We start from the raw sequence: 99,660 nt of genomic DNA on the forward strand, positions 1-99,660 counted from the left end.
TGAATTGGGATTAAATTGCATCAATGAATCTATAAAGAAAGCTAAAAAACTGCACAAAATTATATTAAGCACTTTGTATCACACGCCCAATGAAACTTATAACGAGACGGTTGTCGAAGGCATAAAAGGTTTTTTCAAGCTCTATGATCCTAGCTTTGAAGCACACAGTATCCATATCACTGCGGATTATCCAACCATTAAACCTATCGAAAACCTTGACGGCATCGAATTTATACTTGCTTTTCTTCAGTCTATCTATCATGAAAACAAATTTTGTAATTCCTTTAACACTGGGGACACACATCTTTATCTCAAAGGGTTGCACGCACATTATGACTTGCTCATTATTAACCTCTTTGAGCCATTACTAACAGGAGCGATTGCATGTCATATCCTCGGTCTAGAAGTGAATAAGCTTTTGCTTAACCCCTTTCAAATCGAGCGATTATATACCGAACTTCATACACTGTCTAAGCAAGCGCTTTATCACAAGTTTAAAGAGTCAACTATCGCGCTGTTAGATCAGCTTCGCTTTGACCATGCATCTTCCAAAAGATATATCATAGGCGTATTACCAGTCATCGTTTCACGTGTGTACCTCGCACTCAAAATGGATACACTTGAACAAGTCATCTATATAAAAGCAGCACCTACAAAAGATAAAGAACTTTTGTATCATGCTGCTCCCAAAATGAATGATGAACTTTTCCGTATCGTTCTTGAAGAATTATCCGAATGTAGATATTCCAGTGATCGTGTTGCCCTGATTCTTAAAGAAGTTAAATCCTTAGAGGATTTAGAAGACTTTGTTGAAGAAGCATCACTTTCAAAATCAGAAATCAAAGCTATCCTTTCAAAGTTACCTTTAATCGAGATTGCAGTCCTGATAGAAAGACACCCTCTTACAGTTCAGATCAGTGTGACTGACCGTACGACGCAAGAACTTCTCCTTAGTCAATGCCTAGAAGAACATAAGAACAAACTCTCTGTAAGCATGCAACACGCTTTAAAAAGACTTTCTTACCACTTATCAAAATGAACTTTTTCAGCTTGATAGCGATCTACAAAAACATTATCTTGTCCATCAGGATACCCTACTGCAATTAAAGCAAACGGTTTGATATGACTAGGTAGATCGTATAACTTACTGACATTGTCCATCACAACATCAGATGTTGACACACCAAACCAGACGCCACCAAGTCCTAGTTCTGTTGCTTCAAGCAATAAGTTTTGTGCTGATGCACTCATGTCTTGTTGCCAAGCAGTTGGTACCAATAAAGATTTCTCATTTGCTGTTAGTACAAAAGTCACGCCTGAATTCGCTACAGGCTTTGCATAAGGAGACACTTGAGATAACATTCCAAGTGCTTCTTTATCTTGTACAACGATGAATTCCCATGGTTGTTGATTGGCAGCAGAGGGTGCTTGCATAGCAGCTCTCAATAGTTTCTCAATTTTTTCAGATTCTACAGCTTGTTCTTTAAACTTTCTGATGCTTCTACGGTTAAAAATTGCATTCATAATAGACCTCTCATATTAAACTCATATTCAAACAAACGAGTGAGTTAGATTCTGCTATTGGCCCAATTTATCTATAAGCTTGTTACTGATATTTACAAATTGTCTTGTCTCTTCTTCCGATAAAATACCATCATAAATTGTATGAAGTTCATTCCATGCTGCAACAATTTCTGCTTGTAGTGCTTTCCCTTTTACAGTTGAGCTCACATAGACATTTTTACCTTCTGAAGTCTTGGTCACTAACCCCTTCGCATCAAGCTTTTCTAAAAAACGTGTAATGGTCGAAGGTGTTAAAAACATCCTCTCGCCAAGTTCTTTTTGATGCATCTTTTCTGTTTGATTTAAGATATAGATCAGCACTGCATAACTAGGTGATAACCCCGTCTTTTTAAAAGCTTCTTCAGCAATTTTGTTAAACTCTCTTGCTAGTTTTGTAGTAGAAAAAAATACACAAGTATTCAGCCTACAGTTTCTCTTCTCTATATCCTCTTTGCTTGTTTCTTTATTTGTTTCTTTATTTACTTCTTTATTCATCACATACCCCTCGCTTGTTTGTACATACAACTATAGCATCGCCATTATTCTTCGTCAACATATTCACAAGATCGTTTTTAATTAATTTACATTTACATCATAATTAATGCTTTACAACTACACCCCATAAACCAATGAGATCTGATGCTTGAAAAGCGTTAATTATAGCCCCTTTAAGTTCTACTGGTGGCAAAGACACCATTGGTGCAATCAACTCATTTTCCGTAAAATCAATTGAAGTTAGCATTGTCTTAAAAAAATTATTTTTAATAAACTTTGATTCAGTCGTTTCAAATCTTTTGAGTTTCGCCTCTGATAATGATGCTTCAGTAAAGTCAGTTCTTACAAGCTTTACATCTGTTAACTGCGAACGATCAAAGTTCGTATATTGAAATTTTGATTCTTTTAACAGCACATGTTTAAAAACTGAATCTGACAAATTCGCGCCAGTAAATTTACACGATATAAAGTGACATCTTTCAAAATAAGATTCATAAAATTTACTATTAGAAAAATCACAACTCTCAAAGATTACATCGATAAAACTAGCTTTTTCAAAATTACATTGATTGAATGTACAATTTTCAAAAATAGATTTTCTTATATCTACTTTTGGATATCCTTGAGAGAGGATCGTCTCTTTCACTATTCTAAGTTCAGAAACTGGCATTTCTTCTTGTAATGGTTCTTGTATATAGTCTGTAAAATTCTCTACTGCGTCAAGTTTACTTGGTACTTTGGGATTGATCATTTATATTTCCTTTCTGAGTTGGTTGATTAGCAAAATAATGATCCACTGCATACTTAAAAGCCTGCATGAGAAATTCTTTGGCTTCTCTGCTCACTTTAGCCTTGGGGCAAACAATATCAAATCCATGATAACAACCTTCATAAATTTTGAAATCGACTTTACATCCCGCCTCTTTAAGCTTTTTTACATATGCTATCGTCTCATCTCTAAAGGGTTCTAGTTCTCCAACAAAGGTCACTGTAGGAGGTAAATAAGTATAATCTAAAGCTCTTGCGGGAGCAGCGTAATAAGGTACATTGTTCGTTTTGAAAAGGTCACCTAGATATAAGCTCCAACTATTATAGTTTGACTTTGAGTTCCATACAGGCGCATTGTTATTTACCGCGGACACTGTATCCATCCGGTCATCTATCATGGGATATAATGGCATTTGAAATGCAATAGCCACGTCTCCTCTATCTCTTGCATATAGTGTCAGTGCTGCTGTTAAGCCACCGCCTGCACTCTCTCCACCAACCATAAGTTGATTTTCCCTAATCCCAAGCGTTTCTATATGCTCTTTCATCCATAAAAGTGCCAGATAACTATCCTCTAGTGCTGCTGGATAGGGTGCTTCTACTGATAACCTATAATCTGGTGCAACGACTACACAGTCACTGGCCTCTATCAAACTTTTAAACATTGCGGTACTTTGTTCAGGTACACCAAGTCCATACCCACCACCATGTAACCATAAAATACCAGGGACATCGGCTTTAGGTACTAGTGGCTTGAAAATACAGAGTCTCAGCTTTGTACCGTCTGGACGAACTATCCATTTAATCTCAGTATCAATCGCAGAATCTATCATCTTATGTTTGAACTTTCTCGTCAGTTTATTAAAAAATTTAAAACGATTTTCAGTGAATGTATTGTTGATCAGTTTGATAAAAGTGCCCGTTGCCCTTAGTTCTTTATCAATCATGCTCTGTTTAACTTTCATAAAACCTCCAAAACACTTTGCTAAATTAAGCTTAGTTCTATTAGATTATATATGATTTAAATTAACTTTCACAAAATATTTTATGACTTAACAAAAATAAGGCTACAGATGTTTCTTATAGCCTTATCTTAATGCATTTTTTAAAATTCTAAAAACTCTGTTACTTTATCAATAAAAACTTCTCCATCAAGATGATCAAACTCATGGCAAACACACTTTGCCATATGATCTTCTACAGTTAAAACTATTTTCTTTCCATTTTCATCAAGTGCTTCAAAAGTCACTTTTTGAGGACGAATCGTTTTCCCGTAAACGTCTGGAAAGCTCAAACACCCTTCGATACATTCTTGTTCACCACTTGCCTCGACAATTTTAGGGTTTACAAGCTTCAAAAGATAGCCTTCATAATCGATAACGACCAAACGTCTCAGTAGCCCGACTTGATTGGCAGCAAGCGCTGCACCTGTATCAATAGAATGAAGTGTTTCCATCATATCATCCAGTTGTTGACGTATTCTATCGTTTACTTCTGTTACTTCTTTGCATTTTTTTTTCAAGATTGGGTCTTCATTTAAACGCAGTGTAAGAATTGCCATTTTTAATATTCCTTTCAAATCAATTGGATTAATGCTTTGATAAATAGCACGAAACGCAGTAAACAGCGCCCTCTTCAGCAGTACCTGCAACTACTTCAAGCTCTGTATCACATAAAGCACAATTTTTTGTCACCACTTGTACTTGTTCTGTCTCGTCACTTGAATAATGTGTACACGTTAAATCACATCCATCAAGTTCACATTCAGAACACCCGTCAGCAGGAAAACCAAATTCACACGCTTCATTAATGCTATTACCTTCTATATCATTTTCATCAATAATGCTTTTTAAATTTTTGCAGCTACTACATATACATTCACTCATCTACTTACTCCTTAGTTTTTAAATATTCACTTTAGTTGAATTATATCAAAAAAAGTGGTATGAAACTACATATAGTTCCATGCCACTTACAAATATTCGTTATTGCTCAGACACTATTCAATAGAGGCTAAAACAAATCTTCCTAAAACTACTGCAACCTCTGATCTTGTTGCATCACTTTTGGGACTAAAACTGTCATTTTCTCGACCAGTGATTAGATTACTTTCTTGGCAATATATAGCTCCCTCAATCGCCCATGTTGAAATACTTGAACAATCACTGTAGTTTAGAGAAATATTTGACGGTTCATATATGTCTAGAACTCTAGCGAAGTTTAACATAATTACTGCTAATTCTTCACGGGTAACGTTACGCTCTGGAGCAAATCTGTTATTACCTATACCTGTAACGATTCCATTTTTATTTGCCCATGCAACATATTTTCCATAATAGGCATCACTATCTATATCTGAAAAATGACTAATACCTGAAATTGTACCATATGAACTTTCATACAATTTACCGATTGCAGTAACAAGCATTGCCCTTGTCATCCCCAATTTAGGACTAAATAAATCTTGACTTGTTCCCGGTAAAAGTTCTCTTTCAGTGATAAAATCAATACTTGATTTAGACCAATTAGTTGTATTATCTTTAAAATTTTTGATATTTTCACCAAATAGAATAGAAACATCTTTAGGTGCAATATATTTATACGTATTTCCAATTATTGCTGACATACCTACAAAAACCCGCTCTCCATTCTCAAGATAATAAGGAATTGCTGTTTCCTTAACGAAGTTTGCAGCTATTTTGTGACTGTTATTATCTGTAAATTGATAATTTTCAACAGCGCCTATACTTATTTCATCAATAATAACATCAGCGATCACATAACCATCTTCTGGAATAATCGTTCCAGATTTTTTATCTATGCTGATATCTATCTTTCCACCTTCGCTTTGAATCACAGTTATTTGAGGTAATACAATTTTATTCTCAACAACTGGATTATTATCATTTGCAGAAGCTTGTGAAGTATACGCTATTGCATAAGTAGAAAATTTCTTGGTGGTAAGTTTCAGTATTGTGCCATTGTTAACTAGTTCTAATTTTTCACCATCTCCGTTTGCGACAGTAGTGATCGTATCAACTGAACTTCCATGAAAACGATAAATTACGTAGTTGTTTTTACCTTTTACTGAATCCTCTAATGGAATAAGTACTTCTATTAAACTCTGCAGTTCTGATATTACTGCGGATTGTGTAGGAATTTCAACGCCAAGGTTATTCTTTACCGTTTTTAAAATTGATAGATCGAGAAAAATACCAACCGTCTTACCATTTGAAGTAGCTGTTGCGATTATATTACTCGCATTGCTTGTTGTATTGTCTTTTTTATCTGCGACTAGCCTAATTTCAACTGATCCACCACTAGTAACGATATCATTATCAAGGGAAGTAATTCCTTTAACTTTGTCTGCAGTAACTGGTGCGGCAAATTGATCATCTAACCCCCCCACAACAATTGAAGGGGTATTCGTCTTTACTTCAACGATACTGTTTGTTTTACTTGATGAAAGCTCTATTGTTCCTAAATCATAGTTCGCATTACTTATAGTGATAACTTTTGTTCGAACACTACCACCTTTGCTAATCACGAGGTTGTAAGTGCCACTAAGCAAATCAGTAATGGCAAAAGTTCCATCATTTGCAGTTAATGTTGATAAGCCGACTTGATTTTGACCTTTCATGATTTTGACAATTGCATCTTGAACATCAGATGGTGTCTCATCGGTTACTTTTCCACTAATATTATATTTAGTAATTTCAACATATGGTGTAGCAACAATTACAATTTGCTTGACTTCCGTAGTATATGAAACTACTCCCTTTTGAACTGTTAATGTAAACTCATATTTACCATTGATACCAGCATGGTTGGCGCTGGTTCCAGCGATTGGTGCTAAATAGCTTACTTTATTAACTTCTATTGCGATATCACCATTATTTACAGATGATTCTGCAGCTATTTTAATCGCATCTTCGACAACAGTCTCACTTGTAACTTCTGCTTGAGTCATATCTTCATAATGTGTATTGCTTGCAACATTTTTAGCATTAGCAACTAATGTAATATCGGCATTTGATGCAACCACAACTGTAACTGTATATGTTTTTGTCGTTATTCCATCTTCAGCAGTTACCATATGATCAACTGGAGAGGTGAAATCAGTTGTAGCGCCACTCAAAGGAGAAACCGTAGCTCCTGCTGAAATTAAAATATTTGAAATTAGACTTGTTACATCCGTTTCAAAAGGTACTGTTAGCGTTATATTTGTACCTTCTATTACTCCTGCGACTTCTGGAGCTGTGATACTAAAGCTACTGATGTCACAGCTCATGCTTAACCATTTTGCATAAAGGGTACTATCAGCTGTAGCTGTATAGCTTGCACCGTCAGTATAATCATCCCCGTTGCCATCTGCCTGTGTATTCCATCCGGCAAAGCTGTAACCAGTCCTTGTGTATCCATTCATTGTTAATGCCTGGGTTTCATCTTTACTAATTAACTGTGCTAAAGTAGAGCCTCCGTCACTTCCATTGCCATCGAAAGTGACCTTATAAGAGGTTAGGTCATCAACTTCTGATTCTGTCGCTGTTCTAAATACGATACCATCAAGGAGATTTCCCGATTCTGGATCTGTTGCTGCTCGGCTTGCAAAAGCAAATCTAGTTAGGGTTTGCCCCTCTGGTACAACATAAATGCCTTCATACTTCGTCCATCTTTTTACTTCAGTATATAATTCTTTTTTATTGCTATCTTTTCCAGCATATGCATCTGGAACTACTGAAACTTCTGTCATATTATCGACTTCATAAATAGTTCTCTTTATCCATTCTTGATCATATACTGTTTGATTAGAGTCTTTCATCGTCCCAGTTTCAAGATTATCTGGCGTTCCAATTCTAACTGCCATTGTGTTGTTTATGTTGGTTTTATTAACATACCAAACCCCACCTTGATAGAGAGACCAGTAAATAATCTGTCCTGGTGTCGTCTGAATATCTTGAAATGCGGCAGAAACCTCTGCAGCATTTAGCTCAATAAATTGACTACCATCTGGTACAAATTTCACCCCCCAATCTGCTGTAGCTGAGTTGGCATCACTGCCAAATTCAAATAATCTATTTACACCTGTGGATGTTGTATCCCATCCAAATTCAGTAGGATCATAATCGGGGATTGTTCCACTGTCCATGCTAGTTTTATAGCTCCCTGCACTATGCCCAGAGATATCAAACGGGTAAAAATTGGTCCACCACTGAGAACCTGTAGATATTAAATTGCCTGGATATTCAAAGCTTCCATTTACCAAAGCTGTTGGATAATCAACCGCATATGATTGCAAAGAGTATAGCGGAAATAACGAGATCAACATTGTTAATATTAATAAATGTGTCATCACTACTTTAAATATGCTTTTTTTCTTGTATTTTTTCATTACCGTCTCCTCTTGTGTCGAAAATTTCTTACAATTTCAAATTACATCATAGCAGAAAATCGAAAGAGATTATGAATTTGGGGTAATTGACATCTTTTTTGGGGTGATTGCTTTTCAATTCTCTCTTTAAATACCATCAAAAAAGACTGTCTTTGATAATAGACAGTCTTTCAATGTATATTTTTTTACTATTAGTTGGAATTCAGAACAATTTGTGTTATAAATTTTCCATTTACAACAGAAAATCCTGCAGTTCCATCATACCTTTCAGCTGTATAAAGGATACTTTTTGTACCTGTTCCTCCACTTGATTTTTGTGTAATAGGTAAATCATCTTGAAAAATGAGATCTGTTACGCAGGTGTTTTCAACCTGAATTCGCAATCTTTGATCAATATATTTTACTGTTACTGAGATTTCCTTTTGAATATTCTCCGATATTCTTAAGCAACCTTCAAGCGCGTTTTCTAATGAATTACCAAGCACACAGGTTAAATCAACATTATCAATTCCTACCTTCTCAGGTATACTAGCTCTAAATATAGTCTTTATTCCCTCTATATTAGCCTTGTTGGCATAAACATTTAGTATACTATTCGCTATGGGATTTGCACAGTAGGTATTAGCTTGATGAGTATCTAAAGCTTCATCAAAACTCTTTAAATATGAACCTAATTTATCAAGTTCTCCATATTGTAGCATCCCCATTATGACCGCATTATGATGATGCATATCGTGCCTTTGTCTCATCGTATTTGCAGCAGCAGATTTTTGCCTAGCGAGCTCGGCTTCCCATAATTTTTCTTGTTGCCCCATTAACAATTGGCGTTTCTCTAGAGCATATTTATCAACAATAGCATTTGCCTGTATATACAATAGGTAATATACTGCTAAAAACAACAGGTATAGCGTAATAATAATAACTTTATTCCACTCCTTATTTTCCCAATGCCAGTATGGTGATGGATAATATAATACCATTATTTGCATCATTAAAAACATAAACGGAACAATAGTAGCAAAACGCCATTCGTGATCCAAGACTTCTACAAGTTTTCGAAAGCGATGCTTAACAAACTTAAATAAGAGTGGTAAGATCACGATGTAGATTAACATTCTAATCAATATCCGTTCATTTACAAATGAGAGTCCCGTTTTATGTATCGCTAGATTATCACTAATATAACTGATAGATACATAGATATTCACAAAAGTTAAAAAACTGAACATCGAAACAAAAAAATTATCAGCCGAACATATCAAATACCAAGAAAGTTCTATGACCAATATCACTAGTACTGCATATCGATCCACAGAGTTGATTCCCTTTGTATATAAAGTATAACAAAGAAGACTTATTCCAAGGAACATCACAAATAGACCCGCTGTCACTATTTTATTTATAGGTTCTCGAAAACGCATTACTGAAGAAGACATCAGTGTAAAACCAATCACAGATTGCAAAAAAGATATAAAAATGAAAATGACATACCACATTGACCTTCTCCTTATAAGTAAACTCATATTTAGTCTACCATAACTGTTACTGAAATTATGTTTTTGGGGAGATTTACATTATTTCTGGGGAAATTGCATGACTTTTAAATCATCTTCATTCATTTGAAAGCTCATAAATTGCTCTTTAAGTTTTGGATAAATGCGATATGGGTAATTGATAGATTCTCCTGAATCAAAAATTATGGTGTCTTTTGTAATTTGACGGACATATTTTAGATTCACATTTATAGATGCACCACATTTTATAAAATACTTATTTTGTGATAGTAGTTCATACAGTTCGGAAGCAGTCATACGTACTTCTAACTTTTCACCTTGAATCGTGTGTATAATCTGATAATTATTTTTCCCAGTTTCAGTAAATATCACGTTGCGAGGAGCGAGTCTAAAGATACCCTTTGAAGTTTTCATAGTAATAATCTGTCTATTGTTTATATTAAGCCTACTAAAAAGTTTGTCCAAATTAGTTTTTAAAGTAGTTTCGTTAAATGGTTTAAGAATATATTGTACTGCATCCAACTCAAATGCTTCAATCGCATGATCACGTGAAGAAGTAAGAAATATTATTTCACATTTATCACCCAGGCTACGCAATTCACGGGCAGCATCAGTTCCAAGCATACCAGTCATATAGATATCAAGTAACACTAAATCAAACCCACCATTCTCTGATACATATGTTAAAAGTTCCAATGGGCTGGAAAATGCAAATAATTTTATATTATACTCTGGATAACTTTCACTATAATCATTGAGCATTCCATATGCATATTCAACTTCTTTTACTTCATCATCACAGATTGCAATTTTAAACATAATAAGGCTCCTTTAACTACTGATATGTCTAAATATTGTTTACTGCAACTAGTGTAGCATATCAAAATTAAGGTTTCAAATAAAGTTTAAATGGTTCATATTAACGTAATTCTAATCACTTTTTCTTCTATCTACGCATGGTTTTGCTATCTCAGCATTGATCTCTCCACCAATGATGAGTATTGTACTACTCAGATTTAACCAAAGCAATAATATAATGATACTACCAATTCCACCATAGACTTTTGAAAAGTTTCCAAAACGACTTACATAAAAAGAGAATAGTGCTGAGATGGTGATCCATCCTATTGTTGAAAACAGCGCTCCTGCTATTACTTGTTTAAACTTGATATGTCGATTAGGTGCTAGTTTAAAAAGGAAAGTAAAATATAAAGTCATACTTGATAAAGGAATAAGAAATCTTAGCATTTCCCATAAACCCAAATAATCTGTTAGTCCTAAATTATCTGAAATAAATGTTCCTATTTGCTCCCCCAAAACTAAGAACAAAAAAGATGCAATGATAATGATGGGAATGCCTAAAGTCGCCAAAACACCAACGCCTTTTACTATAAAAAACGATCTTTCTTCCTCTACATCGTAAGCTTTGTTAAGTCCTTTTATGATTGCATTTGCGCCCTTAGAAGCACTCCATAAGGTTGTTATCATACCGATAGATAAAAGCGTTACACCACTACTGGCAATCACTTCATTTACAATATTAAAAACTAAACTACTTGACTCTGCTGGCATAATCTTACTAATTGTATCCATCATTTTTGTCTGATCAATATCAAAGTACATCAGTAAGTTTAGTAAAAAAATCATAAAGGGAAAAAGCGCCAACAGAAGATAGTATGTGATTTGAGCACTTATATCACCTACATGATCATCTTTGATTCGTTTTACAATTCCCTTAATAAATTTTAGAGTTTTATGCTTTTCAGATAATCTATTCATTTCTATTTTTACTTTATCTATTTTTCCACTTATTAGTTTGAGTCTTCTTTTTATCATTTAGGTCTATCACCTTTCTTGATATTTATATGATTGTAATATTTATTATCTACCCATCAGTTCATATCAATAAACGCCTTAGAAACAACTAAACTGCAGCCTATTGTTGTGCACACAACTTTTGTGTGTTATAATTTCAATATCGAGTTGTGCACACAACAATAGTTTGTTTACTTATATCTTTGGAGGTTAATAATGAACAAAACTGATCAATTAGGTGATTTGCTTTTTAATATTAATAAAGAGATCAAAACAAAAATTGAACGAGATCTCAAACCCTATGGAATTGGTATGGGGCAACTTCAAATTCTCATGCTTTTTTATGCAAATCCGCATAAAACATTTTCACAAAATGAAATTTCAACTACATTAAATGTTGATAAAGGAAATATCAGCAGAAGTGTGGTAAAACTAGTTGAACACGATTATATAATGCGTCATTCTGAAAGTTTGCGTGAATATCAACTTGCTAAAAAGGGGATTGAATTTAAGTCAGAATTAATGTCAAAGTTTATAAAATTAAATAACATAATGACCCTGGATCTTGATTCAAAAGAACTAAACCAAGTTATACTTACTTTAAAAAAAATAGCGTTGAATTTGGAGGAAAAATAATGAAAGTTTCAATTATTTATTTTAGTGGGACAGGAAATACGAAAGCTATTGCAATTGGTTATAAAGAGGCACTTGAAAAAAACGGACACACTGTATCCCTTCAGAGTATTGAAGAATATAAAACAAATGAAGCGCATGATTTGCTTATCATAGGTGGTCCAATCTATGCTGGCAATATGCCCGATGATCTCCTCAATTGGGTAAGAAAGAATATCCCTCATGTCAGCAATAAGAAAGCTATCGTTTACTCAACATCTGCTGGACTTTTAAATGCAAATGGCATTAAGTCTATTGGTAAAAAGCTAATGAAAAGAGGATATAAGGTCATTGATACCCTTACTTTCGAAATGCCTAGGAATTTTTATGTTGATAAATATGATCCTACACCAGAGAAAATCCAAAAAAAACAGTTTGAAACTGCTAGTCAAATGATTATAGAATCTGTTGATAGTCTCTCTTCAAATAGTTCTTTTACAATAGAAAGTGCAATTAAGTTTAAAGACTCAGTTTTAATGATAGACCTATTAGCTGATGTTTTCCGTATCATGGCTAAATCAATGGGAAAAAATTTTGCGATTGAGGCTTCTTGTATTGGCTGTGGAAAATGTGAGCAAAATTGTCCTAAAACTAATATTAATTTCAAAGAGAAGGCTTTTAGTAATAAGTGCATGCTCTGCACAAGATGTATCCATAACTGTCCAGTGAATGCGATTAGCTATAAGGGCAAAAAAATCGAACAATACAAAGTTCAATATTCCTTATAAGAAAAAATGACTAAAACGGATTCTAGTTCCAATCGTTTTAGTCATTTCATCTTAGGGGATTAAATATATCAGCAATTTATGCATATTATGAAGCTGTTTTTATTTTAACTTTTGATTTTGAATAAACATCAAAAGCTACGGCAAGTAACAATACAAGCCCTTTAACAATTTGTTGCCAAAAAACACTAATACCCATAATGGACATCCCATTGTTTAAGATTCCCATAATAAAGCCACCAATAATTGCTCCCATAACAGTACCAACACCACCAGTTGCTGAAGCACCGCCTATAAAACACGCTGCAATTGCATCGAGTTCAAACCCATCACCTGCTGTAGGTGATGCAGAATTAAGACGTCCAGCAAAAACAATACCTGCAACTGCAGCAAGTAGTCCCATATTCGCATATACCCAAAATAGAATTTTTTTAGTTTTTATACCTGATAGTTCAGCTGCTTTACGATTACCACCCATCGCGTAGATATGTCGTCCAACAACAGTCTTTTGAGTTAAAAATGCATAAAACAAGATTAATGCTGCTAAAATAACGAGTATAATTGGAAGGCCATTTGCAAGTGAAAGCCAATAACTAAAGAGCATAATGACAAATGATATAATGAAAAGTCTTGTATAATATGCGGTCTTTGATTCCACTTCAAACCCAAATTTCATTTTTTCGGATCTAGATATTCGACTGAGCAATAGAAATCCCAAAACAGAAAGTGCTCCAATCAAGATTGTAGTTAGATGTGAGGTACCTCCTACCACATCTGGAATAACCCCTGATGAAATCTTTGTATAAAGCTCTGGTAGTAACACTGTTTTACCATTTAATATAATATTGTTGATCCCTCTAAACAAAAGCATACCAGCTAACGTTACAATAAAGGGTGGAATCTTCACATAAGCAATCCAAAAACCTTGCCACATACCAGCAAGTAGTCCCGATAAAAGTCCAAGTATGATTGAAACCCATACAGGAAGGCCAAAAGTAACACTGAAAAGAGCTGATAAAGCACTTACAAATGCTACTATGGAACCGACAGATAAGTCTATATTACCACCTGTTAGAATACAGAGTAACATACCAATTGAAAGTATTAAGACATAACTGTTTTGATAAATAAGTCGTGAGACATTTATCGGCTTAAGTAGAATACCTTCTGTCAAAATTTGAAACATGATCATTATGAAAACCAAAGCTATAAGCATGGAATACTGTTTCATATTATTTTTAAAGCCATTCTTAAATGCATTTTTTAATCGTTCCATCGTATCCTCCCAACCCTTAATGCATAGACTGTAAAATACAAGTCATGATACTTTCCTGACTTGCGTCTTTACGGTCCATCTCTCCCACAATCTTGCCTTCATTCATGACATATACCCTATCACAAATACCCAAAATTTCTGGAAGTTCTGACGAAATAACTATAATTGACTTGCCTTCATTCGCCATTTGTTGAATAATGGTATAAATTTCGTATTTTGCTCCAACATCAATCCCCCTTGTTGGTTCATCTAAAATCAGAACATCAGGTTCGGTAAATATCCATTTGCTTAAAACAACCTTTTGTTGATTACCACCCGATAAGTTGCCTGTTTTTTGATGGATGCTTGAAGACTTAATATTTAGTTTACCTCTATAAGATTCAGATATTGTTTTTTCTTGATTCTCGTTGACGACAAATCTTCTACTTATATTTTTGAGATTAGAAAGAGTAATGTTGTGTTTAATATCATCTATAAGAATCAACCCCGCTTGCTTTCTATCTTCCGTCACATAAGCAAGGCCTGAGTCAATTGCCTGCTGAACATTTTTAAATTCAACTTTTTGACCTAACTTAATGATTTCACCTGATATTTTCTTGTCATATGCCCTTCCAAATAAGCTCATTGCAAGTTCAGTTCTACCAGATCCCATCAATCCAGCAATTCCAAGTATTTCTCCTTTTTTAACGTTAAATGAAATATCATCTAATTTTTTGCGGGACTCATCCATAGGATCATAAACAGTCCAGTTATTAACTTCAAATGTCACTTCTCCAATTTGCGCATCCCTTTTTGGAAAACGATCCACTAAATCCCTACCAACCATCCCCTTGATGATTCGATCTTCTGTAATTACTTGATTTTCTTTATTAAGTGTTTCTATACAAGCACCATCTCGAATAACCGTGATCTGATTTGATATCTTTGTAATTTCATTTAGTTTATGCGATATAATGATACAAGTAATATTCTTTTCTTTATTAATTTTCATCAATAAATTCAGTAAATGTTCAGAATCTTCGTCGTTAAGTGCAGCAGTTGGTTCATCTAGTATTAACAGTTTTACATCTTTTGATAAAGCTTTTGCAATTTCAACTAACTGTTGTTTACCAACACCAATATCTTTAACAAGTGTCGTATGACTTTCTTTAAGCCCTACTAATTTTATAAGCTCTTTAGCTTTATTATGCGTTAAATTCCAATCAATTATGCCCTTCTTTGCTTGTTCGTTTCCCAAAAATATATTCTCAGAAATACTCATATATGGGCTTAGTGCAAGCTCCTGATGAATAATGACTATTCCCTTATGCTCACTCTCTTTTATATCTCTAAAAGCACACAGTTCACCTTCAAAATATATCTCGCCTTCATAGTCACCATAAGGATAAATACCACTTAAAACGCTCATCAAAGTTGATTTCCCTGCGCCATTTTCTCCAACCAGTGCATGAATCTCGCCTTTTTCTACTTGTAAATTTACTTTATCTAGCGCTTTAACTCCTGGAAACAACTTTGTAATATCCCTCATTTCCAATATTAATTCTGACATAACACACCTCTAACAAAAGTCATGCTGTGACTTTAAGGCCACAGCATGCATTCACCTTACTTAAGTTGATCTTCTGTATAGTAACCTGAGTCAATAAGTAATGCTTTATAGTTATTTACATCCGCAAATACTGGCTCACAAAGATAAGAAGGAACAACTTTTACACCATTATCATATGTTTCAGTATCATTTACTGGTGGTTCTGTACCTTTCATAAGCGCTTCAACCATTTCAACAACTTTAGTTGCAAGTGTTCTTGTATCCTTAAACACTGACATTGATTGCTCACCAGCGATTAACATCTTAACGTTAGTTGTATCACAATCTTGTCCTGTCAAAATTGGGAATGGAAGATCTGCTGATCCATAACCAGCTGCTTTTAATGAAGCAACAATACCTTGTGCTAAGCTATCATTTGGAGAAAGTACTACATCAACTGGTTCATCAGCATAGAAAGCAGTTAATAAGTTATCCATTCTCGCTTGAGCGCCTTCAGATTTCCAGCCTTGAATTGCAATTTGAGACATATCAGTTTGACCAGATTTTATGACAAGTGCGCCACTTTCAATATATGGTTTTAATGTATCCATTGCACCACCATTGAAGAAGTATGCGTTGTTATCATCTGGTGAACCACCAAATACTTCCATTGTAAAAGGCCCTTGTTCTCCCTTATCTAGACCAAGTGTTTGCATGATATAATTACCTTGTAAAACACCAACTAAATAATTGTCAAATGTTGCATAATAGTCAACATACTCACTACCTCTGATAAGACGATCATACGCGATAACTTTGATACCAGCTTTTCCAGCTTCATCAAGTACGCCTTTAAGTGCTTCACCATCTATCGACGCAACCACTAGTACTTTACATCCTTTAGTAATCATATTTTCTAAGTCTTTTACTTGTTGATCTACTGAGTCTTCAGCATACAAAAGTTCGACTTTGTAGCCTTTCTTTTCTAGTTCAGTTTTCATGTTAGCGCCATCTTGATTCCAACGTTGTAAAGATTTCGTTGGCATAGAAACACCAATTAAATTTGACTCTTCTTTTGCACATCCAGCAAATAGTGTTGCCATCACTACTATTAGCAACAACAAAATACCCAATTTTTTCATAACACCCTCCCAAATTCTTATTTTCAAATGCATCTAAATTGTATCTTTTTAGTAACAATTATAGAATGGAGCAAATTACAAAAAACTAGACATATTTAAATTATTTTAATAAGCATTAAAAAAACACTAGACACATTTCAATGTTAAAAATGTCTAGTGTATATATATTTACTACTATATTAAGGCTTTGGCCATTCCTTAGTCGGAATGTTTCTATAGACTTCATCCATTGTGTGAAACCCATCATCTATAATCACAGATACCATATTGGATGCATCTACAAGTGTTGGTTGAAACATAATAAATGGAACGTTAAATTCTCCATCATAGATAGACTGATCACTGATTATTGCTTTACCGTTTGCTATATCAACTGCTACTTCAGCTGCTTTTTGAGCGAGTTTCTTGATGGGTTTATAAACAGTGATGGTTTGCGTCCCTTCCACTATTCGCTGGCATGCGGATAAATTAGCATCGTGACCTGAAACAAAAACACTACCCGCTAATTGGCGCTCTAGTAAAGCTCTTATTGCACCTTCTGCTAAATCGTCATTTGCACCTATGATTGCATCTATATGCTCACCTGAATCGATTAAGGTACTTACGGTATCATAAGCTACTACCTCTCGCCAATCATCTGCCCAAACATTTGCGATTATATCAATTTGACCCGCATCAATATTTGCTTGCAATATTGACATATATCCCTTGTTAAACATATAGGCATTGTTATCTTTTGGAGAACCATTAATAATTATGTACTTTCCAGTTGGTGCTTTCTCCAAAATAGCTTCTCCCATAAGCTCGCCGACTTTTACGTTGTCAAAAGACATATATAAATCAACGTCCCCTTTTTCGACTAAACGATCATAAGCAATAATCTTTATACCTTCTCTTTTGGCTTGTCTCAGAATAGGCGCTATCGCCTCGCGGTCATAAGGTATAATTACGATTACATCTACCTTGGCTTCAATTAATTCTTTTACTTGTTGAACTTGTAAGTGTGAGTCTTCATTTGCATTTTTTAATATAACTTCCGCACCTAAAGCCTTTGCTTTGGAGATAAAAATGTCTCTATCTTTTTGCCATCTTTCTATAACAAGTGAATCCACCATTAGGCCAATTTTTATTTTATCATCTTCTATCACTTTTTTTGAATCATTTAATAGATAAAGCATACCTATAATCAAACACAATATGCCTATGATACTGAACGTGAGAATTTTCTTCATAAGTACCTCCGCATTCTAGTTATAGCTTATCTGTTCTGTATTGACTAATAAAAGTTTTAGGCATAAAACCGGTTTGTTTTCTAAAAAGTCTACTAAAATAATTGGGATCACTATAGCCTACTTTATAACAGATTTCCTTAATTGAAAATTCAGATTCTATCATAAGCTGTTGTGCATATTCAACTCTTAAGTGGGTTAAGAATTCAACAAAAGTGTATCCAGTTTCTTCTTTGAAAAGCTTACTCAAATACTGCGGACTGATATTTTGTGTCCTTGCAACACCTTCAAGTGTCAATTCATCAGTATAATTTGATTTTAACAACGTCTTTGTACGTTCAACCAATGCACTACATTTCTGTTCTTTTTTTTCTTGAATTCGAATTGAGATGTACTTCATACGTGATAAAATCCACTGGTAAAGTTCACTATTACTTTTCATTTTACTCATTTCATCCAAGTACGTTGAATAATCAAGCAACTCATTTTCTTCAATTCCCTCTTCATGCGCAATTCTAAACATTAAAACTACAAGCTCAAAAATACTATCCTTTTGATGACCAACGTACTCAAATAGGGCATCAAAATATTTGTTTGCTTTTTCTAAACGCCCTCTCGAAAGGTTGTCCATCATTTGATTTTGTAATTTTAGTCTTTGCCTTGAGAATTCATGATCAGCATACAGGTCTGCTATATGAAAAATTTCGTCGCCAACGGTTTTGCATACTGCTTTATTTGCTTGACCATAAGCATAGTATAGTTCTGACAAACCAACAGTACTACTTATACCTATAGAGCACTTGAGAGATAGGGCTTCTTGAAGCTTTCCCTGTAACATTCTGCCAATGCCATTGATTCAACACGACCATCATAATCGTTATCCATTTGCTTACAAGGAATAAAAATTACCATTTTATTAATCATAAGTGGTCCTACGATTGCATTACATTTGTATTTAATAATTTCCCTTATTTGATCTGCTTTTTCATGAAGGTTTGAGTGTGTGTTCAATACATCTATTTGATGATCATCATCATGCATATGAAATTGAAAAACCATTAAATAGCCTTGCTCACAATTTACATTTAGCAATTTAATGACTTTTTTCATCTCATTCAAGGCTTCACTGTTGGTGAGAATCGAGTAAATGAACCCAGTTTCTAAAAATGGCATCATATTATAAAGACGTTCCATCGTTTCTAAATCACGTGCTTTTTGTTCACGGATACCATCTAACTCACCAATCACCTGATCTAGAATCTGGTTAAGTTTAGCCCTGTTGATTGGTTTTAATATATATTCTTTCACACCCAATTGAACAGCTTGTTTAGCAAACTCAAACTGTTCATAAGCTGAAATAATAACGAACTTAATATCATGGTACATATGTTTGATTTCTCTTATGGCTTCAATCCCATTGATACCAGGCATTCTAATATCCATAAAAATAATATCAGGTGTCAATTTTTCAGCTTGTTCAATTGCTTCTCTACCATTACTAGCTGTACCACAAACCAATAAATTATCTTCTCTTTTGGAGATGATATATTTTATAGCATCACAAACGATTTGTTCATCATCAACGATCAATACTTTGTACACTTTAATCCCCCTTCACTTGATTCCATGGAATGGTTATGGTTATTTCAGTTCCAACTTCCAAAGTACTTTTTATGTCCATGCAAATTTCATTGCCATATGCTAATTTGAGCCGTTGTAGTACATTTCCTGCTCCTATACCGGAAGAATGACTTTTTTTAGGAATAGCTTGTTCATTATTTTCATTTAAAATGCGCTGCATTTGTATGTCAGTCATCCCAATTCCGTTATCTCTCACTAAGAAATATAACCATTCTTTTTCATGCCATACTTCTACGAAGACTTCTCCCCCATCTTCTTTCTTGCCAATTCCATGGATAAATGCATTTTCAACAAGTGGCTGTAAAATTAATGGCATGATCGCTACTGGTAAGACCTCGCTCGAAACTTTTAAATCAAATTTTAATTTGTCACCAAATCTGACTTTCATCATTTCTGAATAAGCCTTAATATTATTGAGCTCTTCTTCAATCGTAACCGTTTTATCTAAAGGCTTGATATTGTATCTGAAAATCGCAGACATATTCTCTAAAAATTCTAGTGTGAGGTCAGCTTCCTCCATCATGGCAAGTTGGACGCCAGCATTCAAAGAATTAAATAAAAAATGTGGGTTAATTTGTGATTGTAAAGAACGTAGTTCCGCTTTATTTAGCAAAGTTTGCATCTTTACAGTTTGAAGCTCTTTTTCAAAGAGTTGCGCTTCCACTTCATTTGTCTTTTTAAGTTCTTGGATCAAGTTTCTAATACTGATCCTCATTTTATTAAAAGCTTTTGCCATCATCTGGATTTCATCTTCATCGCTAACGATTACTTCTTCACCTTCGAAATGACCACTAGCGATTTCATTTGCAGAATGTGCAAGTTTTATAATCGGTGTAGTCATCCTATACGTCACATGAAGCACTAACATAATCGTCAAGATGATGAGATCGATGATCATGACCATATTACTGATTTGAACTTTTTGACTATTGTAATCTAAGCTTTTGTATAGAACAACATTGTCTTCAAGTTGAATAAGTTTTAAATTTTGAATCAATCCTCTGATATTTTTAAGGATATCTTCAGCCAATTGATACATATCTCTACAGCCTTCAGCATCTCTTCCACGTTTAGCTACAACAGCGTCAGCTGAATACTGATTATACCTCAAAACAAGGTTATGGACATTTTCTACAGAAAGCATCCCTTTTTCACTACCATAATACCTCAATAACGCTTCTGTACTTGATGCAAGATTTTCACTATTTTCAATATAAGTGTTAAGTGCATCAGATGACTTGGTCTGTATATATTGCGTCAATGAACTATGCGTAATTTCAAGCTTATTCTCTATTTCACTTAAAGTAATGGATGTATTAAACATATCTTTGATTTCATCTAGGAGCATTTTGGAGTTATAAGAAACATATAAACTAATAAGCCCTATCATCAAGGTCATCGTTATAAAGTAAAACATCATTTTTTTTCGTAAACTGTTTAATTTCACGGTTTACCTCCAATCAAGTCACGATAGAGGTCAATATTTTCTTTAGTTATAATATCAAGAGGAATTTCCACATAAGTTTCAGCCTCTGGTAAGTTTATCAATGTTAACACAGCTTCCGACCCCATATTAATGGGATTTCGGTATATGGTACCATATACGACACCTTTATCAATATATTCTGCAATTTCTTTAGTAAACCCTGTACCAATTATCGTTGTTTTGCCTACGCGATTTAAATCGACGACTGCCTGAGCTACACCAATGGTATCTGTTTCGTTTGTACATACTACAGCTGTAATCCCTTGGTCATCAATAAATAATTCTGATATAAGTCCTTCAGCACTTAACATCACTGGGAGAGACATTTTCATCATCACTTTTCCGGGATCGATATAGCCTTCTAGTCCGTCTAAAAACCCCAAGGTATTCATTTTACTCGCAGGATTTTCACTTGTTAAACTCGCACTTTGTGAAATAAAAACAACATTCCCTTCGGTCGCTTTTGAAGCTACTGTGAGTTTTGCAATTTCATTACCCATTTCAAAAGGGTTTATCCCAACAAATGCGTCTCTTTCAGCTATTGCAAGGTCTGTATATAAAAGAACTAGCGGTATTTTTGCTTGTGTGACAGATTTCAGTGCTATTAAGAAAGAGGTATCGTTAATCCCTTGAGTGATTATCCCATCAATCCCTGCTTGTACAAGAAGTTCAATAATACTTGTCGCCTGTGCAATATCATTAACTTCATAAAATTCAATAGCAATCTCGTTTTTATTTGCAATTGTCAGTATTCCCTCTTTGAGATCAGAAATGAAGTGAGTCTCATTTCCAATAAAAAGGACTGCATAGTGTCCATTATCTAATATATTTTGATTATTAGAATTCTTTGAATTACCTATTTGAGCAGAAAAATAGATGGATAGAATGAAAGCAATACCTAAAATAATGCTAGTCAATATGATCATCCAATTGATGATTTTTATTTTAAGGGCTTGCTTTTTTTGAGATTCCAACCCATTCCTCCCAAATCGTTATATGTATATCTATATTATATCTTAAATATTGCAATCTACAATTAGCACAATCTTCAGATTAAAATAGTCTATCTTTTCAAATTGATATCACTGTGAAGCATTCTAAACTTAAAAAATCCCTAATTATAGGGATTTTTATGTTCAATCGATTTATGCAGTTACTGCCACTGAAAATTATCTATCCCTGCACCTATTTCAAAATGATATTTTACTATACCTAGATCCATTTTCGCGTAAAAGGCAGTTAATGGTTTTGCAATTACCTTATTGCCACTTTGAATAAGCATGAATTTTTGTTGATTCATAGCTGTAGGTGCAAGCATAGCAGCTTCCATACCTCTTCTAAACCATTCCTGCATTTCACTTTCTACTTTACATAGCTGCATCATATCCTTTGATTTTCGTGGAACACCATCTGTTTTACCATAACCAAGTGCAATTACAATTCTAAGTTTCTCACCTTTTTTAAGTTTTACTGGAGCCTGTGACTTTTTATAGGTCATAGCTACCCAGCATGTATTAAGCCCTAGTTGTTGAGCGCTTAACACAAGCTTTTCACCATAATACCCATAGTTTTCATCGGTGATATTATTTCCAATTAGTGCAATATAATTTTTGCAATTTTCAAACTTTCCATAACGCGCCATCATGCTATCAAAGGCCTTTGGTTCATCTAAACAAAGTTGAATATTTAGTCCACTCTCCTTATTACAGGCATCAACTGCATTTTGAAGTGCTAATTTTACGTCGCCTTCAATTTTTTGATCCGTATAACTACGCACAGAATGACGTGCTTTGACAGCTTCTATTAATTCCATATTTTCTCCTTTTTTCAGCTCACTGTTTATTCTAATTTGTTATTTTTTTCAAATCTTCTCCTGTTGGACTTTGGAAAATACGAAGATCAAATTCTGAAATCACAGCTAAAATATGGTCAAAAATATCAGCCTGTATTGCCTCATAATTCACCCATGCTGTATCATTAGTAAAAACGTATATTTCAAGAGGAAGTCCCTTTTCATCTGGTGAAAGTTGTCTAACCATCAAAGTCATCTCTTGGCTAATCCTTGGATGATTCTTCAGATAATTTTCTATATAGGCTCTAAATGTACCAATATTCGTAAGATGTCTACCATTAACTTTACTTATTTCATTCACAATGTTTTCTTTATTATACGACTGAATTTCTGTTTTCTTGCGCTTTAGATAGTCCTGGATAAAGTTGATATGATCAAATCTTTCAAGCATTTCTTCATCGCAAAATTTAATACTATTCATATCGATATTTATTGAACGTTTTATTCTTCTTCCACCAGCTTCTTGCATCCCTTTCCAGTTCTTAAATGATTCAGATACCAATGCATAGGTGGGAATAGTTACTATGGTCTTATCCCAGTTTTGAACTTTAACTGTATGCAGTGAAATTTCAAGCACATCACCATCAACGCCATATTTGGGTATTTCAATCCAGTCACCAATTTGTAGCATGTTATTGGAAGTCAGCTGAATTCCCGCTACAAAACCTAAAATTGAATCCTGAAAAATCAGCAAAAGTACTGCCGAAGCCGCACCAATACTACCAATTAGGATCAGTGGTGATCGGTTCATTAAAACACCTGCTATCACAATAATACCAACTGCATAAACGATGATTTTTCCCACTTGCAAGTAACCTTTTATTGGCCTTGCTTTTGAAGCTTTAAAAGTATTATAGATATCATTTAATGTATCAAAAAACTTATCTAATACCAATATGATGATAAAGACGATATAGCATAATGAAATTCGCTGAATCCAAACTTGGAAAGTAGGGAAAATCGGTGCAAATGCATGTATGACAACAGCTGGAATAATATAGATCATACGGTCAATAACTTTATTTTTTAATAGGATGTCATCCCACTTAGTTTTACTCTTGTGTATAAATTTTGCTAACATTTTAAGTATAATTTTTTTAGCGATAAAATAAAGGACTACACTTATAAACACGATCAACAAAATCATTATCGCATTTACAGCAAATACGGTCAGCCCTTCGCTTAGTCCATAGGTGCTTAATTTTTTTTCTAAAAACTTGATCATTTGTCTACTACCTCTTTTGTTTATTTATGTTTTAACAACTTCTAGTCTATACTATTAAAAAAAAGGTTGCAAGACAGTTAGGGCGTCAAAAAAAAATCTTAATAAATTGTTACTGCTATATACTCCAACTTTATAATCTTGCAGAGCTATTTCATATTCACCAAATAATTTGTATCACATGATATTTTAGCCTCACCATATTCAGAATTTGACGAACCACCATAAAAGTATATATCAAACGTAAACTGAGATTTTGCCGTTGTAACTTGATTTTCCATTTTACTAGAGTCAACTGTAGATATACTCGACATAAAATTCAAATAATGATTATCACTATATAATTCTTCTTTTTCTAGATCTTTATTATATACTCTTTCAAAAGTCCTATCTGTAACATTGAACTTATTTAACGCTGTCTCACCAGATAATTTCATACTACTTGTAAAGGCAGTATTATCCCCACAAGCTAACTCACTAGATATACTCCTATAACTAATTATATTTTTCAAACCAGTTGCAATATCGCCATTTACACTTATGTGTTCAATTATTTCAAATTTACAATTAATATCTGTACTCCCCGCAGTTCCAACATCAGAAACCATCAATAAAACACTTGGCAATGATCGATAAATCAGAATATCACCATTAGATGTGATTACAGTCGATGTATACAAGTCTCCGTATGCAACATTAATATTATTATGCGCAGTCGATGTAAGATTAATTTCGTTTACCTTGTTAAACAAATCCTGTAGTACAGAATCTTGCACTATTTCTTCCTGAGTATATGATGCTAGTGCTCTTGCTTCATTACTTACTGTTGCTTTTCCGTTAAGGATTTCTTTCAATATGTCTTTATCTTTACCAATATGTAAATTACCAACAAAAGTGATCAACATTATACATGTAACTACACCAACAATTAATATTAAAAATATTTTTTTTCTCATGAAACATTCCTTTCTTCTCTATTTAACTTTAACAGACTGTTCTTCAACCACAAAGCTCATGTAGGCTCAAAGCTAATGTAGGCTCAACTTTTTCACCCTAAACTACCAATTTGATTAAAAAAGGACTTTCAAGTTTCAGATGTTAATCTCTAAAACCCGAAAGTCCTTAACTTTAAAAAATTATTGAATTTGTTTTTATACTCTTGACACTAGTGCAACGGATTCAACGTGCCTTGAGTAGATAAAAATGATGTCGTCGGAACATATTGGGGCCTTATCGGAAGGGTATTTCTCTCGAAAGTAGATCTACAAATCTGCATTTTTGAATTTTAGCCTTCACTCTTTTACATCGAAATAATCGGAAGTGTCATCATTCCTGTTCGGCACCTTGTAGTACTGCTACAACTTTACCAGTCAGTAAAAATTATCTTGATTAAGTCTTTTTTCATAAGCAATCCACTTTTAAAGAAAATTGTTGTAGTTCTTTCATCCTTTACGATTATCAGATCACCTTCTGGTTCAGTAGAGTTTTCTTCAAACAGGTTATTTTAATATAGGCAGAAGCTGTTCCAAAATGATTTTCACTTCGAAACAGCTTCTTTATAATAGTATTTTATTACTTTTATTTAAAGTACTCTGATCTCTCCATAATTTCTTCACCCTCTAAAACCGTAGCCTGTTCTATAGAAACACCGGTTTTTTTCAAGAATGCTTGCACCGCATGATATCCCACAGCATATCCGGAATATGGAGGTATGCCTGAAGCTTCGGCTCCCTCGTAGCTTGTCAACATGTCACCAAAAATATATTTTCGAACTTGATTAAAGCCTTTAACATTTAAGGCCTCACCGGTTGTTTTACGTGCCTTTTCTAACTCTTCTCCTTTTAGTCCCTTAATCCAAGGACCAAGATATTCATAGCCATATATACTTTCAGCAAAGCTCTCTGCAAGTCCTTCTAGCACCAAGTACTTTGCAACAGTAACCTCCATAAAGTTCCACTTTGCATTATAAAACAATACATTATGATGAAACTCATGAGCAACAATTGATGGCAGTAATGTTAGACTCTTTTCATCCGGTGTTATTACAACTTGTATATAGCCTGGAATTCCACCAAAGCCGGTAATACCTCCATTATTGGCCAAAAACTCAGGGTCGCCAAGGAAAATTCCAAGTACAACCTTTTCTGGCACAGCTAACCCTGCAGCATGGAACCTTTCAGCTGCAGTTTCCAGTGCTTTACGGGCAGATTCCCAAGCATTAGCAGCCTTAAGCCTAGTCAGCATCTCCTCTGCCTCGGCATCCCTACCTAATAGTGGTAAACATCCCATTGTCTCAGGCTTTGCAGGCATATTCATTATCTTTAACATTGGCTCAAAGGGTTCCATTAACTTATTCTCATAAAAGCCACCTCGTTCTTCATTTGGCAAGTTAATCATTTCCTTGTATAAACTATAAGTATCGTGAATTATAATCTCCATAATATAATTACTCCTTTCTGTTAAGTTTTATTTTAAATTATCACAGTAGTAATGCATTGCTTCTCTCAAAAATTCTGCATAACCTGGTTTGTCTTTATCAATACTTTTCGTAAAACGCTCATCCTGTACATATAGGTCTCCAAGTCCTCTGAATATTTCAACGGTACAATTGTAATAGCTATCAGTTATATGCTGTCTTAACTTTGCTACCCCTTCTTGAACAGCAGGATCCTTAGGACCTTTATGCCTATTAACAATAATCTTCTTGTTAATCTCTTCTGCTTCTGCATAAATTTTGGCCCAGTCTTCTTTATTGTACTTCGAAGTCTTCTTGACACTCTCTTTGTAAGCATCACTGCTGCCATATCTCTCCTTAGTTTCCTCAGCATATCTTTCTTTATGTTTTTCCAGCTCCATTGTATCGAATCCATCAAACATATCCCTTTTGTTTATTTCTATTCCCGTTTCAACTGCCTCCAATGTTTTTTCAACTGAGGTTATAAGTCTCTCAATTCTTTTCCTTTTCTCTATTAAAAGCTCCTTGTGGGTATATAAAGCTTTCTGCTTATCAAAACCTGGAGTATCTAAAATATTTTTGATTTCTTGTAGGTTAAAGCCCAGTTCTTTGAAAAAGAGAATTTGCTGCAATCTTTCCAAGTCCTCATCAGAATACAGCCTGTATCTGGCAGCCGTTACAAACTCAGGTGTTAATAGTCCTATCTCATCATAGTGGTGAAGTGTTCGCACACTTACTCCTACTATTTTAGATACTTGTTTTACTTTGTAGCTCATTATTATATCTCCTTGTAGCTTTATAGTAGTCTATCACGTAGCGTTAATGTCAATATCTTTTTTATATAATCAAATTTATCTACCAATTTCTTCTTTAGCCTTTTTGCTTGAATGTATTGCAGTTATAAAATCATTTAGTCTTACTTTACATGTATAACCCTCTCTTTCAAGAGCCATAGAGCTTGCATTGACAATTATATTAAGAATATCTCCACCTGAAAGCCATTCTGTTTCAATAATTATGCACTCCCTATCACTCTTTGAAAGTTCTATGGGAAGTTTACTCGGTATAAGTTTTTTAAAAATCATTTCTCTGCAGCTTTTATCAGGCAGAGGCATTTCTATGTGCCCAAGAATACGCCTGACGAATGCAGAATCATAGTTTGATGCAAAGTTAGTTGCGAAAATAGTTATGCCTGAAAAATTGTCAAGCTCTAAAAGCATCACAGACCTGCTGACATTCACAGCATGATCTGTACTTTGAGTTATATTTGATAATCTTTTTCCAAGGATAGAATCTGCTTCATCAAAGAACAGTACAGCATTTGATTCCTTCGCTTTCTGAAAGACCGCCTTAATATTTTTTGGTGTTTCACCTACAAACTTAGATTCTATTTCTGCATAATTTACCCGGATAATGTCCATGTTAAGCTCATTTGCTATGGCTTCAGCAGCAAAGCTCTTCCCCGTACCTGGAGGACCATATAGGTTTATTGCAGTACGTCCTCCCGTAGCATCAACCTCCTTTAATCCAAAATCTTCATATAATACATCATGATATTTAACCTTTGTAAGTAAGCTTGCCATCTGTTTTTTTGTTTTCTCTGAAACAACCAAATCCTCTAATCTACGCATTGGTTTTTCAGTAGTAAACATATCCATTCTCTTATTGATATCATTTTCGACTGTCCTCTGATTTTGAACTCCAGGAGGTGATACATATCTTTCTTCTGATTGCGGCTTCAAGCTTTGTCCATTTTCACTTTTTGTGCCTATTTTCATATTTTCATCCATTTTAAACTCTCCTCATCTTACATTTACTCTTGTAGGACTTCATATTGGCTTTCCAGCCATATCATTTCTAATTCATCAACATAACAATTTATAGAACTATGAAGGAAGTCTGGAAGCTTTGGATCTATTGTTTCAAAAACCTTTCTGAACTCAGAATCATAGCTATAAATATCACCTAATCCTCTTAATACCTCTAAAGATGGCTCGTAGAAGTACTGTATAAATTGATGCCATTTTATTAGTAGCTCCTGTATTACATGACTATCGACTCCATGCTGCATATTGTCTGCCAATTCCTGAAATATTGAATTGCATTCCTCCATTATCTGCTCTTTTTTCTTATCACCGCAGCTATTCCAACGCTGTGTTGATTGTCTAACCCTGTCTTCGCCCCATTGACTCATTGCCTGGTTTTCATACTGCTTTTGTTTTTCATCAGTTAGTTTATTTATTTTTTTATCTTTCTTCATTTTCCTCACCTCAATCAACTTGACTATACTGCATAATCAATTATAGAAATTACTATTGCCTCTGCCTAACTTATCGGCTTAAGACCATTAAACACTATGACGTAACGTGAGAGTCAATAACTTTTTTATATAATTTTGAAAAATATAAGTAATCCTACGCTTTATTGAAAGCTAAATAGCAATTGCCCACTACTTAAACAAGTCTACATACAATTCTGCAAAATTCAAACCTTTGCGCAAAATCACCTTAATATTTATCAGGTTGACGGCCCCCTAGTAAAAAATTCCCCCAAACATAGTTTGAGGGAACATAAAACACACTTCAGTATTTGGTTAGAAACTTTCAAAACCTTTGATATAAGCCTATTTCTTCTCTATTAACGCAACACACTCTACGTGAGCAGTATGTCCAAATACATCAACTGGTTGTACCTTTGTAACTTTATATGCGCCACCATCACACAACATCTTAAGATCTCTTGCAAGTGTCGCTGGTTTACAAGATACATAGACGATACGCTGTGGTGCCATAGCTAGAATAGACTCGATCACGGTGCCTTCGCAGCCTGATCTAGGAGGATCTACTACTACGACGTCAGCACTATGTCCAGCTTCATATAATTTAGCAATTTCTTCCTCTGCATCTCCAAGGATAAACGAAACATTCTCTATTTGATTTACTTTGGCATTTTCAAGCGCATTATCTACTGCTTCAGATATGATCTCGATACCGTAAACCCATTTAGCCTTTTGAGCTAAAAATAGTGAAATAGTACCAGTACCTGAATAAAGTTCATAGACATTTTCAGTGCCAGATAACGCTGCAAACTCAAGTGCTTTAGCATATAGTTTCTCTGTTTGAACTGAGTTCACCTGATAAAAAGAAGATGGTGAAATCTCAAAGCTAAGTCCGCCAATTTTATCCTTAATTGTCTCTTTACCATAAAGTAATTTACTAGTTTCGCCTAACCCCTTTATGCTGTTTGATGGTTGAATGCTTTGTTGTATTGAGACTATACTAGGGCATGCTTTTAATAGGCTTTCAACTAAAGTTTTAGTCATACTAAACTTGCTTCCAGCAGTGACTAACACTACCATCACTTCACCAGTTGCTTCTGACTTTCTGATCATGACATTCTTCAGTGAACCACTTTTAAATCTAGGATCATAAGGAGACACTTTAAAGTCCTTCATATGTTTTCTAATCGCATTGATTATTGATGCATTTTGAATATCTTGAAGAAGACAATCCTTTGCATTTACAACCGTATGAGACTGCTTTTTATAAAAACCAATCTTAGGTTTATCAAATGTTCCCTGTACTGGATAGACGCCTTTATTACGGTATCGGAAAGGATTCTCCATACCAATAATTGGTGCTACTTCACATTCAATACCACCGATTCTTTTTAATGCGTTTTCTACCATGCTTTGTTTAAGTTCAAGTTGTGCTTTATATGCATAATCCTGTATCTGGCAGCCACCACATTGATCATAGATCTCACAAGGTGCATCGATTCTATGTGGTGATGGCTCTTTTACATGAAGTAGCTTAGCTTTTGCAAAACTTTTCTTTTGCTCGATTACTTTACACATAACAAGATCTCCAGGAAGTCCACCTGGTACAAATACTGTCATCCCCTCATGTCTACCAACACCTTCACCACTATCGCCTAAATCTGTTATCTCCACTTCCATGAAAACTTCGGATTCCATCACAACTGGTGTAACCAATTCATTTTCATAAGTAGTATCTTCCGATTTAACTGGTTTTTCTGAATTTACTGGTTTAACTGCTTTAGATGGCTTATTAGATTTATTAGATTTAACGCCCTGACTATTTGATTTACTTGATTTACTTGATTTACTTGATTTATTCTTAAAGTTGTTTTTACTGTGATCATCTTGCTTATGTGGTGCCTTTTTTGCCTTATCGGCATTGTTACGTTGCATATAGCCTCCTAATATTCTCAATCCTCTCATTATAACACAAAGTATCAAAACGCCTTAGTAATATTTATTTATTCTCACAAATCATTATATACCCATTAAAAAAAGAGACAACACAAAGTCATGAATTGTCTTCGTGTCATCTCCTTGATAGCCCTTTTTCTCCAGATAAAGGGGCTATTTTTTCTGTGTACCTCTCTCGCCTAAAACGACGTCAATAACCATATTTTCTTTTTCATTTCTAACCAATTTCACTTTTACAGTGTCCCCTGGTTTATATTTAGCGAGAAGCGTTGTTAAATCTTCCATATTATAGACATTGTCATCATTCACACCTACAATAAGATCCATCACTTGTATACCAGCTTTTTGTGCTGGCGATGCATCATAAACATATTTAACTAAAACGCCCATTGGTATATTGTAAAGTTTTGCTGAATTTTCATCTACATCAACCCCACCAATTCCAATATAGGGTCTTGATACATAACCTTTTTCCATGAGTTCTTTTACAATCGCCATCATTTTCTCTGATGGAATTGCAAAACCCATACCTTCAACATCAGTTTCAGCGATTTTAGCAGAATTAATTCCGATTAATTCACCTTTGTTATTAACAAGTGCACCACCTGAATTTCCTGGGTTGATAGCTGCATCAGTTTGAATATAAGTCATGCTCTCGTCGTCTGCAACTTGACGGTCTACTGCACTTATTATGCCTTGAGTAACTGTATTGCTATATCCAAGTGGATTACCTATAGCTATTGCTACTTCACCAATTTGTAGTTTACTTGATTCACCTACTGCGATTGGTTTGATCTGATTTTGTAAATCAGCATTGATATCTGATTTTTTAACAGTGATTACGGCTAAATCAGTGCTTTCATCATATCCAACTAAAGTTGAATTGACTATTTGATCCTTAGCAAGTTCTACGACAACATCTGTAGCATCACTGATTACATGATAATTGGTTACAATATAATAAAGCTCAGAATTTTGATCAATTATAACGCCAGAACCTTTTGCAGTAGCTTCTTGTTGGTTATTAAACCAATCATAAATGTAGGATTTGCTAGTAATTCCTACAATTGAATTTCCTACGTTTTTATAAATCTCTGTCACATCTGAATCCGAAATATTTGAATTGATTCCCGATTCATCAATATAATCTTTCACTGACTTATAAATTTCAGCTTTATAATTACTTTCTAGTAACTTATCAACCTTATCACTTATTGCTACTTCATTAAGATTGATTTGTCCATGATAATAACCAATTGTATATGTGCTACCACTAATTAAAACAAGCGATAGAACAACCATTAACACCGACGTTAGCCTAACTTTTTTTCCCTTACGCACATGCACCGGCTTAGCTTCTTTTGTTTCATCATGGATCGGTATAGATTCTGCTTTGAAGGCCCTATTTAAAGGTTCTTTAAACTCTGAATGTTCAGGTTGTTCAAGAACTACTTCAGAATGTTCAACAGTATTAACTTGATCTACTGCATCCCCTTGCTCTACTATATTTATCTCCTCAGCTGGTTCAGCTGGTTCGATTTTATCAGCATCTGTTGCTAGATCAAGTTTTTCCAGTTGATTATCTTTCTCTGGAATTTCATTTGTTTCTAGTCCATCTTTACGTTCATTTTCATTCATCATGAATCACCTCGTCATAAGATTTAGAACATCGTATGTGAAGCTTTGGGAAGTTCAATTTTTAAAACACCATTCTTCAGCGTAGCTTTGATGTTTTCATTGTCAACATTTTGAACTAAAAAATTGCGTCTGAAGATCCCAAATCTTCTCTCACGGCGTATAAAATCATAGTTCTCTTCTTGATCAAGCCCATGCTTTTCAGCAATGATACTTAGATAACTGTTTTCATATACGATGGTAATATTGTCAATTGTAAATCCAGGTAACTCTGCTTCTACAAAGAAACATGTGTCATTTTCCCTTACGTCGACGTCAAACGTATTGATTACACTTTCACCCTTCTTAATCGCACAACTGACTTTTTCTTCCATGACATCGTAAAACAGTTGATCTAATGCTTGTCTATGTTTTGAACCACTATTTGTCTTCAACAATTTTACACACCTCCTAGATTATACAATAAGGTATTATTTTGAACATTTTATGAATAATACTATAATCAAATTTAAAGATTTTGCCTCAATTCATTATGAAACAAAGTAACTACGATTTAAAAATCTGTGTGGATAGCGTAAATATAAAGGCTACACCAATATCTTCATTTGAAAATACATCGATTTTTTCATGATGTGCTTTTATAATTTCTTTTACAATTGATAGACCAAGACCTGACGATTTTTTCTCAAGCCCTCTAGATTTATCAAGTTTGGTAAAACGATCCCATATCATTTCAAGCTCTTTCTCAGATAGAACTTTTCCGGTATTACTCACACCTACATAAAGTTTGTCTCCTCGAAGCTCTGTTCTAATACTAATCGATCCTTCAGGTTCTACAAATTTAGTTGAGTTGTCAAGAAGGTTATATACAACACGATGGATCGAAGTATAATCTCCATGTGCAAGTACTTTATCTTTCGCTAAATCAATCGTGAGCTTGATATTCTTTTCAATGATTTTCTGCTCAAAATTATCAAGTACATTTAATATTAACTCATTGATATCAAAATCAGTTTTATTAAGTACCAGTGCACCACTTTCCATCTTTGAAAGATCAAGCAAATCGTTGATCATCTTAATTAAACGATCACTCTCATTTAGAACTATCTTTAGGTATCGATCTTGCTTTTCACCCTCTATCGTGCCATCCAAAATCCCTTGCGTATAACCCTTTATAGTCGTTAGAGGAGTTCTAAGATCATGTGATAAACTTGATATAAACATACGCTTTGTGTTTTCTTGATTGTTAAGTTCATCTGCCATGACGTTGAAACTCTCAGCTAGTTCACCCAGTTCATCTTTGCGATTGATAATAATTTTCTTTTCAAAATTACCTTCTGCAATAAAGCGAGCCGAATCATTTATGACATTAATCTCATATCCCATACGACGCGTAATTAAAAAGATCAGTATAACCGCTAGTACACCAGATAATGCAAGTGAAACAAAAATTATAACACTTACTTTAGATATGGTATCTTCAATCTCGGGCATAGGCACATTAATAAACATCGCATAAGTGACATCTCCTACGTTAAATGGATACCCCACTCTTAACATACGTTCTTTATAAAGATCTTTATAGAGTACCTCTTTACTAGTCGTTTCACCTGAAAATACCTTTTGAATTTCATCAGGTAAGTCTGGAAAAGCAGATAAGTCCATATCCGCTCGATCTAGCTCTGTTGAATAAAGTATTCCATCTTCAGTGAAGAGCCATATATTAGCTCCAGTATACCCATCCAGTAACATCACTTGTTCTTGAAGGACGTTAAGGCTAATTGTGTTGACGTACTTACTATTAACCAGCTCTTCATAACTTGATACGCGCTTAATAATAAGTTCTGTTTCATGACTTACGAAATAAATATCTAGTACCGTTCTAACCCCAATAATAATGAGGATAAATGATATCAGAAAAATCAAAATATATATAAAGGCAAACTTATGAAAAATCGTCTTCATTATTCACCTCACTAATCCAATTTGAATTTGTACCCAACGCCCCATACAGTTTTGATTTCCCAGCCGTTGTTTTCTTTTTCAAATTTTTCTCTCAACCGTTTTATGTGAACATCAACAGTTCTGGTTTCGCCAAAGAAATCATAACCCCAGATATGATCAAGTAGTTGTTCTCTTGTAAATACTCTGTTAGGGTGACTTACAAGATAATTTAATAATTCTATCTCTTTCGGTGGCAATTCTAAAACCTCTCCAAAATAAGTCACGTTATAATCTGACATATTTATAGTTAGGTTAGACACTGAAACGATACCGTCCAAATCAACTTTATCTGCATTTTGAAATCTACGTATTACAGCCTTAACACGTGCAGTCATCTCTTTCGGCTCAAACGGCTTCACTATGTAGTCATCCGCTCCAAGTTCAAGTCCTAGTACCTTATCAAATGTTTCATCTTTTGCAGTAACCATAATTACTGGAACTTGACCGATTTTTCTTATCGCCTTTAAGGTGTCATATCCATCCATACCAGGCATCATTATGTCTAAAAGCACAAGGTCTGGCACGTTGACTTTAAAACCTTCAATGCCTTTCTCACCACTCTCAAATTGATCTACTGTATAGCCTTCCTTAGTAAGGTAAAGTGATATTAGTTCTCTAATGTTTTCATCATCATCAATCACAAAAATTCTTTTACTCATAGCGGCCTCCTTTATTTAAAAACATTGGATTTGAGGTCCAAAGTTCTTATGCGGATTCTTATATTTATTTGTAAATCTAAAAAAGATGAGCATTATTGTTATAATGCTCATCTTTACTCTTTATTATTATACAGTATTTATTTAATAAGTTCCAATTCAACAATTGAATAGGATGTAAATTATTTGTGACGAAGTAACTTATTTAAAATAAATCAACTTACTATCTGTTTAAGAAAGCTCTATATGCTTTATATGTCATATAAACATCTACTTTACTTACGACTTCATAAGGTGCATGCATGCTTAAAACAGGTACACCACAATCAACAACTTCAGCGTTTGAATTTGCAAGTATATACGCAATTGTACCACCGCCACCTTGATCAACTTTTCCAAGTTCTCCAATTTGCCATACGATACTGTTGTCATTGAAAATTTTTCTAACTTCACCTAAGAACTCAGCATTGGCATCATTACAGCCGCCTTTTCCTCTAGCACCAGTATATTTGACAAGTTGAACACCTTTTCCAATATGGGCAGAGTTTTTCTTGTCATAGGCACCTGCATAATTTGGATCAAATGCAGCACCAACATCACCAGATAATACACTTGTATTTGAGATACATCTTCTTAAAAACAAATCATTAAAATTAGGTTCTTGAAGTGCGATTAACTCCGCAACAATATTTTCAAAATATCTTGATTGAGAACCAGTATTACCTTGGCTTCCCACTTCTTCTTTATCCATAAACATACCACAAGCAGTTGTTTGAAGATTTTCAAGTTCAAACATTGCAGCTAGACCAGCATAACTACAAACTCTATCATCATGTCCATATGCTGAAATCATACTTCTATCTAAGCCTAAATCTTTTGCTTTTCCAGCAGGTACAATTTCAAACTCTGCAGATAAGAAATCTTCTTCTTGAATACCATATTTCTCACTTAAGATTTTTAAAACATGAAGTTTTACTTTATCCTTAGTCTTATCATCACCTATTGGCATATGACCAACCAAAACGTTTAATGTTTCACCATCAATACCTTCAGCGAGGGTCTTAGAAGATTGATCTTTCGCTAAGTGTGGTAACAAATCAGTAATTGCTAAGATTGGATCAGTTTCATCTTCACCAATTACAACTTCTATTTTTTCGTTGTTTTTATTGTAGACAATACCATGTAATGCTAATGGTGTAGCTGTCCATTGGTATTTTTTTATGCCGCCATAATAATGTGTTTTAAAGAAAGCCATATCACTATCTTCATATAATGGAAATGGTTTAAGGTCTAGTCTTGGAACATCAATATGAGCTCCAACTACATTCATACCTTCTTTAAGGGGTTTTTCGCCCATTACAAAAAGTACAATTGATTTATCGCGATTCATCGCATAAATTTTAGAACCTTTCTCAAGTTTCTCTTTACCCTCAAGAAATAGATTGACATCTTTAAAGCCTTTTTCCACAGCTAATCTTAAGATCTCATTTGCGCTTTCTCTTTCGGTTTTACCCTTATCAAGAAAAAGCTTATAGTCTTCATTAAATGCAAAACAAGTCTTGATCTCATCTTCACTTAATGCTTCCCAAGCATTTTTGAAGCTGTGGGTTAATGACTTTGATAATTCTTCAAATTGTGTTGAATTTTCCATGATATCCCCCTCGAAATTGTTCAAAATAATGTGAATACTATATATATAGGATATCTAAATAATTCTATACATTCAAGTGAATTAAATTTTTGTAATATTATGTTTGATTGCATACAGTGCTGCTTGCGTTCTATCGGTCACTTTTATCTTTTTAAAAATATTTGATACATGGTTTTTAACTGTCTTCTCACTAATAAAAAGTTCAATTGCAATCTCTTTATTATTATAGCCTCTTGAGATCAAACGGATGACTTCAAACTCACGTTTGGTTAAATTGTTACCAATTACATCTTCCATGTTTTTATCTTTTCGCTTGTATTCACGTACTAGTATGCCAGACAAAGTTGGATGGATATAGACTTCACCTTGCACTACTTTTTGAATTGCTTTTACAAGAGACGATACATCAGCATCTTTTAGAACATAACCTTCTGCACCAATATTAATCGTTTCGATCAGGTATTCTGCATCTTCATGGATCGTCAACATGATAACTTTAGTTTCTGGATAATCAGTTTTAATTTGTTTAAGACAATCTATACCATTCATGTTTGGCATATTGATGTCAAGCAAAATGACATCTGGTTGTGTGTTACGGATACATTCAAGAGCCTCGATACCATCACCAGCTAATGCAACTATTTCGAAATTGTCTTCAAGCTCAAGTAGCTTCTTTATGCCCTCTCTTATAAGTGCATGATCATCTGCTATTGCAACTTTAATTTTTTTCATATACTCCTCCGTCAATTATTGGGAATCCTGATTTTGATTATAGTACCCTTTTGATGTGTCGAATTGATTTCTAAAGTGCCATTAATAATTTCAATGCGTTCTTTCATATTATAAAGGCCAAAGCCTAGTGGACTTTCAGTGGTTTTTGTTACATCAAATCCAACACCATCGTCTTCAATCATCACGTTGATCTCAATATCACTAATATGCAAATCTATCTTAGCATGTTTACAATGTGAGTGTTTAACTATATTATTAAACGCTTCTTGTATCACTCTAAACACCATAAGGTTCGTCAGTTGATTATCAATCACTGAACTCTGAAAAACGTTAAAATCTACAATGATATTAGATGTATCCATTATATTTGAAATCAATTTTTTGATAGTTGGTACTAAACCAAGGTCATCAAGAGACATGGGCATCAAATCGTATATAATCTTTCTGATGTCTTTAAGTGTATCTCTAACATCCTCTTGTAACTCAGCAATTTCTCGTTTTGCTTTAACGGGAGATGTATCAATAATTTTTGAAGCATATTCAGCTTTAAAGATAACATTAGCAAGTGATTGCGCTGGCCCATCATGAATATCTCTAGAAATTCTTTTCTTCTCATTTTCTTGAGCTTCAATGATCTTAATACTTAAATCCTTTTTCTGTTTTATGTCTTCTATCTGTTCAAAGACACTGCTCGTTAGATATTCTAGTGCAACGCTGACCTTAGTTTCTAGTATCTCTGATTTTTTAATAACCTCTACACTATTACGCATTAACCTTTCCAGTTCATTTCTACGTTCGTTATATTCTTTTTCTTCTTGTCTTTTAGAAGATAATGCCAATAGTACTTTTTGAGACAATGCATATGCTTCTTTTATATCATTTTCAGTAAACTCATCAAAATGCTCATTGATGGTCTTAATCATATTTCTAGCCATTTTAGACCGTATCTCAAGTTTATCTACTTCATTGATCATGATGGTTAACTTCGCCTTAATACTCATCAGTTCTTGCTCATATGATGTGTAATCGTGACGTGCACGTTCTGAGATGTCGAAAATCTCTTTTTTGCCATCTTCAATCGCCAATGCAGTTTTTTGTATAATTTGATCCAAACTACTGATATTAATCAAGTTTTTCACACAAACACCCCATATTTAGTCTAAGAAGTATTATACCATAAAAGCCCACGTGTATATATAACGTGGGCTTTTTTGAATCTTGAGTCCTAGTAATCTAGTCAATATTGCATTCATTAGAGTGTTATTATTTCTTCTATTTCTTCATCGCTTAAAACATTGTCAAGATCAATTACAATAATCAATTCGTTATTGTAAACGCATACTTCAGAAATATAAGCATTATCTCGTTTGATTGCAATTTTGGGTGGAGGCATAATCAAAGATTCTTCAACAGTCATTGACTGAGACGCGTCATCTACCAAAAATCCGATCTGAATATCACCTTTTCTAGCAATGAGAATTCTCTTTTCATTCATCTTTTGCTCTGCCATTTTAAATCTTTTTTTCAAATTTACAACTGGGATGATATCGCCTCTAAGATTTAATAGACCATCGATATATGCTGGACCATTTGGTAATGGTGTAATTGAAGCATATTCAGTGATAGACGCAATATGATTGATACTGGCTGCAAATTTCTCTTCATTTAATTTAAAAATAATGTACTGTTTATCAGCCATATTCTTGCCCCCTATTAATCTTTATATACGATTTCTACATTATCGAGTTGATTTTTGAAATTTTTACGAAATGCTTTAAGGTATTTTTCTCTTAATTCTAACTGCTCTATTGTTTCTTCTTCAGTTAATCCAACTGTTTTTTTCTTTTGAGCTAACGCATTTATTCTATCTAACTTTTCTTGTCCTAACACTTTAACACCTTTCTAAGCTCGGTATAATCTTATACTTTAAGTGTTCCGAGCACATCTTCTACCTTTGTCAAAATTTTATTTGTTTTTATTATATCATATATTTTATTAAAATCTACATTCATTACTCGATCTTCTTCAATTTTAGAAACTGAACTTCTAATCACGTCATATGCAGCTTTCGTTCCTTTTCCAAGGCGTGTTGCGTCTGAAAAATCAATCGCTTGTGCAGCACATAAAAGTTCAATTGCAATTACGTTTTGTGCATTAAAAAGGATCTCTTTCGCTTTTCGCGCAGCTATGGTTCCCATACTTACGTGATCTTCTTGATTTGCCGACGATGGTATCGAATCTACACTAGCTGGATGAGCAAGCACTTTATTCTCTGATACTAAAGAAGCAGCAGCATATTGTGCAATCATAAAGCCAGAATGTAAACCACCATGTGGTGTTAAGAATGCAGGAAGACCGCTTAGCTGTGGATTAACCAATCTTTCAATTCGTCTTTCGGAAACATTTGCAACTTCTGCCAGAGCGATTCCTAAAAAGTCAAAAGGCAATGCCATAGGTTGACCATGGAAATTTCCACCTGAAAATACAACGCCATCTTCTGGGAAAAGAATTGGATTATCAGTTACGGCATTAATTTCAATATTGATTCTCTCAACCACGTAGTTCAGTGCGTCTTTAGAAGCACCGTGTATTTGAGGAATGCAGCGTATTGTATAGGCATCTTGAACTCTTATTTCACCTTGTCTTGTCGTTAGACCACTATCTTCTAATATTCTTAACATGTTAGCAGCTGTATCAATCTGCCCTTGATGTGGTCTAACCATATGGAGTCTTGGATCAAATGCATCTGTAATACCTTTAAGTGCTTCAACAGTCATTGCAGCAGATATATCACTTAACTTAACCAGTTGTATCGCTTCATAGGCTGTGATAGTACCTACAGCGGTCATCACTTGTGTTCCGTTTATCAGTGCGAGACCTTCCTTTGATGTCAATTCAATAGTTGGTATCCCCGCTTTAGCCATTGCCTTAGCGCCATCCATTCTAACGCCTTCGTAGATAGCTTCTCCAAGTCCAATCATAACTAGAACCATATGAGAAAGTGGTGCTAAATCTCCACTTGCTCCAAGCGAGCCCTTTTCAGGAATGATTGGGTGAACGCCCTTATTTAACATTTGAACCAGTGTATCTATCGTTGCAGGCTGAACGCCACTATGCCCTTTGGCCATATTATTAACACGTAATAACATAATTGCTCTTACAATTTCTTCTGAGAAAGGATTGCCAATGCCACAAGAGTGACTGATGATTAAATTTCTTTGTAGGTCCTTTGTTTCTTCTTTGGATATTGTCACATCAGAAAATTTCCCAAATCCAGTTGTTATGCCATATACAACTTTTTTAGAATCAACTATTTCATCTACAAATTTTCTCGCTATAATTACTTTGTCTTTAGCTTCTTGTGACAATTCAACTTTATAACCAAACCTAGAAACTTCTAAAACTTTATCAATTGTTAAGCTTTGTCCATCAATCATGACAACATTTTTCATAACGCTTCCCCTTTTTGTTGATATTTTGTTTACATCTTACCAAATTATCGTCTTTTTTGAGTCTTTTTAGAACTTGATTTACTTTGCGTACGTTGTGAATACGATTGTTTACCAAGTTTAGGTCTGATTAATGCTTTATCATGTGTGCCAATTAGATCTTGTCGATTGGCTAGAATAAGAGCTTCATAAACCAACTCATAGTTTCTAGGATTTTTGTATTGTAAAAGTGCACGTTGCATTGCTTTTTCCTGTGAAGTCTTAGGGACATAAACTGGTTTCATCGTTCTTGGATCAATGCCAGTATGATACATACATGTACTTAGAGTCCCTGGAGTAGGATAGAAATCCTGCACTTGCTCTGGTGTATAGTTTATATCTCTCAAATACTCCGCTAACCTAATAGCTGATTTGAGGGTACTTCCTGGGTGTGAGCTCATCAGGTAAGGAATAATATATTGCTCTTTCCCTATAGATTTATTAATATCGTCAAATGTTTTCACGAACTCGCTATACAGTTTACCACTTGGTTTCCCCATGTAGTCAAGTACGGTTTCATCTATGTGTTCTGGTGCAACTTTAAGCTGGCCACTTACATGATGTTCACAAAGGTCAAAGAAAAAGTCTTTTGAGTCATCATACATGAGATAATCATATCTAATCCCACTGCGTATAAATACTTTCTTAACCCCTTCAAGTTCTCTTAATTTTGTCATTAACTCTGCATAATCTGTGTGATCGACATTCAAGTGTTCACACGGTTCAGGATAAAGACATTGTTTATGCTTACACGCTCCGTGTTTTAATTGTTTATCACATGCTGGGTTTCTAAAGTTAGCTGTTGGACCACCAACGTCATTGATATAACCTTTGAAATCACTATCAGAGATAATCTGCTTAGCTTCCTCTAAAATTGACTCATGTGATCTAGAACTTACGATTCTACCTTGATGAAAAGCAAGCGCACAAAATGAACAATTACCAAAACAACCTCGTTCACTAATAATACTCAGTTTGACTTCTGAAATTGCTGGAATTCCACCTAACTGCACATAAGTTGGATGAATAGCGCGTTGATAGCCTAGGTTAAATGTCCAGTCTAGCTGATCACGTTCAAGTGGTCTTGTAGGTGGATTTTGGACCAAATATCTATCTTGATGTTTCTGGACAATTGTTTTACCTCTTATTGGATCTTGTTCGTCATATATTTTTTTAAAACTCTTTGCGTAAGCAACTTTATCTTTACTTACGATTTCAAATGGATCAATTTCTAGATAGTCTGGAAGCATGTCTAAGTGACTTGTCATAAAGCAAGTGCCTGGGATATGTGTAATATATTCTACATCAATACCATTATTTAGGTATTCAGCTATCTCTACGATCTGATGTTCTCCCATGCCAAATACAAGTAAATCAGCTCCACTGTCTACTAAGATTGATCGGCGTACCAAGTCATCCCAATAATCATAATGTGCAAATCTTCGAAGAGAGGCTTCAATTCCACCTATAATAATAGGTAATTTTTTATATTTTTTTCGAATGAGGTTGGTATATACAATTGTAGCACGATCAGGTCTGAGCCCCATTTCACCACCTGGTGAAAAACTGTCCGTCTGTCTTCTTTTTCTAGAGACATAATAATGGTTTACCATTGAGTCCATGTTTCCAGAAGTTACCAAGAAGCCTAATCTTGGCGTCCCTAGTTTAGTTATACTTTCAGGATCGTTCCAATCTGGTTGTGCAATGATGCCAACTTTATAGCCAGCATCTAATAAAACTCTTCCAATTATGGTTGGACCAAAAGTAGGATGATCAACATATGCATCGCCAGAAACTAAGACGAAGTCTACGCCTTCCCACTCAAGTCGTTTAAGGTCCTCCTGATTCATAGGAAGAAAGTCATTTAATATCATGTGTTTCCCTTTCTAAATGAGCGCATTGCTCTGTGTAGATGATTAAAACAGTATGTGTTCTAGAACTGGTCTAAGTGATTCAACAAAATTGAAATTACTAAAATCAAATTCTTTAACTTTAATTCTTACTGAAATCGCTAATATACCTCTTTGCTTCTCGGAATTAAAACTCATAATAATATAAGATTTCCAATCTGGCATTATAGTCACTTCTGAACCCACTTCTTCTGAGATAGTTAACTCATCCCAATCGATAAAGTAGTGACTCTGATTTGTATTGATATATTGGTTGATAATCCTCTGTTCAACAACAAGGGTATCCCCAATTATGTCTAATCCCTTTTTCTTATAGAGTACTTGCTTGATCTGATCATTTTCATCAAGCTTTAGAAATTGAATTTCATCCCCTTCAGTTATATCAAGTAATGAGATAAATGTATTTCTAATGCCTTCTTCTTGAGAATGTCCATGATTCAACTGGTTGATAATATCTAATATTGCTTGCATGTTTCTCGTGTCAGATGAGATATTGCCCGTTAATATGCCCGTCAATCGATCATAACGATGCCCTTCTTTGATGAGGTTATCATCCCAACTTGTAGATTTATTTCGACCATTGTTTTTACTATAGTAAAGCGCTTGATCTGCTTTCTCCACAAGTTCTTCTTCATTGGCACCATCAATTGGATATGTCGAAACACCAAGACTTACTGTAAGCGGATGTTCTTCCCCTAACAATTTGCTTTGTTGAATCAACAACCTGATTTTCTCGGCTACTTTATAACCACTTGGCGCATCAGTCTCAGGTAAAATAATAATAAACTCTTCTCCACCATAACGTGCTACATAGTCAGTATTTCGAACAGATTTTAGCAAGAGTTCACCAATTCTAGTAAGAATTTCATCCCCTTTACGATGTCCATAAGTATCATTGACATTTTTAAACTTATCTATATCCAACATAATCACTGATAAACTATAGTTTTGTTGTCTTGAGATACTCATCATGAGTGCAAACTGTTGCTCTATATATTTTCTTAGATACACGCCTGTTAGTTTATCAATTGTAGAAAGTTTTTTCAAGTTATAGTTGTCTATAAAGACATAGATCAAATTTATAAAAGATTTTGCTTGTTCAAAAGTAAAGTCATTAAAACGATTAATTACATTAGTGGTATCTAAAAAAACATAACCACTGATTTTTTTCTTTGATGCAAACATATCATCTCTTCTTTTTTCACCAAAATCCTTTGCAATTGTCGCTTCATAAATAGGAAAACAGATCATGCCCTTTTGATCGTCAATTAACAGTTGTGCATTTGTATTTGAGTTCAACTTAGAGATGTAAATGCCATCTATATCGTTACCGAAATTATTAATCAAACGCATAATATCATATTCTTTAGCACCTTCTGCGGTGCTAATAACTTCACTAATATTATCATTTTCATCTAGTAAGTAAATAAATGCACGTTCACCAATTGTTACCTGTTGTAAGTACTTAAGAATAAGCTTAAGGTTTGTGATTTCATCTTTTTCTAAATGCTTAATTAAATCAATAGAACTTTCATACTTTTCATGGTCCGTTAGCTCATAATTTTTATAAACCAGATTTAAGAACTCACTATTATTGTATAGAAGATTAAACTGACTTAAATCGAAAAAGTCTTCAACGGTATCAATTCTTCCCTCAACAATTAAGCCATACTTACTGCCTTCAAAATTGAGTAAAATTCTGATGATTTTGTTGATCTTATTTTTAAGTGCCATTTTTAAATCGTCTTGAAGGATATACGTTTCTTTGAACTCATAAGGAATGTTTGCAGTAAGATCTGCGATAACATCAAGCGCCATAAGATAATACCTTAAAGCTTCATAGGTATTTCTCTTTTCATAGTACTCGTTCCCCAATATATAATAAACACGCCATAAGAATTCAGAGGATTGCTCTTTAATTTGATCAATTAAAGTAAGCGCTCGTTCAATGGCATAATCGGAAAAGCAAGCTTCTATAAAATCTCTTTTAAGCCTCACTAATTTAGTATTATAGCGTTTCATCAGCGCATAATCCATCTGTAAAAGTCTTTCCGCAGATAGATAATCGTTCTCTACGATGGTATCAATAAGAAGTTCTAAGACAAACTCTCTAAGCAATTTAGATTCTGCTGGATTTTCAGTACTTTCAAATAAAGATTCAAGTTCTTGATGTGGCAAACTTTTTACGGAATGTCGCTCCCCTTTATTGTTTAGTACAATATTTTCTTTTTTATAGCTCAGCTTTAAGTCTATTATTTTTAGTCGATATTTTCGATATTCATCTACAACTTCATCCGCATTAAACTCGTAACGCCACTGGTTCACTTTCATAATACTATTCATAGCTAGAAAATACTCAAAATGAAGTAAATAATAATCAAATTTATCATAATCCCTTTTTTTAATAATTTGAACTTCATGTTCTAATCTTGCGATTAACTTATGTGCTTTACCATAGTTTTCATTGAGAACTTGTCCATGGCATAAGTTTAATAAAGAAAGTATCGTCATATTTTTATCGCCGACATTTTCCGCCATTTCATTTGCTTCTTCAAAATATTTGTTAGATGTTTCGTATCGCCCTTCTATCCTATAAGTTTCTCCAAGATTATTGAGATATATTGGTAAGTTCATAAAATAGTTCCTGTTGATGGCTTTAGTATATGCTTTCCTAAAGTAATCTCTCGCTACTATATAATCCCCATAACCATCTAGGTAAATTACACCAAAATTATTGTAAGCTCGAACGATGTTTTCTTCATCATTACTCTCTTTATAGTATTTTAAGCTTTCAGTAAAAGCATCAATACTTGCATCAAACTGATTATTGTATAGATGATTAATTCCCTTCTCATTTTCAAACACTGCAATATGATGGGGTAAATTGTTCAATTTACTTACTGCAAGATAATGCATCGCTAAAATACGATGACCTTCTAGGTCACCTTTACTAATCGTGCATTTACATTTTATAAAAGCTGCCCTTAACTCGCCTTCAAGATAGCCAATTTCAGATGATAAGGTTAATGCGTCTTGAGATAGTTCTTCTGATCTCGCAATGTCATTTTTAAAGTATAGGATATAAGCATGTTCTAATTGAACGTCAATTCGACTTGCATCAGATACATCTTCGATAAAACCATAGAGGAAATTAACACGTTCCATTGCTTTATCCAGTCTACCAGCCTTTATCAGCAGTTTGATCAATTTCATACCTAATTCAATCACTTTTAAATGCATATTTAACTTCAAATAAAGTTCAAGGCCCATATCAATCAAGTCAATTGCTTTATGACTATTTGATTTCTCTAGGTATAGATTTGCAAATTTCACACAATAAATAGCCGCTTGTTCAACATTTTCACTGGCAATAAAATAGTCTATTAAGCTTTCATTTACTTCACCATGTTCGATAAACTTTTGTTCAAACATCTCAGCTGCTTTAACAGATATTTCTACGAACTCAGTTTTACTTAAAGTATCAAGAAAAGTTTTTCTCAATTCATTGGTATTAAAAACAAAAACATATTCTACATCACTGATTCTTTTATTCAATATATGTTTTTCTTCCATTTCGTACAGAAAATAGTATCCAAACTCCTCTTCAATCTCGGCGAAATTAAAAATGGTTTGCATGCTAAATGAGCCCTTAAGAACAGATAGTTTTCTAAGAACTTCATAATATTCTTTATTTATACTATTTACTATATTATCAAAATCTTCGCGCTTATGATCGAGATAATCAAAAGTAAAACTATCGTCTACTTCATCAAAGTTCCACATCATTCTAAACTCATCAAAGAAGATTACACCGTCATACCAAAGCCTCTTGATCATTCTTTTAGTCACACTAGCTTTACCTTGATTTTCAAGCATTAACCTATGCGTTAACTTATACGGTATATAATTTAATCCCAGAAGCGATTGAATAATTTGCCCTGTTTCTTCTAAATTTAAAGATGATAATTTGAAATGATTAAACGTATCCATATATTTCTTAATTAAAGCTTCAGCATCGTTTGTCGTAGCTACGACATAAAAATTGGTAGACCCCTTAAATTCAAAGAGCATCTCATAAAATGTCCGTTCAATGTTACTGATTTTTTCAAAATCATCTATTAGGAATATGAAAAATTTATTGCTGGTATAATCTATAAAAAAATTAAAAACTCTATTCAATATCCGTAAATATTGCGCTTGAACATTAAAATCTCTAACCTCTTTTATATTCCACTTGACTGCAAGTTCAGGCACTAATGAAGCGAGTTCTTGTCCATATTTTTGTATCAGTATGGGGGAGACGTCTTCCTGTTCAGAAATGTGTCTAATCAGTGCTTTGGTTGTATAAAAGACATCGGAAAAATCTGTAGGTTTAAGATAGATATAACTGTATCTGTTAAACTTTGAAATATAATAAATTTCATTTAAAACTCTTGATTTTCCACTACCATTTTCCCCTTGTATAAAAAGAGCATGTTGAGTTAATGCTTTTTTTGATTTGAGTTCTAACAGTTTCTTTATGTCTTTAATAAGGGCTTCTCTACCAATAATCTTAGTAGTATCGTGAATTTTATCATAATATTTAACATCATTATTATCTACTTCTATCCAAATCAATAAAGCAAGTTCATCGATGAACTGACGGATACTTTCATGTCTCTCATCTCGTATCTGGCTTGTTGCCCTAAGAATTAACCTCTGAATTTCGTTATTATGTCCACTGTTCGATATATTTTGAAGTGCTCTTGTTCTATAATCAACTCTATAATATAAATAGTAGATTAATGCACCTACTGAATAAATATCAACTTGTTCATTGGTCTCCTCGCCCCATATAATTTCAGGTGCAATAAACTGACTGTATCGTTCATGGTCTAGTTTAAAGTAATAGTCATTAATAAAATTTCCAGCTATATCTTTCAATTTTAGCTGGATTTGCCCCTCTTTTCGAATCAATATTAGTTGATCAAAGTTTAGGTATTTATAAACTACACCTCTAAAATGTAAAAAACGCATCACTTTACAAAGCTGAATAATGACGCTGTTAATCTCTGATTTATTAAGTTCAATATAAGACACAACATTATCTTCTTCAAAATGCTCATAGGTATAAAAATATTGCTTTCTGTTAACTCTATTCCCATTCACGGTAAGAATTGCTTGAAATTCAAATGCAGAAAGCAAATTTTCATGTACGATAGTTTTGATTTCTACAAACTGCTCCTCCATTTGCTTGATAAAGTCATAGTTAGACATTTCAGTGTCAAAGATTCGGATACGTTTGATTTCTTTATTCTTTGCTTTGTCCGATACAAGATACTCAATAAAACTGCTATCCTTATGGATCAATTTGATAATATCGTATCTTTCATTAATTACTTTCAACTGAATACGCCTCCTATAAAGAACTACTACAACTCTACTTTTTCATTGAAAATACCAAAACCCATATCAATTGCATCAATTACATCTTCATCTAATTGACATAAAATGCTTTCCACATAGTTCACTCTATTCTCCATTACAAGTTTAATGAGATCATGACCTTTTGGTAATACGACAATCCTTACAATTCTACGATCATTTTCATCTTTTACTCGTTTTACCAGTTCATTACGCTCCATACGATCCAGTAGGTCAGTTACAGTACTACAAGCAAGGTACATTCTTGAACTTAACTCACCAATCGTCAAATTATCTTCTTTTCTTAAATATTGAAGTGCTTCAAATTGCGGGGGTGTTATATCAACATCATTCAAGATCTCTCTACCTTTTTTCTTTATCTTATAACATACACGTCTTAAATTTTCTTCTATTCTAACGGTTCTTTCATTCATTTTCATTACCTCCATGATTGTCTCTTACCTACTATTTTACAAAATAAATATACTTAGGTAAACTAAATTCTCTATTTACATTGTTTTTTTATATTATTCTATGGTAGAATATATTAAGTTTTTATTACAACGGGGGTACTATGGAGAAGTTAAAAAACTACTTTATGAAAAATAAAGTAACCATAATGGTCATTCCGAATGCTGAAAAATCAATCAAACAATGGAAATTCAACATCGCAATAGCATTTATCATACTCATCGGCTTGATCGTTATAAATATTTCACTTTTATTAAACACCATAACATCTAAAGTCACTTCAGACAACTTAACTTCTGAGAATTCGCTACTCGAAGAAAATTTGCTGATGACACAAGATAAAATTGAACTATTACAGAATATAAATTCCAATAAAACAGAAGAAATTAAGGAACTTAAAAATTCGCTTAAAGCTTCCAATGAATTTATGGTCGCGCGTTTAAGTGAAATGGAACAAACACAGGCTTATGTCACTCAATTGGTGACGCTCTTCAATAAAGAAACTAATTCTGATATAAAAGCACCAATTAGTAGATCGTTCAACAGGGCCACCGATACGGCTCAAGAACAAAGTGCTGAGTTAAGTGCAGATGAAGTACTTTTATCTGACATCAATGCATTAATTACCAATGATGAGATTTCTGTTATTATAGCTGAACAGACACAAGCTTACAATGACTTAACTGAGAAACTTGAAAAACAATTAAGTTATTTAGTAGCTAGACCAGATTTTTATCCAACAAAAGGTACTTACAGTTCACCATTTGGTTATCGGAAAGATCCTATTACCGGTAAGACAACCAAACATAATGGTATAGATATCAGCAACAAAGTTGGCACTGCTATATATGCCGCTGGCTCAGGTGTAGTTACTTTTGCTGGATATGATGGCAATTTTGGAAATGTAATGATTATTGATCATGGATATGGTTATGAGTCTGTATATGCGCATTGTAAAACGCTTTTGTTTAGCCCTGGGGATTCTGTGGATAAAGGGACTCAAGTTGCTTTAATGGGCAATTCAGGTCGAACAACTGGACCACATCTTCATTTTGAGATAAGATATAATGGAACACCAATAAACCCATTAAAACTACTTGATCAATAATTTTTATAATTACTTACCACTCTATCAAAAGTCAAATAGGAGGAACGAATGTTTCAAAAAAAAGAAGCAGAATCAAATTTTGATGTGATCATCGGACCAAGCTCTATTATCAAAGGTGATATAGAAAGTGAAGGCAGTATTCGAATTGATGGTAGAATCATTGGCAATATAACATCACTTGGCAATATCATCATCAGTGAAAATGCATTTGTCAAAGGTGACATAAAAAGTTTCAATGCTGACATATACGGTAAATGTGAAGGTAATGTTCATGTAAAAGGAAAAATTAACATTCATCAAAATTCTTCTCTCATGGGAGATATAATTGCTAAAAGCTTCAATACGAAAGAAGGCTCAATGTTTAAAGGTAATTGTATCGTTGATCCAAATGAGGAATTAGTGATTACAGTTGACGCATTAAACGAAACTACTGACGCTAATTTAGTTGATTTTGTAAAATCGAGTAACAATAAACAAAACAAAGACAAAGACAAAGATCAAAACAATACGCCTGAAAATGCTAAAGATCTTGAGAATAAAAAAGCTTAAGTTTCAGGGATTAAATAATTAAATTTAAAGGGATTGTTTCAAGATGATATATAGTCATTCTGAAACAATCCCTATTTATTTAACCAATTTTTCTTTTTATTCCAGTTCATAAACACTATCTTTATTTTGTAGCTCGTTTACAATATCGAGTACAGAATCCGTCTCAGTCACTTTTTTACTTAAGTTAATCGCTTTTATAGCACGCTCGTATTCATCACGACACTGTTCAATATCAATTGGCTCATGTGTATCTCTATCATAAGCTATTGAATTTTCAAAAACACCATCTCTAGAAATTTGAAAAACTTTTTCATCATCAATAAAAGAACCTTTTTCCATAAATGTTTGCGCTGCTACAAAACCACTTTCTGAATTAAGTAAATCTCTACCAAAAGTTAAATATTCATTTTTTATACCTAAAATATTCATCAAAGTTGGTAGGAGATCTATCTGTCCTCCTGTGATTGTCTTCGTTTCTTTAAGTCCCGATCCCGGAATATGAACAATCAAAGGAATATTAAACATCTCCTCATAGGTATATGGCTCACCTAAGAAGTTCTCCATTCTTTCTAGTGCTAAATCATCTTCCATGCCAACAGCATAATGATCACCATAAAGTACAATGATAGAATCTTCATATAGACCTTCTGTTTTTAAATCTTCGATAAATTTACCCAGCGCATCATCAAAATAATGCACTGATTGGATATAATGTCCAAAGAAGTTTTCATCTTCCTCATCTAAAGTAATCCATTTCTTATCTTCTGGTAAGTCAAAAGGTTTATGTGATGACAAAGTTACCAGAAAATTGAAATTTTTACCTTCTTTTGCTTTAAGCATAGGTATGGTTTGTTCAAAGAAATCATGGTCATCTAAACCGAAGCCGATCTTTTCTCCCATCACATAGTCCGTATCAAAGTGGCTATCTTCAAATCCGATTTGCGGATAAATGTTAACTCTGTTCCAAAAACTCGCTTCAAATCCATGATAAGACGAAGCCGTGTATCCGTGATCACGCATAATCCAAGGAAGCCCGAAAAAGCTATTTTTCTCATACACATTATATGTGTTGCCAGATGTAATGGCATATAGTGAATTCAACGAAGTAAACTCAGCGTCTGAAGTATTCCCCTTACCTATCATTTGATAGTAATTGCTAAAATACAAAGAATCTTGGTTGATGATTTTGTTGAGATTCGGTGTGATTTCTTGACCGTTATAAAATGCATTAACCATAGCATTTTGTAAAGATTCGATCTGAATAACAATCACATTTTTTTTGTCTTTAGCAATACCAAAATAATCACCATAAGTACTCTCTCTATGCAGTTGCCTCATATCATCTATTAACTGATTGTGTATTTCACTCGTCATAACATTGTTTTCAGGGTCAAGTGAGATAAGATCATATACATGGTAATTAAAAAATTCATATTTTTTAATCCCCGTCCACACAGAAGTAAATGAAATGCTGAGTATAATTGTTGGTAAAATAATCAAAGTGAGAATAAAAGATAATTTGTGATTAAATAATTGCAAAGTGCCCTTAGATTTGGTAATCATGATAAAAGCGATAATATCAACAAATAAAAGTAAGTCAGTAACTTTTACGATTGACAATATAATCGATGTAACAGAACCAACAAATGTCGCCTGATTCATAAGTTTTACAGATAAAAAATCATTGAAATATCTATAATACAATAGGTCACCAAACATAATGAATGTAATCAATATGCTGACTCCAATATACCCTCTTCTTACTTTGTATAGCAACGTCAGCAACAAAACAAGAACTGAAACTGTTACTATGCAATATTTGATTTTATCAAGTGGCATACCAGTAGAAAAGTTAAAGTACATTACTTTAATTATATAAGTAAAAATCAATATTAAGGCATATTTAGTGTATTCGTTTTTGAGTTTAAATTTATGAAACTGTTTCATGACATACCTCCATAAAGTAAATTATATTCTTACACATCAAAGAATACAATAACATAAATTTAACATTAACTTCACAATTCAATGACATTAATCTTACGAACTTATTAATTGAAATCTTCTGTAACTTTTTCAATGCTTAATTATGACATATCTATATACAGAAAAAAGCCACGCCAGGCGTGACTTAAATATCATTAAATGGTGATCCAGAATGCCGTCACCCCAAAAATCTCACACCACACCTTCACTAGGTGGGTGGACTATCTATTGTTTCTGACTTCTACTTAAAGCAGCTTGTCATACACAGCAGAACACGTTCTCCCTATAAATAATCAGTGGTAAAATTTAAAAAGATGACCAACATTCCAGATGATAGGTTTATTATACACTTTTAACCTTAAAATATCAATGGCAACTGGTGTTTTAGAGTCTAATTTATCCTCTTAGTCTTTTCAAAACAGACTCTATGTCAGCAGGAATTTTACACCTTACAGAAGTTTTTTCCATTTCCCTAGGTGATTTAAAACTCATCTCATAACAATGAAGTGCTTGTCGATCAATCCACTCACTTGGCTTGCCATAAAGGCTATCTCCAACAATTGAGTGTCCTATATGTGAAAAGTGAACTCTAATTTGATGCGTTCTACCGGTTTCAAGTTCAATTTTAATGAATGTATGATTTTCAAACTTTTCGACAACTTCATAATGTGTAACAGATTGTAGACCACTTTCAATTACAATTCGTTTTATATCCAATTCTGCTTCTCTATCTATTGGCAAGTCAATCGTTCCAGAATCATCTTTTAGAACACCTTCAACAATAGCATAATAGTGTTTACCCACTTCATCTGCTTGCATTTGTTCTGAAATAATTTGCTGTGCATAAGCATTTTTGGCGATTAACACGATACCTGAAGTATCACGGTCAAGTCTATTGATAAATCTGATTTTATAATTTTGTTTTTGCTGATATTGATGATATGAGAGTGCATTAGCTAAAGTCCCTTCAGGATGACCTTTGGTTGGGTGAACAACTAAAAATGGTGGTTTTGATACTGCCATAATATCACAATCTTCGTAAAGTACTTCTACATCAATTGGATTTGGTTCAAAAGTGTTTTCATCATGATCCAGCATCATCGTAATGATATCGCCTGTCTCTACAATTCGATTTACCGAACCATTCTTATGATTTAAAAATATATTTTTATGATTTTTACATTTTCTAATCAATCTACTAGATATATTCATCGAAGTCGCTAGTACATCGATGACTTTAAGCCCCGCATCTTTAGCTTCAACTTGATATTCGAGACGCAAAGACTCTTTATTAATATACATATATATCCTTCCTATTTCACATCTAAAAGTTGTATCTTAAAAGCAATATCGTTTGAGTTTCTAATTCTTTCAACAATATATAGTGTCTATATTTTTTCTCAGCAATTCCTCTAACTTTTTTAATATCCATATCGTTACTGAACTCTACGATATCAACAGATGATTTTTTCCAACCACATTTCAGTAAAACAGCGATCCCCTCTTTAGAAGCTAACTCTATCGGCAGAGAACCGTATACATTTCCATATATAATCTCATGTGCTTGCCAAAAATCATTATGTGCCTCCATAACACCAGATTCGTTTAACTCTTCAGTGCGCTCTTTTGAAAAAAATTCAATCTCATTACCTTCATAGATGTTTTGAAAATACATGGGTTTATATAAAAATTCCAATGTATTTATGGTTTTGTATCCTTTGTTTTTTTCTTGAACTGGCTGGATGACAATATCCGCTTCATTAACATGTATGCTCCAATAGTCATTTTTAATTTGAGTAGCAATATTCTTGATCATACGGACATACATATCAACTTCTTCTGGATCTTCCTTATATAGCGAATCACTTAGTCGATTTACTGCTTCTTTTAGATCATCAATTTGGTAACTCATTGTTCCCCCATTATATTTTTAATATTTTTAACGAGAAGATCAACAGACGCCTTTGGAGTCCAGTAGTTAGTTACAAACCTAAATTCACCATCTTCAGAACCATTAATCTTGATTCCCGAATTTAACAAGCGACTCACAAAGTCCTCTTCACTTATTTTTAGTCTTATATGACAAAATACCATATTGATATCAAGTCTATCCTCAAGTACATGAACACCCTCAATTTCATTTAATTTTTCTGCTAAATATTGAGCTAGCTCATGATCTTCTTGAAGTCGCATAACCATATGATCAACTGCAACTAAACCGGCTGCTGCTAAAAATCCAGCTTGTCTTAGACCACCGCCCATTAACTTTCTATTTTTTCTCGCTTTCTCAATAAACGCTTTGCTTCCTACCAACATAGAACCTACAGGCGCACATAAACCTTTACTCAAACAAAACATAATAGAATCGGCATACTCAGCTAGTTCTGAAGCTTCTACCCCTAACACATGTGCTGCATTAAAAAGTCTTGCACCATCCAAATGAACAGGTATAGCATGTTCTTTCGCAATTTTATATATAGTTTTCATTTCACTCAACTTTATAACTGAACCTGATGAGTGTGCATTTTCAATACAAATAAGTCCTGTATCAGGATAATGAATATCCTCTGTCCTAATTAATCTCTCAACATCTTTTGCAGTCATAGATCCATTAATCGTAGGGACTTGTCTAAGTTGTACACCTGCAATGACTGCAGCTGCTCCAACTTCATGCATCATTATATGACAAGCATCTCCAAGTATGACTTCATCTCCACGTTTAGTGTGCGTCAGAATTGCCAATTGATTCCCAAAAGTCCCACTAGGTACAAAGAGTGCAGCTTCTTTTCCTAGTAAATTAGCGCTTCTCTCTTCTAATGCTTTTACAGTTGGGTCATCACCATACACATCATCTCCAACTTCCGCCTCAAACATGGCACGTCTCATTTCATCAGTTGGCAAAGTAACAGTATCACTTCTAAAATCAAAATATTGCATAATCTTCACCTTCATATCATTATTTTGTACCTTTTGGGTTATAATATAATTATAGCATAGGGTTCTAATTAAAAAAATACTTTAGGAGGTCAAGAAATGAACGTATTTGTATCCAAAGTCTCTTTCGTCGTTCTAATTTTAGCTTTGATCATACTAAGTCTTTGGTTGAGCGTAAGGGCCTTCTTCATTATTATCCCCTTTATCATCTCATATCTGCTCTCAAAACCTTTGACCAAGTTAACTAGGTGGCTACATAGAAAACTACACATTCCTTTTGGGATTATTACTATGTTTGTAGTATTACTATTTGTGACTGCCTTTATCACTGGCGTTTCATTTATTGTTTATAAGTTTGCAATTTCGTTAAGCGGTTTTTCAGATTACCTTTCATTAACGCTTGATAAAATTCAAAATTTCACCACAAACATTCAAGGCATAAAAATCGAATTGCCTTGGCTTGATGCGCCACTTAAAATCAATGATATGGTGCTTCAAGTTTATAACTTGATTTTTCAATCAATTTCAAACCTAACAAACTCTGCTGTTGATACATTACTAAGTATTATTAAAACGATTCCACTTATCATGTTTTTTTTCTTTTTCCTATTTATATCTTTGTATTTTTTTATCAAAGATCAAGACAGAGTTAAAGCAACTTTCGAATCTGGATACAAAAAATTGACTTCACCATTTATACAACTTTTTTTTAGAAAGACTAAAGATGTTTTTGTTAATTATTTCAAAGCGCAACTAATACTTGTTAGCATAACATTTATTATTTCACTTATCGCTTTAACGATTCTGAAGGTTCCTTTTTCACCACTTGTTGCATTAGGAATTGCCTTTGTTGATTTAATTCCAATGGTTGGACCCGCATTTGTATATATGCCTTGGATTGGATTTGCGATTGTATTTTCCGAATATTCAACAGGAATTGGATTATTTGTCGCATATTTAGCAACTACACTTACTCGTCAAATAATTGAACCTAAAATCGTGAGCAGCAAGATTGGTACACATCCACTCATCACTATCATTTCAATGTATACATGCTATAGGATTTTTGGTGTTTTAGGTTTTGTATTAGGTGCGATCCTTGTTATGCTCGGTATAATTTCTTGGAACACTTATAAAGAATTGAAGAAAAAAGACGAACATTCAACAAATTTTTGAACTTGTTGTTAATTTAGTAGAAAGCTGTACGCATATTCAAACACAACAAATGTAGAGATTTTATTTTTAAATATAATCTTTACATTTTTTCTTTATGTGCTATAATTATTCATTATATCGATGTGTGTATACAATATCTCAAGGAGGCCAAAATGTTATACGTCGTTAAACCAGAAGACAAATCACCTGCTCGTCTTGCCGCTTTATTAAAGGAGCACCCAGAAGTTCAATTTATTTCTTTACTTGCAGTAGACTTTGGCAATAACCATACGGATGAAAAAATTCCAGTAGGTTTAGTCATTGATGACCTTGAAGACTTCTTTAAAAACGGTATTCAGACTGATGGATCTTCAGTTTATTTACCAGAAATTGCATCAATCAACAACGCAAAAGTTGATTTAATTCCTGATCTTGATGCAAATTGGGTTGTAGATTACAACATGGGACACCCTGTTGAAGGTGATAAGTTATGCGGTTCGTTGATTATACCAGCATTCTTAATCCATGATGGCAAAGAAGTTTGTTCACGAAGTGTATTAAAAAATGCTGTGGTAAATTTTAAAAACGAAATTATCGATTTATTTACATCAACACCTTCTTTATTAGATGACTATGATGGTATCGATAGTGTTGATGATATTGAAGACGTTGTCTTAACAAGTGCTACCGAGCTAGAATTTTGGGTAAAAACACCTGATTCTAAAACTGATATTGAAAAACTTGCCACTTCACAAAACTTAAAAGAACAGTACTGGAAACGTACTTATGGTCAAGTAAGAACTGCACTTGAAAAGTCACTAAAAGCTTTAGAAGACTATGGCTTTGAGCCAGAAATGGGCCATAAAGAAGTTGGTGGTGTTGCATCAAAACTATCAGGCACAAATATTCATACACATGTTATGGAACAACTAGAGATTGACTGGAAATATGATAAAACACTTTTGTCTGCAGACAAAGAATTACTTGCAAAAGATATAATCAAAGATGTATTTGAATCCAATGGCTTAACAGTTACTTTCCAAGCAAAGCCACTTGAAGGTGTTGCCGGAAGTGGAGAGCATCACCACATTGGTGCAGCTCTTAAACTTAAAAACGGAAAAATAGTTAACCTATTCTCTCCTAAAGTATTAACTGATGCTTTTATGACCAAAATCGGTTACGGCGCTTTAATGGGAATTCTTAAAAATTATGAAATAATCAATCCATTTGTTTCTTCAACAAATGACAGTTTAAATAGACTCAAACCTGGCTTCGAAGCACCAATCTGTATCGTTTCTTCACTTGGACATTCCCCAGAAATTCCAACTAGAAACAGAACTGTACTTATTGGTCTCGTAAGAGATTTAAACAGCAAATACGCTACTCGTTTTGAACTTAGAGCACCAAATCCAAACTCAAACTCATATCTTTTACTTGCTGCGGTCTGTCAAGCAAGTATTGAAGGAATTAAGGCAGCTTTAAATAGCGGAAAATCTGTTGATGAAATTGCAAAAGCATTTGACAAAGGCTATGGAGAAAAACACTTCTACCTTGAAGAAAATCGTGTATACCGTTCAGAAGAAGATGTCTTCGAAGATTACTCACCTGAAGAAAGAGATCGTTTGTTTGGAACACCTCCCAAAACAGTATATGAAAACCTTTTAGCGTTTGATCACAATGCTGATAAAGCTAAAGTTTTACTTGGAAATAACGTTTTTACAGATAAAATCATCGCTTCATATAAAGCATACATGCTAAGTGAGTGGTCTATCGAGCTAAAAGATAGAATCATTCAAGACCATGTAAGAACTATCAGAAGACTTGTAAAGCTTCATACCGATGAAGAAATAACAGATTTAGACATTGTTAATTGGGAAAAAATCAAAACACTCAAACATTATTTAATGAAAGATTCTCTAAACACTAAATCACTTTTCACAAGAATCAAAGAAGCAATTCTTGACGAAAACTATTCTCTTGCTTCTTTATTACAAATCGAAATGAATGCTCAAATGTCATTATTAACAAAAATGTACTTGGATTATCGCCGTAACCTCATCATTATTGCTGAGTAACATAAAAATCCCATCTCACTCCTATTCTTATTTCAAAGAAAAAGGCTCAAGATTAATCTTGAGCCTTTTTCCTGTTTATTATAAAGTTTACATCCAATTATTAATCTGCTAACTTATGAACAAATAATCCACTTCTTAACTTAGGTTCAAACCAAGTTGATTTTGGAGGCATAACTTCTCCTGCATTTGCGATATCAATCAAATCATCCATTGTAGTTGGATACATTGAAAACGCAACTGCAAAATCATCATTTACTCGAGCTTCTAGCGCTTCAAGTCCTCTGATACCACCAACGAAATCAATTCTTGTGTCAGTTCTTGGATTTTCGATACCTAAAATTGGTTGTAATAAATTCTTTTGTAATATAGATACGTCTAAGCGATCAACAGGGTCTTGAGCATTGTATGTGCCTTCTTTTGCAGTGATTTGATACCAAGCACCATCTAGATACATACCAAAAGTAGCTCTAGTCATAGGCTTATATGGCGTTGCTTGATCAACTTTTACACATTCAAAGTTTTGAGCTACTGCTTCTAAAAACGATTCTTTATTGTATCCATTTAAGTCTTTTACAACTCTATTGTAATCCATAATGAATAAGTCTTCATCAGGGAAAATTACAGCCATAAAGTAGTTAAACTCTTCTGATCCATCATAATTCGGAAACTCTTCTCTTCTCTTTAAACCAACTTTTACAGAAGAAGCAGAACGATGATGACCATCAGCAATATAAAGGTATTCTATACCATCAAATATCTCAGCGATTCTACTAACTAAGCTAAGGTCATCTAATTTCCAGAAAATATGCGTAATCGCATCGTCAGAAGTAAAATTGTAAACTGGCATGTGAAACTTTATCCAATCGTTTACAATTTTGTTGATTTCATCATTTTTTCTGTAAGTTAAAAATACAGGCTCAGTATTTGCATCACAGAAATCAAAATTATTGATTCTATCAATTTCTTTTGCAGGTCTTGTGAACTCATGTTTTTTAATTACATCATTGATATAATCGTCTATCGATGTACACGCAACTATACCCGTTTGAACTCTACCGTTCATCAATTGTCTATAAATATAGTAGATTGGCTCACTGTCTTGTGTCATGATACCATCTGCAATAAATTGATCTAAGTTTTTACGAGCAGTTTCGTAAACCAGTTGATCATAATCGCCAACTGAATCAGGTAAATCAATTTCTGAACGAACGATATGCAAATATGAATTTGGATTTCCTTCAGCCATTTGTTTTGCTTCTTTTCTATTCATAACATCATATGGTAAACAAGCTACTTGCTCAGCTAATTCTTGTTTTGGAACAATACCTTTAAACGGTCTAACTACTGCCACAATATACCTCCAAATATAATTCTCATCTCAATTTTTTATCAAACATAGCTTTATATTTAAACTTGTATTCACTTATACGTTAAAATGCGCTCTAATAACAGCAATTGTTTCCTCGCCAATTCTTTCTTGAGCTTCCCCTGTAGAAGCACCTATATGTGGCGTGCACGATACTCTTGGATGATTGATTAACGCCGTATTTTTAGTAGGCTCCTCTTCAAATACATCGATACCTGCTCCTGCAACTTTTCCAGAATTTAACGCATCAAGCAAATCATTTTCACATACAACACCACCTCTTGCAGTGTTTATGATATAAACGCCATCTTTCATCATATCAAATTGTTCTTTTTTAAGTGTTGCACCCGCTTTTTTATCAAATGGAATATGAAGCGATATAAAATCAGAAATTTTTAGAAGTTCATCTAGTGTTTTATATTCAAAATCTGGATACTCCTCCAATTTTCCTCGTCTGTTTGTATATACTACCTTCATACCTAGAGCCTTTGCTCTCACAGCAACTTCGTTTGAAATTCGTCCCATACCAATTAGGCCAAGCGTCTTACCATTCAATTCTACTCCAGCGTATTTGCTTTTGTTCCATTCGCCATTTCGCATTGTCACATTTGCGATGTGGATGAATCTTGCAAGTGAAAACATATGACCAATAGCAAGTTCAGCAACTGCCGCACTACTAGAATTAGGTGTATTCTTTACAGTAAAACCATTTTCAGTTGCATAAACATGATCAATGTTGTCAATTCCAACACCAGCTCTAATCATCAACTTTAATCTACTGCCTTTAACTTGATCAATTAAATCTTTGCGTAACTTAGTTGCTGATCTAATTACAACTACATCCGTATCTTTAAGTTGTTCTATTAAAGCTTCACCATCATAATGTGCCGTATCCACTTGATGTCCCAATGAAATTAAAGCATCTACTGCACTTTTGTCCATACCATCGTTCGCTAAAATTTTTAACATCCTACCAGACCCTCCTATTCAGAAATTAAGGCAATTGAGATCAATTGCCTTGAGTACTACTTATAAGCCAAGAATTTCTTCGATAACTGATAAAAGTGTTTTTAGTTCATCTATTTGTGTGTCAGCCATGTGCGCAATACGGAATGTAACATCTTTAAGTTTACCATAACCGTTTGAGATCATGTAACCACGTTTTCCTAATTCTTTGTTTAGATCAGAAACACTAATTTCTCTTGTATTTCTAATCGTTGTCAACGTATTTGACGCATATTTTTCCTCAGCAAGCATTTCAAAATGTTTATTTGCCCATTCTCTTGTAAGTTTAGCCATCTCTAAATGTCTAGCAAATCTATTCTCAAAGCCTTCAGCAACAATATTTTCAAGTTGATAATCAAGGGCAAACATGTGTGCCAGAGAAGGTGTTGAAGGATATTGGTAATCCTTATCTTGAATATACTTGTAAAGCTCTAATAGGTCAAAATACAGACCTCTATGTTCTACTTGCTCAGCTGCTTTTCTAGCTTTTTCTGAAAAAGAACAAATCGCCATACCAGCTGGTAATCCTAAACATTTCTGTGTTGATGTGATACAAATATCAACACCAAGCTTGTCTACTTCAATCTTTGTTCCACCAAGTGAACTAACTGTGTCAAGGCAGAATACTACTTCTGGATATTTCTTTACTACCTCAGCAATTTCGTCTACTGGGTTCATGATACCTGTTGATGTTTCATTATGTGTAATGGTGATTAAATCGTATTTTCCAGTTGCCAACGCTTCCTCAACCATTTCAGGTGTTGTCGGTTGACCTAGTTCAGATTTGAAAATATCAGCAGGTACATTATTTGCAATTGCCATCTTATACCATCTGTCTCCAAAAGCACCCACAGAAAATACTGCTGCTCTTTTGCGAGTACAAGATCTAACTGCGCCTTCCATTAATCCACTTCCAGACGATGTAGATAACAAAATCTCATTTTCAGTGTACATTAACTTTCTAATTTTTTCTGAAATACCTCTTTGTAATGCAGATGCATCTTTAGTTCTGTGGCCAATTTGTGGTGTTGCCATCTTTAAAAGTACATCTTCTCTAACGTCTACAGGACCTGGAATAAACAATTTCTTATGCATTCAAATCACCTCAAAATTATTATTTAATTCATGATAATCATATCATTTAATAAAGGGAATAACAATATTTGTCCCGCTTCTTTTGCTCAAAAAATTTTAAATTTATTTCATATATTCAATTTTTTGTGTAAACCGTTACATTGTTAACAATTTACCGTAATTAAAAACCGCTTCCTAAGAAACGGTTAATCATTAAAATGCAACGATGACTCCTTTTTTATCTGCATACATAGAGGATAATCCAGCACATTTGACATTGATGACTTCCTCTACTGTTTTAAGTGTGCCAACACCTAATGCAATCTGGTCTGCTCTTTCTGGATTGCCCACATGTGTAATCGCTACGATTTTCCTACCACTTTTGATCAATTCTGTTTGCATAATCTCAATGAGCCTAAGATATGCTTTATTGGAATTTCGAACTTTCTCTAAAAGTTTAATTTCCCCATTGCCATCCGAACTCATAATAGGCAATATATTAAGTGTCGAAGCAATTAAGCCTTTCCATTTAGAGATTCTTCCATTCTTAATTAAGTTATTAAGACTCTCAGAAATAAAAATCACTTTCATATCCTTAATAAACTCAGTCATCATCTCAACTAACTTCTCTTTGGTATAACCAAGTTTTTTTAATTCATGAATTTGTCTTGTAATCAAAGTTTCACCTGCAGCTGCACCGAGGGAATCAAATACATGAATAAACTTTCTGTTGGGATTTTCAGAATTATATAAATTTTTAGCTAAAATCGCACTATTAAAAGTACCACTTAAATGTGATGATATTGTTACAATATAGATTTCATCTTCCTCACCCTCAAAGTGCTCTAAAAAATCATTAGGCGCTGGGCAAGCAGATTTCGGCGTTGTGGTTATATTCTTCATATCCGATACAAAACCTTCAACGTCAAGGTTCTCATCATCTATATACTCTTTACCATCAAGATAGAGTTTAAAAGGGACTAAAGTCACAGGAAATTCCTTTTCAAACGTCTGATCGACATCTGCACTACTATCTGCAATTATTTTATACATCAAATCATCTCCTAAAGTTAATAAATATATTATACTTTAATCCAAGTACTTTGACAATTTATAAAAAAACTGCCCTTAGGCAGTTTTTTTATAAACTATATGAAGAATTTTCAAGTTGTACTTAGAGATCAGATAGCCCCATTATATATGCCTCTTTCTCTATTGCAAGCGCTTCAAGTTCTTTTACTTTATCACTTGTATCCTTTACAAAAGTCTCATCTTTTATAGAGCCAAGGTTAATCTTCACATTGTAAAGTGCAGAAAGGATTGCTGTTCTTGCCATCATTCCTGCAACTAATGCATCTGTTTGTGCATTTTTATTGCCATTTTCAACGAGATATGCGATATCTTCAAAAAGTTCTGCTGTTTTTTCAGCAACTTCAAGAGGGACAGAAGCAGCATATTTCATACCATCTTGTATCAATTGAGTTCTATGTGCTTTTTCTTCATCAGTTTCTTTAGGTAATTTAAACGCCTTCATGACACTATCAAAAGAATTTGCATCTTTGTCTATCAAATCAACAAAAACCTGTTTATATGCAGCCATTCTCACTGCCACATTACTCATTTCATCAGAAACAGCTTCATAATTTTTTTTACCTATTGTTAAATTTGCTACCATTGCTGCAAGTGCAGATGCAAGCGATGATGATAATGCCGCAACACTTCCGCCTCCCGGAACTGGTTCGCTTGATTCAAGTTGATTAATAAAAGCTTGCAAGCCTAAATCCTTTAACATTTTTGCCTCCTAATAAGGTTGATTATTCTCTTTGTCTAGAATTAGAACGCCATTTTTTATAACTTTTTCAACCGTGCTTACACCAATATGATAAGGCAAGAACTTATACGATGGAAACTCATGGACCACTAAATCAGCTTTTTTTCCTATATCAATACTTCCTATTTGGTCAGCACGATCAAGTGCAGCAGCACCGTTGATAGTCAATGCAGTTATTGTTTCTTCAATGGTCATTCCCATTTGATTTGTAGCAAGTGCAATTAAAAGCGCAATTGACTCGGTAAAGCAACTGCCCGGATTAAAATCTGTTGCCAATGCAACAATTAAACCTTGATCAATCATGTACCTAGCTCTCGCGTAATGCTCTTTTAGAGAAAACGCGGTACATGGCAATAGTGTTGCAACAACCCCAGCGTTTTTCATCGCTTCTATGCCAAGATCGGACGCTTGTAGTAAATGATCTGCTGAAATAGCACCTAGTTCAGCAGAAAGTTCAGCCCCTCCTAAAGCAACAATTTCATCAGCATGAATCTTAATTTTAAAACCTAATTTTTTTGCTGCATTTAGAAATCTACGAGACTGCTCAATAGAAAATACATTCTCTTCACAAAAAATATCCGAAAACTCTGCCAAACCACGTTGATCAACAACAGGAAGCACTTCTTCAATCATAAAATCAATAAAGGCTTCTGGATCTTGTTTGTATGCGGCTGGTCTAGCATGTGGCCCTAAAAATGTCGTGATAATATCAAGGGAATGTAACTTGTTGAGTTCTTTCATTACTTCGAGTTGTTTAATTTCAGTATCAAGATCTAATCCATACCCGCTTTTCCCCTCAACTGTAGTAACACCAAAGCTAGTCATTGAATTCAGTCTTTTTATTCCGACTTGAATTAAATCTTCCTTTGAAGTCGCCATAGTTCCTTTGACTGAATTGATGATGCCACCACCCCTAGACATAATATCCATGTATGATATTCCATTTAGTCTCCAGTTGTATTCTTCTTCTCTATAACCACCAAAGATGAAATGTGTATGTGAGTCTACAAACCCCGGTAATACACATTTACCTTTAGCATCAATTACTTTAAAGTCTTTTTCTAAAAAATATTCAAGATCAATCGGCTCTGCTGTAACTTTTGTGATAATTCCATCTTCTACAATTACTGAAGCGTTTTTCAACACATTCAGATCTTGCATTTGCGCTCCTGCCTTACCTTTATAACCGCTACAAGTAACGACCTCAGATGCATTATGGATCACTACGCTACCTTTTTTCATGAATTTACTCCATTATTCTTTTTTCTAATACCTGTTCGTATGAAAATTCTTCTATTCCCAGGTAATATTCTGAAGTGGCAATGAGTGCATCCATTGGAACTAAACCAATAATCTCACTACCAACAATTGACACGCCGTATCTTTGCGCTTCAATTCTGATAAGTTCAAAAGCACGATACAATGGCGTTTTTGTAAAATCGGTCATATTCATCGATATTTGTACAATACCACGTTCTTCAAGCGCAATACCAAGTGCTTTACAATAACGTAACCCACCGCTTAAGTGTCTCACATTTTTAGCTATTTTATTCGCAATTTCCAAATCGTTTGTATTGAGATTAACATTGAAAGCCACAAGCGGCATTCTAGCACCGATTGCTGTAATTCCAGCAGTTGGATGAATCGTAGTCCCAAAATCTGGCGTCCATTCAGGCGCTTTGATTTTCTCTGCCATCCCTTCAAATTGACCTTTTCTTACATTTGCTAAATTTTCTCTTGTCGATGCAGATGCTGATTTCTCATACAAGAAACTAGGCACGGCAAATTTATCATAGATAAGTGATGCGACTTCTTTTGAAAGTGCAACACACTCTTCCATAGTTGCATTTTTAATTGGTATAAATGGGATTACATCAGTTGCCCCCATCCTAGGATGTTGACCTTCATGCTTAGTCATATCAATCAATTGCGACGCAATTCCTACCGCTTCAACAACAGCAGCTTTTAAAGCTTCTCTCTCACCAACTACGGTTACAACCACTCTATTGTGGTCTTCATCATTGCTATAATCTAATAATTTAACGCCTGCTTTTCCTCTAAAGGGAGCTACGATTTTATCGATTTTTTCTAAGTCTCTTCCTTCACTAAAGTTAGGAACACATTGAATGATTTGATGCATAATAACCTCCAAATAATTTGATTATCTATAGTTTATAGTTTCTACGTCTATTTTTCGACCATTCACCATTCAAATCGTCAACTAAAGCTCTAGTTTAATTTTAAGTTTCTCTAGCATATCTATTGTCATGCTTTCCAAATTATATTTTGGGTTCCAATTCCATTCTGCTCTTGCACATGAATCATCAAGTGAATTTGGCCAAGAATTTGCTATGTTTTGTTTAATTGGATCCACATTATAATCCATTTCAAATTCAGGAATATGCTTTTTAATTTCATTCATTATATCAACCGGACAAAAACTCATAGCTGTGATATTGAAAGCATTTCTATGAATCAATTTTGAACCGTCAGCTTCACAGATTTGGATAATTGAATCAATTGCATCAGGCATATACATCATATCCATATAAGTTTCAGAATTGAGATTGCATGTAAATTTTTTATTTTTAAGTGCTTCATAATATATATGAACAGCATAATCTGTGGTTCCACCACCTGGAAGTGCTGAATAAGAAATCAATCCAGGGAAACGAACACCTCTTGTATCAACACCAAATTTCTGAAAATAATAATCACATAAAAGCTCCCCTGCAACCTTCGAAACACCATATATAGTTGTAGGGCGTTGAATTGTATCTTGTGGTGTGAAATCTGGAGGTGTTGTCGGACCAAATGCAGCAATAGAACTTGGCGTAAATACCATAGCACCAGTTTCACGAGCTGCCTCAAGACAGTTGTATAAACCATTCATATTTACATCCCATAACAATTGAGGGTTATTCTCACCTACAGCTGATAACAATGCCGCTAAATTCATGACAGTATCTATTTCATATTTTTTCATTAACTCTAGTAAACGATTATAATCAGTAACATCAAGCAATTCAAAAATTCCATCTTTTTCGACAGACTCATTGTTACCACCTCTAATATTTGTTGCAACAACGTTTTCAACCCCATAGACTTTTCTTAAGGTATGCGTCAGTTCCGTACCAATCTGACCGCAAGCTCCAGTGATCAATATTTTTTTCATTTAGCGCTCCCCTTCTAAAATTATTTGAATCCTTAAAATCTTTTTACCAATTCTATTTTACATGATACATTATAAGAGTAAAACAAATGTTTTTTGAAAATATTTTAACATTTCGACTTACTTTTTATTTTTAAGCGTTATTACCTATATTAAGCTAATAATTTTGTCTTGAAAAATTAGAATCGAAATAATTAGCAAATCCACAAAAGTACCTAAAGTCGCAACAACTCTAAACTTGATTTTACTCAACTTATGACGACCTACAATCATAGCCATTAATAATCCGATCCCACCCGATAAAAAACCATGAGATAAAAGAAAAAACTCAGAAATTCGCCATTTTCCTTTGACTGCATAGTATTTATCTAGTAACATACTGATAAATGCAGATAGATTTACTGCAATAAATAATAACCATATAATTTTTAATGTCATAGCACCTCCAAACACAATTTACTAGTGATTTAATTTATATAGATATAAATCTCATAGTGTGTATAATCTATATTAACTCACTATCAAGATATATACAATGAGAAAGGAGCATGTCATGAATCTTGAACTTGAAAGCGTCATCAAGATCTTAATAGCTGTTTTAGTAGGTGGCTTTATCGGACTTGAAAGAGAGTCAGCTAATCGTCCTGCTGGATTAAGAACTCATATACTTGTATGTGTAGCGAGTGCCTTAGTTATGGATATGAATATACTGCTTGCAAGAGAGTTTATCAATACAGATCCCGTTAGATTAGGCGCACAAGTCATAAGTGGTATGGGTTTTCTAGGTGCTGGTACAATTATCAAAGAAGGCGTCAACGTGCGCGGTCTTACAACTGCTGCAGGTTTATGGGCGGTTGCATGTCTTGGACTCGTCATTGGCGCTGGTTTTTATCTCCTAGCCGTTTTTGCTTCTCTTGTTATGTTAATTACATTAAAAACTTTCAATCAATTAGAGCAGAAATATACCAAACATAAAAGACCACCGATGGAATAGTCGTTATTTTTTCCTATTCATAGAAATTGATACACTAGTTTTTCCATCTAAACAATCTACATTTACACTACCACCGTGTTTATTGACGATAATATCATGAACTACGCTTAAACCCAGCCCCATAAAATGCTGTCTAGGTTTTGTCGTGAAGAAAGGATCAAATATATTGCTGAGTGCTTCACTGGATAACCCCTCTCCATTGTCTTCAATGATTAGTAACGAAGCACCTTCAACATCCAATGTCTTAATCAGAATCTCACTCTCATCAACATCTCGCATCGCATAAATTGCATTTACTATTATATGCATTAAAGACTGTTTAAATGAATTTACATTGCAGTAAACCAAGCCAACATCTTGATAACTCTTGGTTATCTTTGTAACTTTTTTTAGTTCACTTCCAAGCAACATCAAAACCTCTTCGACTAGCTCACTTAGTTTCGCATAAGTAAACTGCTCCTGTTTATTTTCAGAAGTTAATTCCTTCAAAGCGTTAATTATTTTTCTTACATTTGTAATTTCACCATTCATTTTCGCATATTGATCATACTCCTCTATACGCTCAAATTTAGTGCTATTTTTATTACAAGTTTCTATAATTTGCTCTAGATTTGTTAATGGTACATCAATTTCTTGAGTAAGTCCGTTAATTAGACTGCCTATGGCAGTCATTTTTTCTTTGGCGATTACATACGCTTGAGTATCTTTTAATGCTTTATTGATTCTTCTTAGTTCAGCATTCTGGTTTTCTAAAAGTTCTAATGCTCTTTTTAGATTTTTTTCACTTTCAGCTTCAGATAAAGCTGCTTTTACCCTAACTACAAATTCTATTTTATTAAAGGGTTTATGGATATAATCAGTTGCACCTAATTCAAAACATTTTTTCAGGATTTCAAGATCATCTACAGTCGTTAACATGATGACCTTTGCTTTGTTGAGTAATCCTCTCTCGTTTGCAAGTGAAAGGAAGTCAATGCCTGTTATCCCAGGCATTACAATGTCAAGCAAGATTAAATCAACCGGTTGATTCTCAACAAAATCAATTGCTTCTTCTCCACTTAGACTCGAAAATATAGTGCCCTTTACATTGAACTCATTAAGTGCATCTTCTGCTATACGAATATTCATCTTGCTATCATCTACGATGAGTATGTTCATTCATACCTCCTAAAGGTTTGCGTATGAACTATATACCCCGATGTATAGAAATAAAATCAAAAAGGGACCGTCTTACGACAGTCCCACTTATTAGAATTCAGCATTTTTAACAGTTCTTGGGAAAGGAATAACATCTCTAATATTTCCCATCCCCGTTAAGTACATAATCATTCTCTCAAATCCAAGTCCATAACCCGCATGTCTGGTTGTACCAAACTTTCTAAGTTCTAAATACCACCAGTAATCTTCTTCGTTAAGTCCAAGTTCCTTAATTCTATCAATTAGTAGATCAAGTCTCTCTTCTCTTTGTGATCCCCCAATTAACTCGCCAACACCTGGTACAAGCAAGTCCATTGCAGCAACAGTCTTTTGATCTTCATTCATACGCATATAAAACGACTTGATTTCTTTTGGGTAGTTAATTACAAAAACAGGTTTTTTGTAGATTACTTCTGTCAAATATCTTTCATGCTCAGTTTGTAAATCTGCACCCCAGAAAACAGGATACTCAAATACTTCACCCGAGTTAATTAGCGCATCAACAGCTTCTGTATACGTCACTTTACCAAAATCTGAGTTAAGAACATGTGACAATCTATCCATTAAACCTTTATCTATTCTCTCATTAAAGAATTTCATTTCTTCTGGGCAAGTTTCTAGTACATATGCAATGATGTATTTCACCATATCTTCTGCAAGTGACATGTTATCTGTTAAATCAGCAAATGCAATTTCAGGTTCAATCATCCAAAACTCTGCTGCATGTCTCTTAGTATTAGAATTCTCTGCTCGGAAAGTAGGACCAAATGTATATACATCTCTAAAAGCCAAGGCAAAAGTCTCCGCTTCAAGCTGACCACTAACTGTTAAATTTGTTTCTTTACCAAAAAAATCTTGTGTTGGATCAAATTTATTTTCATCATCAACTGGCAAATTTTCTAAATCTAACGTTGTTACTCTAAACATTTGTCCAGCGCCTTCTGCATCACTACCAGTGACAATTGGTGTATGAACATAAACAAATCCTCTATCTTGAAAAAACTTATGAATGGCAAAAGCTGCAGCAGATCTCACTCTAAATACCGCTGAAAAGGTATTGCTTCTCGGTCTTAAATGAGCGATAGTTCTAAGATATTCCATAGTGTGTCTTTTCTTTTGCAGTGGGAATTCTGGTGTTGAATAACCCTCAACAACGATTTCTTTCGCTTTAAGCTCAAATGGTTGTTTTGCATTTGGCGTTGCAATAAGCGTACCTGTAATAATGAGTGAAGATGCAATAGAACATTTTTCAATGTCTGCAAAATTTTCAAGACCATCATCAAACACGATTTGCAAATTGTTAAAATACGTTCCATCGTTTAGCTCTATAAAACCAAATGTTTTGGAACTTCTTGTAGTTCTTATCCACCCAGAAACTTTGATTTCACTTTCAATATATGCCTCTGGTTTTAAAAATAAATCTCTAATCAACGTATTCTTCATATAAACCTCCATCTATTATTACGAGCATACCAATCATTCAATCATCATAGCAAGCCAGTACTTATCAAATTCTATTAAATTATAATACAATAGGTAGATTTAGTCAAAATATAACATTGCCATTTACAAGAGTTTCTTATACTATAATAGTACAGTTTATTTACAACATGAAAAGTATAAATAAGTTATCTAAGAGAGGACAATATGAATCAAATAGATTTGCTTTTTTTAAGTGCTTCGTTATATTTAGTAAGTTTCTACCTTAATCTCAATATTGATAGAAATCGAGATCATTCAAAATTAACAGATTTAATCCCATTTGTATTAATTTTTGCCACATCAAAATTAAACTTATTGACATCTGATTTTGATATTTTTAAGATTGCCCTTATTTTTAGTATAGGCGGCAAAATTGCTATCCCACTATTCAAGCAAAAAATCACAGCCGCTGGGATTATGTTATATGACTTTTTTAGCATAATTGTCGTTCTTATATTTTTAAACTATTTATATATTCCTTATCCCATGTTTCTTAATCTTGTTTTGATCTTTATCGTTGCATTACAGATGATTATCAAAGTAAGAACGTATAACAACCATGATACAAAACAAAATAAAGAGATTATGGAACTTGGTTTCTTAAATTTAGTTGGTTTTCTAGCCATCTCCATTGGAAACAATGTATACAATCTATACATGGGCGTTGCAGTTATTATAATTGCTCAACTATCTGAACTGGCTATCAATGTAAAACATCACCACGATGAACACGACAAATCAAAAATACGACTCAAAGATTTGGAAGATCGTTTTGAGAGAACAGTCGAATTTGAAGCAAAAAAAAGAACTGCACATATGGCAGATAAAGTTGAATACATCCGTGAGCGATCTCAAAAAGATCCACTAACAAAAGCATATAATCGTAACGGTATTCTTACTGAAATGAATGGATTAATCAATGATTCAACCGTCAAGATCTTCTCTGTCGCAATGTTTGATATTGATTTTTTCAAATCTATCAACGATTCGAAAGGACATATTATAGGAGATGAATGTCTTAAATTTTTGTCCTACTCCATCATGACAAACAATCGTAAAACAGATTTGCTAGGAAGATATGGTGGTGATGAGTTTATACTTCTTATGCCTCACATCAATGCGCCAGCCGCTATGGAGATATGCGATCGATTGAGAAAAGAGATTGCTTTAAAATCCTCACCAAAGTTTTCTATATCCATGGGGATCGCATCTTATCCTTACGATGGGCGTTCCTTTAATGAACTACTTGAAGTTGCAGATAAAGGTCTTTATGTAGCAAAAGAAAATGGTAAAAATCGCGTTTCATATTCTGGAAATGTTCCTTTACTAAAAAAATAGGCCATCACTTGATGACCTCAAAATCATATATTTTAGGCAAGGTGGCTGCATTAGAAATAGTGTATGACACCTTGTTTTTTATGTTTGAATTTTCTTCTGTACTAAAAGTTTCTACTATATTGATGATAATAAAATCTCCATCAATTGACAACTCATATGGATAGTATTTTACGAAAGACATACCAGTTTCAGCTGTTCTCTCAACAGCATCAATCTTAATATAAGCTGGTGTGTCTACATCGACAAATTTCAATAAATCATCACTTTCATTGGTGATATAATTTACCCATGCTTGTTCAAATCCCAAAATCAAATTATAATATGCAACAGGTATTTCAATAACTTTCAAAGGAAATTCCTGTTCATTTTCTTCTTCACCATCTGTATTCTCTGTTGAAGTATTTACCTCATTATTCGAGCTGGGTTCAATAATTGCACTCAAATCATCACCTAAATCACTGCTTGGTATTTTAAATGCACTATGATAACCTGTAACAGAACTTTCATCTTTATACATTACTTGTCTCACAAAATCAACTACACCATGTCCTTCGTATAAAGTACGCTCTTCAAAATAACCATCTTTCGTTTCATAGCGTACTTTAACGCCCTTACCACTGTTAAAAATATCTTGAATTGTCGCTGTTACTTTCTGTTTTTGTCCTGCCTTATTCTGAGTGGTAAAAGTCCAAGAACGATTTATCTCTAAAGGCAACTTTAACAATACGACTTCATCAAAATCAGATTCATTTAAACGGCTACCAGAATAAGTTTGAACTAGAGCTTCATCTGTCACTGTTAATCGCATCGTATAGTTGTATTCAGCTCCCGTACCACCAATAAAATTATTTTTCACTTCACCAGTTATAACAGCAGTCTTAATGTCTTTTGAGCTTTCTATTTCTATATTTTTTGAGATATGATAATAATCTCCATCTCCTGAAAATTCATCTACTAATACGGGTAAAAATTTAATTAAGTTTTCATCAGATACTTTCATTGAAGTCGATTCAATTTCGCATCCTGTTAAAAGTATAATAGATAACAAAAAAGCTGTGATTATTATTTTCCTCATGCGATCTATTCACCTCCACTTATGTTATCATATCACTTAGTAGATGCTTAGCTCAAGTTTTTTAGAAAGAGACTCAAGTAACTTCAATCCCGCGATGCTATTACCTTTTTTGTTTAGAGCAGGTCCAAATACGCCGATTCCCATCTGTCCTAATACAGTACACATGATACCACCGCCTACACCACTCTTCGCTGGAAAGCCAACGTTTATAGCAAACTCTCCAGAACCATCATACATCCCACAAGTTGCCATATATGATTTTACAATACTCGAATACCTAGCAGAAAATACGCGCTCACCAGTAAGGATATCTACACCATCTCGTGCCAGTAAAGCACCTATATAAGCCAAATCTCTTGTCGTCACTTCTATAGAACACTGCTTAAAATAAACTTCTAATACTTCGTCTACGTCCCCTTCAATATTGCCAAAATCTTTTAAAAAATACGCCATAGAACGGTTCCTATACCCAGTTTTTGACTCCGATTGATACACATCTTCATTGATTTTAATATTTTGATTATGTGTAATCTTCTTGATGAAATTAAGAATTCTTTGAATTTTTTCTTCCTTACTTTCACCTTTGATTAATGCCGTTACAGATATAGCCCCCGCGTTAATCATAGGGTTTAAAGGCTTATGCTCATCAAACGTTTCTAATCTAACGATAGAATTAAAAGGGTCACCAGTAGGTTCTTTACCAACTTTCTCAAAAACCTTTTCTTCACCATTATCAATTAAAGCAAGTAACAGTACAATCGGTTTCGAGATACTTTGAATTGTAAATTGGTGTTTTGTATCACCCGATTCATAGATCATTCCTTTTGTATCAATAAGCGTAATCCCCAATAAATTGTTGTCCGTTTTCTCAAGTTCAGGGATATAACTTGCAACCTTACCTTCATTTGTTATAGGTCTAAATTGTTCTATTATTCCATCTAAATATGCTTGCATATGTTCACCTCATCTCAACTCAGTCAATTCTCATTATAACAGGCAATTGAAAAAAATGAAGTGCTTTTTATAAATGTGTATTTATTTTTAAACATGTCTACAATTGAGTGCATTTTCCTTATTTACAAACAACATTTAATTTGGTAGTATAGTATATGTTACATATCCAAATCATATAAGGAGTTGTCAGGAATGAAGAAAACTTTATTAACTGAATCTGCACTTGTTAAATTAAAATTTGAATACGATGAGCTCATAGAGAAAAGACATCAAATCTCTGACGAGATAAAACGTGCAAGAGGTTTTGGAGATTTATCTGAAAACGCTGAATACCATGCTGCTAGAGAAGCTCAATCACATAATGAAACTGAAATTCTTAAACTTAAGGAAATTCTTGAAAATTATGAATTAGTACAAGGTAGCTTTGATAAAAACAGCATTACTATTGGTTCTAAAATAAAAATAAAGTATATTGACTTAGACGAACTTGAAGAAGTTGAAATTGTAACTAAGATTGAATCTGATCCACTAAACAGCAAAATCTCTAATGAATCACCTATTGGTAGTGTTTTAATGGGTAAGAAAAAGGGTGATAAAGTTGAAGCACTTACACCAAACGGAGTTGTTAAGTTAGAAGTAATTGAGATTTTATAATCGGTTCAAGCAAACAAATAAGTAAAGCCCAGCAGATCTGCTGGGCTTTTTTTTTACTTTCCTAGTCATGTTTGTATTATGAAATCATTAGTTTAATCTTATATTACACTGCTACTTTGAGTACTCTTTTTATCTACATTCTTAAATGTATTGTAAAGGATAATTGTACCAATTAAATAACAGCTTATTGTAAAGTAATAAGGTGTATTATAGCTAAAGTTAAACATCAATATACCACCAATATAGATTCCAATAGATCTAAACAAATTATTGGTTAAGCTCACCATACTACTCATATAAGTTCTTGTTTGATCGTCAACTATTTCCATTGCTAAACTTCCTATAATAGGACTCGCCATATTCATCAATGAACTCCTAAAGAAAAAAGAAATTGTGATAATCACGATACCTTGAGGAAATGAAATGGAAAACAAAAATGGAATTGATAATAATTGACATGCTAATACAGTATTTACCCTACCTAATCTTTTAGCAAGAGGTGGTACAATCAACCCACCTATAACAGTCCCTACTTGGCTAATTGCCATTATCGTCCCTACTACACCATCGTCAGCATCCAATGCGTATTTTAAATACATACTGAAAAAGGGTACAATCATTCCAGCACCAAGTCCTATAAGCGAAACCTGAACCAAATAGAGCATTGTTTTGCCAGTAACTAACTTTTTATAGCCTCTAAAAATATTAGCAAAAGATTCATACAAAGATTGTTCTCTTTGACAACTTTCCATTTGATGTCCTTTAAACCTTAACGCGATAAGTATAGCAACAAAGATTAGTGAAGTTGCACCATTAAGAACTATTCGGTTTGCAAAAACAGCACCACTCGATTGAGTCAAGTATTGTGATAAATGTCCTAAAACTAAACTACCCGTGACAAACGCAACATTTTGAAGTACGAAAGCCATGCTAAAAGCAGTAACGCGATGCTCTTCAGGTGTATTATCATATATAATTGGTGCTTGAAGAATCATCAAAGTAGAATTTCCAATGCCAAATGTAAAAGCAAAGACCTCCATTATTAAAGGAATCTGAATATTCAAGACAATTAAATTACTTACCACCATCAAGAGTAGTCCTGTGATCAAGGTTGTTTTCTTATTCAACCGCTCCGCAAAGATAGCAACAGGCACAGCACCCAGGGCAACACCTAACGTGTTAATCGACAATATTCTTCCAACAAAAGCTTCATTAAAACCAATATTCTTTAGATAAATCCCGAAAAGTACATTGTAAGCTGAGCTTACAACTGTTGCAAAAAATATGATCCCCATGTATAGTTTTACATTTCTAGAGATATTTTTAAAAAAATCATAATAAACATTTAAAGCTGCTCTCATATCATCACCAAGCATTATTATACCATATATTTCGGCTTTCGAAATATAAATTTAGCTTTACGAAATATTATATTTTTTTTATAAAAATATAATTGTTCAACCTAAAAATTTCAGATATACTTAAATAATAATATCCCATAGGAGGCAATTATGGCATGTATGTATCCTGCAACAAGTAGTTCACCAGAAATATTATATCCTTACATTGAAAAAGAACTTATCAAACTTTTAGGGTCAGAAACCAATTGGATTTCAAACGCTGCAAATGCAGCTTCAACATTAGGTTTTCTAATGCCCATGCTGAATTGGGCTGGTTTTTATCTATACGATGGTTCTGAGCTTATTTTAGGACCATTTTGGGGTAAACCTGCTGTTACGAGAATCCAGATTGGAAAAGGCGTTTGTGGTGATAGTGCAAAGCTGAGAAAGACTATTGTCGTAGAAGATGTCCATCAGTATCCTGGTCATATTGCTTGTGATTTATTCTCTAATAGTGAAATCGTTATACCACTTGTAAAAAACAATCAATTAATTGGTGTTCTTGATATTGATAGCCCAGAAATTGGAAGATTTCAAGAAGATGATCGGATTGCACTAGAAAAAATAGCTACTATTATGTTAGACCATATCGACTTTCCAACTATAGTTTAATTTCAACTTTTTCGCGCACATAATTTTAAACTAATCATAAAAAATAGCGATTACAATTGAGAAATTCATTCTCAATGTAATCGCTATTTTTATCATAATACAATTATTAATATTTTCTATCTAAAAGTGCTTTTGCTAAACTTTCAAGTGCTTCTTTATAATTGCCCTCTGGCAAACTATCAATTCTCTTAAATGCTCTCTTAGTATATTTTCTTGCTAAGACTCTAGCTTTTTCGATTCCATTGTTCTTCTCAACGAGTTTCATCAATTCTGCTTCTGAATGGTTTAAAACTTTCTCAGACTCGCCTTGAAACGCATATATTACAGGTAATGTATAATATCCCTTTTTCAAATCATTTCGAGTAGATTTACCCACTAGTTCTTGATCATCTGAATAATCTAAAATATCATCAATAATCTGAAATGCAACGCCAAGTTCATACCCTATTTTGCCTAATTGCTTTGATAAACCCTCCGAGCAATTACTCTCAGAAGCACCTGCATACATACTTACTGCAAACAAAGCTGCTGTTTTACCAGATACAACTCTTAAATAGTTTTTAACTGTCATATACTTGAATTTGCTATGAAATTGCAACAACTCACTTTCACATATAAGTTCAATGGCTTTTGCAAGCTTAATCATGTGATCTGCATCATACTCTTTACCATTTAACATACTTAATGACTTAGATAGTAGATAATCACCTGCATACACTGCCATATCTTTTCCATATTTGCTCTGAGTGCTTTCCTTATTTCTTCTAAGCTTTGAATCATCAATGATATCATCATGTATTAGAGTAGCCATATGAAGCATCTCAATAGAAGCCGCCAGTTTAACAACTTTTTCAGAATCATACTCTCCAAAATGAGCAGATAAAATTGTCAAAGTTGGCCTGAGCATTTTTCCATTGAGATCAATAACATCATTTACAATTTCTTTAATTCCTGAAAACTTTGATTTTGAAAAGTGTTGGATCGTTTGTCTCACTTTTTCAAGCTCTACTTGAAGCGCTTGCTGTATTTCAGGAGTTACATGATTTAGTTGTACAGTAAGTGCCATATAATTCTCCATTATGTTATCTCCTGCAAGTTAACGTATAAAATTAACCCTTTCGAGATAACCAATTAATATTTTTGCTACAGCACCAACAAAAATACCTGTTGGTACGGCAACTATTAACAAAATAGGTAAATAAGTAAATATCAAGACGTTATGAATCATTATCGCAGCGACAAACAATTGCCCCATATTATGCGCAACTGCACCAGCAACACTAACGCCCATCAAACTTATTTCACCTTTAAATACTTTTAAAATTGCAGCCATCACCAACAGACTTAGTACCCCTCCGGAAAAACTATACAAAAAACTAGATAAAGAACCAAAGGTTGTAGCCGTTAAAATAACCCGTAACAATACAACTGCAGTTGCTTGCTTAAAAGTTAAAATATAAATTGCTGCAAGTGTAATAATATTTGCTAGTCCCAGTTTAGCTCCAGGAGCAAAAAAAGGAATCGGTAACATACTTTCAATAAAAGAAAGGATCATGCCTTGTGCAACAAGGACAGATATAAAAACCAACATTCTTGTTTTTGAAGCAGTTTTTTTTGATTTGGTGTTCTCATTCATGGCAACTCCTATTAGTCAAAGGCAATTCTGTTAATCAGCAATATCATCTAATACATCATCTACTGCTTGATCTGAGAAAATTTCTACTGTCACTTTATGTGGCAAACAAACGATGATTTCACCGTTATTAGAAATCGACTGTGTTTTTACGCAAATCTGATCACGGCAATCAGCATCGATCATACTTACTAACCCATCTTTTATTTGAATAACATTTCTCTCACCATCTTCTTCATAAACATAAGTTTCATCTGTTTTTTCAGTAAACGGATAAGATTGGATCACGACACCATCATGCTTGATTAAAACTTGCAATTCTGACTGGTCATTGCTTTGAACCATCTTCATAGCAAAAAGTGCAATTAAACCAACTATTAGAATTATCCCCATGAGAATAACATCATTTTTTTTCATTATTACCTTCTTTGTATAAATCATTTAAAAATCGTATCTGCAAAGCAGATACGATTTTATATTTTTAAGTCACAATCTCATTGTGATTAAATCTGCGCACCCGAGGTACATAGATTATTATTTAGTGGAAATATAAATATGACTTTCTAGCTAGTGGTGTTTTTTTCCACCATTTTTTTAGCCATGGAAGAACGTAGTAATCCATACCAAATGCGCTTCCTGATCCGCCAATTACAGCAATACCTGCAAAGAAGAACCACAAGATAGAAGCATCAGACATACCTGTAAGCGTAATACCCACTGTCATAATCGTTGTCATGATACCAGCGATAAATGTGAAAAGACCACCAATTAACATTAAACCAAAGATGATTTCCATAAAGACCATACCAGTTTGGAATAAAACAGCATGTGGAGCGATGATATTGTCAATTCCCCACTGAACAACACCTGGAACTGTTTCGATTAAAGGTTTAACTGCTGTAGTTCCCTCTTCAACCCATTCAGATGCCTGTGTAACTGCATCTGATGCATACATTTTAGCTTCTACTAACCAACCTTCATCAATTTTGTTGATTCCTTCGATTAGCCACATAACACCAAGGAACATACGTAGTGGTAACATCCAGAAGTTTGGAGATGCTTTCGCGAAATGACCACCAAATACTGATCTTCTGTTTTTAATACGGAAAAATTCATTCATAACATACTCAGATAATTGAGCAAGACCACTTACTAAGAATAAGTAGTAGAAGTTAACCATATGCTTAACCATAACAGCAAAGAAACCGTTAAATTTAAGACCATTATTATCAGATACTGCATATTTAGAACCAATTGATACCATGAAACCATGGTAATTTTGTTTGTGTTCATGCATTTCAGTTTTATTGATTAAAGCACCAATATTTACTGCTGCAGTATGACCTGATTGCTCAGCTGCTTCAACGATTTGTGGTAAGAAACCATCTTTATCTTCGTAGTGCGTGTTATCACCAGCCATAAATACATTTTCATACTTTAATGTTTGCATGTATTTATTAACAAGTACTCTTCCACCACGACCAGCTTCTAAACCAAGTTTTCCAATGAAGTTGCTAACTTTTATACCAGCACCCCATACAAGTGTTTTAGTTTTAATAAAACGGCCATCTTTTAATTCGAAACCATCTTCAGTTGCTTTAACAAGTGCCGCATTCTTAAGAAGTTCAATGCCCAATTTCTTATATCTGTTTTCTACTTTAGCAATTTGTTTTTCATCTTTTAATGTATTGAGAATTCTTGGAGTAGCTTCGATGTTGTAGATTGTAACTTCTTTCTTATCAACACCATATTTTACAGCTAAATGATCTTTAGCTTCACCAAGTTCACCAACCATCTCAACGCCAGTGAAACCACCACCAACAACTGCGAAAGTTAATAATTGTTTTCTAACTGCTTCGTCTTCTTCAATCGCAGCAAGTTGGAACATTTTTTCAACATGTGCTCTTAACTTAACAGCATCTTCATAAGACCATAAAGTAAATGCATGCTCATCAACACCTTCGATGCCAAATGAGTTTGAATCAGATCCGCATGCTAAAACCAAGTAATCAAACTTGTATGTTTTTTTATCCGAAACTAATTTTTTACCTTCTAAATCCACATTTGTAATTGAGTCTGTTACAACTTTAACTTTTCTACCCGCAAAAATTGTTCTAAGATCAATTTGGATTGCATCAGGTTCAGTACGATGACCAGCTACTTCATGTAACTCAGTCATAAGTGTGTGGTAAGGTTTTTTGTCGATTAGTGTAATTTCTACAGAATCGTCATTTTTGAAAATCTTGTGAAGTTTCTTGCCCGCAGCAACGCCAGCATAACCACCGCCAAGAATCAAAATTTGTTTCTTTTCAGCCATAGTATCCCTCTTTCTATAATTTCTATAATTCCTCTTTAATATTATACCAAAAACCATATAAATAGAAATAAAAAATTAAATAAAACTAAAGATTTTATACAATTAATTTTATTTCACCCATTTTTTATTTATTTATAGGTTATTGATTAACATACTCACTTTTGAAACAACTTCCTCAAATTGCACTTCTTCTTTAACACAATCTTCACGCTTTGAAAACTCTACTTTTCCTTCATCAATTGCTTTCCCAACAGTAACTCTTAGCGGAATTCCAATCAAATCTGCATCCGTAAATTTAACCCCTGCTCTTTCATTTCTATCATCAATCATTACTGAAATACCCTTTTTCTGTAATGACTCATAAAGCTCAAAGGCTTTTTGTGTTTGAAGTTCGTTTTTGATGTTAACGATAGTAATCAAAACTTTATAAGGCGCAATCGCCATAGGCCATATAATCCCTTTTTCATCATAGCATTGCTCAACAACTGCTGAAACACATCTAGAAATTCCAATACCATATGATCCCATAATAAAATGCTTTGCTTTTCCATCTTTATCTAAGAAAGTGGCATTCATCGCTTTTGAATACTTATCACCAAGTTGGAATATATTGCCAACTTCAGTTCCGCGGTCAATAGACAAAGGACTATTACAATTTGGACAACTATCGTTTGCTTCAACTTGAACTAAATCAGCTCCAATTTTATAAAGATTTGACTCTAAATTTACATTTATTAAGTGATAATCTTTTTTGTTGGCGCCACATATTGCATTTTTAATATCAAAAACTCTTTGATCTGCAATTATTTCAACGTTTTCTTTCAATCCAATTGGACCTGCAAAGCCAAGTAAAGAACCTGCTAAAGGATAAATCTCGTCTTCTGCTAACATGAGTAATTCATCTTCAGAAACATCTACAAGTTTTGATAATTTTACTAAACTCAATTGTCTATTACCAGGAATCATAACAGCAAAAATACGGCTATCATCTTCTTTTTTTAATAGTAGCGTTTTGATGAATTGAGATGCATCAATTTTGAAAAATGCTTCAAGTTCTTCAATTGTTTTTATATTTGGCGTGTGTACTTCTTCACAAGGTAAAACTTGAGTATCAGAACTCGACATCTTAAAATTTGCAGGTGCAACTTCATCAGTTGCTGCAAAATCACAGTGGTCACAATAAGCAATTGTACTTTCGCCACTTGGTGTTATTGCAATATATTCATGTGAGATACTCCCACCCATGTTTCCTGAATCACCTAACACAACTTTGTATTTGAATCCCATTCTATCAAACGCTTTAGTATATGCAGTTGCCATGTTAGCATATGACTTTTCCATGCCTTCAACATCTGTATCGAAAGTATAAGCATCTTTCATGATGAATTCTCTCGCTCTAACAAGTCCAAATCTTGGACGTCTTTCATCTCTATACTTCGTCTGTATTTGATATAAGTTGAGTGGTAGCTGTTTATATGATTTAAGTTCGTTGTTAATCATAAAGGTAAAATACTCTTCATGCGTAGGTCCAAGACAAAACTCGCGATCATGTCGATCTTTGAGTTTAAACATCTCAGGACCAAAATTTTCCCACCTATTGCTTGCATCCCATATTTCTCTTGGTTGAATCGCACTCATCAAAACTTCTTGTGCACCATGTGCATCCATCTCTTCCCTTACGATTTGTTCGATGTTTTTCATTACTCTAAAACCAAGTGGTAAGAAAGAATAAACACCAGAAACCAACTTACGGATCATACCTGAACGTAACAAGAGTTGTGCACTCATGATATCTGCATCACTAGGAACTTCACGTAAAGTAGGCATATATAAATTTGACATCTTCATAAATTCACCTCAAATTAAAATTACTGCTCAATTAATAATAATATAGGAAAAAACATATAAATACAATACCAATTGTGCATGAACATCGATTCTCCACTAAATAAATAGAAAAGCAAACTATATCACTTGCTTTTCTAACTCTAAATCATATTTTTCCCTTTAAAAAAAACTGCATCAAGTAATCTACAAAATTAAGATTACTATAAAAATGTGTGTGTAAATAAGTACCCATGGTGTTGTTTTTCATATAACCACAAAGATGTATTCCTTTTTTTCCCTTAAGCGTAATCATAGTTTTCACGTCATCTTTCATTTCAACATAAGAATGATGAAATTCATGACCACGTATATTTACATCATCAGCAAAAGTGTGAAAATCTTTAAAAATTGCTTCAACATGCCCAAAATTTTGTAGGCTCTTGGTCATAATCGCTCTACCACCTAGTATACCCGTCATTTTATAAGAGCAATCATTATACTCAAGATGATCCGTTAAATACATCAAGCCACCACATTCAGCATATACCGAGCCACCATTTAATGCAAATTTATAGAGGCTTTCTTTCATTTGAATATTCGCTTCTATCTCTTTGGCAAACAACTCTGGATAACCTCCACCGAGTAGAACACCGTCAATTCCGTCAGGTAACTTCGCATCCTTAACTGGAGAATAACAAACTATCTTAACACCAATTTCTTCGAGGAGTTTAAGGTTTTCATCATAATAAAATGAAAATGCTAAATCTTTTGCAACTCCTAATGTTAAACCATTATTTTTTTTGATCAAATTACTTAACTCTTTTATTTTATCTTCATAAAATTGGAATTTTGTTTCTACAACATGGGTTTTGTTTGTGAAATCAGATATTATTGAATCCACATCTACTGTCGCTTCTATCAAATTCGACATTTTTTCAATCTTAGTTTCTATAGTACTATCCTCGCATGCTTGAACTAATCCTAAATGCCTACTTTCAAGTTCAATACTTTGATCCGGTTTGATATAGCCATAGCATTTGATATTTGTATGTGTTTCTACTGCACTTTTCAATAGATTATAGTGATGAGCTGATTTGATTCGATTGAATATTACCCCTTTGATCTGCGTAGGTGTTTCAAAAGATATGAGTCCTTTTACGATTGCCGCTGCTGTTAAAGCCATACTACTGCCGTCCATCACTACCATCACAGGGACATCTAATACCTTTGCTAAATGTGCTGAACTACCGATTATATTGTCTGTTGAGTGTCCATCATAATAGCCCATAACACCTTCAATTACGCTTATATCATATTGCTCGGACCTTTTTTGATATAGATATCTCAAAGCGTCATCAGGAACCATCCAAGTTGGAAGGTTATATGATGATTCTCTTGTTGCTAATCTATGAAACATTGGATCGATATAATCAGGACCTGATTTAAAACCAGCTACTTTCATCCCTCTTTGAGTAAGTGCTCGCATCAACCCTATGGTTAATGTTGTTTTTCCTGCACCACTAGAGACTCCTGCAATCATTATTCCCATAAGTACTCCTCATATTAAAAAATAGGCAGTTTGCTCAATTGTTTTATTAAATAAATATATAACCCACTGTTATAAAGGTGATTTGAGTGACCTCTATCACCATCCCTATCGTATCTCCGGTTTGTCCTTCTATTACGCTTTTAAAAACGCGAAGTAACAAAAGCATCATTAAAAACGAAATTGTTAGTGCTATAATACCACTGATTGAAAGCAGCATCATCACAATACTGACCATTAGAATTAGATGAACTACTGCATGTTTTAAATTAAGCTTGCTTATAAAAAGAAACCCCATCCCCTCATCTTTTCTAGCATAATTTGAAATACTTGCTGATATGACGCCAAATGTTTTACCTATATAAGGCATTAAGAGCAGCCATTTCCAGTTGAGATGTCCTGCAAGGTTTGAGAATATTAAAAAATATAAAATTAAAGCGATCACGCCAAATGTTCCAATATGTGAGTCTTTCATAATTTCCAAAACACGCTCTTTTTTGCGATTACTAAATAACCCATCTGAACTATCTGCGAGCCCATCTAAGTGAATTCCTCCTGTTATTATCAAATACATTAATATCAATAAAATTCCCTTAACACTCTGATCGAAGCTATTGATTAATGTGACAGGAACTAAAAAAGCGCCAATGACTAATCCAATAAAAGGAAACCATTTTAGACCATTGAGGTATTTTTCTTCAGTATATTCGATTTTATTTCCTATAGGGATTCTTGTAAAAAATGAAATCATTAGTAAAAAGCCGTTAAAATTATTCTTCACTTATTTACCCCTTTTGTATTGTTTTTCGCCAAATTATTTTAACTTAAGTGGGATACCTACTGCAACGAAAGTAACTTCATCAGCAGCACTAGCAACATGACGGTTAACTCTTCCAGCAATATCTCTAAAATAACTCCCTAATTTATAAGCTGGAACAAGGCCCATCCCCACCTCGTTTGTCACTATAATCAATGATTTATTACTTTTTCTTGCAATATTTATGAGTTCATCAATCTCAGAGATCACAACTTGCTCAATCTCATATAGCTTTTCTTTAGAGATTGCATCATAATCTTGATGTTCTTCAAACATTAGATTCGTCGTCATAACGGTTAGACAATCAAGAAGAAGCATATCAGCCTCTAAAAATTCTCGTTGACTTGTTATCGCTTGAAAATCACGGTATCTCTCAATAGTGTGCCAAAATTGAGGGCGATCTAATTTATGTTTTTCAATTCTATTTGCCATATCAGTATCCGTCACGACTGCAGTTGCCAGATACACTACTTTTTCAGTTTGATTTTTTGCACACTCTTCTGCAAAGCTTGATTTACCACTTCTTGCTCCACCTACAACTAAGTGTATCTTACTCATGTAGTCCTCACTCTCACAATTAAATTGGATGAATCATTGGATATGAATTAGAAACAATTTCTACATCGATATCATATACCTCTTTTATATTTTGTACTGTAATCACTTCTTCAGGAGTTCCTATTTTATAAACTTGACCGTTTTTCATCATAATGATTACTTTTGAAAAACGACTTGCCAAGTTAATATCGTGAAGTGTCGTAAACACTGTTAGATTTTGTGATTGGTTTAAATCCCTGCACAGTTTCAAAATTTCCATCTGATATTTAATATCTAGATGTGAAATAGGTTCATCTAGTAGCAAAACCTCTGGCTCTTGTGTCAAAGCTCTAGCAATCATTACACGCTGCCTTTCACCTCCACTTATAGATAATAAAGTTTTATCTTTTAGATGATATGTTTGTGTTTGTTGCATAGATTTTACAGCTATGTCAAGATCCGTGGTATTTTCGTTTTGGAATCGTTTGAGATAAGGGTATCTTCCCATTAACACCACTTCCCCGACGTTAAAGTCAAAATCAGAATTCGCGCCCTGATGTACAACAGCGACCTTTTGTGCCAGCTGTTTAGGCTTAAAACCTTCTAAAGGCATCTGCTCTAATTCAATTTTACCAGAACCAGGATCAAGCAATTTGCACATATTCTTAAGAAGTGTTGTTTTTCCTGAACCGTTGGGTCCAATCACGCTAACAAAGCTTCCTTTATCAATATTAAAAGTAACTTTCTTGAGCACTTCTTCTTTACCATAGCTAAAATCTATTTGATCAATCTGATACATAGCTTCCACCCTTCTCTCTCCATGCTATAAACACTTAGGATACTTATAACTTATATAAACTTACGTTTATGTCTTTGTAGTAGCATTAGGAAAAATGGACCTCCAATTATTGAAGTGATAATTCCCACTGGAATTTCCATGTTTCCCAACAAACTTCTAGCCATTGTATCGCATATGACCATGAAAAGACCACCACCTATAAATGATACTGGTAATAAGATTCTGTGATCTGATCCAAATATCATTCTAAATAAATGAGGTACAATTAATCCAACAAAACCAATTATACCACTTACGGAAACCGAAAGCGCTGCTAGCATTGAGGCTACAACTAAGGTACCTTTCTTTATCAGTTCTACATTAACCCCAATATTTTTTGCATCATTCTCACTTATGGCTAACGTATTTAGTTCTCTAGATAAACTAAGCATGTAGGCAACACCGACAAACATGGGAATCAAGAATAACTTTACATGGTCCCAAGACGATGCATTAAAGCTTCCCATGGTCCAAGTCACAATCTTGTCTATATCATTATGATTGAGCAGCATTACAAATGAAATAACTGATGACAATATCGCATTCACTACTATTCCAGCAAGTAAGATACCAGTTGTTGATACACGTCCCCCCACCTTAGAAAGTTGATATACAAGTAGCATCGTTGAAAAAGCACCTACAAACGCCATGATGGAGACCATACCAAGTCCAGCTATGCTGATACCAAATCCAAATATGATCCCCATAGTAGCGCCAAATGCCGCCCCCGATGACACGCCCATCACATAAGGGTCAGCCATAGGATTTTTAAATACAGCCTGGAAAACAGTACCTATAATTGATAAGACACCACCCACTAAAATAGACAAAATAATTCTCGGAAGTCTCACCTGGTTTACTATAAAGATATATGAAGGTTTAATTTGATCAGCATCTTTGCTATGAATTATAATTTTAACGACCTGTGACACAGGAATTTTAACTGATCCCTGTGTCACTGCAAAAATTGCTATCATTATTAAAAATACAACCAGTATGATGATTTTCACGCTGTTTGCCTTTCGTTTCTTTGTATATTCCATGACTTCTCCTAGAATCTAAGTTGATGCTTAAACTGAGGGTACAATTTTTCAATAATTGTTTTCATGCTGTAATCCATAACTCTAGGTCCTGGAATTGAAAAGACATCTGTGTTAACAACTACAAATTGATTTTTATTAATTGCAGAAAGACTCGAATAATTGTTACTTTCTTTCATTGTTTTATAGGAATAATCTGCGCCAATAAGGTAATCTGGATTTTTTTCAATTAACTTTTCCAGTGTGTATGACCATTTATCAACATCGGTTGCAACGTTGACACAACCAGCACTTACTAAAATTTCATGAATGAAAGTTTGTTTACCCGCAGTAAATTCGCTCTTACCAGTTCCTACAACATAATAGATTTTTTTACGTTCTGCAGTAGGTATTTGTTTCATGATATTATTAACTCGATCTTCTTTTGCTTTCATCGATGAGATAACTGCTCTTGATTCATAAGTGTGATTTGTCAATTTTCCAAGTTGTTCTATTAAAATATAGATTTCATTAATTTTTGCTGGAGAGGCTTGCGTCAACGTAGAAATTTTAGCTTTAGAAAGCGCAGTCATTACATCTTCATTCATATGTGTTGCAGCAATAACTGTATCAGGTTCAAGATCAATTATAGTCTCTAAATCAGGCTCATAAAGTGTGCCTACTACAGTAACTTTGCTTGTCTCTTCGGGATAATTACAGTATTTGGTTCTACCTACTACCATGTCACCTGCACCTATAGCAAACAAAATTTCAGTTATTGAAGGGGCTAAAGACACAATTCTTTTTGCTGGCTTCGTAAATCTGTAACTCGCTGTATCATCATGAATCGTAATTGGAAAAACAAAATTTCCATTGTATTTCAGCGTGATTTCTTTTGTAGAGTAGCTATAGCCAACAGTATAATTCAAAGTTTCAAAGATAAACTTCAAAGGTACATAAGCAACATTATTTTTTATATAAGCTTCACCATCTATGGTCATCTTTGCATCATTAACTTTGACAGAATTTGAACCATTCGTAAATTCAAAAGTAACTGAGTTATTTGATATCTTGATGTTATTACCTGTAATTACCGTTTTTAATGAATATGACTTTAGAGATTCTGATGATATAAAAGTTCTACCATAGATTTGCTGTGTGACGACTTTACCACTCACGCCATCTTTGTTTAGTGTACCAGCAAAGCTAGGTGAATACATTACGCTAGAAAATAGCATGATCACCGTAAGTAATAGTGCCATTTTTTTCTTAATAATTTTGTTAATCATTTAGTGCCTCCCTTAAAATTTTTATCAAATTGCTATTTTGCTTTCGATTCATTATTGCCAATCTAAAGTATCGATTACCAAGACCTTTAAAATCAGTACATTTTCTTAGGTGTATGCCACTATATATCATTTTTTCATAAAAGTCTTTTGACTTATCCTCTGGAATTTTAATCAAAATAAAGTTTGCTTCATTTTGATATACACTCAAATTCTTAATGCTTTTGAGTTCCTCTTGCATATATTCTGATTCAGCCAAACACCACTTTTGTAAATTTAAAACAAAATCTTGTTGTTCCATAAAATATGGAATACTCATAAGTGCAAAATGATTCAGTGCCCAGGGATCTCTAGCATTTGTTATTTTCTCAATCACTTTCATAGTTCCAAATATATAGCCAATCCTGAGTCCAGGAACACGATAAGTTTTAGTCATTGATCTAATGATGACTATATTGTATCGATTTATTAAATTTTTCATCGCTTCTTGATGACCTTTGTGTGCTTTAAACTCTATAAACGATTCATCAATCACTAGTACAAATGATTTATAATCAACTTGCCTTAGTATTTGCTCAAGTTTTACCGCACTTATTAAATGACCAGTGGGATTATTGGGATTACAGATAAACAATGCTTCTAATTGATTTTGATTGATTTCAGCAGCTATCACTTCCGCTTGTAAATCAAATGTATCGCTTTCTTCAATCAATGCAATAGGATGTATTAAAGTTCCCTCTTGCTTGAGTGCTCGCTCATATTCTGTAAATGTTGGTTCTAAAATTCCTACTTTCCCAAATCGATTTGATCTACTAATCAGATAAATTAAATCTGTTGCGCCATTACCTAGAACCACTTGTCTAGGATCAATGTCAAGTATAGAAGCAACACAATTTCGAGCTGTAACGCCATCGATCTCCGGATAATCAACCAATTGATCAATTGAGCGAATCAACAAGTCTCTATATGTTTCTTCAAATGGAATTGATGGTATATTTACACTGAAATCCATCACACCACTTTGCTTTAGTTGTCCACCATGAAAATTCATAAACTCCCCTTAGCTATAAGATATATTAAACTCCCCATTGTTGTGAAGATCCACATAGAAGCAAACATAATTTGTGTCGTTTGCTCTATTTTCAGACTTGAAAGGTTATCTATTGCATCACCAATTGTAGGTTTTACTACTATATTTCCAAAGTAGTGATTGGTCCCGCCAATCTGAATATTTAAAAGTCCTGCTACAACTGATTCAGGATGTCCAGAATTAGGACTTTTGTGGTTTAAACGATCTCTTTTCAAAATCTTCATGCCGTTTTTTACATTTAGATTTAAAAAAAGACCAGAAACTAGCATGACCAAAGCGCCTAATCGCGCGGGTATAAAATTGAGAAAATCATCAAATTTTGCAGATGCAAACCCTATTTCTTTGTAGGGCTCATGTATATAACCTACCATGGAATCTAAAGTATTCACAATTTTATAGATCATTGCAAACTCTACGGATAACCCCATGGGTAAACCAATCATCATCATAAATAAGGGTGCCAAAACACCATCTACTGAATTTTCTGCTACTGTCTCTATAACGCCCCTACTTACTTCATCTTTACTTAAGTTTTGGGTATCTCTTCCTACAAGATAGGACAATTGTAGACGGGCTAATACTATGTCATCTTCTTCTATTGCCTTTGCTACCTTTTTAGCTTCAATTGATAAGCATCTTGAAGCCAAAGATGTAAAAAGGATATAGATGGAGATTATATTAAAAAGTATAGAAGGCAAAATAGCACTCAAGATTTCAAAAGGAATCAGCACACTTAGTATAGACCCTATAAGCAAAAGGTATCCACCTAACTTCAAATTCTGAATATGTGCTCTTATGAACTTTTCTAAAACAGCTATTAGCCTTCCGTAAAACCTAACTGGATGCGGCCAATTAGGAGGATCACCAATTAATCGGTCAAGTATGACTGCTAAAACAATATTTAATGCCATATTAACCCCTTGATTCATTTAAAATCTTTAATAACAACGGCATATTGATATGCGCTTCCACGTGTTTTGCCAAGCGGTTATATTCTGAGTCTTTTAATTCCTCGAAATCTACACTTTCATCAGATGTTTTAAATCCTTTTTTTGTTCGTATGTTATTAAGCACTGTATGCCTGAAATTATCATTATCAAAAATACCATGAAAGTATGTTCCAAGTACCGAACCATCAGCTGAGATCCCACCATCGTGTTCATTTTTATCAGTACTCATAAAAGGTCTAACCGAATCACTTAAATGAGATGTAATGCCCATGTGAATTTCATATCCGCTTAGTTTCATGCCTTCTAACTCTATGTTAAAGAAATTACTTAATACATTACCACTAGCTTGTCTAGTTGTTTTTTCCTCGGACATCGTTGTATGAACATCTAACAAACCAAGACCATTAATCTTAATCTCTTTTGATTCAACACCAAAAGTATCTTCAATTGTTTGACCAAGAATCTGATAGCCACCACAAATTCCAATAATCGGCGTTCCTTTCCTATGTGCTCTATATATAGCTTGATTCATACCCGATTCGCTGACATAACGCATATCATGGATCGTGTTTTTACTACCTGGAATGACGATTAAGTCACAAGTTTCTAGCGCCAATGGTTCAGTAATATATTCTAAATTTACATCCTTTTCTAAATCAAAAACCGTGAAGTCTGTAAAATTTGACATATATGGTAGTTTTACAACCCCAACTTTAATTGCGTTATTTGATTTCGCAGTAAATCTATCAGTTACACTGTCTTCATCATCAACTTTAAGATCTTGAATAAATGGAATAACGCCTAAACAAGGTCTATCAATTAATTCTTCAAGCATTTCAACACCTGACATTAATAGCGAAACATCTCCTCTAAACTTATTGATTAAAAAACCTTTAACCCTTTTTTGTTCTTCCTTACTTAACAATAAAAAAGTGCCATATAAAGATGCAAATACACCACCTTTATCTACATCTCCGATTAAAATCACGTCTGTATCAACAATTTCAGCAAGTCCCATATTGACAATATCTCTACTTCTTAAGTTGATCTCAGCTGGTGATCCTGCGCCTTCAATAACAATCGTTTCAAACAGACTTTCTAATTTTTCAAACGCAACTTTAATATGGGGGATCAAATAATCTTTTGCAGAAAAATATTTCATCGCTTCCATGTTCTTAAACACTTCACCATTTAAAATTACTTGACTTCCGATGTCACTGGTTGGTTTTAGTAATATTGGATTCATCTCAACCATAGGGTTTACTCTTGCCGCTTCGGCTTGAACCACTTGAGCTCTTCCCATTTCTTTTCCGTCTTCAGTAATAAAAGAGTTTAGCGACATATTTTGAGATTTAAATGGCGCGACTACGACACCCTGATTATTTAATATTCGACATACTGCAGCTACGATGATACTTTTACCTACAGATGATCCTGTACCTTGAAACATAATCTTCTTTGACATTTTATCCCCCATAAAATCGTAATATCTATTTGGTGATACGTTTTTTTGCAAATAAAAAAGCACACGTGGAAAACGTGTGCCAGACTATACATATAGATATGAAAATCCGATTCACTCAACTTCCCACCGAAGTTTTGGAAAAACATAAATCAAGGCAGGTTTCCTGGCTCATAGTTCATCTTACTTTCCAATCCTTCCCGAAATAATCAGTGGACAACTTGGATTTCATCACTATATACAGTAGCGGGGGCTGCAGAGGATTTTAACCTCTTTCCCTCTTAGCTTTTGACTAAGCACCTTAATTTGTATTCAATTCTTCCTCATTATAACTTTGCAAAACGACATTGTCAATAGTTAGACAATTAAAGATAAAAATAAATTTACTGTGTCACCTACTATATATAGTATTAAGTGTAATTATTATCTCAACATATGCGAACTAGTTACTAGGCGTAAAATCCTCTAAGAAATCGAGTACAGCTTTTGCATGTCCAATTGCTTTGACATCTCTAAACTCTTTTACTAATTTTAGTCCCTCACAAAATACAAATGTTGACCTTACTGTTCCTTTCACTGCTTTCCCATACATTTTCTTGTCTTTTATTACATTGAATTGTTCTAGTAAAACTTTCTCTACGTCGCTGATCAATGTATACGGCAAAGAGAACTTTTCTTTAAACTTCTCGTGTGAACCAATAGTATCTTTACTTATGCCATATACATGAAATCCTAATGCTCTAAAATCATCATAAAGTTCCGCAAATTCTAAAGCCTCAGTGGTACATGCAGAGGTATTGTCTTTTGGATAAAAATATAACACAAAATTTTGTTTCATTAGGCTTTCTATTGTAACCTCTTTCCCACCAGTTGTTGGTAATTTAAAGTCTTTACTCAAATAATTCATTTATTGGTCCTCCTCAAGTTATTGCAAATTTCAAGAAATTCTGATCATAAAATATATGGTCTAACTTATCTAAATTTAATATGAATATCATTATTATACCCATGTTCTTTAAAAAAAACATTATTTTTAGCTGTTTTACGGTTGAAAGCCTATACGTACTATGCTATAATCCTCCTAACACTTCGCGAACACTTGTCCGCGATAGAGAGACATGGAGGGAATATGGAAAAAGGTAATTTTCTTATGATTCATATTGATGTGTTACCTGAAGTTTTCGTGAAAGTTGTTGAAGCGAAGGAACTTTTGCATAGCGGCCAAGCCGCTTCAGTTGCTGAAGCTGTTAAAATTGTAGGCATCAGCAGAAGCACCTTTTATAAATACAGTGAATATGTATTTACACTTGCAGATGGTTTTTTGGGTAAAAAAGCAACCATATCGATGACTTTAGATCACCATTCAGGCATATTATCAAAAATACTTGAAACAGTCGCAATCAACAAAGGAAATATTTTGACAATTAGTCAGAGTACTCCTATTGATCATAAAGCAAATGTTACAATTACATTAGATATAACTGAGATGTCTACAACTTTCGCAGCGCTTACGCAAGAACTTCAAAACATTGAAGGTGTCCATAGATTTAATCTTGACGCAATAGAATCTACAGAACAATAGGGGGAATTCATGAAAATTTTGTTATTAGGATATGGCGTTGTTGGATCCGGTGTATATGAACTGATCCAACAAAATAAACTACGCTTCAAAGAAGAATATGAACATGATGTGGAAATCGTTGGGATACTAGTTAGCAAACTTGAGAAATACAATCAGCTTCCTCATTCCCATTTGTTTTCTAATGATTTTGATAGACTTAGCCAGTACGCTTATGATGTTGCAATTGAAACAATTGGCGGTATAGAGCCTGCATTTACTTACGTCTCTCAAATTCTTTCAAAGGGGAAACCCGTCATCACTTCCAATAAAGATCTAATTGCTGAAAAAGGTGGTGTACTACATGCTATTGCTGCTGAAAAAGGTGTTCAGCTTAGTTATGAAGCCAGCGTCGGTGGTGGAATCCCGGTTTTAAAGCCATTGCGTGAATGCCTTGGCGGTGATCAAATTAACGAGATCATGGGAATCATCAATGGAACTACTAACTTTATACTTACAAAAATGAATCAAGAGGGTTTAAGTTACGAAATCGCTTTAAAACAAGCTCAAGAGCAAGGCTTTGCTGAAGCAGATCCTACATCTGATGTAGAAGGATTTGATGCAGTGAGGAAAATTTCGATTTTAACGAAACTTGGCATGAAAGTCGATCTTGATTGGAAAACTATCCCCGTTCAAGGTATTACACATATACTTGCAAGTGATGTACATTATTTCAATGCAACTGATAATGTTGTAAAACTTATGGGAATATCCAAAGTTTATCCTGAAGGTATTTATACTGTTGTTAGACCCATTATATTAGAAAAACACTCTAAATTTGCCTCTATTAATAATGAATTCAATGCAATCAGTGTAACTGGAGACGCCGTTGGAGAACTGTTTTTTTCAGGAAAAGGTGCCGGCAAAAATCCTACAGCAACTGCTGTTATTGGAGATTTAGTTGATTTACTACAAAATAAAAAGTATAAAGTCAATCGACATTTATCAAAAGGAAAATTAATCACGCTTTATCCTGACAAAGCTAATTGGACCATCAGCGTTCATTCTGATCTTATGACAGCTGCTTTAAGAGATGAAATACTCGAAAACCCTCAGTTTAAATTACTAGGAATAAAGGAATTAACAATTGAATCTATCACTACCTCCAAAACACTTGATTTTGATCACTACTTTATTCAATTTCATGATTTATCCGAACAACAATTGATAGATCATAAAAATAGGCTTTTATTAAATACTGAAAATCATTACATTCATTTATAGATCGGAGTTTTTATGGTGAAAATTAAAGTCCCCGCAACCACTGCAAATATTGGTCCCGGTTTTGATACATTGGGACTTGCGCTTAATCTATTTCAAACTATTACCATAGAAAAAAAAGAGTCCAAAGAGAAAGAAATTATTTGGCCAGATGAAGTGCTTGTTTCCAATCAAGAGAACTTGGTCATTAAAGCACTGGAGCATGCACTGGCTTTAAAAAATCAAAGTGATCTTGGTTATACGTTAACGATGCTATCCACTGAAATTCCTATTTCTCGAGGATTGGGCAGTTCTGCAGCTGCTATTGTTTCAGGACTCTATGCAGCTAATTATTTGCTAGGCTATGTTTTTAGTCAACAAGAGCTCATAAATATTGCAACTGCTTTAGAAGGTCACCCAGACAATGTCACCCCGGCAATATTAGGCAACCTAGTAATAGCGAGTTCAATTCATAATGAAGTGATTCATGCGAGTGTCCCCTTTCCAAATGATTTAGAATTGGTGGTTTTAGTTCCAAATTTTAAACTTAACACCTCTGAATCAAGAGAAATTCTTCCGAAAACATATACTAAAGAACAATGTGTTAGCAACATTTCAAGAGTTTCACTCTTAATTCACTCTCTGCTAACAAAAGATTATACACATTTAAAAATAGCTCTTAATGACTTTATTCATCAGCCTTATCGTTTTACAATAATTGATGACAGTCAGCTCCTGATTGATGAACTTGTAGCGTCTCAAGCTTATGGTTATTTTTTAAGTGGCGCAGGTCCAACTATTATTGCAATAATTGATAAAGGATTAATAGGCTTTCAGAAGTCAATTAACATTTTAGATAAGGGATTCCAACATCATTGGCAGATTCTAACTATTGACGTAAATAAAAGTGGTGCAATTGTAGAAGTGATAAAGTGAGGCAATATGAATATAATCGTACAAAAATTTGGTGGAACATCTGTTGGAACAATTGAGCGCATAAAAAACGTTGCAAAGCGGGCCATAGAAACAAAACAAAATGGGTTTGATACCGTCATAGTAGTATCTGCTATGGGAGATACTACGGATCGTCTCATTTCACTCGCAAAAGCTGTAAATCTTACCCCTCCCAAAAGAGAGCTTGATATGTTACTTTCAACAGGAGAGCAAACTACTATTGCGTTGCTTGCTATGGCTATTGACGGAATGGGGTATAAAGCGGTATCATTAACAGGATATCAATGTGGTATAATAACAAATGACTATTATTCTAAGGCTAAAATTGACTCGATTGATCCGAAACGAATAAAAGATGAACTAGAAGAGGATAAAATAGTAATTATAGCTGGCTTTCAAGGTGCATCATTATCCCATGACATAACAACATTAGGACGTGGTGGTTCCGATACTACAGCAGTTGCTTTAGCAGTTGCATTGGAGGCAAAAAAATGCGAAATATATACTGATGTATTAGGCATCTACACATCAGATCCACGCCTTGTTTCTACTGCAAAATTACTTAAAACAATTAGTTATGATGAACTTTTAGAGATGGCTATGCTTGGAGCCGGCGTCATGCATCCTCGCTCTGTCGAGTTAGCTCGAAAAAATAATATGCCGCTTATCGTTAGATCAGCTTTTGATTATAATAACGTTGGTACAGAAATTATTGAGGTGAAAGAAATGGAAAAAGCACAAGTTAGAGGTGTAACATTAGACGAAGATATTGTGAGAATTTCAGTTCCTAACGTGCCAGATAAACCAGGAATAGCATATAAGCTCTTTTCTTCATTGATTAACTTAAACGTCCATATTGACATGATTTTACAGAACTTAAACCACGACGGTTTTAATGATATCTCATTTACAGTTCCTATTGACGACTTTGATACGATTCTTCCTACTATTGAAGCTTTTGTTGAAGAAGTTGGCGCATCTCCTATTTTAGTTAAGAAAGATGTTGCAAAATTATCTATTGTTGGGACAGGTATCACTTCAGATGTAAAAATTGCTTCAGGTTTGTTTGGAAAGATATATGAGCTAGGGATCAATATAGAGATGATTTCTACTTCAGAAATAAAAATTTCATGCATCATTAGTCAATCTCAGTCAAAACAAGCACTCGATGAAGTTCACAAGTACTTTGAGTTGAACGGTTTATAATATTAACAAGGAATTTTCAATAAAAAGAACATGTTTCTTTAATTCACTTAAGAGTTGAGAAACATGTTCTTTTTATTTTTTTGCTGACTATTTATTTAGACTTAACTCATTTCTTATAATATAGTTCTTCCAATAGAGGATCAATTCGCTCTAGCTCTTTTAAATAAGCTAACGTACTTTCAAAATAGTTTTTAGAAACATCTAATGACCAACTGCAAATATCAATTCCAGTTTTATATAAATTGAATCTAAGTTCTAAATTAAAAGTATCATCTACAGGTAAAACTTCTTCGTATCCCTTAAAAAAATGAGCAATCAATTTCGGTTCTTTCAAGAAATAACGTCTATAAAACCCTATGATATCCATATATTCATTGTTAATAACGGTTTTCTCAAAATCTAAAAAGCCATTAAGTTGCATTCCCTTCTCTGGAGAGATTTTAATCAAAATATTTCGTCCGTCTAAATCTCGATGTGTATACCTTCCAAACTTTAACTCGCGAATATTGACAAATTCATTTCTCAATTTTTCAATTGAATTTGAAATTGTATCAATTTCATGTAAATTTTGTTTGTGCAAATTATCAATTAATCGTTCACAATCGTCGACAACAAACGTATGATATTGACTCAATAAACTCTGTTTATCCTTTTGGACATCACCAAAATAATCAAAGGTCGTTATATTATGAAGTTTTGCTGTTCGTTTACCAATTTCATAAAAAATATATCTTAGTTGATCAAGATCTAAATCATCATAAATTTGATCTAAAAGCCACCCATCAAGAAAATTATAGATCATCCATTCTATTCCATCATCAGTTATACCATAATTTACGATCTTTAACTCATTGAATTCTTCAATAATAGGCACGGCATTTATTTCACGTACTCTTTTATTGGGCTTATAATAAAACTTAATAATGTAGTGACTATTCTCTAGTACCACTTTATACACCAAATTTCGTTTCAGTTCATGATTACCACATGGTGAGATATCAATAATTCTTTCAGAAAAATGCTTTGCAAAAATCTTTTTAACATCTTCTTGTCTTTCTTTCATAACTGCCACCTTACTTACTGTTTTAGACATGATTGAACTATTTTGTATATACCCGTATATGTTTAAGATATCTAAATAATAATTAATTAATGATCCTTTGATACAGCTAATCTATTATTAACTTCAGTTCGGACGACAGTATAAAGTACTGCCATTAAAGGTACACCTAACAGCATCCCCAAAACACCAAATAAACCGCCCCCTACAGTAATCGCAAGGAATACCCAAAAACCACCGATTCCAATTGCATCTCCGACAACTTTAGGATAGATAATATTGCCTTCAAGCTGCTGCAGTATCACAATAAAAATCAAGAAAAAGAGTGCTTTAGAAGGACTTTCCATTGCAATAATTAAGATTGAAGGAACTGTACCTATAAAAGCGCCTACGAACGGAATTAGGCTAGTTACAGCTATTAATACGCTTACTAAAGGCGCATATGGAATTTTGAATACTAACAAACCAATAAAGCATAAAGTTCCTAAAATAAAGGCTTCCGTTATTTGTCCACCTACAAACTTTGAAAAAATAAGATTTACGTTTTCCATTAAATTTGCTAAGTAATTTGCTGGTTTTTTAGGAATGAAAGCTCTATTCATTTTACTTATAATATTAATAAACTTTTCTTTTGATGCCAAGATATAAATTGAAAAAATAATCCCCATTAAAGTCGTAAGTGCACCAGTTGTAATGCTAATTGTTACACCTACTGCTTTCAACAAAGTTTCTGCCGTAAAAGATGAAAGACCGATTAATAGATCTTTTGAACTTGAGAATACTTGATTCATAATATCATCAGTAAGCCCTAATTCTTCATATAACTCTGTAGCATACTTTGCAATCTTGTCACTATATTCAGGGAGTTTATCAATTAGAGTTTTTGAACTTTCAGCAACTTGTGGAAACACAAAAATAATGATTACAGCAAAAATAAGTATAGTAATTAGATAAGTTGACACCATACTCACAAATCTCAAATGATTTTGCAGCCATTTGTTATTTTTAAACATCTTTCTTTTCATAAATAGATTCTTTTCAAATTTATTGAGCAATAGGTTAAGTATAAAGGCTATCCCAATTCCCATAATCAATGGCATTAATACAGATATAATCTTTGATATAAAACTAAGAACAATATTTAAATTTGATGCTCCTAAATATAATAAAACCGCGAATGTGATAATTGGAAAGTATTTTCTAAATTCAGCCATGTAATTACTCCTTATAATATGTCTAGATACTACTATTCTAATTAAATAAAAAAAACGAACATATGTCAATATGTTCGTTCATACTTTTTATTGGAGCGGAAGACGAGATTCGAACTCGCGACCCTCGCCTTGGCAAGGCGATGCTCTACCACTGAGCCACTTCCGC

89 protein-coding genes, 1 tRNA gene, 1 other RNA gene and 1 riboswitch (1 of these 92 cut by a window edge) are annotated in these 99,660 nt (G+C 33.9%); of the genes, 15 read left to right on the forward strand and 76 right to left on the reverse strand.

All coding sequences use genetic code 11. From position 1 onward, the window contains the following. A protein-coding gene (locus tag QE109_RS13010; protein WP_281094970.1) for a DUF6179 domain-containing protein crosses the window boundary here: on the forward strand, positions 1 to 1,039 show its 3' portion. The gene continues 383 nt to the left of window position 1, outside the view; the window shows 1,039 of its 1,422 coding nt (coding positions 384-1,422); the start codon falls outside the window, past its left edge; its stop codon occupies positions 1,037 to 1,039. Here the strand turns inward: QE109_RS13010 and QE109_RS13015 are convergent. The 10 genes from QE109_RS13015 to QE109_RS13060 form a co-directional block, all read right to left on the reverse strand. Next, entirely contained in the window at positions 1,021 to 1,524 is a 504-nt protein-coding gene (locus tag QE109_RS13015) for a nitroreductase family protein (RefSeq protein ID WP_281094971.1), read from the reverse strand. The two genes, QE109_RS13010 and QE109_RS13015, sit on opposite strands and share 19 nt — an antisense overlap. A 54-nt stretch (positions 1,525 to 1,578) precedes the next feature. Beyond that, positions 1,579 to 2,058 (reverse strand): MarR family winged helix-turn-helix transcriptional regulator, encoded by a 480-nt coding sequence (locus QE109_RS13020; RefSeq protein WP_281094972.1) that lies wholly within the window; start codon positions 2,056 to 2,058, stop codon positions 1,579 to 1,581. 103 nt (positions 2,059 to 2,161) lie between these two features. Beyond that, a complete protein-coding gene (locus QE109_RS13025; RefSeq protein ID WP_281094973.1) occupies positions 2,162 to 2,809 on the reverse strand; it encodes a pentapeptide repeat-containing protein in 648 nt (215 codons plus the stop codon). Continuing rightward, on the reverse strand, positions 2,784 to 3,791 hold the full coding sequence (locus tag QE109_RS13030) for an alpha/beta hydrolase (RefSeq protein WP_281094974.1): 1,008 nt from the start codon (positions 3,789 to 3,791) through the stop codon (positions 2,784 to 2,786). The genes QE109_RS13025 and QE109_RS13030 overlap by 26 nt, the downstream gene beginning before the upstream one ends. A 140-nt stretch (positions 3,792 to 3,931) precedes the next feature. Beyond that, positions 3,932 to 4,387, reverse strand: coding sequence for a peptide deformylase (def, locus tag QE109_RS13035; protein WP_281094975.1), 456 nt, complete (start codon positions 4,385 to 4,387; stop codon positions 3,932 to 3,934). Positions 4,388 to 4,415: 28 nt separating this feature from the next. Then, positions 4,416 to 4,712, reverse strand: coding sequence for a hypothetical protein (locus QE109_RS13040; RefSeq protein ID WP_281094976.1), 297 nt, complete (start codon positions 4,710 to 4,712; stop codon positions 4,416 to 4,418). 113 nt (positions 4,713 to 4,825) lie between these two features. Then, positions 4,826 to 8,218, reverse strand: coding sequence for an S-layer homology domain-containing protein (locus QE109_RS13045; protein WP_281094977.1), 3,393 nt, complete (start codon positions 8,216 to 8,218; stop codon positions 4,826 to 4,828). Positions 8,219 to 8,409: 191 nt separating this feature from the next. Continuing rightward, complete coding sequence (locus QE109_RS13050; protein WP_281094978.1) at positions 8,410 to 9,714, reverse strand: sensor histidine kinase; 1,305 nt, start codon at positions 9,712 to 9,714, stop codon at positions 8,410 to 8,412. Positions 9,715 to 9,792: 78 nt separating this feature from the next. After that, positions 9,793 to 10,551: a LytR/AlgR family response regulator transcription factor gene (locus tag QE109_RS13055; protein ID WP_281094979.1), complete on the reverse strand. Its 759-nt coding sequence runs from the start codon at positions 10,549 to 10,551 to the stop codon at positions 9,793 to 9,795. A 111-nt stretch (positions 10,552 to 10,662) separates the two neighbouring features. Next, a complete protein-coding gene (locus QE109_RS13060) occupies positions 10,663 to 11,568 on the reverse strand; it encodes a YihY/virulence factor BrkB family protein (protein WP_281094980.1) in 906 nt (301 codons plus the stop codon). Between the two features lie 195 nt (positions 11,569 to 11,763). On the opposite strand from QE109_RS13060, the gene QE109_RS13065 reads away from it, so the two are divergent. Together QE109_RS13065 and QE109_RS13070 are read left to right on the forward strand one after the other, a co-directional pair. Continuing rightward, complete coding sequence (locus QE109_RS13065; protein WP_281094981.1) at positions 11,764 to 12,183, forward strand: MarR family winged helix-turn-helix transcriptional regulator; 420 nt, start codon at positions 11,764 to 11,766, stop codon at positions 12,181 to 12,183. Continuing rightward, entirely contained in the window at positions 12,183 to 12,947 is a 765-nt protein-coding gene (locus QE109_RS13070; RefSeq protein WP_281094982.1) for an EFR1 family ferrodoxin, read from the forward strand. Before QE109_RS13065 ends, QE109_RS13070 begins: the two co-directional genes overlap by 1 nt. Positions 12,948 to 13,032: 85 nt before the next feature. On the opposite strand, the gene mmsB is transcribed toward QE109_RS13070, so the two are convergent. From mmsB to QE109_RS13215, 29 genes are all read right to left on the reverse strand, one after another. Beyond that, a complete protein-coding gene (mmsB, locus tag QE109_RS13075; protein ID WP_281094983.1) occupies positions 13,033 to 14,220 on the reverse strand; it encodes a multiple monosaccharide ABC transporter permease in 1,188 nt (395 codons plus the stop codon). A gap of 16 nt (positions 14,221 to 14,236) precedes the next feature. Further along, entirely contained in the window at positions 14,237 to 15,769 is a 1,533-nt protein-coding gene (gene mmsA, locus QE109_RS13080; RefSeq protein ID WP_281094984.1) for a multiple monosaccharide ABC transporter ATP-binding protein, read from the reverse strand. A 56-nt stretch (positions 15,770 to 15,825) separates the two neighbouring features. Next, on the reverse strand, positions 15,826 to 16,890 hold the full coding sequence (gene chvE, locus QE109_RS13085) for a multiple monosaccharide ABC transporter substrate-binding protein (protein WP_281094985.1): 1,065 nt from the start codon (positions 16,888 to 16,890) through the stop codon (positions 15,826 to 15,828). A 179-nt stretch (positions 16,891 to 17,069) separates the two neighbouring features. Then, entirely contained in the window at positions 17,070 to 18,122 is a 1,053-nt protein-coding gene (locus QE109_RS13090; RefSeq protein WP_281094987.1) for a D-xylose ABC transporter substrate-binding protein, read from the reverse strand. 19 nt (positions 18,123 to 18,141) lie between these two features. Next, positions 18,142 to 18,957, reverse strand: coding sequence for a helix-turn-helix domain-containing protein (locus QE109_RS13095; protein ID WP_281094988.1), 816 nt, complete (start codon positions 18,955 to 18,957; stop codon positions 18,142 to 18,144). Then, positions 18,909 to 19,721, reverse strand: a complete 813-nt coding sequence (locus QE109_RS13100; RefSeq protein ID WP_281094989.1) for a response regulator — start codon at positions 19,719 to 19,721, stop codon at positions 18,909 to 18,911. The genes QE109_RS13095 and QE109_RS13100 overlap by 49 nt, the downstream gene beginning before the upstream one ends. Before the next feature lies 1 nt (position 19,722). Further along, entirely contained in the window at positions 19,723 to 21,207 is a 1,485-nt protein-coding gene (locus tag QE109_RS13105) for a sensor histidine kinase (protein ID WP_281094990.1), read from the reverse strand. Then, positions 21,204 to 22,220 carry a sugar ABC transporter substrate-binding protein gene (locus QE109_RS13110; RefSeq protein WP_281094991.1) on the reverse strand — a complete coding sequence of 339 codons (1,017 nt, stop codon included), beginning with the start codon at positions 22,218 to 22,220 and terminating at the stop codon, positions 21,204 to 21,206. Before QE109_RS13110 ends, QE109_RS13105 begins: the two co-directional genes overlap by 4 nt. A 179-nt stretch (positions 22,221 to 22,399) precedes the next feature. Next, the gene (locus QE109_RS13115) at positions 22,400 to 23,059 is read right to left on the reverse strand and encodes a nitroreductase family protein (protein WP_281094992.1); all 660 of its coding nucleotides are present in this window, start codon (positions 23,057 to 23,059) and stop codon (positions 22,400 to 22,402) included. Positions 23,060 to 23,090: 31 nt separating this feature from the next. After that, on the reverse strand, positions 23,091 to 24,323 hold the full coding sequence (locus tag QE109_RS13120; RefSeq protein WP_281094993.1) for a mechanosensitive ion channel family protein: 1,233 nt from the start codon (positions 24,321 to 24,323) through the stop codon (positions 23,091 to 23,093). Positions 24,324 to 24,469: 146 nt separating this feature from the next. Continuing rightward, positions 24,470 to 25,276: a hypothetical protein gene (locus QE109_RS13125; RefSeq protein WP_281094994.1), complete on the reverse strand. Its 807-nt coding sequence runs from the start codon at positions 25,274 to 25,276 to the stop codon at positions 24,470 to 24,472. Between the two features lie 622 nt (positions 25,277 to 25,898). After that, positions 25,899 to 26,759, reverse strand: coding sequence for a DUF2268 domain-containing putative Zn-dependent protease (locus QE109_RS13130; RefSeq protein ID WP_281094995.1), 861 nt, complete (start codon positions 26,757 to 26,759; stop codon positions 25,899 to 25,901). A gap of 27 nt (positions 26,760 to 26,786) precedes the next feature. Next, positions 26,787 to 27,551: a MerR family transcriptional regulator gene (locus tag QE109_RS13135; RefSeq protein WP_281094996.1), complete on the reverse strand. Its 765-nt coding sequence runs from the start codon at positions 27,549 to 27,551 to the stop codon at positions 26,787 to 26,789. 75 nt (positions 27,552 to 27,626) lie between these two features. Next, positions 27,627 to 28,565 carry an ATP-binding protein gene (locus QE109_RS13140; protein ID WP_281094997.1) on the reverse strand — a complete coding sequence of 313 codons (939 nt, stop codon included), beginning with the start codon at positions 28,563 to 28,565 and terminating at the stop codon, positions 27,627 to 27,629. A gap of 23 nt (positions 28,566 to 28,588) precedes the next feature. Next, positions 28,589 to 29,035 carry a TipAS antibiotic-recognition domain-containing protein gene (locus QE109_RS13145; RefSeq protein WP_281094998.1) on the reverse strand — a complete coding sequence of 149 codons (447 nt, stop codon included), beginning with the start codon at positions 29,033 to 29,035 and terminating at the stop codon, positions 28,589 to 28,591. A gap of 363 nt (positions 29,036 to 29,398) precedes the next feature. After that, positions 29,399 to 30,988: a 23S rRNA (uracil(1939)-C(5))-methyltransferase RlmD gene (rlmD, locus tag QE109_RS13150; RefSeq protein ID WP_281094999.1), complete on the reverse strand. Its 1,590-nt coding sequence runs from the start codon at positions 30,986 to 30,988 to the stop codon at positions 29,399 to 29,401. 174 nt (positions 30,989 to 31,162) lie between these two features. Then, a complete protein-coding gene (locus tag QE109_RS13155; protein ID WP_281095000.1) occupies positions 31,163 to 32,650 on the reverse strand; it encodes a S1C family serine protease in 1,488 nt (495 codons plus the stop codon). 20 nt (positions 32,651 to 32,670) lie between these two features. Continuing rightward, a complete protein-coding gene (locus tag QE109_RS13160; RefSeq protein WP_281095001.1) occupies positions 32,671 to 33,081 on the reverse strand; it encodes an Hsp20/alpha crystallin family protein in 411 nt (136 codons plus the stop codon). A 109-nt stretch (positions 33,082 to 33,190) separates the two neighbouring features. Continuing rightward, a complete protein-coding gene (locus tag QE109_RS13165; protein WP_281095002.1) occupies positions 33,191 to 34,609 on the reverse strand; it encodes a sensor histidine kinase in 1,419 nt (472 codons plus the stop codon). 11 nt (positions 34,610 to 34,620) lie between these two features. After that, positions 34,621 to 35,307, reverse strand: coding sequence for a response regulator transcription factor (locus QE109_RS13170; protein ID WP_281095003.1), 687 nt, complete (start codon positions 35,305 to 35,307; stop codon positions 34,621 to 34,623). Positions 35,308 to 35,527: 220 nt separating this feature from the next. After that, positions 35,528 to 36,955: an aminopeptidase gene (locus QE109_RS13175; protein WP_281095004.1), complete on the reverse strand. Its 1,428-nt coding sequence runs from the start codon at positions 36,953 to 36,955 to the stop codon at positions 35,528 to 35,530. Positions 36,956 to 37,036: 81 nt separating this feature from the next. Beyond that, positions 37,037 to 37,687 (reverse strand): response regulator, encoded by a 651-nt coding sequence (locus QE109_RS13180; protein WP_281095005.1) that lies wholly within the window; start codon positions 37,685 to 37,687, stop codon positions 37,037 to 37,039. Positions 37,688 to 37,698: 11 nt separating this feature from the next. Next, complete coding sequence (locus QE109_RS13185; protein ID WP_281095006.1) at positions 37,699 to 38,826, reverse strand: sensor histidine kinase; 1,128 nt, start codon at positions 38,824 to 38,826, stop codon at positions 37,699 to 37,701. A 113-nt stretch (positions 38,827 to 38,939) separates the two neighbouring features. Further along, complete coding sequence (locus QE109_RS13190; RefSeq protein ID WP_281095007.1) at positions 38,940 to 39,386, reverse strand: chemotaxis protein CheW; 447 nt, start codon at positions 39,384 to 39,386, stop codon at positions 38,940 to 38,942. Positions 39,387 to 39,400: 14 nt separating this feature from the next. After that, the gene (locus QE109_RS13195; protein WP_281095008.1) at positions 39,401 to 39,577 is read right to left on the reverse strand and encodes a DUF896 domain-containing protein; all 177 of its coding nucleotides are present in this window, start codon (positions 39,575 to 39,577) and stop codon (positions 39,401 to 39,403) included. A 29-nt stretch (positions 39,578 to 39,606) separates the two neighbouring features. Then, positions 39,607 to 41,139 (reverse strand): histidine ammonia-lyase, encoded by a 1,533-nt coding sequence (gene hutH / locus QE109_RS13200; RefSeq protein WP_281095009.1) that lies wholly within the window; start codon positions 41,137 to 41,139, stop codon positions 39,607 to 39,609. 44 nt (positions 41,140 to 41,183) lie between these two features. Continuing rightward, positions 41,184 to 43,049 (reverse strand): YgiQ family radical SAM protein, encoded by a 1,866-nt coding sequence (locus QE109_RS13205; protein WP_281095010.1) that lies wholly within the window; start codon positions 43,047 to 43,049, stop codon positions 41,184 to 41,186. Between the two features lie 42 nt (positions 43,050 to 43,091). Further along, positions 43,092 to 48,470, reverse strand: coding sequence for a diguanylate cyclase (locus tag QE109_RS13210; protein ID WP_281095011.1), 5,379 nt, complete (start codon positions 48,468 to 48,470; stop codon positions 43,092 to 43,094). 26 nt (positions 48,471 to 48,496) lie between these two features. Next, the gene (locus QE109_RS13215) at positions 48,497 to 48,922 is read right to left on the reverse strand and encodes a MarR family winged helix-turn-helix transcriptional regulator (protein WP_281095012.1); all 426 of its coding nucleotides are present in this window, start codon (positions 48,920 to 48,922) and stop codon (positions 48,497 to 48,499) included. 164 nt (positions 48,923 to 49,086) lie between these two features. Between QE109_RS13215 and QE109_RS13220 the strand changes: the two genes are divergently transcribed. Beyond that, the gene (locus QE109_RS13220) at positions 49,087 to 50,067 is read left to right on the forward strand and encodes a M23 family metallopeptidase (protein ID WP_281095013.1); all 981 of its coding nucleotides are present in this window, start codon (positions 49,087 to 49,089) and stop codon (positions 50,065 to 50,067) included. 48 nt (positions 50,068 to 50,115) lie between these two features. Further along, positions 50,116 to 50,616 (forward strand): bactofilin family protein, encoded by a 501-nt coding sequence (locus tag QE109_RS13225; protein WP_281095014.1) that lies wholly within the window; start codon positions 50,116 to 50,118, stop codon positions 50,614 to 50,616. Between the two features lie 96 nt (positions 50,617 to 50,712). On the opposite strand, the gene QE109_RS13230 is transcribed toward QE109_RS13225, so the two are convergent. From QE109_RS13230 to QE109_RS13250, 5 genes are all read right to left on the reverse strand, one after another. Continuing rightward, entirely contained in the window at positions 50,713 to 52,563 is a 1,851-nt protein-coding gene (locus QE109_RS13230; protein ID WP_281095015.1) for an LTA synthase family protein, read from the reverse strand. A gap of 199 nt (positions 52,564 to 52,762) precedes the next feature. Beyond that, positions 52,763 to 52,938, reverse strand: a non-coding RNA gene (ssrS, locus tag QE109_RS13235) — 6S RNA. Between the two features lie 60 nt (positions 52,939 to 52,998). Then, entirely contained in the window at positions 52,999 to 53,904 is a 906-nt protein-coding gene (locus tag QE109_RS13240) for an RluA family pseudouridine synthase (protein WP_281095016.1), read from the reverse strand. Between the two features lie 22 nt (positions 53,905 to 53,926). After that, positions 53,927 to 54,514 (reverse strand): hypothetical protein, encoded by a 588-nt coding sequence (locus QE109_RS13245; RefSeq protein WP_281095017.1) that lies wholly within the window; start codon positions 54,512 to 54,514, stop codon positions 53,927 to 53,929. Continuing rightward, a complete protein-coding gene (locus tag QE109_RS13250) occupies positions 54,511 to 55,539 on the reverse strand; it encodes a threonine aldolase family protein (RefSeq protein ID WP_281095018.1) in 1,029 nt (342 codons plus the stop codon). The genes QE109_RS13245 and QE109_RS13250 overlap by 4 nt, the downstream gene beginning before the upstream one ends. 96 nt (positions 55,540 to 55,635) lie before the next feature. Between QE109_RS13250 and ytvI the strand changes: the two genes are divergently transcribed. Both ytvI and QE109_RS13260 read left to right on the forward strand, forming a co-directional pair. Next, positions 55,636 to 56,712, forward strand: coding sequence for a sporulation integral membrane protein YtvI (ytvI, locus tag QE109_RS13255; RefSeq protein ID WP_281095019.1), 1,077 nt, complete (start codon positions 55,636 to 55,638; stop codon positions 56,710 to 56,712). 152 nt (positions 56,713 to 56,864) lie between these two features. Then, on the forward strand, positions 56,865 to 58,766 hold the full coding sequence (locus QE109_RS13260) for a type I glutamate--ammonia ligase (protein WP_281095020.1): 1,902 nt from the start codon (positions 56,865 to 56,867) through the stop codon (positions 58,764 to 58,766). Positions 58,767 to 58,866: 100 nt separating this feature from the next. On the opposite strand, the gene QE109_RS13265 is transcribed toward QE109_RS13260, so the two are convergent. The 9 genes from QE109_RS13265 to QE109_RS13305 form a co-directional block, all read right to left on the reverse strand. Next, complete coding sequence (locus QE109_RS13265) at positions 58,867 to 60,117, reverse strand: DUF1015 domain-containing protein (RefSeq protein ID WP_281095021.1); 1,251 nt, start codon at positions 60,115 to 60,117, stop codon at positions 58,867 to 58,869. 72 nt (positions 60,118 to 60,189) lie between these two features. Beyond that, a complete protein-coding gene (locus tag QE109_RS13270) occupies positions 60,190 to 61,101 on the reverse strand; it encodes a D-2-hydroxyacid dehydrogenase (protein WP_281095022.1) in 912 nt (303 codons plus the stop codon). Positions 61,102 to 61,161: 60 nt separating this feature from the next. Then, on the reverse strand, positions 61,162 to 62,232 hold the full coding sequence (locus QE109_RS13275; protein ID WP_281095023.1) for a pyridoxal-phosphate-dependent aminotransferase family protein: 1,071 nt from the start codon (positions 62,230 to 62,232) through the stop codon (positions 61,162 to 61,164). Positions 62,233 to 62,424: 192 nt separating this feature from the next. Then, complete coding sequence (locus QE109_RS13280; RefSeq protein ID WP_281095024.1) at positions 62,425 to 63,264, reverse strand: DegV family protein; 840 nt, start codon at positions 63,262 to 63,264, stop codon at positions 62,425 to 62,427. Between the two features lie 121 nt (positions 63,265 to 63,385). Next, positions 63,386 to 64,003, reverse strand: coding sequence for a cyclodeaminase/cyclohydrolase family protein (locus QE109_RS13285; RefSeq protein WP_281095025.1), 618 nt, complete (start codon positions 64,001 to 64,003; stop codon positions 63,386 to 63,388). A 9-nt stretch (positions 64,004 to 64,012) separates the two neighbouring features. Then, positions 64,013 to 65,284 (reverse strand): imidazolonepropionase, encoded by a 1,272-nt coding sequence (hutI, locus tag QE109_RS13290; protein ID WP_281095026.1) that lies wholly within the window; start codon positions 65,282 to 65,284, stop codon positions 64,013 to 64,015. A 4-nt stretch (positions 65,285 to 65,288) separates the two neighbouring features. Further along, entirely contained in the window at positions 65,289 to 66,182 is an 894-nt protein-coding gene (gene ftcD / locus QE109_RS13295) for a glutamate formimidoyltransferase (protein WP_281095027.1), read from the reverse strand. Between the two features lie 81 nt (positions 66,183 to 66,263). Then, positions 66,264 to 67,217 (reverse strand): L-threonine 3-dehydrogenase, encoded by a 954-nt coding sequence (locus QE109_RS13300; protein WP_281095028.1) that lies wholly within the window; start codon positions 67,215 to 67,217, stop codon positions 66,264 to 66,266. Positions 67,218 to 67,361: 144 nt separating this feature from the next. Further along, positions 67,362 to 67,652 carry a DUF1294 domain-containing protein gene (locus QE109_RS13305; protein WP_281095029.1) on the reverse strand — a complete coding sequence of 97 codons (291 nt, stop codon included), beginning with the start codon at positions 67,650 to 67,652 and terminating at the stop codon, positions 67,362 to 67,364. Positions 67,653 to 67,767: 115 nt separating this feature from the next. Here QE109_RS13305 and QE109_RS13310 point away from each other — a divergent pair, with 115 nt between their 5' ends. Then, entirely contained in the window at positions 67,768 to 68,208 is a 441-nt protein-coding gene (locus QE109_RS13310; RefSeq protein WP_281095030.1) for an MgtC/SapB family protein, read from the forward strand. 3 nt (positions 68,209 to 68,211) lie between these two features. Here QE109_RS13310 and QE109_RS13315 read toward each other — a convergent pair whose 3' ends face one another. Next, positions 68,212 to 69,366: a response regulator gene (locus tag QE109_RS13315; RefSeq protein WP_281095031.1), complete on the reverse strand. Its 1,155-nt coding sequence runs from the start codon at positions 69,364 to 69,366 to the stop codon at positions 68,212 to 68,214. Between the two features lie 90 nt (positions 69,367 to 69,456). Then, complete coding sequence (gene asnS, locus QE109_RS13320; RefSeq protein WP_281095032.1) at positions 69,457 to 70,848, reverse strand: asparagine--tRNA ligase; 1,392 nt, start codon at positions 70,846 to 70,848, stop codon at positions 69,457 to 69,459. A 204-nt stretch (positions 70,849 to 71,052) separates the two neighbouring features. Here asnS and QE109_RS13325 point away from each other — a divergent pair, with 204 nt between their 5' ends. Continuing rightward, positions 71,053 to 72,225, forward strand: coding sequence for a GGDEF domain-containing protein (locus QE109_RS13325; protein ID WP_281095033.1), 1,173 nt, complete (start codon positions 71,053 to 71,055; stop codon positions 72,223 to 72,225). A gap of 4 nt (positions 72,226 to 72,229) precedes the next feature. Here QE109_RS13325 and QE109_RS13330 read toward each other — a convergent pair whose 3' ends face one another. Together QE109_RS13330 and glsA are read right to left on the reverse strand one after the other, a co-directional pair. Then, entirely contained in the window at positions 72,230 to 73,300 is a 1,071-nt protein-coding gene (locus QE109_RS13330) for a hypothetical protein (protein ID WP_281095034.1), read from the reverse strand. Positions 73,301 to 73,336: 36 nt separating this feature from the next. After that, the gene (glsA, locus tag QE109_RS13335; protein WP_281095035.1) at positions 73,337 to 74,254 is read right to left on the reverse strand and encodes a glutaminase A; all 918 of its coding nucleotides are present in this window, start codon (positions 74,252 to 74,254) and stop codon (positions 73,337 to 73,339) included. 192 nt (positions 74,255 to 74,446) lie between these two features. Between glsA and greA the strand changes: the two genes are divergently transcribed. Further along, positions 74,447 to 74,908: a transcription elongation factor GreA gene (greA, locus tag QE109_RS13340; RefSeq protein ID WP_281095036.1), complete on the forward strand. Its 462-nt coding sequence runs from the start codon at positions 74,447 to 74,449 to the stop codon at positions 74,906 to 74,908. A gap of 98 nt (positions 74,909 to 75,006) precedes the next feature. On the opposite strand, the gene QE109_RS13345 is transcribed toward greA, so the two are convergent. After that, on the reverse strand, positions 75,007 to 76,269 hold the full coding sequence (locus QE109_RS13345; protein ID WP_281095037.1) for an MFS transporter: 1,263 nt from the start codon (positions 76,267 to 76,269) through the stop codon (positions 75,007 to 75,009). 150 nt (positions 76,270 to 76,419) lie between these two features. On the opposite strand from QE109_RS13345, the gene QE109_RS13350 reads away from it, so the two are divergent. Further along, positions 76,420 to 76,920 carry a GAF domain-containing protein gene (locus QE109_RS13350; protein ID WP_281095038.1) on the forward strand — a complete coding sequence of 167 codons (501 nt, stop codon included), beginning with the start codon at positions 76,420 to 76,422 and terminating at the stop codon, positions 76,918 to 76,920. Between the two features lie 106 nt (positions 76,921 to 77,026). Here QE109_RS13350 and QE109_RS13355 read toward each other — a convergent pair whose 3' ends face one another. The 15 genes from QE109_RS13355 to QE109_RS13425 form a co-directional block, all read right to left on the reverse strand. Continuing rightward, entirely contained in the window at positions 77,027 to 77,998 is a 972-nt protein-coding gene (locus QE109_RS13355) for a polyprenyl synthetase family protein (RefSeq protein ID WP_281095039.1), read from the reverse strand. 18 nt (positions 77,999 to 78,016) lie between these two features. Continuing rightward, positions 78,017 to 78,556: a Gx transporter family protein gene (locus QE109_RS13360; RefSeq protein WP_281095040.1), complete on the reverse strand. Its 540-nt coding sequence runs from the start codon at positions 78,554 to 78,556 to the stop codon at positions 78,017 to 78,019. 30 nt (positions 78,557 to 78,586) lie between these two features. After that, on the reverse strand, positions 78,587 to 78,970 hold the full coding sequence (locus tag QE109_RS13365) for a NusG domain II-containing protein (protein WP_281095041.1): 384 nt from the start codon (positions 78,968 to 78,970) through the stop codon (positions 78,587 to 78,589). Positions 78,971 to 79,091: 121 nt separating this feature from the next. Then, positions 79,092 to 80,870, reverse strand: coding sequence for an FAD-dependent oxidoreductase (locus QE109_RS13370; protein WP_281095042.1), 1,779 nt, complete (start codon positions 80,868 to 80,870; stop codon positions 79,092 to 79,094). 132 nt (positions 80,871 to 81,002) lie between these two features. Then, positions 81,003 to 82,718: a proline--tRNA ligase gene (locus QE109_RS13375; protein ID WP_281095043.1), complete on the reverse strand. Its 1,716-nt coding sequence runs from the start codon at positions 82,716 to 82,718 to the stop codon at positions 81,003 to 81,005. A 145-nt stretch (positions 82,719 to 82,863) separates the two neighbouring features. Continuing rightward, positions 82,864 to 84,246, reverse strand: coding sequence for a cobyrinate a,c-diamide synthase (locus tag QE109_RS13380; RefSeq protein ID WP_281095044.1), 1,383 nt, complete (start codon positions 84,244 to 84,246; stop codon positions 82,864 to 82,866). A gap of 46 nt (positions 84,247 to 84,292) precedes the next feature. Beyond that, a complete protein-coding gene (gene cobS, locus QE109_RS13385; RefSeq protein ID WP_281095045.1) occupies positions 84,293 to 85,024 on the reverse strand; it encodes an adenosylcobinamide-GDP ribazoletransferase in 732 nt (243 codons plus the stop codon). A 33-nt stretch (positions 85,025 to 85,057) separates the two neighbouring features. Then, entirely contained in the window at positions 85,058 to 85,618 is a 561-nt protein-coding gene (gene cobU / locus QE109_RS13390; RefSeq protein ID WP_281095046.1) for a bifunctional adenosylcobinamide kinase/adenosylcobinamide-phosphate guanylyltransferase, read from the reverse strand. Between the two features lie 19 nt (positions 85,619 to 85,637). Then, positions 85,638 to 86,396, reverse strand: coding sequence for an ABC transporter ATP-binding protein (locus tag QE109_RS13395; protein WP_281095047.1), 759 nt, complete (start codon positions 86,394 to 86,396; stop codon positions 85,638 to 85,640). 50 nt (positions 86,397 to 86,446) lie between these two features. Then, positions 86,447 to 87,478 (reverse strand): FecCD family ABC transporter permease, encoded by a 1,032-nt coding sequence (locus QE109_RS13400; RefSeq protein ID WP_281095048.1) that lies wholly within the window; start codon positions 87,476 to 87,478, stop codon positions 86,447 to 86,449. Between the two features lie 8 nt (positions 87,479 to 87,486). Continuing rightward, positions 87,487 to 88,743 (reverse strand): helical backbone metal receptor, encoded by a 1,257-nt coding sequence (locus QE109_RS13405; RefSeq protein WP_281095049.1) that lies wholly within the window; start codon positions 88,741 to 88,743, stop codon positions 87,487 to 87,489. Next, on the reverse strand, positions 88,736 to 89,791 hold the full coding sequence (locus tag QE109_RS13410; protein WP_281095050.1) for a pyridoxal phosphate-dependent aminotransferase: 1,056 nt from the start codon (positions 89,789 to 89,791) through the stop codon (positions 88,736 to 88,738). The genes QE109_RS13405 and QE109_RS13410 overlap by 8 nt, the downstream gene beginning before the upstream one ends. Then, positions 89,788 to 90,741 (reverse strand): adenosylcobinamide-phosphate synthase CbiB, encoded by a 954-nt coding sequence (gene cbiB, locus QE109_RS13415; RefSeq protein ID WP_281095051.1) that lies wholly within the window; start codon positions 90,739 to 90,741, stop codon positions 89,788 to 89,790. Before cbiB ends, QE109_RS13410 begins: the two co-directional genes overlap by 4 nt. A 1-nt stretch (position 90,742) precedes the next feature. Further along, complete coding sequence (locus tag QE109_RS13420) at positions 90,743 to 92,245, reverse strand: cobyric acid synthase (protein WP_281095052.1); 1,503 nt, start codon at positions 92,243 to 92,245, stop codon at positions 90,743 to 90,745. A 136-nt stretch (positions 92,246 to 92,381) separates the two neighbouring features. Next, a riboswitch (cobalamin riboswitch) is annotated at positions 92,382 to 92,561 on the reverse strand. A 123-nt stretch (positions 92,562 to 92,684) separates the two neighbouring features. After that, positions 92,685 to 93,149 carry a peroxiredoxin gene (locus QE109_RS13425; RefSeq protein WP_281095053.1) on the reverse strand — a complete coding sequence of 155 codons (465 nt, stop codon included), beginning with the start codon at positions 93,147 to 93,149 and terminating at the stop codon, positions 92,685 to 92,687. A 222-nt stretch (positions 93,150 to 93,371) separates the two neighbouring features. On the opposite strand from QE109_RS13425, the gene QE109_RS13430 reads away from it, so the two are divergent. Genes QE109_RS13430 through QE109_RS13445 form a run of 4 tightly spaced genes read left to right on the forward strand, consistent with a single transcriptional unit; the run spans position 93,372 to position 97,220 of the window. Then, positions 93,372 to 93,824, forward strand: a complete 453-nt coding sequence (locus tag QE109_RS13430; protein ID WP_281095054.1) for an ACT domain-containing protein — start codon at positions 93,372 to 93,374, stop codon at positions 93,822 to 93,824. 9 nt (positions 93,825 to 93,833) lie between these two features. Next, positions 93,834 to 95,084 (forward strand): homoserine dehydrogenase, encoded by a 1,251-nt coding sequence (locus QE109_RS13435; protein ID WP_281095055.1) that lies wholly within the window; start codon positions 93,834 to 93,836, stop codon positions 95,082 to 95,084. A 12-nt stretch (positions 95,085 to 95,096) separates the two neighbouring features. Next, the gene (gene thrB / locus QE109_RS13440; RefSeq protein WP_281095056.1) at positions 95,097 to 95,996 is read left to right on the forward strand and encodes a homoserine kinase; all 900 of its coding nucleotides are present in this window, start codon (positions 95,097 to 95,099) and stop codon (positions 95,994 to 95,996) included. A gap of 6 nt (positions 95,997 to 96,002) precedes the next feature. Continuing rightward, the gene (locus QE109_RS13445; RefSeq protein WP_281095057.1) at positions 96,003 to 97,220 is read left to right on the forward strand and encodes an aspartate kinase; all 1,218 of its coding nucleotides are present in this window, start codon (positions 96,003 to 96,005) and stop codon (positions 97,218 to 97,220) included. A 106-nt stretch (positions 97,221 to 97,326) separates the two neighbouring features. Here the strand turns inward: QE109_RS13445 and QE109_RS13450 are convergent, their stop codons facing one another. The 3 genes from QE109_RS13450 to QE109_RS13460 all read right to left on the reverse strand — a co-directional run bounded on the left by QE109_RS13450 (position 97,327) and on the right by QE109_RS13460 (position 99,660). After that, positions 97,327 to 98,283, reverse strand: coding sequence for an aminoglycoside phosphotransferase family protein (locus QE109_RS13450; RefSeq protein WP_281095058.1), 957 nt, complete (start codon positions 98,281 to 98,283; stop codon positions 97,327 to 97,329). 86 nt (positions 98,284 to 98,369) lie between these two features. After that, complete coding sequence (locus QE109_RS13455; RefSeq protein ID WP_281095059.1) at positions 98,370 to 99,494, reverse strand: AI-2E family transporter; 1,125 nt, start codon at positions 99,492 to 99,494, stop codon at positions 98,370 to 98,372. Positions 99,495 to 99,585: 91 nt separating this feature from the next. Beyond that, positions 99,586 to 99,660, reverse strand: a tRNA-Gly gene (locus QE109_RS13460).

The organism is Fusibacter bizertensis (genome assembly GCF_029914245.1).
GTDB classification, from domain to species: Bacteria; Bacillota; Clostridia; order Peptostreptococcales; family Acidaminobacteraceae; genus Fusibacter_C; species Fusibacter_C bizertensis.

What these genes read in the sequence shown, in the direction of transcription:
- QE109_RS13015 (WP_281094971.1), bottom strand. Translation starts at nt 1,524, where the DNA reads ATGAATGCAATTTTTAACCGTAGAAGCATCAGAAAGTTTAAAGAACAA.
- QE109_RS13020 (WP_281094972.1), bottom strand. Translation starts at nt 2,058, where the DNA reads ATGAATAAAGAAGTAAATAAAGAAACAAATAAAGAAACAAGCAAAGAG.
- QE109_RS13025 (WP_281094973.1), bottom strand. Translation starts at nt 2,809, where the DNA reads ATGATCAATCCCAAAGTACCAAGTAAACTTGACGCAGTAGAGAATTTT.
- QE109_RS13030 (WP_281094974.1), bottom strand. Translation starts at nt 3,791, where the DNA reads ATGAAAGTTAAACAGAGCATGATTGATAAAGAACTAAGGGCAACGGGC.
- def (WP_281094975.1), bottom strand. Translation starts at nt 4,387, where the DNA reads ATGGCAATTCTTACACTGCGTTTAAATGAAGACCCAATCTTGAAAAAA.
- QE109_RS13040 (WP_281094976.1), bottom strand. Translation starts at nt 4,712, where the DNA reads ATGAGTGAATGTATATGTAGTAGCTGCAAAAATTTAAAAAGCATTATT.
- QE109_RS13045 (WP_281094977.1), bottom strand. Translation starts at nt 8,218, where the DNA reads ATGAAAAAATACAAGAAAAAAAGCATATTTAAAGTAGTGATGACACAT.
- QE109_RS13050 (WP_281094978.1), bottom strand. Translation starts at nt 9,714, where the DNA reads ATGTGGTATGTCATTTTCATTTTTATATCTTTTTTGCAATCTGTGATT.
- QE109_RS13055 (WP_281094979.1), bottom strand. Translation starts at nt 10,551, where the DNA reads ATGTTTAAAATTGCAATCTGTGATGATGAAGTAAAAGAAGTTGAATAT.
- QE109_RS13060 (WP_281094980.1), bottom strand. Translation starts at nt 11,568, where the DNA reads ATGATAAAAAGAAGACTCAAACTAATAAGTGGAAAAATAGATAAAGTA.
- QE109_RS13065 (WP_281094981.1), top strand. Translation starts at nt 11,764, where the DNA reads ATGAACAAAACTGATCAATTAGGTGATTTGCTTTTTAATATTAATAAA.
- QE109_RS13070 (WP_281094982.1), top strand. Translation starts at nt 12,183, where the DNA reads ATGAAAGTTTCAATTATTTATTTTAGTGGGACAGGAAATACGAAAGCT.
- mmsB (WP_281094983.1), bottom strand. Translation starts at nt 14,220, where the DNA reads ATGGAACGATTAAAAAATGCATTTAAGAATGGCTTTAAAAATAATATG.
- mmsA (WP_281094984.1), bottom strand. Translation starts at nt 15,769, where the DNA reads ATGTCAGAATTAATATTGGAAATGAGGGATATTACAAAGTTGTTTCCA.
- chvE (WP_281094985.1), bottom strand. Translation starts at nt 16,890, where the DNA reads ATGAAAAAATTGGGTATTTTGTTGTTGCTAATAGTAGTGATGGCAACA.
- QE109_RS13090 (WP_281094987.1), bottom strand. Translation starts at nt 18,122, where the DNA reads ATGAAGAAAATTCTCACGTTCAGTATCATAGGCATATTGTGTTTGATT.
- QE109_RS13095 (WP_281094988.1), bottom strand. Translation starts at nt 18,957, where the DNA reads ATGTTACAGGGAAAGCTTCAAGAAGCCCTATCTCTCAAGTGCTCTATA.
- QE109_RS13115 (WP_281094992.1), bottom strand. Translation starts at nt 23,059, where the DNA reads ATGGAATTAATAGAAGCTGTCAAAGCACGTCATTCTGTGCGTAGTTAT.
- QE109_RS13120 (WP_281094993.1), bottom strand. Translation starts at nt 24,323, where the DNA reads ATGATCAAGTTTTTAGAAAAAAAATTAAGCACCTATGGACTAAGCGAA.
- QE109_RS13125 (WP_281094994.1), bottom strand. Translation starts at nt 25,276, where the DNA reads ATGAGAAAAAAAATATTTTTAATATTAATTGTTGGTGTAGTTACATGT.
- QE109_RS13130 (WP_281094995.1), bottom strand. Translation starts at nt 26,759, where the DNA reads ATGGAGATTATAATTCACGATACTTATAGTTTATACAAGGAAATGATT.
- QE109_RS13135 (WP_281094996.1), bottom strand. Translation starts at nt 27,551, where the DNA reads ATGAGCTACAAAGTAAAACAAGTATCTAAAATAGTAGGAGTAAGTGTG.
- QE109_RS13140 (WP_281094997.1), bottom strand. Translation starts at nt 28,565, where the DNA reads ATGGATGAAAATATGAAAATAGGCACAAAAAGTGAAAATGGACAAAGC.
- QE109_RS13145 (WP_281094998.1), bottom strand. Translation starts at nt 29,035, where the DNA reads ATGAAGAAAGATAAAAAAATAAATAAACTAACTGATGAAAAACAAAAG.
- rlmD (WP_281094999.1), bottom strand. Translation starts at nt 30,988, where the DNA reads ATGCAACGTAACAATGCCGATAAGGCAAAAAAGGCACCACATAAGCAA.
- QE109_RS13155 (WP_281095000.1), bottom strand. Translation starts at nt 32,650, where the DNA reads ATGATGAATGAAAATGAACGTAAAGATGGACTAGAAACAAATGAAATT.
- QE109_RS13165 (WP_281095002.1), bottom strand. Translation starts at nt 34,609, where the DNA reads ATGAAGACGATTTTTCATAAGTTTGCCTTTATATATATTTTGATTTTT.
- QE109_RS13170 (WP_281095003.1), bottom strand. Translation starts at nt 35,307, where the DNA reads ATGAGTAAAAGAATTTTTGTGATTGATGATGATGAAAACATTAGAGAA.
- QE109_RS13175 (WP_281095004.1), bottom strand. Translation starts at nt 36,955, where the DNA reads ATGGAAAATTCAACACAATTTGAAGAATTATCAAAGTCATTAACCCAC.
- QE109_RS13180 (WP_281095005.1), bottom strand. Translation starts at nt 37,687, where the DNA reads ATGAAAAAAATTAAAGTTGCAATAGCAGATGATCATGCACTTATAAGA.
- QE109_RS13190 (WP_281095007.1), bottom strand. Translation starts at nt 39,386, where the DNA reads ATGGCTGATAAACAGTACATTATTTTTAAATTAAATGAAGAGAAATTT.
- hutH (WP_281095009.1), bottom strand. Translation starts at nt 41,139, where the DNA reads ATGAAAAATGTTGTCATGATTGATGGACAAAGCTTAACAATTGATAAA.
- QE109_RS13205 (WP_281095010.1), bottom strand. Translation starts at nt 43,049, where the DNA reads ATGATATTAAATGACTTTCTTCCTATGAATCAGGAGGACCTTAAACGA.
- QE109_RS13215 (WP_281095012.1), bottom strand. Translation starts at nt 48,922, where the DNA reads ATGAATGAAAGAACCGTTAGAATAGAAGAAAATTTAAGACGTGTATGT.
- QE109_RS13220 (WP_281095013.1), top strand. Translation starts at nt 49,087, where the DNA reads ATGAAAAATAAAGTAACCATAATGGTCATTCCGAATGCTGAAAAATCA.
- QE109_RS13225 (WP_281095014.1), top strand. Translation starts at nt 50,116, where the DNA reads ATGTTTCAAAAAAAAGAAGCAGAATCAAATTTTGATGTGATCATCGGA.
- QE109_RS13230 (WP_281095015.1), bottom strand. Translation starts at nt 52,563, where the DNA reads ATGAAACAGTTTCATAAATTTAAACTCAAAAACGAATACACTAAATAT.
- QE109_RS13240 (WP_281095016.1), bottom strand. Translation starts at nt 53,904, where the DNA reads ATGTATATTAATAAAGAGTCTTTGCGTCTCGAATATCAAGTTGAAGCT.
- QE109_RS13245 (WP_281095017.1), bottom strand. Translation starts at nt 54,514, where the DNA reads ATGAGTTACCAAATTGATGATCTAAAAGAAGCAGTAAATCGACTAAGT.
- QE109_RS13250 (WP_281095018.1), bottom strand. Translation starts at nt 55,539, where the DNA reads ATGCAATATTTTGATTTTAGAAGTGATACTGTTACTTTGCCAACTGAT.
- ytvI (WP_281095019.1), top strand. Translation starts at nt 55,636, where the DNA reads ATGAACGTATTTGTATCCAAAGTCTCTTTCGTCGTTCTAATTTTAGCT.
- QE109_RS13260 (WP_281095020.1), top strand. Translation starts at nt 56,865, where the DNA reads ATGTTATACGTCGTTAAACCAGAAGACAAATCACCTGCTCGTCTTGCC.
- QE109_RS13270 (WP_281095022.1), bottom strand. Translation starts at nt 61,101, where the DNA reads ATGTTAAAAATTTTAGCGAACGATGGTATGGACAAAAGTGCAGTAGAT.
- QE109_RS13275 (WP_281095023.1), bottom strand. Translation starts at nt 62,232, where the DNA reads ATGCATAAGAAATTGTTTATTCCAGGTCCTGTAGACGTTAGAGAAGAT.
- QE109_RS13280 (WP_281095024.1), bottom strand. Translation starts at nt 63,264, where the DNA reads ATGTATAAAATAATTGCAGATAGTAGTGCAGATGTCGATCAGACGTTT.
- QE109_RS13285 (WP_281095025.1), bottom strand. Translation starts at nt 64,003, where the DNA reads ATGTTAAAGGATTTAGGCTTGCAAGCTTTTATTAATCAACTTGAATCA.
- hutI (WP_281095026.1), bottom strand. Translation starts at nt 65,284, where the DNA reads ATGAAAAAAGGTAGCGTAGTGATCCATAATGCATCTGAGGTCGTTACT.
- ftcD (WP_281095027.1), bottom strand. Translation starts at nt 66,182, where the DNA reads ATGCATCAAATCATTCAATGTGTTCCTAACTTTAGTGAAGGAAGAGAC.
- QE109_RS13300 (WP_281095028.1), bottom strand. Translation starts at nt 67,217, where the DNA reads ATGAAAAAAATATTGATCACTGGAGCTTGCGGTCAGATTGGTACGGAA.
- QE109_RS13305 (WP_281095029.1), bottom strand. Translation starts at nt 67,652, where the DNA reads ATGACATTAAAAATTATATGGTTATTATTTATTGCAGTAAATCTATCT.
- QE109_RS13310 (WP_281095030.1), top strand. Translation starts at nt 67,768, where the DNA reads ATGAATCTTGAACTTGAAAGCGTCATCAAGATCTTAATAGCTGTTTTA.
- QE109_RS13315 (WP_281095031.1), bottom strand. Translation starts at nt 69,366, where the DNA reads ATGAACATACTCATCGTAGATGATAGCAAGATGAATATTCGTATAGCA.
- asnS (WP_281095032.1), bottom strand. Translation starts at nt 70,848, where the DNA reads ATGAAGAATACGTTGATTAGAGATTTATTTTTAAAACCAGAGGCATAT.
- QE109_RS13325 (WP_281095033.1), top strand. Translation starts at nt 71,053, where the DNA reads ATGAATCAAATAGATTTGCTTTTTTTAAGTGCTTCGTTATATTTAGTA.
- QE109_RS13330 (WP_281095034.1), bottom strand. Translation starts at nt 73,300, where the DNA reads ATGAGGAAAATAATAATCACAGCTTTTTTGTTATCTATTATACTTTTA.
- glsA (WP_281095035.1), bottom strand. Translation starts at nt 74,254, where the DNA reads ATGCAAGCATATTTAGATGGAATAATAGAACAATTTAGACCTATAACA.
- greA (WP_281095036.1), top strand. Translation starts at nt 74,447, where the DNA reads ATGAAGAAAACTTTATTAACTGAATCTGCACTTGTTAAATTAAAATTT.
- QE109_RS13345 (WP_281095037.1), bottom strand. Translation starts at nt 76,269, where the DNA reads ATGAGAGCAGCTTTAAATGTTTATTATGATTTTTTTAAAAATATCTCT.
- QE109_RS13350 (WP_281095038.1), top strand. Translation starts at nt 76,420, where the DNA reads ATGGCATGTATGTATCCTGCAACAAGTAGTTCACCAGAAATATTATAT.
- QE109_RS13355 (WP_281095039.1), bottom strand. Translation starts at nt 77,998, where the DNA reads ATGGAGAATTATATGGCACTTACTGTACAACTAAATCATGTAACTCCT.
- QE109_RS13360 (WP_281095040.1), bottom strand. Translation starts at nt 78,556, where the DNA reads ATGAATGAGAACACCAAATCAAAAAAAACTGCTTCAAAAACAAGAATG.
- QE109_RS13365 (WP_281095041.1), bottom strand. Translation starts at nt 78,970, where the DNA reads ATGAAAAAAAATGATGTTATTCTCATGGGGATAATTCTAATAGTTGGT.
- QE109_RS13370 (WP_281095042.1), bottom strand. Translation starts at nt 80,870, where the DNA reads ATGGCTGAAAAGAAACAAATTTTGATTCTTGGCGGTGGTTATGCTGGC.
- QE109_RS13375 (WP_281095043.1), bottom strand. Translation starts at nt 82,718, where the DNA reads ATGAAGATGTCAAATTTATATATGCCTACTTTACGTGAAGTTCCTAGT.
- QE109_RS13380 (WP_281095044.1), bottom strand. Translation starts at nt 84,246, where the DNA reads ATGGGAATAATGATTGCAGGAGTCTCTAGTGGTGCAGGAAAAACAACA.
- cobU (WP_281095046.1), bottom strand. Translation starts at nt 85,618, where the DNA reads ATGAGTAAGATACACTTAGTTGTAGGTGGAGCAAGAAGTGGTAAATCA.
- QE109_RS13395 (WP_281095047.1), bottom strand. Translation starts at nt 86,396, where the DNA reads ATGTATCAGATTGATCAAATAGATTTTAGCTATGGTAAAGAAGAAGTG.
- QE109_RS13400 (WP_281095048.1), bottom strand. Translation starts at nt 87,478, where the DNA reads ATGGAATATACAAAGAAACGAAAGGCAAACAGCGTGAAAATCATCATA.
- QE109_RS13405 (WP_281095049.1), bottom strand. Translation starts at nt 88,743, where the DNA reads ATGATTAACAAAATTATTAAGAAAAAAATGGCACTATTACTTACGGTG.
- QE109_RS13410 (WP_281095050.1), bottom strand. Translation starts at nt 89,791, where the DNA reads ATGAATTTTCATGGTGGACAACTAAAGCAAAGTGGTGTGATGGATTTC.
- cbiB (WP_281095051.1), bottom strand. Translation starts at nt 90,741, where the DNA reads ATGGCATTAAATATTGTTTTAGCAGTCATACTTGACCGATTAATTGGT.
- QE109_RS13420 (WP_281095052.1), bottom strand. Translation starts at nt 92,245, where the DNA reads ATGTCAAAGAAGATTATGTTTCAAGGTACAGGATCATCTGTAGGTAAA.
- QE109_RS13425 (WP_281095053.1), bottom strand. Translation starts at nt 93,149, where the DNA reads ATGAATTATTTGAGTAAAGACTTTAAATTACCAACAACTGGTGGGAAA.
- QE109_RS13430 (WP_281095054.1), top strand. Translation starts at nt 93,372, where the DNA reads ATGGAAAAAGGTAATTTTCTTATGATTCATATTGATGTGTTACCTGAA.
- QE109_RS13435 (WP_281095055.1), top strand. Translation starts at nt 93,834, where the DNA reads ATGAAAATTTTGTTATTAGGATATGGCGTTGTTGGATCCGGTGTATAT.
- thrB (WP_281095056.1), top strand. Translation starts at nt 95,097, where the DNA reads ATGGTGAAAATTAAAGTCCCCGCAACCACTGCAAATATTGGTCCCGGT.
- QE109_RS13445 (WP_281095057.1), top strand. Translation starts at nt 96,003, where the DNA reads ATGAATATAATCGTACAAAAATTTGGTGGAACATCTGTTGGAACAATT.
- QE109_RS13450 (WP_281095058.1), bottom strand. Translation starts at nt 98,283, where the DNA reads ATGAAAGAAAGACAAGAAGATGTTAAAAAGATTTTTGCAAAGCATTTT.
- QE109_RS13455 (WP_281095059.1), bottom strand. Translation starts at nt 99,494, where the DNA reads ATGGCTGAATTTAGAAAATACTTTCCAATTATCACATTCGCGGTTTTA.